Below are 115,343 nucleotides of genomic sequence, written 5' to 3'. Positions count from 1 at the left end.
AAACACCGGCCAGCCGATGGACAGCAGGTCGGGCTCCAGGTAGACGGTGGTTGAGGCCTGCTCGAACGTACCACCATTCACTGTAAGCACGATGTTGTAATAACCGGCCTGTGTGATGGACGAAGTGTCCCAGGTTGCCAGCGTTGAGCCGGCCAAAGGTGAAAGCCCGTCGCCGGTGAGAGTAATGCCGGTGTTCTGCAAGCCACCTACGCCATCCTGCCGCGACCACTGCACCGTGAAATTAGAGAAGCCCGGCATGGTGGCCGTGCCTACAATCGGCAACTGGAAGCCTGGTTTGAAAGTGGACGTAGGCACGGGGCTGGTGATTGCAACCAGGACCAGCGTGAACTGCGTACGGTCAGTGAAGCCGGCGCCATTGGTATTGAACGCTGTGAGCCGGATGGTATAAGTGCCGTCGAAAAGGCCAAGGCTGACTGGATCCAGAATGCCCAGCGTCCCTGAAACTGGAGTGACGCTGGAAAAGAACTGATTGAAGAAGAAGGGCTGTGTTCCAAATCCATATTCCAGAACGTAGTTGGAGAAGCCCGCGCCCTGCGCAAAGCCATTGATGGTAATGGGACCGCCCGGGCCGCCAGGGAACTGAAGCCCAGTGATGCGGGCCTCAAGCGGGTTGGTCACGGCCACAGCCGCCGCGGCGTTAAGTCTGCCGGCCCCGAACCGGGAATCGAAATCAACGGGGGTTGCGGACGAGCGAATGACTTGCCGCACCTGTTCCGTTGAATAAGCAGGGTTCTGCGACAGAGAGAGTGCAGCAACACCGGCAACGTGAGGCGCGGCCATGCTCGTACCGTCCAGCCGGATATAACCGTCAGCCACCTGGGGGCCCAGAAATGTGAATGCAGCTTGCAATGAGAGGATGTCCACACCGGGAGCGGTGACGTCAATCTTGGGACCAAAATTTGAGAAAAAGGCAAAGTTGCCGAAAGGATCAGATGCAGCTACGGTGATGGCTTCCGGTGAATTCGCGGGAAAGAAATTCATAGCGTCTTCGCTCGAATTTCCCGCCGCAGCGACAAAGACCACACCCAGTCCGGTGGCAAACTGAATCGCTTCTTCAATGGACTCGGACGTGCCCTGGCCGCCCCACGATGCGTTGATAACGTCCGCGCCATTGCTGGCCGCGTACATGATGGCCGGCGCCAGGGTAAAGTCGAACCCGAACCCGTTATCGTCCAGGCCTTTTACCGCCATGACGCGGGCGTGCCAGGCAACACCGATGATGCCAATGCCGTTGTCGCCTACAGCGGCGATAGTGCCCGCTACGTGGGTCCCGTGCCCGTTATGGTCGATTGGGTCGTTGTCGCCGAAGAAGAAATTCCAGCCGCGGACATCGTCAATGAACCCGTTGCCGTCGTCATCAAAGAAGTTTCCATCGATCTCATTTGGGTTGGTCCATACATTAGCGGCCAGGTCAGGATGGTTGTAGTCAATTCCGGTATCGACTACCGCTACCACGATCCCATCGCCGGTGGCCGTGTCCCAGGCAGCAGGTGCGCCGATGGCAAACAAGCCCCAAAGGTCAGGGTAAGGCTGCCCCCAGGAGCCACTTGTACTGAGGAATGGATCGTTGGTCACCAGCTTGCTGGAGTATGTGTGTTCAGGTTCAGCAAACTCGATATCAGGATCAGCTTTCAGCCGCTGCACAGCCTGTGCTTTTTGATCTGCAGAGATGGCGCCGAATTCCAGAATGTACGTCCGCGAAAGTTCCGGAAGGGCTACTGGATGCGGATGCCGTCGCGCCCGGGCGGCAAAGCGCTGGCGGATGTGTTCCGCGAACTGGGCATCCGACCATCCGTGCTTCTTCTTGAGCTGGACAATCTCGGGATACATGGGCGAAAGCTGGCGCGCTGCATACCGGCCGATAAAGTTCTGCACGCGCGCATTCCGGGCCTGACCGGCAGGGATGTGCATTTGCCGGGGTGGCATGGCCGCCGGGAATTCCGCTTCGGCTTCCTGGGCCAGAGCCGGCCTAAGTTTCACGATGATTCGTTCCGATTGCGGTGCCGGCAGTGGAGTAGGCGCTTGCGCCTGCGCTTGCGCCACGTACGTTACCGCGAGCAGCACGCAGAATACGATACGGCGAAGGGCCATTCCTGATGTTGATCTATGGCGTTTGTTTAGGCTGGACGATAGCTTGCTGGAGGATGTGAGCTGAAAAGCCGAAGGCATGAGCATTCCTCTTGCGTTGGAAATATCGGAGACGGTGGGAATTGTAGTTCACAAACAGATTATTTGTGTCTGCAAACTATAATGATGGCAGGATAGCTAATAGTTACCTAGGTTGCTGCTCTAAAATCGATACTAGTATATATGGAAAAGCTAGCTAGATAGGAGTTTTACACTAGATTCAACTATCCAGCCATTAACCCACATGGGGGAGAATCTGGGATTTTCGCAGTATTAAGGCGGTCGCTGCCAGCGCTGGTTGAGCCGGACGACTGAGCAGCGACCGTGCCTTGAGCATGTAAAACCGTTTGTCCGGCAGCTAACCGTGAATAGAGCACAGGCACAGGGTGGGCCTTGTGCGGGCCGGGGGCTCCGTCAACTACTTGCTCGCCAGATTATTGCGTCAGTTCGTACCCGGCAAAGAAATAGCTCAGCTCAAATCGCGCGGTGTCGTCGGCATCAGAGCCGTGGATGGCGTTGTGCTCAATGTTGTCCGCCCACTTCTTGCGGATGGTGCCCGCTTCGGCGTTGGCCGGGTTGGTGGCGCCCATCAGCTTGCGCAGGTCGGCGATGGCGTTGTTCTTTTCCAACGCCAGCACCACGATGGGCCCGCTGGACATGAACGTGGTGAGCGAATCAAAGAAGGGCCGGCTGGCGTGCACCGCGTAAAAGCCTTCCGCCTGGTGCTTGCTGATCTCCAGCATCTTCATGCCGATGATGCGGAAGCCCTTCTCCTGGATCATGTGGATGATGTCGCCGGTGGCGCCTTTGGCCACGGCGTCCGGTTTAACGATTGAAAAAGTGCGTTGCAAAGTTTCCATGTACGGTTGGTTTCTCCTGAGTTGATGCGTCAAGACGCAGGCTTTCCGCGTCGCTGGACGTCGCAATAGCAACGTCACCGCCGGCGTTACTTTGCCGGCTTGATTCCTGAATGATCGAACAACGTCTGCGCGATCACCGCCGGCGACTTGGCCACGGCAATACCCGCCGCTTCCAACGCCTTGATTTTTTCTGCTGCCGTGCCGTGCCCGCCGGAGATGATCGCGCCCGCGTGGCCCATGCGGCGTCCCGGAGGCGCGGTTTGCCCGGCGATAAACGCCGTCACCGGCTTCTTTACATTTTTCTTGATGTAGTCCGCGGCGTTCTCTTCCGCGTTACCGCCGATTTCGCCAATCATAATGATGGCTTCGGTCTCCGGGTCGGCGTTGAACAGCGTGAGCGCGTCAATAAAGTTGGTGCCGATAATTGGGTCGCCGCCAATGCCGATGGCCGTGGATTGTCCCACGCCGCGCGTGGTGAGCTGGTACACCGCTTCATAGGTCAGCGTGCCGGAGCGGGAAACAATGCCCACGTTGCCTTCCTTATGAATGTGGCCGGGCATGATGCCGATCTTGCACTTGCCCGGCGAGATGATGCCCGGGCAGTTCGGCCCGATCAGCCGCGACTTGCCTTTGATCTGCAGATATTCATAGGCGCGCACCATGTCCAGGACCGGAACGCCTTCGGTGATGCAGACGATCAACGGGATCTCGGCGTCCACGGCTTCCATGATGGCGTCGGCGGCGAACGGCGGCGGGACGAAGATGACGGTGGCGTTGGCCCCGGTCTTTTCTTTGGCCTCCTGCACGGTGTTGAACACCGGCCAGCCTTCATGCGTGGCGCCGCCCTTGCCCGGCGTGACGCCGCCTACAACGTTGGTGCCGTATGCGGCCGCGCCCTTGGCGTGGAAAGTGCCTTCACGTCCGGTGATGCCCTGGACGATGAGGCGAGTGGATTTGTTGACTAGGACGGCCATCTTTATTCTTGTCGCTCCGCTCCAAACCGCAAATCAGTTTCGTTATTGAGTCAGATTCTTCAGCGCTTGGTACAGCCGGCTCGGCGCGCGAGTCGGCCTCGCCGGGCTAAGATCATCGCCCTGCTGCGGCCACAACTTTCTCCGCTGCGTCTTTCATCGTCTCCGCCACCTGGAAGTTCAGCCCGGAGTTCTTCAGGATCTCGCGGCCTTGCTCCACGTTGGTGCCTTCCAGGCGCAGGACCAGAGGCAGCTTCAGGTTGGTGGCTTTCGCGGCTTCCACCACACCCTGGGCGAGCATGTCCACGCGCAGGATGCCGCCGAAGATATTAATAAGGATGGCCTTCACGTGGGGGTCGCTGAGCAGGATTTCAAAGGCGTGGCGAATCTGTTCGGCGTTAGCGCCGCCGCCCACGTCCAGGAAGTTGGCCGGAGAGCCACCCGCGTACTTGACGATGTCCATGGTCGCCATGGCCAGCCCCGCGCCGTTGACCATGCAGGCAATGTTGCCATCCAGCTTGATGTAGTTCAGGCTGTACTTGGAGGCTTCCACTTCCAGCGGGTCTTCTTCGTTGATGTCGCGCAGCTCGCGCAGGTCTTTGTGGCGGAAGAGCGCGTTGTCGTCAAAGTTGACTTTGGCGTCCAGTGCAAAGAGACGGCCGTCCGCGGTGGTGATGAACGGGTTGATCTCGCACAGCGAACAATCTGTATCCACAAACGCCCGGTACAGTCCGGTCATGAACTTTACGGCGTCATTGATCTGTTCCGGCTTCAGGCCCAGGCCGAACGCCAGTTTGCGCGCGTGGTAGGGCTGGAAACCGGTGACCGGATCAATGGCTTCCTTCAAGATGGCCTTGGGATCTTTGGCCGCGACTTCTTCAATTTCCATGCCGCCGGAAGCTGACGCCATGAATACCGGGCGCGCGGTGGCGCGGTCCACCACAATGCCCAGGTAGAGTTCGCGCTCAATGGGCAGCGTCTCTTCAATCAGCAGCCGCTGTACGATCTTGCCTTCGGGGCCGGTCTGGTGCGTGACCAAGCGCATACCCAGGATCTTGTCCGACCAGCTCTTGGCTTCGTCCAGGGTCTTGGCGACTTTGACACCGCCGCCCTTGCCGCGTCCGCCGGCGTGGATCTGGGCTTTCACCACCACGCCTTTGGCGCCGGAGTCGAAAAGCTTCTTGGCTGCGATCTCCGCTTCTTCGCGGGTCAACGCCATCTCGCCGCGCGGCGTGGGCACGCCGTATTTGGCAAGGATGGTTTTGGCCTGATACTCGTGAATCTTCATGATAGGTTCTGCTTGAGGCGCTGGAATGCTGGCGGCAAACCAGTGATTTTATAGGATCGCCGTGATCGCACGCAATCGCCGACATCGCCGAGATCGGAACTGCGGCGCATATTGTTGATGGAGAGCACTCCCGATTCCGGCGATGACGTGCGATTCCAGCGATCACGGCGATTTCCTTGACCTTGCCTGATAAGCTAGTCGTCAGCCGTTCATCGCCATGATTACTGACGCCATCCACAAAATCGCGAACCACCGCATCTCGCTCAGCCGCGAAGAGGCGCGCCAGGTCATGTCGCAAATCCTTACCGGCCAAGCCACGGACGTGCAGATTGCCGCGCTGCTGGTGGCGCTGCATATGAAGGGCGAGACGGTGGAAGAGATCGTGGGCTTTGCGGAGGCCATGCGCGCCGCGGCCACGCCCATCACCCACGCGGACGGCACGGCGCTGGACGTGAGCGACACCGGGCGCGAGGCGCTGGTGGACACCTGCGGCACCGGCGGCGACGCCAGCGATACCTTCAACATCTCCACGGCCTGCGCGCTGGCCATCGCCGGCGCCGGAGTGCGCGTGGCCAAGCACGGCAACCGCGGCATCACGTCCAAATGCGGATCGGCGGACGTGATGGAAGCCCTGGGCGTGAAGATTGACATTCCTCCGGCGCGCATTGCCGAATGCCTGCGCGAAGTGGGCATCGCGTTCATGTTTGCCCCGGCCATGCACACGGCCACCAGGTACGTGCAGACGGCGCGGCGCGAACTGCGTCCGCTGCGCAGCGTCTTCAACCTGCTGGGGCCGCTGACCAATCCTGCCGGCGCATCGGCGCAAGTAGTGGGCGTGTATTCCGCTGACCTGGTGGAGAAGCTGGCCACCGCGCTGAAGATGCTGGGACTGAATCGCGCGCTGGTGGTGCACGGGGCGGACGGCCTGGACGAAATCTCCATCAGCGGGCCGACGAAGATCGGTGAAGTCCGCGGCGAGTGGGTGCGCGTGTATGAAGTCACGCCCGCCCAGTTTGGCCTCAAGACCGCGCCGCTCAGCGCCATCACCGGCGGCGATCTCCATGTGAATGCTGAGATCATCCGCAAGATCCTTGCCGGCGAAAAATCTCCGCGCCGCGATATTGTGCTCATGAATGCTGCGGCCGCCCTGGTCGCCGCAGGCAAAGCCGACTCGCTGGCGGAAGCCATGCCCCTGGCAGCCCAGTCTATTGACTCCGGCGCCGCGCGCAAGAAACTGGATGCGCTGGCGGAGTTTACGAATCGTTAATTCTGTCGCTTCGCTCCAAACCGCCGACGGAAATTACAATCTTGAGAAATCCTTCTGCGCTTGCGGCAAGCCGCTCGGCACGCAAGCCGGCCTCGCGGCTCAATTTGTTAACCACCGTAGTTTCTCGCTTCGCTCCCAACCGCTCGGGTTCTCAACTCCTGCCGAGATTTTCTGGCTCCCGAAACACCCGTCTCGGCGCGCAAGTCGGCCTCGACGGGGATTAGCCTAGAAAGAACCTTCTTACTATCCCAGCATCCATCGCTGAACTTCCCATTCACTATCCCCAACGCTACAATCAAAGTCCCAACGTTCGAACCGAGGTCCCCCATGTCCTTGTCTCTAAGCCGGCGCGCGGCGCTTACCGTGCAATCTGAAATTCGCGTGATGTCCCTGGAGTGCGAGAAGGTCAAGGGCATCAACCTGGCCCAGGGCGTTTGCGATACGGAAGTTCCTGAGCCGGTGCGCACTGCGGCCAAGCGAGCGATTGACGGCGGCATCAATAGTTACACGCGCGCGGAAGGCCTGGCGCCGATCCGCGAGGCCATCGCGGAGAAGATGCGCCGCTTCAACGGCATTGAGTGCGACCCGGAGACGGAAGTCATCGCCCACTCAGGGGCCACGGGCGCTTTTTACGCGAGCTGCCTGGCGCTGCTCAATCCCGGCGACGAGGTCATTCTGTTTGAACCTTATTATGGCTATCATTTCAACACGTTGATCGCGGTGGAGGCGGTTCCGGCGTTTGTCACTCTGCAGGCGCCGGACTGGAAGTTTTCGCCGGCCGACCTGGAGCGCGCCGTTACGCCGCGCACGCGGGCCATCATGATCAACACCCCGGCGAATCCTTCCGGCAAAGTCTTCACCCGCGAAGAGCTGGAATGGATTGCCGCCTTCGCCATCAAGCATGACCTGTTCGTGTTTACCGACGAAATCTACGAATACTTCATCTACGAAGGCCGCCACATCAGCCCGGCTACGCTGCCCGGCATGTGGGAGCGGACCATCACCATTTCCGGCTACTCCAAGACGTTCGCGATCACCGGCTGGCGGGTGGGCTATACCATCTGCCATCGCAAGTGGGCGCAGGCCATGGCGTATTTTCATGACCTGGTTTACGTGTGCGCGCCGGCGCCGCTGCAGATAGGCGTGGCGGAAGGCATCCGCCAACTGCCCGAAAGTTTCTACCAGGAGATTTCGCGGGAATACGTGCAGAAGCGCGATTTGCTGTGCGGCGTGCTGAAGGAAGTTGGGCTGACGCCGTCTGTCCCCAAGGGCGCGTATTACGTGCTGGCCGACGCCAGCATTCTTGGCGGCAAAACGAGTAAGGAAAAATCCATGACGCTTCTGCGCGAAACCGGGGTGGCCAGCGTGGCCGGCAGCGCGTTCTATCACGGCTCCGGCGGCGAGGACCTGATCCGCTTCTGCTTCGCCAAGACTGACGCAGAGCTGCAGGAAGCATGCAAACGGCTGCGGAGGCTGTCCTCTTCCATTAGTCTCGAGCGGAGAGAGGGGTCCGTATCGAGACGATAGAGCATTTGGCCGCGAAATGAGCACGAACATTAAGGATAAATTCGCGCAGCTTCGCGTTCATTAGCGGCCAGTTTCCCTCCCCTTCCTCCTTTCCTGCATGTCCAATTGCTTTGCGCACTTATTTAGGACGATGAACTAGTTCGCGCTCGCCATAGCGAATAAAACACGTTACAATAGAAGGATTTTGCAAATCGCAGAAATGAGCTCGAGCAGGCTGCAAGGAAAATCGATGAGGCAAAGCAGGAAGTCGCAGGATCGTACCCGAAGGGCAGAAAGTTTGCAGAATCATCAGGTTACAAGGAAAGATAACTCATGAGTTAATACTTGGGTGACCGTTGGGTCGAATGGAATAACTCCTTTGTTTTGCAATAGGAGTGAAAGGGGGAGGGTGGGGTAGGGATTTGCAAAGTGGTTATCAATCAAATAGTTAGCAGCAAGTCAATCGGGAATCTCCTGGGATGATTCGTGTAACGCCTTTAGATTCCTAGTTGAAGGGGAAGGGTAGGGGAGTTGGGTTTGAATATAATCGAGACAATGAACTTCTCTGAACTGCTGCGTGGTACCGGCGTCGCCCACAGCGGAGGTGAGGTACAAGTTGCCGGGTTGGACTACAACTCCCGCCGCGTTCAGCCGGGATGGGTCTTCGTGGCCATGTACGGCGACAGCACCAACGGCAATCGCTTCATTGACGCGGCTCTGGAAAACGGCGCGGTGGCCGTGGTCACCGATTCCAAACACGAACATCATCGCGCGCATGTCCCCTGGGCGGTGGTCATGGACGGGCGGCAGGCCCTGGCGAGGATGAGCGCGAACTTTTACGGGCGTCCGGCGGAGAAGCTGAAGACCATCGGCATCACCGGCACCAACGGCAAGACCACCACCAGTTTTCTGTGCGAGTCCATCCTGCGGCACTGCGGCATGAGTTCCGCGCTGATCGGCACGATTGAATATCACGTCGCGGGACGAGTTCTGCCTGCTCCGCACACCACGCCAGAAGCCCTGGAGCTCAACCAGATTTTTGCCGAAGCCGTGAGCGCCGGGGCCACCCACGCGGTGATGGAAGTCTCTTCGCACGCGCTGGTCCAGGGACGCGTATGGGGCATTCCGTATGAAGTTGCGGTGTTCACCAACCTGACGCGCGACCACCTGGACTATCACCAGGACATGCAGAGCTATTTTGAGGCCAAGAACATCCTCTTCAACGGCTGCGGCTCCGCGCCGCCGAAGACCGCCGTCATCAACGTGGACGACGAATATGGCATTCAACTGGCGCAGACCAGAAAGAGCGCCAACGAACGCGTGATTCTGTACGGAATCCAAAGCGGCGACTTCCGCGCCCTGGACATCAACTTGCAGCAGGACGGGACGACGTTCGAGCTCATCACGCCGACCGGCAGCAGGAAGATGGAGACAGCGTTGATCGGCGGCATCAACGTGTACAACACGCTGGCTGCGGCCGCGGCGACTTACGCCTGCGGTTGCTCGCTGGAGCAGATTGCTGAAGCGGTGCGCCAGTTCAAACAGGTGCCGGGGCGGTTTGAAAAAGTGGATTGCGGCCAGCCCTTTGCGGTGATTGTGGATTACGCGCATACGGACGATGCGCTGCGCAACCTTACGCGCGTGGCCCGCGAGTTTGTCCGGCGTGGTGTTGGGACGGGGCGAGTGATCACGGTGTTCGGCTGCGGCGGTGATCGTGATCGCAGCAAGCGTCCGCTGATGGGCCTGGCCGCCGCGCAGGGAAGCGACTTTGTGGTGCTTACGTCAGACAACCCGCGCAGCGAGGATCCGCAGCACATCATCGCTGACGCGCTGACCGGACTGCAGAAGACCACCACCCGTTATTCGGTAGAACCGGACCGCGCTAAAGCCATCCGTCTGGCGCTAATTGAGGCCATGTCCGGCGACATGGTGCTGATTGCCGGAAAAGGACACGAGAAAGTGCAGATCACGCGCGAAGGTGTATTCCCCTTCGATGATGTCCAAGTGGCGCGGCAGGCATTAGAACATTTGGGGTACATGGCTTGTTCGGGAGGGCCAAAATGAAGCTGCCGCTGTGGCGGATCGCGGAATTCACCGGCGCCAAAGGCGAATTTGAGCAGGACGCGGTGGCCATGGGCTACTCCATTGATTCGCGCACGCTGAACGCGGGCGATCTGTTCATCGCCCTGGCCGGCGAACACTTTGACGGCCATGACTACGTGCAGGCGGCGCTGGACAAAGGCGCGGTGGCGGCTATCGTCAAAGCAGACAGCCAGGCGGAAAAGAAAACTGAAGCTGGTCCCCGCCTAATGTATGTGGATGACACGCTGAAGGCGTTGCAGTCCCTGGGGGCCGCGGTACGCCGCTTGTGGGGAAAGCCGCTGCTGGCGGTGACCGGATCGGCCGGCAAGACCACGACCAAAGAAGTTCTGGCCCACCTGCTGGCCACGCGCTTTCGCGTGCTCAAAAGCACCGGCAACCTGAACAACCACATCGGCCTGCCGCTGCAGTTGCTGAAACTGGAAGCCGAGCATGATGTCGGCGTGGTGGAAATGGGCATGAACCACGCCGGCGAGATCCGCGCTCTGGGCGCGCTGGCGCAGCATGACATGGCGGTGGTCACCTGCGTGGCGCCGGTGCACTTGGAGGCGTTTGACTCCATTGCCGGGATCGCGCGCGCCAAGTACGAAATCATAGAGACCCTGCATCCCGGTGGCGTCGCCGTCCTGAACGCTGACGATGAATACGTCAGCCAGTTCGGACGGGACTTCAAAGGCAAGGTGGTGACGTTTGGAATCAAGAAGGCGGCTGATGTTTCCGCACAAAACATAAAACTCAACGGCGTTTCGGGATCCACGTTTGAATTGGTGGTGGGCAGCGTGCGCGAATCCGTCAACCTGCCTTTGGTGGGTGAGCACAACATCTACAACGCCCTGGCTGGAGCGGCGGCGGCGCTGGAGCGCGGCATACCTCCGTCAGAAGCGGCTGAGGCCATGGCTTCTCTGCGGCCCGGCGACAAGCGCGGTCAAGTCCTGGAAATCCGCGGCGCCACCATTCTGAATGACTGCTATAACTCCAACCCGAAAGCGCTCAATTCGATGATTGACGCGCTGGCCGGAATCAAGGCCGAACGCCGTATCCTGGTCGCCGGCGAGATGCTGGAACTGGGGCCGCTGGCCGAAGAACTGCACCGTGAGTCCGGGCAGCATGCGGCGAAAATGAAGATTGATCTGGTGCTGGGGGTGCGCGGCTTGGCCAAAGCGCTGGCGGAAGCCGCGTGCGGCGGCGGCGTCCAGGCCCAGTTTCTGGAAACTCCGGAACAAGCCGGCGAAGTGCTGGCCCGGCTGCTCAGGCCTGGCGACGCCGTCCTGCTGAAAGCTTCGCGCGGCGTGAAACTGGAGCGCGCGTTGGAAGTGTTGCAACAGAAGGTTCGGGGGGGCAGTATTTAGTACTGAGTATTTAGTATTTAGAGACAACACTGATCTCGGAGGCAGGATGAGGAATTACCGAGACTTGCAGGTTTGGAACAAGGCCCACAGTCTGACGTTGGAGTTGACTTCGCGAGCAACGCAACCAAGCTGAGCGAGGTGCGCAAAATGCTCACCTCATTTTTGAGCAGTGTTGAGGAACAGATCGAGCTAAGAGCGAGAGCGGCTGACTAACTACTAAGTACTAAATACTGCCTGCGGAGGAATATTGCTTTACTGGCTCCTTTATCAACGGTTGTTTGCGCATTTTCCTCCGTTTCGCATTTTCAGGTACGTCACGTTTCGCACCGCGTTTGCCAGCCTCACCGCTTTGTTCATGGGGTTGATTATCGGCCCGGCGATTATCCGGCGGCTGCGCGAGTTCCAGATCGGCCAGTACATCCGCGAAGAAGGCCCCAAGGCCCACCAGAAAAAAGCCGGCACTCCGACCATGGGCGGCGTGCTGATTACCGTGGCCATCGTGATTCCCACGCTGCTTTGGGCCGACCTTTCCAACATCTATATATGGTTGGCGATTTTCTCCACCGTGGCCTTCGGCGCCATCGGATTTGCCGACGACTATCTTAAGGTCGCGAACAGACGCAATCTCGGTCTCACCGGAAAGATGAAGCTGTTGCTGCAGTTTCTGGCGGCCGGCGTGGTGGGCGTGGTGCTGGTGTATCTCACGGCCAAGCGGCAATACTCTACGCACCTGATGGTCCCGTTCTTCAAGCAGGTGCGGCCGGACCTGGTGATAGACAGCCTGCGCCACTATCCGCATCTTTGGTTTCTGGCGTTCGCGCCGTTTGTGGTTTTTGTCATGCTGGTGCTGGTGGGCTCCAGCAACGCCGTTAACCTCACCGACGGGCTTGACGGCCTGGCCATCGGCTGCACGGTGATTGCCACCGGCGCGCTTACCGTGCTCACGTACTTGAGCGGTCATGCCGTGTTCTCAGAGTACCTGGAACTGCAGAAGATGCCGCAGGTGGCGGAGCTGACGGTCTTCTGCGGGGCCATGGTGGGGTCCAGCATCGGCTTTCTCTGGTACAACGCGCACCCCGCGGAAATTTTTATGGGTGACGTGGGCTCGCTGGCGCTGGGCGGGGCCATCGGCACGGTGGCCGTCATCATCAAGCAGGAATTGCTGCTGCCGTTTGTGGGCGGGATCTTTGTGATTGAAGCGCTGTCAGTGATCCTGCAGGTGGGATCGTACAAGCTGCGCAAGAAGCGCATCTTCAAGATGGCGCCGATCCACCATCACTTTGAACTGCAGGGGTGGTCGGAATCCAAGATCATTATTCGTTTCTGGATTCTGGCGCTGATCTTTGCTCTGTTCGCGCTGACCACGTTGAAATTGCGCTAATGCCGCGATGGTGCGCGACGAGTAAACGGGTTCGAGTGGGAAACAGGTTCGCGGCACACTCATTCGTGTCACAATGGGAACCGGCATGGAGTTGAAGAACAAACGGGTCTTGGTGGTTGGGCTGGGCCGTTCCGGCGTGGCTGCGGCATTCTTTTTGCAGGAACGCGGCGCCAAGGTCACCGTTTCTGACGCCAAGAGTGACGTCCAGTTGCAAACTGAAATTGCCGCGCTGCTGGACCGCGGCGTCTCTATTGAAACCGGGCGCCACGGCGAGCGCACCTTCCGCGACCAGGACCTGATCGTGGTGAGCCCGGGCGTTCCCACGGACCAGCCGAACTTGCAGCACGCGCGCACCCTGGGCATTCCGGTGATCGGCGAAGTTGAACTGGCGTTCCGCTTCCTGCAAGGCAAGGTGATCGCGATTACCGGCTCCAACGGCAAGACCACCACGACTACTTTGGTGGGCGAAATCCTGGCCAAAAGCGGGAAGAAGACGCTGGTGGGCGGCAACATCGGTACGCCGGTGATATCTCTTGCCGGAAAATCTTCGCCGGACGCGCTGGTCGTCCTGGAGATTTCCAGCTTTCAGTTGGAGACGATTGAGCAGTTTCGTCCTTGGATCGCGGCCGTCCTCAATATCACGCCTGACCATCTGGACCGCCACCACACTTTTCAGGCGTACGCGGACGCCAAGGCACGCATCTTTGAAAACCAGCGCCCAGGCGCTGGGGAAAACCAGAGTTCTGGCGATTTCGCCGTGCTCAATGCCGACGATCCCGCGTGCGTCGCGCTGAAAGGCAAAATCAAGAGCTCGCTGTTGTGGTTCAGCCGCAAGCAGCCTGTCGAAAACGGAGCGTACCTCAAGGGCGACGACATCATCTTCCGGCAAAATGGTAAAGACCAAACCGTCCTGACGCGAGCGGACATTCATCTAAAAGGCGCGCACAATCTGGAGAACGTGCTGGCCGCGGTGGCCATGGGCATGGTTGCCGGATGCGGGCCGCAGCAGGTGCGCCAGGCCGTCAGCGACTTCCGCGCGGTGGAACACCGTCTGGAACTGGTGACCACCATCAACGGCGTCGCGTTTTACAACGATTCCAAAGCCACCAACGTGGATGCCACGGTGAAAGCGCTGGAGTCGTTCCCGGGAAACATCCACATTATTCTTGGCGGCAAAGACAAAGGCAGCGACTACACGGTGCTTGTCGCCTTGCTGCGCGAGCGTGCGCGGCGAGCGTATTTGATCGGCGCCGCCGCGGAGAAGATTGCTTCGCAGATCCAGGGGGCCACGCCCATCGAACGTTCCGGCACGCTGGAGCGGGCGGTGCGCCAGGCTTTTGAGGCCGCCAAGCCGGGCGACGTAGTGCTGCTGGCTCCCGCGTGCGCCAGCTTTGACCAGTTTGAAAACTACGAACAGCGCGGACGCATCTTCAAGGAGTTGGTGATGGCGCTGGCTCCGGTGACGACGGGAGACAGAAGCTAGTGGCCAGACGAGTAGGCATAGATAAATGGCTGTTTGCGGCGACCCTCTTGCTGACCGGCGTGGGCGTGGTGATGGTGTTCAGCGCGTCGGCGGTGCTGGCCGGAGAGCGTTTTGGTTCGCCGTACCATTTTGTGGTTCGCCAACTCGGCTGGGCGCTGGCCGGACTGGCCGCCATGGCCGTGCTGATGCGCGTGGACTATCGCCGCTGGAAGCATCCCGGCGTGGTCTTCACGTTTCTCGGCCTGACTACGCTGTTGCTGGTGGCCGTGCTCTTTCTGGACCGCACGCACAACACACATCGCTGGATTCGCATGGGCGCGTTCTCGTTTCAGCCGTCGGAGTTGGCCAAGCCCGCGCTCATCCTGTTTCTGGCGTTTTTTCTGGAAGGCCGCCTCAAATCCATGGACGACTGGCGGCACACTCTGTTGCCGGTTGCTGTTCCGGTGGCGCTGTTTGCGGCGCTCATCATCCGGCAGCCTGATCTGGGCACGGCCTTGGTTTGCATGGGCGTCACCGCGGCCATTCTCTATGCCGCCGGCATGCGCATCCGCTACTTTGTTTACGCTCTGGTGCCGATCGTTCCCGCGGTGCTCTATTTGATCGTGTTTGTGCCCTGGCGATGGAAGCGTATCATCGCGTTCCTGTTTCCTGACCGTGATCCTCAAGGCGCCGGCTTCCATATCAACCAATCGCTCATTGCCGTGGGGACCGGGGGCATCACCGGCCTTGGATTGATGGAAGGCCGCCAGAAACTTTTCTACCTGCCCGAGCCGCACACCGACTTCATCTACGCCGTCACCGCGGAAGAGCTGGGAATGGTGGGCGCAGTGTTCGTTGCGTTGCTGTTTGCGGTGTTTGCCTGGCGCGGGTTTCGTGCCGCCATGCGCTCGCGCGACCCGTTTGCCCGCTTCCTGGCCGTGGGCATTACGACGATGGTGGTGGCCCAGGCCTTTTTTAACATCAGCGTGGTGCTGGCCCTGCTGCCGACCAAAGGCATTCCGCTGCCGTTCATTTCTTATGGCGGGTCATCGCTGTTTGTGATGCTGGCCAGCGTGGGCGTGTTGCTGAACGTCACGCAACAGGCGGAATAAAGGCCCGGAGCAGAGTCTGCGTCCGGGCCTGTTTGAACAAGCGGTTAGAAGTCGTACGTCAATCCGAGGGAGAGCCCTCTGTGCGTCAAGCCGGTGAAGGAATTGCCCGCAGCGTCCTGGCGATCCACAACGGCCCCGTGGCCGTTGGCCCCCAGATCGTAGTGGGCGCCCTGATGGTTCATCTGCTGCGCATATACGAAGTACGCTGACGTCCTCTTGTCCGGGAAGCGGTGTTTGAAGCCCAGGTCAATCAGGTTGGCCTCGTTGTCAATCGGCCCGGCCAGGTTGATCAGGGTTCCGGGTTGGTTGATCTGCCCGCCAGGATCGCCGGGCGTCTTGCCGGCATGGGCCCAGCCGAAATTGAGGTCGTCATTCGGCGTGAACCCTTGCGTGACCGACAGCCAGGTGGCCGTTGGCCGCGAGCGCTCGTTGAAGGCCCCCACGGCTGGCGCGTAGCGCTTCAGCTTTTCGTAGACGAAATTCGCTGTCGTCCGCGATTTTTTCAAGTTGTACTGCCCGCCGATTTTCCATGCGCTTTCGTCGGCGATGCCTACCGATCCCGCCGGCGGCACACCGGGGACTGAGGATCCGCCCTCGTCGGCCGCGCGATTGACTTTGGCGTGGTGTTCGTAAGCGGTGAAAGCGTAGAGCGGGCCTTTGTTATAGGTAAGAGAGGCGCTCAGCAGGTTGCCGAAGCCACCGTCGGTGCAGGGGCCGTCATTGCCGCCGGTGCAGTTGGGTTCGGCGCGCGCCAGGATGCTGTTGTCGTCAGTGCGGTTCTGTCCGGGTGAGAACTGAACGGCGGCATTGAAGTCTTTGAAAAACTTCGGCGACTCATACCACAGCGAATGCGGCACACGGGTGTTGAACTCTGAGCGATTGTCGCCGCCGCTGTTGCCCATGATGCTGCGGCTGTCGCCGATGGAATTGATGAACGGGTCCACCCTAGCCGATGCCCTTTTGTAAGGCGCATCTTGTTTGCCCATCTTGATGGCGCCCCAGTCGCCCTGCAGCCCGACGTAGGTATCGCGCGAGCCCAGGCCCTGCTTGACTTGCGCGTCCGTGGTTGGGCCGGGCGTGGCCGTGAAGGCCACTTCAGTTTCAATCTGGAAAACTCCGTTCAGGTTGTGGGTGAGCTTGCGCGAGCCGCGCACGCCAAAGTAAGACAGGTTGCTGGAAAGCTGCGCCAGCCACCCATTGTTGCCGACTGCGCCAAAGCGGTTGGCCAGACCATTGTCCACGTAGTCGAAGGACACGTCAGCGTGGCCATAGATCTGGACTTCACCGCCGCCGACGGAAAACTTGAGCTCGGGGCCGGATTTCTGGGCGTTGCCGTCTTTCTTTTCGCCCTTCTCGCCCGACTCCTGGCCGGAAGCAGCGGCGGTTGCTGGTGCGGCGGCCGTGGCCGGTTGCACCAAGGTGGCATCCACCACGCGGGCGGCGCCCGGGGCGGCATCCTGCGATTTGGCTGAAACCAGTTGCTGCACCATGGTTTTCAGTTGCTCAATGGTTTGGCGCTGCGCCGCCACTTCCTGGCGCAGTTGGTCCACTTCGTCCCGGCTTGCGGCTGAGGGCGATGAGGAGGCGGTGGTAGCGGGGGCCGACGTACTCTGAGGATAGGCGACGGCGCCGAGCATGATGAAAAGTAAAACGAGCAGTAGACACTTTGTTGGTGAACGCATTTTTTATTCTCCGGGTTTGATCTGACAAGCGCGGCCCGTCCGCACACTGGCGGCGGGAAAGCGTGCAGCGCCTGGTCGAACTCAAAATGGGGCCCTGCGAGGGGATTGAAATTCTCCTCGCCTAGTGGGAAAAGCGGAAGATTCCGTTTTCCAAGATCGGCCTGCCGGAAGCTGCATCAACGGCAGGCGCAAACGCGACATGCCGGGAGCAGTCCCATAAAAAATGCAGGCAACGCATGCAAACAGCTCAAGTTTGATTAGAGGAATCAGACCGGCCGAGCAAACTGCTCTGCTGCTAGGAGAGCGCAGGGGGGAGGACGCCGGTTCAAATTCGAGGAGGAGAGTCCAGGTGATTGCGCGAGGCAGCCGGCATCGAGCACCGGTTCTCTTCGCGTGCCTCTCTGCGGTGGAGGTACGCTCAGCCACGTCGAGATCAGCGGTTTGGCAAGATGCGTTGACGCTACCCATTTCTTGGAAGCATTGGATTCCGCCAGATCGGGGTTGCAACTGAGATCGTCACTGATGGAGATCACCGGGAACAGCAACGCCAGGATGCAGGCCAGAGCGATGGCGCTGGTGATGCGGCGATGTTCGGTGGCGAACGACGGCGCCCGCGCGCCGTAAAGAAACAGCAGCGCCGCGGCCAGCGCCAGCCAGGCGAGATTGAACAAAAGTTCCACGGCGGCTTAACAGGCGGCAAAGGATATACGATCCTGGGTCGTAATTACAGTTTTTTCTGGTTTGAGGTCCGGGACCCCGATATTGCCCGTGGCCAGAGCACCCTCTAACCACAAGGGCCACGAAGGCCGCACAGAGTGTGCCGCCGGGAAGGCACGTTGCTATTTCAATTCGCTCCAGTCGGACAGGAGAAAAGTATAGTCCGTAACAACTCCCTGGCCACGAATGGTTTTTCCAACCAGTTTTTCCAGCTCAGGGTCCTGAAAGGGGTTACCACCCAGCCGGCGGAGGACATAACGGCCTTTTTCGCTAATTAAAAAAATAGCGTTGTGCTCGCTCTTGGAGCCCGTGGCAAAGGGCCCTTTTACGACTTGTCCTGAAATTTCTTCCATGCCGCCATCTAATCCCTGGCGAAGCCAAATGCTGATCGTCCCAGCTTTTCCGTCAAGTTAACGGCTCGCAATTTTCCTCACGGACACGACTTGCCCGTCCACTTCTTTCCCAATCAAACCGACGATTCTAACCACGGGCGCGGAGGACGCGCGATCTTTCTTTCCAGTATCGCCGAAGATCACATGGAAGCGGGTAGGAGCAATCAACTTTGCCCCTAGAGTCTTAGGCATGGTCTTCATCGAGCCGGCTGGGTGTCTGATATCAAAAGACAAGGTCTTCGTGGGCTTGATGCCCAACTCACCGGCTTTCTTTAGGAGGGCTGCCTGAACAGACCTGGTGGCTTTGCGCGCCGTAAAATATGCCTGGGCTTCGGTGTTGGCCAAGTTGAGTCCTATCCGGAACAAGAGTCTTCTACGGTCTGATCGCTCAGCGCGCTCCCCGGCGAAAGCAACCATGGACTTTGCCGACTTGGGTTTAGCTATGCTCAAAGACGGCGACGGCATTTTTATTGGGGTAATTGACGGATCGCCGTAGAGATTAAACTGGCTCAAAGTTTTTATGTCTGAGGGATCTGGCGGGGAGGCTGTCTGTACGAACTTCTGCCGTGCCTCCAAAGCGGCCCTGCCCAGAGAGGCCCCGCCAAGCACGCTTAGGATGAAGTACTGGCAAATGAGGTCCGCCTGCGCGTTGGAATCCTCTGGTCCGTAAGCAATCGTCGTGCTGGCAAAGAACCCGTATGCCTTGTTGGCCAGGTATGTGTTAAGGATGCCTTGTTGACCCTTCAGCAGTGATGGATCGTACAGTTGCCCGCCGTAGCAGCATTCAGCGGCTGCCACGGTGCCGTCGGCCACCTTACCGTTGACGTAAGCAGCGTCGAGCGCGACCGGGTAGACTTCCTTGCCACTTGCCGGCTGGCCATAAAACTGTGACGAAGTGTCTGCACCATGACAGTTGATAAAGTGGGCCATCCTGCGGAGTGACGCAGCCGGCCATTTCTTGTTGCCCGGCGGGATGGTCTTCAGGTCCGTGGCTGTGCCAAAAATATTTCCCAGGCTAAGGGCGGTTGACTTCTTCCAGATTTGAGCGGAAATTCCGAAATAACGATCGTAGCCCGTTGGCCCTTGGGTCTTGTACGACGCCGCGGTTTGCAGCAATCCGACGAGGTAAGCCGGGTCAGCGCCGCCTGTCAAATCCGGTAAGCGTCCAACCACGCGCGTTGGCCCCAAGAAATCCTGTGGCTTTTGGCTATAAGGGGCTTCACAGGCATAAGGCAGGTCGCCAAACGCAATTTTGTCGGGGTCACCACTGGGCGAGGGGTCGTAGACGGGGTTCTTCAGGTCCTGATGAGGAATCACGTCTACTGAGCCAAGGATAAGCAGGTAGTCAGGCGCGAGAGCTTTGTAGATGCCGTCAACGGCGACTTTGTTTTGCTTGGGGTCCGCGGCCTTGACGACGGCAGTTGCCGCAAGCTTTTTCATGGCCGCAGCATCGTCCACGGCGATCAAGCAACTGGTCAATCCACGCTGCTTATCGGCAGCGATCAGCGCATCTACCGACTTGTTGATTTTGCTTGCACCAGCGTCGCCGTACTTGGCTTTCAACGCCGTCAGGTCGGTGAGGATGACTTTGTCTATTGCAGAGGGCATCTTTCGCCTCCTCTAGCCGCGCAAACATTATTCCACAAGTCTAGATCCGCGCGGGCGAAAAGAAAGCTTGGCAAGCCGCAAATGACAGGCAAGAGCAAATCATATGCACTCGCCCCGCAATCAGTCCCCCCTTCGTCACACCTTTCCGTGACCGCCGTCACCGCCGTAACCCCAAACGAGTCACTAAGTTTAAGATTCGCAGGCAAATTTGCCTGCGCTCCATAAGCTCTTTTTGGGCCCGGAAGGCCAAGGGCTTGGCTGGCCGGATTCCTCAAGATTTCTTCCAACAAAGTTGCTTGACGGGCTGGCAGAAGAGGTATAGTGTTTTGGTCCGGTTAGCAGACCACTTGGGATCAGATGCCAAATTGGGCAAACCGGGCGGGGAGTGCTGGCGACGATGAAAGCAGAGTTTGCGGCCATCCGTAAGCACAAGGTCCATGAGCAAGTCGCCCATCAGATTGAGCGGCTGATCCTGGAGAAGATGCGCCCCGGCGACAAGCTTCCCTCGGAACGCGAGTTGACCGAGATGCTGGGCGTGAGCCGCAGCTCCATCCGCGACGGCCTGCGGCGGCTGGAACTGGTGGGCATGGTGGAGCCCCGGCAAGGCGCGGGGACGGTGGTGCGGGAGGTTTCGCCAGACGTGCTGGTAAGCCCGCTCTCCAGCGTGATCGCCAACCGCAAGCAGTTGGTGGCTGAGTTGCTGGATTTTCGCAAGATGCTGGAGCCGCCGCTGGCAGCGCGCGCTGCCCGGCATGCATCGCAGAAAGAGATCGCCGGGATGGAAGACATCCTGCGCCGCCATCGCGAGAAAGTCCGCACCGGCGGGCTGGCGGTGGAAGAGGACACGGAGTTTCATTACGCCATTGCTACCGCATCCCGCAATAGCGTGGTTTTGAAGGTGCTGGACGTAGTGATGGACATGCTGCGCGAGACGCGCGCACGATCTTTGCAAACCGAAGGACGGCCGCAGAAATCCTTCGCCGGACACCAGCGGATGCTGGCGGCGATCAAGCGGCACGATGCCAAAGCGGCCGAAGCGGCCATGCGGCATCATCTAAGAGACGTAGAGGGAATGGTATTGAAGAAGTTCTAAAAGATATGGAGGCAGCACATGGGTCGGTTATTCGCCATTGAGATTATCTATCGCGGCATTTTCCAGAAAACCCTGGCCAGGAACATCAGCCGTGCAATTGTGCTGGCGGCCCACAAAGAAGGCAAGCCCGGCATCTCATTCGGCCGTTACGGTGACAGCCCGGAACGCAACGGCATTCCCGCAAAAAGTTTCGCCATCGTCGCCACCGACGACGTCACGCTGGAAGAAGGCATGGCGAAATATGAACCCAAGGACGTGGACGTCACCATTGTGGTGGACGACACTCTGTGCAAAGGGGTTGAGTCCTGGGCGTGGTATGGACTGCAGCCGGTCAACAAGCTGCTCAAGCCCGGCGGCACGCTGATTGTGACCTCGCGCGAGCAACCGGACGCCATCATCCCCATGTGCCACCGCAAAGAGACCCCGTACCAAATGGCGATCATCAAGGGCACCGTCAGCTTCTCCGGCCTGTGGGTCTACAAGGATGACCACACGGACGTACGCATCCTGGGCGCCATCGCCAAAATCCTTCCCGACCTGTTCAGCCTGAAGTCAGTCCAAAGCGCCATCACGGACGAGTGGCATGATCCGGTGAAGGTCACATCCGCGGCGCGGGCCTTTGAGCGCGTCACGTCGGTCACCGTGAACCCCAACCAGGGCAACCCGGAAGTGCCATTCAAGTTTGATCTGCCCAGCTGGCACCAGATGGGCGAAGGCATCGCCATCCCCAGCATTCCTCAAGGCCATGCTATGAGTGATCCGGCCACCAAGGCCACAGGCGGCTACAAGCCGGACCGCAATCCCACGTTCAAGAAATTCAGCACGCGGACCATGCGTCCGGTGGTGGATTTTGATACCTGCATCAAGTGCACGCTGTGCTGGCTGCAGTGCCCGGATTCCTGCTTCGATGTGACGCCGGAAGGTCTGTATGACGCCAACATGGAAGCCTGCTGCGGTTGCGGAGTTTGCGAAGCGGTATGCCCCGTACCCAACTGCGTGACCATGGTGAATGAGACCGCTTTCCACGACAACTCCAGCCAATGGGTGGCGTGGCGCAAAGACAAGGCCGCCTACAAAGGCTGGGTACAGCAGAAGATCAAAGGGCATGGCGACAGATCGCACGGTTTCCGCTACCTGGGACAATATGAAGAGCAGATCCCGGAAATGCTGGACATCGCGAGCAAAGGATAATCAACATCAGGAAGGGAGTTTGTCATGGCGATAGCTACAGTCGTTGAAGAACAGAAAAAGACTGACGATACAGCGTTAATAACCGGCAGCGAAGCCATCGCGGTCGCCTGCAAGCTGGCCGATGTGGACGTGATCACGGCCTATCCAATCCGGCCGTATGACACAGTGATGCAGTACATTTGCAAACTGGTGGCCAACGGCGAAATGGATTGCGAATACATTGTGGCCGAAGGCGAGCACTCCCAGTTTGAGATCGTGAAACACGCTTCCGCTGCAGGCGCGCGTGTGTTTTGCGGCTCAAGCGGCGTGGGCTGGATGTACGCCATGGAAGCGCTCACGGTTACTCCGGCGTTGCGCATTCCCATGATTGCCATGGTCGGCAACCGCGCGCTGGATGATCCCGGCGCGTTCGGGGTGGAACACAATGACGCGCTCGCCGTCCGCGACCTGGGCTGGCAACTGGTCTGGGTGGACAACGCCCAGGAAGCCCTGGACACCGCGCTGATCGCGTACCGCGTTTCTGAAGACCGCCGGGTGTTCCTGCCCTGCGCCATCAGTTGCGACGGCGCGTTCCTCACGCATTCCCAGGCGCTGGTGCACATCCCTACACAGGAACAGGTCAACAAGTTCCTGCCGCGCTATGACCGCGGCGACCTGCTGCTGCATCCGGACAATCCCATCACCGTGGCCCCGCAGGGCAACGAAGACTGGGTCATGGAGATCCGCCGCCAGAACTATGCCGCCATTGAGAAGAGTTACGGCGTGCTGAAAGAAGCGTATGCGGAATTTGAAAAGATTTTCGGACGCTCTTACGGCAACCCGTTCTTTGAGGAATACATGACCAGTGACGCCGACGTGGTGTTGATGGGCATGGGTACGCTCTCCACGCCGGTGAAAGTGGCCATCCGCAAGATGCGCGATGAAGGCAAGAAAGTTGGGTTCGTCCGCATGCGCTGGTTCCGTCCATTTGCCGCTGAAGAGTTGGCCAAGTGCCTGAGCCGTTTCAAGGCCGTGGGCGTGATTGATCGCGACTATTCCATGGGATCGCCCTACAACAGCGGCGTGTTGGCCACTGAGGTCCGCACCGCTCTTTACTGCTCCGCGGGCAACAAGCCGCCAGTGCTGGGCTTTATCGCCGGTCTCGGCGGCCGCGAAGTCACTATTCCGGATGTGGAGAAGATCACCGCGTCCGTGCTCCAGGCCGCCAGTGGCAAGGCGCAGCCGCTTACGCAGTGGATTGGACTGCGCGAATAAACCTTTTTTCGCTGATGTGAGTTCTCACCATCAGAAAGGAATGTGAAGCAATGGCTACTATCGTAAAACACGATCCCACACAGGCGCTGGACCCGTTTAAATCAGTCAAGAAGCTGCCCCTGGAGGAATTCTTTACCTCCGGCCACCGGACATGCCAGGGGTGCGAATCGGCGCTGCTGATGAAGCTGATGGCCAAGGCCGCAGGGCCGCGGACCATCGTGCTGGGCAGCACAGGATGCATGTACGTGGCCAACACCACGTATTACAGCACCAGTTGGGTGGTGCCGTGGATGCATACGCAACTGGGCAGCAGCGGTTCCGCCGCGCTGGGCACAGCCGCCGCGCTGAAAGTCCTGATGCGCAAAGGCAAGATGAAGAACGAGCCCATCAACGTGATCGCCTTCTGCGGCGATGGCGGCGGGGCGGACATGGGCATCAGCGGCATCTCGGCCACACTGACCCATCCTGATTACAACTGCCTGATCCTGATGTATGACAACGAGTCATACGCCAACACTGACATTCAGCTCTCCGGCAGCACGCCTTGGGGCGCCAACACCACCTTCAGCACCCCCGGCAAAGTAAAGCGGATCATGCATCATCGCTGGAAGAAAAACATGGCCGGCATGATGGCCGCGGGACACCCGGAATGCAAGTACGTCGCAACCATCAGCATGTCCTATGGCCTGCACGCCATGAACTCCATGCGCAAGGCCCTGGCCATCGGCGGGCCCACGTTCATCCACTCGCTTGACCCGTGCCCCAAGGGCTGGGACTACGATCCGTACCTGTCTCACGAAATCGGCGAACTCGCCGTGAATACCGGCGTATGGCCGTTGTATGAAATAGAAAACGGCGTACTGCGCCTGACCGGCAGGACCCAACAGATTGCCGCGGGCAAGATTCGCCGCCAGCCGGTAAGAGACTACTTGACCAAACAAGGACGCTTCGCCCACTTCACCAAGGACGATACCGACTACTTCCAGAGCAAGATTGACGAAATGTGGACCAAATGGCTGTATCCCGGCGTGATTCCCTTCAGAAAAGAAATTGAGGCAGATCAGGCCCCGGCGGAGTAATATACCGGGCAATTAAAACAGCACAACGGCAGCTCGAAGGAGTTGCCGTTGTTGCGCCATCTGCCCGATGGGCGTCAAGGGAAAGAGGGAAGGGTAAAAAAGGGTAAGGCAAAGTAGCGATGTAACTTGGCCCGCGAGGTTTCTTACAAGTGAGGCAAGTCAGGAGGCATTTCTATGTCTGCATCATCGGCTGCAACACCGGCCCCAGAAACTGAATCTCTCTTCTCCAACCGCTGGCTGATTCTGACCGCAAGCGTAGTGAGCATGATTGCGGTTGCCAACTTCCAGTACGGCTGGACGCTCTTTGTATCGCCGCTGCAAAAACAACTCAAAGTAGAACAAGCGCTCATCCAGGTGACGTTCACCGTGTTTGTGCTGCTGGAAACCTGGCTGGTGCCTTTTGAAGGCTGGCTGGTGGACAAGTTCGGCCCGCGCTTGCTAGTCATGCTGGGCGGAGTTCTCGCCGGACTGGGCTGGGTCATGAGCGGGAAAGCTGAAACCATCACAGCTCTGTATCTGGCCTACGCAATCGCCGGCATCGGAGCGGGAATTGTCTACGGGACAGCGGTTGGCAGCGCGTTGAAATGGTTCCCCGACCACCGTGGCCTGGCGGCAGGATTGACGGCAGCCGGCTTCGGCGCGGGATCAGCCTTCACGGTGGCGCCCATCGCCAAATTGATTGCCTCGGCCGGATACCAAACGGCATTCATTCGCTGGGGCATCATTCAGGGCGCGGTGGTGGTGATTGCGGCGTTGTTCCTGAAATCGCCGCCGGCGGGATGGTTGCCTAAGACCTGGAGGTCCAAAGGCAGCGAAGAAGTAAGAACGCGCCAAGCGCCGGTTTCCTTCACATCCGGGGAAATGGCGGCGACGCCGCACTTCTGGCTCATGTATGTAATGATGACCATGGTCGCCACCGGAGGCTTGATGGCAGTGGCCCAGCTGGCTCCCATGGCGATTGACTTCAAGGTGGACAAAATCAACGTGAGCCTGCTATGGCTCACCATGCCGGCGCTCACCTTCGCGCTTTCCGCCGACCGTCTGGTGAACGGCCTCTGCCGCCCCTTGTGGGGATTTGTTTCCGACCATATTGGCCGTGAGAAGACCATGGCCCTGGCTTTTGGTTTGGAAGCGGTGGCCATCTTCACCCTGATCAAGACGGCCAGCAACCCGCTGATGTTTGTGGTCTTCAGCGCATTCACCTTTTTCGGGTGGGGCGAGATCTTCTCGCTGTTCCCGGCGCTCTGTGGCGACTTCTTCGGCCGCAAGCATGCCACGGCGAATTACGGCTTCCTCTACACGGCCAAGGGGACAGCTTCAGTGTTTATTCCCATCGGTTCAGCATTGGCGGCGGGCAAGGCCTTTGATTTTCGCGCCGACATCCTGCTCTTGATCGGTGGAGTCATGGTGCTCTTCGCCGTGTTCCTTGCCCCGACGGTGTGGAACATCAACCTGAGTAAGGCCACCAAAGGGATTCTGCTCACCGTGGCAGGACTGGTGATCGCCTACGGCCTCACGCTAACCGTGCTGCCTAAGACATGGACGCCTTTCGCGGCCAAATGGACGCTGCCCAAGACGGGCTGGATCGGAGTGTTCACGGTGGCTATCGCCTTCGACTTGATTGCGGCGACGCTCGCTTTCTTCGTCCTACGCAGGATGAAAGCGCCTCAACTAAAAGGTGATGGCGGCAGCACCACGATCGCGGCTGCCTAGTCGCTAGACCAAAACAAGAAAGTTTCAGGCTCCCTTCCCATCATCCGATGCGGAAGGGAGTTTTTTTGCAGCACCTTGCGCGCCAACAAAGACAGGTAGTGCGGCCGTGGACCGCCTGTAGTCGCCCTACAGAGCTTGAGTGAAGGAGCGACGCCATGGTTGAAATCCACCAACGATCTGGCTGAAAACCACCAAGAGGACGAACTGCGCAGCGTTTCTCCTCACCTAAGACATTGAAAATCAAGACGCAGCGTCCGTTAGGCGGATGGCTGGCAACGTGCCACATCAACCAGTCAAGAGAGATGAACGAAAATCCATTCCAAGGGGCGCGCCTTATGGAAAAGCAACATCCAACCGTCGTCTTGAAAGCTGTCTATGTATCGGCAGTTCTGCTGGGTTCAGTCATGTTCGGCTATGGACTGCAGAACCAGCCAGCAGATCAGAAAACGCCGGCGGCCGCCGAACAGCCGCAGCCTCCCGCTGACAGCCAAACGCAGGACGCTGCCAGACAAAGCGGCCAGACGCCAACTGCGCCGGCGTCGCAGGAGCAGCAGGCGCAGGCTGAGACCCGGCCTTCAAGCCAGCCGGCTTCCAATACAAAAGCAGACACCAAACCGGCCACCGCAAACAACTCGGCCAGAAGTTACAGCACCCGGCCGCACGTTACTGTGGCGGTAGGCGCGGGCTTTGCCCGCTTCCCGCGCAGGGCGTTTGTCCGTCCGTTCGTGGGGTTTGGGTTTTACCCGCGCGGGTACTACTGGCCTTACTACTATGGTCCTTATTACGGGCCTTACTATTCGCCCTACTATCCCGGATACGCTTACGGTTACGGCTATGGAGGGGGCGAAGTCAAATTGTCCGTGGAGCCTAAATTCGCGCGCGTTTACGTGGACGGAGCCTTCGCCGGCAACGCGGAGGACCTGAAACACCTGCGGTTGAAGCCAGGAACCTATGATCTTTCGATTTCGGCGCCGGGGCGCGCCAGCTATCGGGAGAGGATTTACGTGCTCAGCGGGAAGACGCTGAAGATCAGAGTCGCGCTGGAGGAGGCCCGCAAACCGTCTGCGCCAACGCACGCGGAAGAGGAACGATGAAGCTTCGCCAAAACAAGCACAGGCTAGTAGCAGCGTGAAGGAAGCTAGCTGGCGGTTTGCCGCGCAGAGGCAGAATCTCTTTGCAGGAAAGGTCCGACGCGAGGCCCGTATGGCGCCGAGCGGCGTGCTACAGGAGCAGAAGGCATTTTGCGGAAGCCAGAATCGCTGGCGGTTTGTCGCGAAGCGACATGAAATAAGGTTGGAACCCGGCGCAGCGTCTAGCTAATCACGCTGCGCCGGGTGAGGGAGTGCCCTGATGGTCTTGCTGTTATTCCTCCAGGGTTGAAAGATCGCCGACGTCGCGGCCTAGTTCCTGCGCCTTTAACAGGCGCCGTATGATCTTTCCACTCCGAGTCTTGGGCAGTTTGTCTGGAAACGCCACCGCCACCGGGACCGCAATCGAGCCCAGCGTGTGGCGCACGTGGTCTTTCAACTTGGCCTCCAGTTCGGGGGAAGCCGTGTGTCCCACGCGCAGGATGACAAAGGCCTTGATGTTTTCTCCTTTTATCTCATCCGGGATTCCGATGACCGCGGCTTCGGCGACGGCGGGATGGCTGACCAACGCGCCTTCCACGTCAGCGGTGCCAATGCGATGGCCGGCAACGTTGAGCACGTCATCGGCGCGGCCCACCACGGTGAAGTAGCCGTCGGCATCGCACACCGCGACATCGCCGGTGGCATAAGCATTGCCGAATTTGCTCCAATCCTGCGCATAGCGCTCCGCGTCGCCATAGACGGTGCGGAACATGTGGGGGAAAGGACGGCGCAGCACCAGCAGTCCGCCTTTGTTGGGCGGCATCTTCTCGCCTTGCTGGTTGACCACTTCCGCCACCACGCCGGGAAGCGCCTTGCCGGCTTTGGCCGGACGCTGGGGGAAGCAGCTGAGCGTGCCCAGGCACGGACCACCGGTTTCAGTTTGCCACCAGTTGTCGGCCACGAAGCCGGTCTTGCCGTTGCCGCAGATCACGCGATAGGCCCAGGTCAGAGCTTCCGGGTTCAGCGGCTCGCCCGCGCAGGTGAACAAGCGGATGCCGCGCAAGTCATACTTCTTGGGAAGTTCATCGCCATGGCGCATGAACATGCGGACGGCCGTGGGCGCTGTGAACACGACGGAGACGCGATACTTCTCGCAAACCTCCCAAGCCACGGCCGGATGCGGGAAATCAATGGCACCTTCGCGGAACACGGTGGTGGCGCCGGCGAGCAGCGGCGCATAGACGATATACGAATGGCCCACCACCCAGCCGATGTCGGAGGTGCAGAAGAAGACGTCGTCATCGCGGATGTCCCAGAAGCGGGTCATGTGGTAGTACGTGCCCACCATGTATCCGCCGTGCACGTGCACCACGCCTTTCGGCTTGCCGGTGGTGCCGCTGGTATAAAGGATGTAAAGCGGGTCTTCCGAATCCATGACCTCAGCTGGACACTCAGTGCTTTGGCTCTTGACCAGTTCGTAGAAGTCAACTTCGCGCGAATCCAGATCAAACGGCTCCCCACGGCGGTGGACCACCACTTTGTCAACGATTTCCAGACCGTCAATGGACTCTTGAACGATTGAGCGCAGCGGAACGCGCTTGCCGCGGCGGATGGTGAAATCCGCGGTGAGGACCACGCGGGCCTGGGCATCTTCAATCCGGCTGCGCAGCGCTTGCACGCTGAACCCGGCATAAACCACGGAGTGCACCGCGCCGATGCGCGCGCAAGCCAGCATGCTCACCACGCCTTCCAGCGCCAGCGGCATATAGATGATGACGCGGTCGCCCTTCTTCACCCCCAGCGACTTGAGGCCGTTGGCGGTGCGGGAGACAAAGTCCAGCAACTGGCCGTAGGTGATCTGGCGTTCGCTGCCGTCTTCAGTGGTCCAGATGTAAGCGACTTTGTTCTTGCGTCCGGACTTCACCTGGCGATCGAGCGCGTTGTAAGCGATGTTGCACTTGCCGCCCAGAAACCACTGGAACGTGGGATACGTGGATTGAAACACCTTGTTCCAGGGCTGGAACCATTCCAGTTCTTTGGCGACACCGTCCCAGAACGCGTCAGGGTCGTCCACCGAACGCTTGTACTCGGCGTCATAGTCTTTCAGCTTTGCTTGTTCTTTCAGAAATGCCGGCGCCTGAAGTTCGGTTTCCGATTGTAAGAGCTGCTCAATTCCGGATTCAGTGTGGGCGACAGTTGCCATAAACGCCTCCTGGCAGTCGGTGTGATTTGTCTGGTCTTTCGGTAACCGGGTTACATGTTCGCACCAGGATCTGCGTGCGAGAAGAAGCATTGCACCGGTAACCGCGGTCTCAGCCTATGAGCGGCGATGATACCACTTCTCTTGGGCAGGCAGGCTGTGATGGATGTCACAGGGGGAGGGAAACGGGCGTCGGACTGCCGACCAAAGTGTGATGATTACTAGGGCACACGTGCTCATGGAGGCTGGCCGCGTCGGGTAGACTCTTCCTGACATGCGCGTACTCATTGCCGGCGGTGGAACAGGCGGTCACGTGATTCCGGCGCTGGCTATTGCCCGGGAACTCAAAGCGCAATACGGCGCGGAGGTGTTGTTCGTCGGCACGGCGCGCGGCATTGAGAACCGGCTGGTGCCGGCGGCGGGCTTTGGGCTGATGCGGGTCAAGATCGGCGCGCTGAAGAACGTGAGTTGGCTCACACGGCTGCGGACCCTTATTGATCTGCCGCTGGCCATTATGCAAGCGCGCAAGATCATGGCGATTTTCAATCCTGATGTGGTGGTGGGCGTGGGCGGCTATGCTTCAGGTCCGGCCATGGCGGCGGCCCTCCTGGAGAAGATTCCCACCTTAGCGTTTGAGCCCAATTACGTGCCGGGATTCGCCAACAAGGTTGTGGGCAAGCGGGTGTCGGCTGCGGCCGTGCACTTTGAGCAGACCGCGAAATATTTCCGCAACCCGCAAGTGGTGGGCGTGCCGGTGCGGCAGGAGTTTTTTGCGATTCCTTCGTCGCCCGCGGCCGCCGGCGGTCCCGGTCCGCCAACATTGCTGATCTTTGGCGGAAGCCAAGGGGCCAGGGCCATCAACCAGGCCATGATCGGGGCCATCCCGGAAGTACAGCAGCGAATTCCCGGTTTACGGGTCATCCACCAGACGGGTGAGCGCGACTATAATGAGGTTGCGGCAGCGTACCAGCAAGCGGGCGTAGCCGCCGAAGTATCGGCTTTCATTGACAATATGCCGCAAGCGTTTGCCCAGGCCGACCTGCTGGTGTGCCGCTCAGGAGCAAGCACGGTGGCGGAAATTACAGCGGCCGGGAAGCCGGCCATTTTTGTTCCGTTCCCGCAGGCGGCCGACGATCACCAGCGACGCAATGCCGAAGCCATTGCCTCCGGAGGAGCCGCGGTCCTGATTGCTCAAGCGGAGTTGACGCCGCAACGATTGGCGGAGACGATTGTGGAGTTGTTGGGCGACCGGAAAAAGCTGGCGGAGATGTCGGCGCGGGCGCGTGCTTTGTCGCATCACGATGCGGCAGGACGGGTGGCGAGGATGGTGGCGGAGTTGGCGGGAAAAAAGCAATTAGCAATTAGCAAATAGCAATTAGCCAAACCAAAACCGCGAGCCCGACTGGCGTGGCGAGCCCGCCGCACCAAGCGCAGAAGAATCGAAAGCTGGAACTAGCTCTACGGCGGGTTGGAGCGAAGCGACAGGCATCACCGAGTGAAATGGCAGCCGCGAGGCCGACTGGCGCGCCGAGCGGCCTGCTTCAGGCGCAGAAGGATTCAAACAAGAAGAAAGCTCCTAAGCGGTTTGGAGCGAAGCGACACAAATAATGTTTGCCAAGATACAGCGGATTCATTTCGTAGGCATTGGCGGGATCGGCATGAGCGGCATTGCTGAAGTCCTGCTTACGCTCGGCTACAAGGTTTCCGGCTCAGACCTGAAGCATTCGGCCATCACCGAACGCCTGGCGGAACTGGGGGCAATCATTTTCATTGGTCACCAGGCGGAGAACATCACCGGCGCGGAGGTGGTGGTGACCAGTTCGGCTGTACGCGGGGACAACCTGGAAGTCGTCTCGGCGCACGCGCACCACATCGCGGTGATTCCGCGGGCGGAGATGCTGGCGGAATTGATGCGCCTGAAGTACGGCATCGCCATTGCCGGCATGCACGGCAAGACCACCACCACCAGCATGGTGGCCTCGGTGCTCGCGGCGGGCGGGCTGGACCCCACGGTGGTGGTGGGCGGACGCGTGGATGCCATGGGCTCCAACGCGCGCCTGGGCAAATCGCGCTACATGGTGGTGGAAGCCGACGAGAGCGACCGCTCCTTCCTCAAGCTTTCGCCGATCCTGGCGGTGGTCACCAACATTGACCGCGAGCACATGGACTGCTACCGCGACATGGCGGACGTGGAACAGGCCTTCATAGATTTTGTGGACCGTGTGCCGTTTTACGGGACGGTGCTGCTGTGCAATGACGATGACCGCCTGCGCAGCCTGCTGACGCGCCTGGCGCGCCGCGCCCTCACCTATGGGCAGCGTGAAGATTCTGACTTCCGCGTCCTGCGGACCAAGACCAAGTGCACCAGCCTGCGCCACAATTCGCACTTTTATGTGGAGTATCGCGGCAAGTCGCTGGGCGAATTTCATCTGCAAGTGCCGGGATACCACAACGTGCTCAACGCCACGGCGGCCATCGGCGTGGGCGTGGGACTGGATGTTGATCCGGAGCAGATCCGCGAGGGCCTGGAAAGCTTCCGCGGCGTGGACCGCCGCTTCCAGCTCAAAGGCCGCGCTGACGGCGTGAGCGTGATTGACGATTACGGCCACCACCCCACGGAGGTCCGCGCCACGCTGGCGGCCGCGCGACAGTGCGGCTTCAGCCGGGTCCACGTGGTCTTCCAGCCGCACCGCTACACCCGCACGCGGGACCTGCTGGACGAATTCGGCACGGCTTTTGCCGACGCTGACAGCGTTTTGCTGGTGGACATCTATCCAGCCAGCGAACCGCCTATCCCCGGCGTGACCTCTGAGCGCGTGGTGGCGGCGATCCAGAAGCTGGGCGGGAAAGAAGCGCGCCACATGACGTCATTTGCTGAAGCGGCGCGCGAGGCGGTTGCCGCGGCCGAGCCTGGCGACATGATCTTGACGCTGGGCGCGGGGAATATCTCTCAACTGGGCGCGCAGGTACTGGAGCTGCTGAAAGCCCGCGAAAAGCCAAAGAAAAGGGCCTAGGAAGATCGGGTGATCGGGTGATCGCGCGTGATCTGGTGATCGGAACAGCAGCAGAAGACAAATAGTTCAAGGCAAGTCCGCCGACTCCTGAGCTTTTAGCACTCTCCGCAGGCGCGAATCGCCAAGAAACTGCACGCCGCGCGTCGTTTGTTCGAACCTGGCGCTAGAAGACCCTGCGTTAGAAGATCCGGCAAGAGCCTCTACTTACTGGCGTCAATCACCCCAAACGAGTTGACGAATTTCTTGATGCTGGGTGGATCGGTAGGCGCGGTGGCGAACATCCCCAGCACGGCGTAAGCGTAGTGCTTTCCCCAGTAGAGATTGCCGACGAAGGTCAGCTTGGTATTGGAAATGTCGCAGTTCATCCGGTACCACCGGCCAATATAACCGGGGATGGCCGGCGCGGCCGGCTGCTCATCGAGCACGGTGCAGGTGGACAACTCCTTGAGCACGCCTTCCTTGTAAGTCTTGTAATTGGCTTCCGTGACCTCCTGTTCCTCGTCCAAGGTCACATACACGATGGTGTAGCTCACAGCTTCGGCGATGGCCTGGATGGTGTGCGACGTGGTGGCTGGAGTGTCGCCCGTGGTGGTCTCCTTGGGTTCCACGGGCAGAAGGACCGCAAAGTTGCCGGCAACGTTCCTGTACTTTTGCCACGGGGCGGTTTGCCCGGTAAGCGAAGCGGTAAGACAGATCAAAAGCGATAGACGAAGAAGATTGTGGCGCATCCGTTCCCCCATTGTGGACAACTGAGGCCGAATCTAGCAAAGGCGAGCCGGGGGAGGCAAGAAGAATCCGGCTGGACAACGACTAGGGTGATCGGGCGCGACGCACTGGGGCCCAAACCATGCTTCTGCGCAGCCGGGGGCGCCTCCACCCCGCCACGCGAAGCGTGCGCCCCATCCCAGCTTGCCAAACCCGGGCAAGCCGGGAGCCCTGGATTCCGGGAACCCCGGGCCTTTTGCCACATGGGTCCGGGCAGGGGGCCACAGCATCCGGCGCCGGGTCTAACCCATAAAAAAGTCGGCTTTTTCGTAAAAACTCCTAACAATATCGGGACGAAACAGGTATATTGAGGGTGGCGATCAACTCCGCTGGCCAACTTTATTAATGCCGCGCGAGATTATTGAAGTCAATCCTAAAGACGCCCCGCGCAGTTTGGCGGCGTCACCTGGCGATTCGCCGGGACGCATCGCTATCTCATCGAGAACAACTTCTGAACGCGCGTCTTCAGAACGCGGACGTGTGCGGCAGCGATACGCGCAAGATCCGTCCATGCATGCCGGAATTCCTGAACTGGAAGACGCTATTGATTTCGACGGCGATCTTGACGGCGGTCTGGATGGCGAAGACGGGCAATTCCTGCGCACATCGCGCCGCGTGCCGGTGCGCCGCACTACGCTCACGCGCAAAACGTTGAGCAAGCTCAAAGTGGTTGCAGTGCTGGGGATTGTTGCCGGCGCGTTCATCAGCATGGCCGTGGGCGCCTACCTCTACGGCATGAACTCCTGGCGGTTCCGTATAGACTCCACGGACAACGTGGCCATCAGCGGCGTGAACAACGCTTCGCGCACGCAGGTAATGGACGTAGCCGGAGCGGACATAGGCAAGAACATCTTTTACGTTCCGCTGGATGAACGCAAGCATCAGTTGGAACAGATTCCCTGGGTGGAGTCGGCGACGGTGATGCGCGTGCTGCCCAACCGCATTGCGGTCCATATCCGCGAGCGTGTGCCGGTGGCGTTTGCGCAGATCGGGTCGCGCATCAGCCTGATTGACGCGCACGGCGTGGTGATGGGCATGCCCGCGAACCGCCAGACGAAATATTCCTTCCCGGTGATCCACGGCATTGCGGACACCGAGCCGCTTTCGTCGCGAGCGGCGGCCATGAAGATCTACAACCGCATGGCGCAAGAGCTGGATTCCGGCGGGCCGGACGGCAAAGGCTACATGCAGCAGCTGAGTGAAGTGGACTTGTCCGATCCGGAAGACGTGAAAGTGACCACGGCTCCGCCAGCCGCAGCCAAAGCCGGCGACACGGGCGGCACGCTGCTGATCCATCTGGGGGCTTCAGACTTCCTGAGCCGCTACCAGCTCTACGTGGACCACGTTGCGGAATGGCGGAAGCAATTTCCCAATTTGCAGTCGGTGGACCTGCGTTATGAAGGCCAGATTGTGGTCAACCCAGATGCGGAACGTCGCGCGCAGTCGCCGGCGCCCAGGCTGATCGAAGGACCAGCTCCGGTGAAAGTAGCGGCGAAGGCGGCAGCGCCGTCACCATCGGTACAGAAAAAGCCTGCGCACCGCGGAAACGCGGAAGCGAAAAAGGGACCTACTCATCGCGCAGGCGCAGAGTCGCAAAAGCAACCTCTTCACCGCGGAGGCGTGGAGGCGCGGAAGAAAGCTAAGAAGAGATCGAAGAAATCGCCGGCATAGTGAGCAGTATGACAAACGAAATCAAGAACGAAATCAAAAGAGACGCGAGCAGCGACACGGTGACCGTGCTGGACATCGGCAGCGCGAAGACGGTGGCGCTGATCTGCCAGGCGGGAGACAGCGGGTTGCGCTATCGCGGACACGCAGTAGTGGAGAGCCGCGGTTCGCGCAAAGGCATCATCGTAGAACTCGATAAAGCGGTGCAGAGCATCCACAAGGCGGTGGAGGAAGCCGAAAAAGTCGCGGAATGCTCGGTGGGCAACGCGGTGGTGGCGGTAGGCGGCGCGCATATCAAAGGCGTCACCAGCCGCGGCGGAGTCGCACTGGGCCAGCACGCGCGCGAGGTCAACCGCGATGACATCCGCGAAGCCGTGGAAAAGGCGCGTTCCGTGAGCCTGCCGGCGGACCGCGAGATTCTGCACCTACTGCCGCAGGAATTCATTCTGGATGAGCAGACCGGCGTGCGCGATCCCGCGGGCATGATGGGCCGCCGGCTGGAAGTGAGCCTGCACATGGTCACGGCTTCCTCCAGCGCGGTGCAGAACGTGGTGACGGCGGCGAATCGCGCGGGCATACACGTGGACAACGTGGTGTACGAAGCGCTGATGTCCGCCGACTGCATCCTGCGCGCCGAAGAAAAAGAACTGGGCGTGTGCCTGGCGGACATTGGCGCCGGCTCGACGGAGCTGATTGTCTACTGTGACGGCATGGCGGCGCACACCGGCGTAGTCCCCGTGGGCGGCGACCACTTTACCAATGACGTGGCGGTAGGCCTGCGCACGCCGCTGGTCTCAGCGGAAAAGATCAAGAAGAAGTATGGCCACGCGTTGAGCGACCAGGTGCCGGCGGACGAGGAGATTGAAGTGCCTGCGGTGGGCGACAGGCCGCCGCGGCTAATGGCCCGCCGTTTCCTGGCGGAAATTCTGGAGCCGCGCGCAGCGGAGTTGTGCGAGCTGCTGCGCGACCACCTGCAGCAAGCCGGAGTGCTGGAGCTGTGCAATGCCGGCTTAGTCTTGACCGGTGGCGCGTCGCGGCTGGATGGCCTGCGCGAAGTTTGCGACAAGATCCTGGACCGACCGGTGCGGCTGGCGTCGCCCGTGCCCATTGCCAAGATGCCGGCATCGCTGGCGGAGCCGGAGTTTGCCACGCTGATCGGGCTGGCGATGTACGCGCATCGCACCACGGCGGCAAAAATGATCCAGCAACCAGGCTTGGGCACGCGCCTGCGGTCGTTTCTGGCGCGCTTGGGCGCGTAAGAACGGCGCGTGAAGAACATGCGCTTGAGCGGCGCTTAGCGGAAAGCTGTCGCGTGAAAGTACGGCGCGTGGAAGCGATGATCGCGGAAGAGATTGGGTCGGTGAAAGGTTGGATTGACGTAGCGCGGCTATGTCGGGGCGATGCGGACCATCGCCTGTGATGTCGGCGAATTCAAAAGTTCAGGAGTGTGATGGCATGATGGACGACAAGAAGAAAACGCAACAGCCGGAAAGCGACATTCGCATCCAGTTCAACGAAGATCCCCGCAACAACGCCAAGATCAAAGTGATCGGCGTGGGCGGCGGAGGCGGAAATGCGGTCAATCGCATGATCTGCGCCGGCGTGGAAGGCGTGGAGTTTGTGGTGGCCAACACCGACCTGCAGGCGTTGCAGATGTCGCGCGCGCCGGTCAAGATCCAACTGGGTACCAAGCTCACCACCGGGCTGGGCGCGGGCGCGAACCCGGAAATCGGGCGGCGCGGGGCGCTGGAAGATGCCGACAAAATTATTGAATCGCTGGAAGGCGCGGACATGGTGTTCGTCACCGCGGGCCTGGGCGGCGGCACGGGCACCGGAGCGGCGCCGATCATCGCTTCGTTGGCCAGCGAAATGGGCGCGCTGACGGTGGCGGTGGTCACCAAGCCGTTCGCGTTTGAAGGCAAGCGCCGCATGAACCAGGCGGAGCGCGGGCTGGCGGAGTTGGTGGACAGCGTGGACACCATGATCGTGATTCCCAACGAAAAGCTGCTGGCAGTGGCGCAGAACGCCGGGTTCTTCGAGTCGTTCCGTATCGCCGACGACATTTTGCGCCAGGCGGTGCAGGGGATCTCCGACATCATCACCATCCCCGGCATCATCAACCGCGACTTTGCCGACGTGAAGACCATCATGGCCGGCATGGGCTACGCGGTGATGGGAACGGCCGTGGCCCGCGGCGACCATCGCGCGGCGGAAGCTGCCCAGGCGGCAATTTCGTCGCCGTTGCTGGAAGCCGGGGCCATTGACGGCGCGCGCGGCATCCTGATCAACATCACAGGTTCCAGTTCGCTCAAGCTGGCGGAAGTGAATGAAGCATCCACCATCGTCCAGTCGGCCGCCGACGAGGACGCCAACATCATCTTCGGCGCAGTGCAGGACGAGAAGATGAAAGATGAAATCAAGATCACGGTGATCGCCACCGGGTTCAAACAGCAGCCGCAACGCAAGGACCGCGGCATCACTGCGGCGCAGCAGGCTATTTCGTCGGCGCGCACGGTTTCGGCCTACCAGACGCAGCCGGCTGCTCCCAGGGTAAATGGCGGCGCCAACGGCGGCGTCATGCACGGCAGCGCTATGCACAGCGGGGCCATGAACGGCGGGGCCATGAACGGCGGGGCAGTGCGCCTGGCCGCACCAGCGCGGGAGAACCCCAATCTGGCGGCGGTATCAGAGGCCATGACCGGCGGCGTGGAAGCCGACGACCTTGACGTGCCGGCCTTCATCCGCAAACGCGGCGAGGTGAATTAAGGCCGGATGTGATTAACAAGGTTAATCAAAACTTAAGGAAAATGCCGGGGGACGGAGTTTAGCGTAATTGCATTCGCCCCCTCTCTCCTGGGGCATCTCCTATTGGATATGGACATTCGCGGCTGCCGCGCAGCCAGCCGCGAATGGTTTCTCCTCCGGTGAGGTGAACCTCATCGGCCCCTGCGGCATTGCTAGGCGGCCCGGGGCGCAACCCGGTCACAAATTCAGGGTTTTAATCCATACCTGCCGTGCAGGCAAGTTGGTAAAACAGAAGGCAAGAGTTCTTCTTCCGAAATGGTAAAGGTCCTTTTGATGGGAAAGTTTCCCGCGGTGATGTGAGATGAATTTTCAGTTCAGGATATTGGTATTGGCTTTGCTGGCAATGATGGTCTGCCAGCCGTCATTGGCGCGCACGTCCGCGACTTCGACGAGCGCGAAGCCAGCCAAGAAAGACGCGAAAGTCACGGAAGCGCCGCGATCGCACAAGCGGACAGCCAGACGCCACAGGCGTCCGGTCAAGCAGCAGGCTGCGGCCTCAAGCCGCGCAGCGACCAAGCAAGCCGTGACCAAGCAGGTTGCGCTGCGCAAACGCCGCCGCGCGACGCGCCGGGTGGAACGCTTTCGCACCAGCTCTTTCGCCAGCGGCATCGCCGCCGATGACGACTCTGACGGCGAAGATCCCATTGTCCGCCAAGCCGCGCTAGACGCGCTGGGCAACATGAACGGCACGGTAGTCGCCATCAATCCGAATGATGGGCGCATCCTGGCCATGGTCAACCAGAAGCTGGCGCTCTCCGGAGGCGCACAACCTTGCTCCACCATTAAAGTCGCCGTGGCGCTGGCGGGTTTGAGTGAAGGCGTGATCACCCGCGACAGTGAGATCAAACTGGGGCGCAACTCAGAGATGAACCTCACCGAGGCCCTGGCCCATTCCAACAACGCTTATTTTGAGGCTTTGGGACGCCGCCTGGGTTTCCCCAAAGTCCGCCGGTATGCCCGGCAGTTTGGCCTGGGCGAGCTGGCCGGTTATGAGATTGAGGGCGAACACCTGGGTGTGTTCCCCGCGCATGAGCTTGACGCTCGCCGCGGCGGCGTGGGCAAGATGTGCTCGTTCGGCGAAAGCATTTCCATGACGCCCCTGCAACTGGGCGCGCTGGTTTCGGCCATCGCCAACGGGGGCACGCTCTATTACCTGCAGCATCCGCAGTCGGAGGAAGAGATTGCCGGATTTACCCCGCGCGTCAAGCGGCAGCTCGATATCGCTGACCTGATTCCGGAAATTGCGGAAGGCATGACGGGCGCGGTGGAATACGGCACCGCGCGCAGCCTGCGACTGAACTTCAATCAAGAGCCCATCCGCGGCAAGACCGGCACCTGCTCCAAAGCGGGCACGCGCTTCGGCTGGTTTGCGTCGTACGCGGACACCGATCAAGGACGCATCGCCACCGTGGTCTTCCTTCAGGGCGGGCGTCCGACGTACGGCCCCAAAGCCGCCGAAATTACCGGCAAGTTCTATCGGTCGCTCTACGACCACGATTTCTTCGCGAAGACCGCGGTAAACCGGACGGAGAAGAGCGCGGCGGCGGGCGTGCAGCAGTAGTTTTTGTCGCTTCGCTCCAAACCGCCTGCGATTCTGGCTTCGAAAATAGATCATTACGCGCCTGCCGCGACGAGCTCGGCGCGTGATCGGCCTCGCTCTTATATACGTGGCTCTGAATGCCGCTCTTCCACCTTGCACAGCCGAAGGCGCCTCCACCGAACCCGCCGGCTGTGCCACACGATGCTTCTGCACAGGCGAGGGCGCCTGCGGTCCACGCCATTTTCTCTTCGCTGACGTCTAACTCTTTTCAGGCGCGCTACAATTCCCGGGGGAATCCACGCTCATGAACTCCTATCTTCAAGACTTCCGCTACGCTGTGCGCAGGTTGCGCATGACGCCCGGCTTTACCGTCATCGCCGTACTCACGCTGGCGCTGGGCATCGGCGCCAATACGGCCATCTTCACGGTGATTGACGCTGTGCTGCTGCGGCCGCTGCCGTTCCAGGACCCCAGCCGTCTGGTGTTGCTCACGGAACGGCTTGCGCGGTTTCCGATTCTTTCTGTTTCGTATCTCAACTACAAAGACTGGCGCGACCAGAGCCGTTCGTTTTCCGCCGTGGGCGCGGTGCGCAACCTGAACATGACGCTGACCGGCGCGGGCGAACCGGAACGCCTGGTGGCCCAGATGGCCAGCGCCAACACGTTTGAGCTGCTGGGAGCGAGCCCCGCACGCGGCAGGATGTTTTCCCCCGAGGAAGACCGGGCGGGGGCGGCCGGAGTGGCGCTGATCAGCCAGGGACTGTGGCAGCGGCGCTATGGCGCGGCGGAGAGCGCGCTGGGTCAATCGCTCACGCTGGACAACAAGCAGTACACCATCATCGGCGTGCTGCCTGCCGGGTTTCAGTTGCTGCAGCAGTCGCCTGATGTGCTGCTGCCGATGGAGCCGTGGGCCGTTACCCTGCCCGACGATCGTTCGTGGCATCCCGGCATTTTGCCCTTCGCGCGCCTCAAGCCCGGAGTGAGAGTGGAAGCGGCGCGGGAGGAGATGAACACCATCGCCAAGCGGCTGGAGCAGCAGTATCCGGAATTCAACACCGGCACCGGCGCCAACGTAAACCTGATGCAGGACCAACTGGTGCAGAACGTCCGCCCGGCGCTGCTGATGATTCTGGGCGCGGTGGGATTTGTGCTGCTGATTGCCTGCGTGAACGTGGCCAACCTGATGCTGGCGCGAGCCACCGCGCGGCAACGGGAGATTGCCGTCCGCACGGCCATTGGCGCCAGCCGCTGGCGCGTGGTCCGCATGGTGCTGGCGGAAAGCGTTACGTTGTCGCTGGTGGGCGCGGGCCTGGGATTGTTGCTGGCGCTGTTTGCTGTGCCTCCTCTGCTGCTGCTTGGCGCTACGAGCTTGCCCGCGGCCAGCGGCGTCCATATTGACGTGACGGTGCTGGCGTTTACCAGCGTGCTGGCGGTGGTGGCCGGAGTCTTGTTCGGACTGGCGCCGGCGTTGCATATGGCGGGCATGGACTTGAGATCGGCGCTGAACCAGAATGACCGCGGGGCCGTGGGACTGGGCGTGCTGCGCGCGCGAGGCGCCCTGGTGGTGAGTGAAGTCGCCGTGGCCATGCTGTTGCTCGTAGGCGCCGGGCTGCTGATCCGCAGCTTTGACCGCTTGTCGAGTTCAGCGCCGGGTTTTGCTGTGGACCACATCCTGATCGCCGATTTGCCGGTCTCACCTGTGACTCACGCCAAGGCTGCCGAGCGCAATCTGTTTTTTGATCGCATCATCGAACGCGCCGCCGCTCTGCCGGGGGTGCGCTCCGCGGGAGCAGCTTCTTTTCTTCCGGTCAGCGGCTCGGGATCGGTGATTCATTTCAATATTGACGGGCGTCCGCCCAAGTCGCCGCACGAGTACATTATGGCCAACTATCGCGCGGTGAGCACGGGTTACCGGGCCACGCTGGGCATGCCGCTGCTCGCTGGCCGCTGGATCAGCGATTCTGACCAGGAAGGCACGCCCTCGGTGGTGGTGATCAATGCCACCATGGCCAAGACGTATTTCTCCAACGAGTCGCCTCTGGGCAAGCACCTGCAACTGGGCGCAACGCCGGACAAATCGTTCCCGTACATGGAAGTGATTGGCGTGGTGGGCGACGTGAAGCAGTCGCTCTCCAGTGAGGCACCCACGGAAATGTACGTGCCGTATCACCAGGTGATCCCGCCTCTGCCGGTGTTCGCTCTCTCGCTGGTGATGCGCACCAGCGGCGAGCCGCGCAGCCTGGCCAACTCGCTGGCCAGCGCCGTCCATGAGATTGACGCCAATCAGCCGCTGGTGAAGGTCCGCACCATGGAAGAAAACATGGCCGTTTCGGTTTCACAGCCGCGCTTTCGCACCGTGCTGCTGGCCATCCTAGCCGGACTCGCGCTGCTGATTGCCGCGGTGGGGATTTACGGCGTCATGTCCTTTGCCGTGGGCCAGAGGACGCGGGAGATCGGCACGCGCATGGCGCTTGGCTCCACGCCCGGCCAGGTCTTCCGGCTGGTGATTGGCGGCGGGCTGCGGCTCACGCTGATCGGCGTGGTGATCGGCTTGATCGCCGGCGCAGTCTTTGCCCGCTTTCTGCGCAGCTTGCTGTTTCAGGTTGGCGTTGTTGATCCGCTGGCCATCAGCGCCGTGACGGTGTTGCTAGTGGCGGTGGCGGTGACGGCGTGCTACATCCCGGCGCGCAGGGCGACGCGGGTGGATCCTACGGTGGCGCTCCGGTACGAGTGAGCTATGAAGCGTGGCGGAGCGAAGCGAAAAAAATAAGGTCGCTGACCATAGCGGGTTGGTCAGCGACCTCTCGAGCCATCGTCCGCGCGCAAAAGCCCTTTTCAGGGGGAAGGAGCTACGGATTACGCGCTCGAAAAAACTTGATGAACTGCGCGCCCGACGTCAGCGCTGCAGATACGCAAAGTCGTTCTGGCGATTTCTGCGTCGGAATCCGAGCAGCTGCAGGATTCGACGGTAACCCATCTCGCCCTGGTTCGAGCCCGCAGGCTTACCGGCAGAAAGCAAGCGGTCTGAAAGCCGGGAAAGAGAACGTCCGTGACACACCGGGCACACGCCCTCTTCGGCGGCGGAAACAAAATTACAATCACCGCACAGCACGGCGTCGCGCAGGGGCAGGAAACTGGTTTTTCTGGCGCTGTTGAGAATGCCACCGCTGGTCTTCGTGCAACCGTCCATGGTTCCACCTCCAAACACTGACTTCCACACCCGGCGCAAAACTTCTGCTCCATGAACCTGAGACGGACTCTAGCAAGTGAATAAGCAACTGGCCTGCCAATGGCCAGGAAGGTATAACTCTATCAAAATGAGCACCTTGCGCTTATAGGGCTGGGAGCCTCTGGAGTCGGATTACCACATGGGCTGGGGAAAACGGATACAGATGGGGACTTGAGACGCAAAGGTTCTGCTGTGCCGCGTCCACTGTGAATCAGCGGTCAGGTCTGCCTGCTACTTGTTTTTGCGTTCGTCGCTGGCGACCACGCCGTCGCGGATGTGGACCACGCGGTGGGCGTGCTCGGCGATGTCGGCTTCATGGGTGACCAGAACGATGGTATTGCCTTTTTTGTGGAGATCGGCAAACAGGTCCATGATTTCCTGGCCGGTTTGCGAATCCAGGTTGCCGGTGGGCTCGTCGGCCAAAATGATGGAGGGATTATTCACCAGGGCGCGGGCGATGGCCACGCGCTGGCGCTGACCGCCGGAGAGCTCGTTCGGCTTGTGGTTCATGCGGTCGGCAAGGTTCACTGCGGCCAGGGCGCCCTTGGCGCGGGAGATTCTTTCATCTGCCGGGGTGCCGCTGTAAATCAGCGGCAGCTCAACGTTGTGCAGGGCCGTAGCGCGGGCCAGCAGGTTGAACGTCTGGAAGACGAAGCCAATCTCCTTGTTGCGGATGCGGGCCAGCTCGTCGTCGTTGAGTTCGCTGACCAGGTTGCTGTTCAGCCAGTAGCGGCCTTTGCTGGGGGAATCGAGGCAGCCAATCAGATTCATCAATGTGGATTTGCCGGAGCCGGAGGGGCCCATAATGGCCACATATTCGCCGCGATTGATCTTCAGGTTGACCCCGCGCAGGGCGTGCACCTGTTCCGATCCCATCTCGTAGGTCTTCCACAGGTCCTCCGTGCAGATGATGCAATCGGCCGGCGGCGCGCTGATCACGTTTTCAGAAAGATCGGCCACTTGAGTTGCCATGCTTTTCTCCTGGTCTGTCCCCACCCAGATTCCTCTTTCTGCTTTGCTTAGACGTGCGATAAGGCCAACGGTTACGACTCGCTCTTAACGGCCGCCGAATTGTCTACTTTCACGCCGGCGCCGTTTTTCAGCGTGCGCAGGACTTTGTAGCTGCCGGTGATGATCTCATCGCCTTCCTGCAGGCCGCTCTTGATCTGGATTTCCGTGGCGCCGGTCAGGCCGGTTTCCACGGTGCGGAATTCAGCCTTCTTGGTCTTGCTGATCACGAATACGCCTTGAACGTCCTGGTTTTCTTTCTTCGCGCCGGGGGCGGGCGTGGCCGCAGCCGTTTTCTTGTCTTTGCTCTTGCCCTTGTTTTTGTCTTTCTCGGCCTGCGCCTCCAGCTCTTTCTTGTCGCGGACGGTGAGCGCCTGGATGGGAATGGCCAGGGCGTCATGCGCCAGCCCGGTGGTGATCTTGGCCGTGGAGGAGAGTCCTGGACGCAGCTTCTCCGGCGGGTTCTCCAGGGTGATGACTACTTTGAAGTCCTTGGCTTCCTGGCTGCCGGAGGTGCTCTGCGAGGTGGACACGCCGGTGGAGCGGATGATGGCGTTGTCGCCAATCTCGGTCACCACGCCTTTGAAAGTCTTATTGGGGATGGCGTCAATGGTGACTTCAGCGGTCTGGCCGAGCGCCACGTTGACGATGTCAGTCTCGTCCACGTGGACTTCCGCGGTAATCACGGCCATGTCCGCCACCGTCATGAGCGTGCTCCCCGGAGAATTCTGGATGCCCATGACCACGGTTTCGCCTTCATGCACGGGCAGGTTGGTGACCACGCCGTCATAGGGAGCGGTGTACGTCGTCTTGCTGAGAACGTCATTCACGCGGGTAAGGCTGGCGCGCGCCTGGGTAACGCGGGCGCGGGAAGAATCCACTTGCGCCACGTTCTGCGCGACGCGGGCCTGGTCCTGGGCCACCACGGCTTCGGCCACGTCGTACGCCGCTTTCTTGGCGTCATAGTCGGCTTTGGCGATCAACTGGTCCTTGTACAGGCCCTGAGCGCGCGTAAATTCCAGCTTGGCCTGGGCCAGCGTGGCTGAGCTGCTGTTGAGCTGGGCGCGCGCGGTGTTCAACGCTGCCTGCTGCGAGATGAGGTCCGTCTGGGCCTGGCCCAGAGTGGCCTTCATCTGGTCCACGTCAGCGGAGGACTGGACGTTTTCCAACTGGGCCAGTACCTGGCCTTTTTTTACTTTGTCGCCTTCTTTCACGAATAGGCGGGTGATGCGTCCCATGGCATTCGCGCCCACGTTGACAAACGTCTTCGGCTTGATTTCACCGGAAGCTGTCACTACGGAAGCTACGTCCTGCTTGATGACCTTGCCGGTCTGCACCGTGACCACGTTCTTCTGAGTCTGGCTGACAGTGAAGCCGACCACCGCCGCCGCAGCCACAATCACAACAACTATGAGTGCAATCTTCTTTTTTCCTGTCATGAGATCCTTCCAGGCTCAGCGCAGTAATGTGCGCCATACCATATACGCCGGTACCGGGGGGAAAGTTCCACCCTGAGGACGTAAGTACACGTCCTATTGTAATGACGGAGCCTGACTTCGATTATATCCAGAGGACAGCTTTTTGAGCTAGGGCGCCGAGCCAGGAACTTCTGCCAAATAGCTTACTTTTTAAGCTCTTAGGGGCAATTCCGAAAGGACTCTAACCCGCCTTTGCTTCTTGCTTCAAGGGGCGCAAAGACATACAATCCAAGCATCCTCAAAGCCCCATAGAAGGAGGCGCCTTCTGATGTACCGTTATATCCGTTCCAGGCACTTTCTCATACTGTTCATATTGGCCGTTTCCGGTTGTTTCCTGGCGCAAGCGCAAGAAGCCGGTTCCTATACCGACGATAACCAAAAGGAATCTACTTCCGCCAAGAAGAAAAAACCGGCTGATGCCGCCCCGGCCCAGCAGCAAGGCGAAGAAGATCCGCTCAAGCGCCAGCGGCCGACTTCCGACAAGAACGCCATCAAAGAAAAGCTGGAAGGGCCGTACAAGAAGTGGCTCAACGAGGACGTGCGCTGGATCATCACCGACGAAGAGCTGTCCGCGTTCAAGAAACTCTCCAACAACACTGAGCGCGACCAGTTCATTGAAGGGTTCTGGCTGCGCCGCGATCCCACGCCGGACACCGCGGAAAACGAGTACAAGGAAGAGCACTATCGCCGCATCGCCTATGCCAACGAGCACTATGCCGCGGGGATTCCCGGATGGAAGACGGACCGCGGAAGAATCTACGTGATGTACGGTCCGCCCACCAGCATTGACTCCCATCCCATGGGAGGTCCTTATCAGCGCCCGGCGGAGGAAGGCGGCGGCGAGACCTCAACCTACCCCTTTGAAGTGTGGCGCTACCGCTACCTGGAAGGCATTGGACAGGAAATTGAGATTGAGTTTGTGGACGATTGCAGCTGCGGCTCTTATCAGATGACGCTCGACCGCTCGCGCAAAGACGCGCTGCTGCACGTTCCCAACGCCGGCCTGACCACCATGGAAGACATGGGCCAGGCCAACAAGGCTGACCGTTTCCGCGGAATTGAGGCCCTGGGTTCCGGCCCGTTCAACCAGAACATGCAAACCAAGCAGTTTGACCGCATGGAAACGTTCGCCAAATTGAACGCGCCGCCTCCCATCAAGTTCAAGGACCTGGACGAAGTGGTCACCCACAAGATCCGCTACAACCTGCTCCCCTTTGACGTGCAGTTCAACTTTGTCAAGCTGACGTCAGATACGGTGCTAGTCCCCATCACCCTGCAAGTGCCGTTGCGGTCCCTGACCTGGGTAGGCAAAGAAGGCGTCCAGCATTCGGTGGTGAACCTGTTCGGGAAGGTGAGCAAGCTCTCCGGCCAGACAGTGCAAACTTTTGAGGAAACGCTGAAGAAAGACATCCCGGCGGAGCTGCTGGAAAAAGAACTTAACAACACTTCACTGTATTGGAAGGCGCTGCCTTTGCGGCCCGGCCTGTACAAGCTGGACGTGGTGCTGAAAGACGTGAACGGCGACAAGCTGGGGACGTATTCGCACAACCTGATCGTGCCCGACTACAGCGACGACAAACTTTCCACTTCGTCCCTGATTCTGGCCGACCAGATGGACCCGGTACCGGCGCGAGAAATCGGCACCGGCAACTTTGTCATCGGCCAGACGCGGGTGCGCCCGCGGGTACCGGCCGCTGATTCCAAGACTTCCGCCTTCAAAAAGCAGGAGAAAATCAACTTCTGGATGCAGGTTTACAACCTGGGCGTGGACGAAAAGACCAAAAGACCTTCCGCCACGGTGGAATACCAAGTTGTCAATACCACCAGCAACCAGCCCGTGCTAAACTTAACGGAAACAACGGCCCAAATGGGCAACGTTGGCGAGCAAATCACCCTGGAAAAGAGCCTTTCTTTGGGTAAGCTCGATCCAGGTATTTACCAGGTAACGATCAAAATCAACGATCTGGTTTCCAAGCAAACCATTTCGCCGTCGGCAAAATTTACGGTCCAGTAATCGCTGATTCCCCTGAAGGCGGTGGATATGACCCGTAAACTCGGATGTTTGTTGGTGGTCCTGTTGGCCGGCTCGCCGTTGTTCGCGGCGAGCGTGGGAGCTATTTCAGGAGTCGTCAAAGACAGCTCGGGAGCGCCCCAGATGGGCGCCGTGGTGGACATCTTTACCTCCGCCGCGTTGCTGGGTACCACCGTCTACACGGACTCCAAGGGTTACTATTCCGCCCCCAATATGCAGCCGGGCACCTATCAGGTGAAAGTCAGCGCTGCTTCTTTTCTGCCGACTCTGCGGGAGAACGTGACCTTGCGCGCCGGCGCGCACGTGCTCGTCAACATTACGCTGAACACATTGTCAGACGCGCTGAAGCTGCTGCCGCCGCGCCGCTCGGCCTCCACCGAAGCCGATGACTGGCATTGGACCTTGCGTTCCACGGCCAGCCGTCCCGTGCTGCGCGCCGTGAACAAAGATCGCAAAGACGGCGGAACCCTGGTGGTAGTCGCCAGCCCGGAACGCTCGGAAGACCGCTCCATGAAAGCGCGTGTGGCTTTTATCGCAGGCTCTGACGCCGAAGGTTTCGGCAGTGCGGGCGATATGACCACCTCCTTCGCGCTGGAAAAATCGTTGTTCAGTTCCGGCACGCTTTCCTTCAACGGCAACATCGGGGCCCAGGGTGATCCCGCCGGCGTGCTGCGCGCCTCTTACGCGCACGATTTCGGTGAGAGCTCGCGTCCCACGGTGACGCTGACCTACCGGCGCTTTGCGCCTCCCGGCCTGGCGGTGGAGAACTCGCCGTACGCGGCCATGGAAATCAACAGTTCAGACCGCATGGAAGTTGCCGGCTTCATTGATCTGGAGTACGGCGCGGCCCTGCAGTCCATGGAATTCGCCAAGCGCGTTGCGGCATTGCGTCCTTACGGCTCAGTCCAGGTCCATCTGTCGCCGGACATGGTTGTGGAGTATCGCTACGCCACCTCCGAGCCGGACACGCGTTCCGCCAAAGGTTTTGATACGGCGCCCGCGGACCTGAGCGAGTCCGGTCCTAGAATGGCCCTTACCAACGGCCGGCCGGAAGTGGAAAACGCCCAGCATCAGGAAATCGCAGTCTCCCGGCGGATGGGCGACACCAACATCCAGGTGGCCGGCTACGTGGACCATTTGCGCAATCTGGTCCTCACCGGCGCGGGCGATCCTTCCAGCTATTCTGACGATGTTCTGCCCGACACTTACTCCGGCACATTCTCTTACGCCTACCTTCCCGGCCTTTCGACGGCGGGCGTTCGTGTGGTGATACAGCGGAAAATTTCTGACGACCTCACGATCACTGTGGATTACTCCAACGGCAGCGCCGTTACCGCCGATTCGCTGGTGGCGTGGCAAGACCTGCCGCATGCTCTGGCCACCAGCCGCCAGCACTCCGTGGGGACCAAGTTTGCCGGCTACGTTCCGGTTTCCCACACCCGCTGGATCGCATCGTACAAGTGGACCAGCGGCAACACGCTCTCCAGCGTGGACGCGTTCAACGCGTCGCCTGGCCAGACAGACCCCTTCCTCAGCGTGTTCATCCGCCAGCCGCTTCCCAGCAGCTCCTTGATCCCCGCGAAAATGGACGCTCTCCTGGACCTGCGCAACGTGCTGGGCCAGGGCTACCTGCCGGTGAATGGCCAGGACGGCCGCACCGTGTACATGGTGCAGGCGGCGCGGTCGCTGCGCGGCGGCCTGGCGTTTACGTTCTAGCCTGCTTTTCAGAACTCACGCAGGCTACCTCTTAGTTTCCGAGCGTCAGTTTTCTGAAATCTCGAGCGAAGCGAGAGATCCCTATTGCCAGGAAAGCTCGACTTCAAGAAAACCAATCTTCCATTTATGACGCATCATCATGCCGATAGCGATTCCTCGCTACGCTCGGAATTTCAGAAACAGCTCGACTCGGACGAACACTGCGAGATTGACCCTTGACATCCCCTTCATGTACTCTCCGGCGTTAACGCTTTTAGCAGGAGTCCTCATGTCCAAGTCTTCCATTGGCCGCCGTGAATTTGCTTTTGGCGCGGCCGCCGTCGCTACCACCGCTCTCATTCGTCCCGCTGACGCGCTGGCCCAAGCCGAACCGGCGCCGCAACAGCCGCAGGCTGTCACGCCCGTTCAGCAGCAGATCCAAACCGCGATGGCCAAACTTTCTCCCCAAGCCCAGGCTGAAGTGGAGATGAAGGTCGCCAGCATCTTCCGCAAATATGGCGACAAGCTCACCGACGAACAGAAATTGGACATCCGCCGCGTGATGGCCGAAGGCCAGGAAGGCCTGGAGAAGATGCGCGCCTTCGTCGTGGAAAATGACGACCAGCCGGCCACAGTGTTCCGTCCCTATCATCAAGAAGCCCATCATGGGGAAAGCGCTCGCGGCGATGCCGGTCATCGAACAGGCCATGCCAGGGAAGGGAAGCGATAAATGCTGAGCGAAGACATTCTCTATCTCCCTGTCACCGAATTGGCCAGGCGCATCCGCGCGCGCAAGCTCTCGCCGGTGGAGCTCGCGGAAAGTTATCTGGAGCGCAGCCGCAAGATTGGTCCCAAGTTGAACGCGTATGCCACGCTCACGCCTGATCTTGCTCTGCAACAAGCCCGCGCCGCCGAAAAAGAAATTGCCGCAGGCAAATATCGCGGCCCGCTGCACGGCATTCCTTACGCGGCCAAAGACCTGCTCGCGGTGAAAGGCTATCCCACCACGTGGGGAGCGCGCCCGCTGATGGACCAAAAGTTCGATCACGATGCCACGGTCATCCGCAAGCTCCACGCGGCCGGAGCGGTCTTGCTGGGCAAAGCGGCGATGATCGAACTCGCGGGCGGCATGGGCTATCGTTACGCATCGGCATCGGCCACGGGCGCAGCCAGGAATCCCTGGAACACTGACCACTGGACCTGCGGATCATCGAGCGGCTCCGGGGCCATCATGGCGGCTGGCCTTGCGGCGTTTGCGCTGGGAACCGAGACCTGGGGTTCCATCATTTGTCCTTCAGGATTCTGCGGCGTCACCGGGCTGCGTCCCACGTTTGGACGGGTGAGCCGCGCCGGCGCCATGGCGCTGGCGTACTCCATGGACAAGATTGGCCCCATGGGCCGCACCGCCGACGATTGCGCCCTGGTGTTGAGCGCGATTTCCGGACACGATCCTGACGACGCCGGATCGCTGCCGGAAGCAGCCGCGAAATTTTCCAGCGTCCCCGAAGCTCGTCCGCTGCGCATGGGATGGATGGCCAACCAGTGGAAAGAAATCTCGCCCGACGTAAACGACGCCGCCACCAAGGCGCGCGCGGGGCTGGAAGCGAGCCACTCCGCCGTCGTCAAGAACGTGATGCTTCCGGAAGGGCCGTGGGAGGCCGCTGCCGGCACCATCGTTTCGGTGGAAGGCGCTGCGGCGTTCCGCAAGATGATTTCGTCGGGCAGCGTGGCCCAGCTCGCGGACCCCGTCGGCAAAATTGGCGGATACATGAACGAGGAAATCAGCGCGTCTGACTTCCTGCTGGCCCAGCGCATTCGCGGCGTGCTGGTGAAAAAGATGGACGCAATGTTCAACGACGTGGACGTTCTGGTCTCTTCGTCGCTTCCCGTGACCGCGTCCAAGATTGACGCCAACCTGGACACCGACCTGTCCTTCGCCGACCCCATCGGCGGCATCGGCAACATCTGCGGACTGCCGGCCATCAGCGTGCCCTGCGGTTTCGGCAAAAATGGATTGCCCGTGGGGCTGCAATTCATCGCGCGCCCCATGGACGATGCCAAGGTTGTGCAGGCCGCGCGCCTGTTCCAAAGCCGCACGGACTGGCACACCAAGCGTCCCGCGCTGCAATAAGCGTGGCGTGGAGGCCGTCGCAGTCCAAAATTCGCATATTGCCGTTACGCAAGTGATTAACCCTAGTGTCGCGGCGGAACCCCTGTGCCATACTAAAATCAGCGTTGCAAGGCCTTCGCACGCACGCCGGGCCTTTCTCCGGCATCTTTAATTAGGCGCCACGATTCATATTCACCATGGCAGATTTGCTTACCGAGACCGCGTCCAGCCCCGAGTCATTGCGGGACTGCGTGATGCGCCATGTCCGCTACACGCTGGCGCGCTCGGAGGGCGCGCTTACCTCCCGCGAACTGTTCAAACCGCTGTGCCTGGCCATTCGCGACCTGATCATTGATCGCCTGCTGGTCACCGAGCAGCGTTATCGCGACCACGACGTGAAGCGTCTTTATTACCTCTCGCTGGAATTCCTCATGGGCCGCTGGCTCAGCGACAATCTCTGCAATCTGCGCCTGGAAGAACAATGCAGCGCGATCCTGGCCGAGTTGAACATTCGCCTGGAAGACGTAACGGACTCCGAGCCTGATGCCGGCCTGGGCAACGGCGGCCTGGGTCGCCTGGCCGCATGCTTCCTTGAATCCCTGGCCACCATGAATATGCCCGGCTTCGGCTACGGCATTGATTACGAGTACGGGCTCTTCCGGCAGGAGATCGTGGCCGGCCACCAGCGGGAAAAACCTGACTTGTGGAAGGCCGAGGGCACGCCGTTTTACATTGAGCGTCCGCACGAAATCTGCGCGATTCCCATTTACGGCCGCCTGGAGCATTCCCGCGATTCGGAAGGCACGCGCCGCCAGCAATGGGTGGACAGCAAGATCGTCATCGGCGTACCCAATGACATGCCGGTGGCCGGCTTCAACGGCCAGACGGTGAATTACCTCCGCCTGTTCAGCGCGCGCGCCTCGCAGGACTTTGATATTGAGATCTTCAATCGCGGCGATTACATCCGCGCCGTGGAACAGAAGATTGCGTCGGAAAATATCTCACGCGTGCTTTACCCCTCTGACTCCGTGCTCTCCGGCCGCGAGCTGCGCCTGCTGCAGGAATATTTTCTGGTGGCGTGTTCGTTCACGGACATCATTCGCCGCTACCGCGCCACGCACGCCACGTTTGACGAGTTTTCCAGCAAAGTCGCCGTGCAGATGAACGACACGCATCCCAGCTTGTCGGTGGCCGAACTCATGCGCCAATTGGTGGACGAAAACCAGCTCAGTTGGGACCAAGCCTGGGAAATTACCCAAGCCACGCTGGGTTACACCAACCATACTCTGCTGCCGGAGGCGCTGGAGCGCTGGCCGGTGTCGCTGCTGGAGCGCGTGTTGCCGCGGCACATGGAAATCATTTACGGCATCAACCACCAGTTCCTGCGCACCGTGGACCGCTCCTGGCCGGGCGATATGGAGCGGCAGAGCCGCATGTCCATTATTGAAGAAGGCCCGGAAAAACAAGTGCGCATGGCCAACCTGGCCATTATCGGCAGCCACGCGGTCAACGGCGTCTCCAAACTGCATACTGAACTGCTCAAGACTTCGCTGCTGCCGGATTTTGTCGCGCTGTGGCCGGAGCGTTTCAGCAACAAGACCAACGGAGTCGCTCCGCGACGCTGGCTGCTCAAAGCCAATCCCGGCCTGGCCAAACTGCTGACTAGCGCCGTGGGCGAAGGCTGGATCACTGATCTGGACCAGGCGCGCGGCCTGGAAAAACACTCCGCCGACGCCGGCTTCCAGCACGAGTTCATGGAGATCAAGCGCCACAACAAAGAAAAGCTGGCGCGCGAAGTCCTGAGCAGCACCACGGTCGCGATTGATCCCGCTTCGGTGTTTGACGTCCACGTGAAGCGCATTCATGAATACAAACGCCAGTTGCTGAACGTGATGCGCGTCATCCACCAGTACTTGAGCATTGTGGATGACGACGCCACGCCCAAGATTCCGCGCACGTACATTTTTGCCGGCAAGGCCGCGCCCGGTTACTGGGCGGCCAAGCAGATCATCAAGCTTATTTGCAACGTGGCCGCCATCGTCAACCAGGATTCGCACGCCAACCAGTTCATGAAAGTGGTCTTTGTGCCGGACTACCGCGTGTCCTTGGCGGAAGTCATCATGCCGGCCGCCGACCTCAGCCAGCAAATCTCCACCGCGGGCATGGAGGCTTCCGGCACCGGCAACATGAAGCTGGCCATGAACGGCGCGCTTACCCTGGGCACGATGGACGGAGCCACCATTGAGATCATCGAGGAAGTGGGCGCGGCCAACATCTATACCTTCGGCCTCACGCCGGACGACGTCCGCTGGTATCGCGAGCACGGCAATTACAATCCGCGCGAACTCTGCAACATGAATCCCGGCCTGCGCCGCGTGATGGAAAGCCTGTCGTCAGACCGCTTCTGCCCCGGCGAAAGCGGCCTGTTCCGCTGGATCGTGGACGAAATCCTGGACCGCGGCGACCGCTACTTCCTCATGGCTGACCTGCCTTCGTATCTGGAAGCCAGCGCCCGCGCCGACGCCGACTACCAGGACCCGGCGGTCTGGGCAACGAAGGCCATCTTGAACGTGGCCCGCGTGGGCTTCTTCTCCAGCGACCGCACGATCCGCGAATATGCGCGGGATATTTGGGGGATTCGGGCTGCGGTGGGCGGGCAAGAACCCGCGCAGTCGAAAGCGAAGGAGAGTGTGAGCGCGGAAGTTCCGGGGTAAACACAACAAGGTAATGAAATTAGGTGTGTGGAGCGCAGCCGCCCCCGGCTGCGTCTGAGTGCTTTAGGAACTGTTCACCACGGAGGCACTCCAAGCACGGAGAAAACAGGAGCCAGTTCCCAAGAAGTGGACCCCACAGTTAACCATCTGTGCAATGACCATCTGACTAATCCCACCCCCACCCTCCCCCTCAGGCCGTTGTTAGAAACAAAGGGTTTATTCCATTCGACCCAACGGTGACCCAACTGTTTACTCAAAGGTAAAATCAGCGGCTAACCCTTTGATTCTTTGCGCCCTTAGCGTCCTTTGCGGTGAGTCTGGCTCTTTTGGGGTTGGGGTGCGACTCTATTCAGTTTTCAAAGATCTTTTCCCCCTGCCACCTGGGCGGCGGGTGCAGCAGAATTATCTATTTGTTTATATTTCGCTATCCTAGCGCACTTTCGCTCTGGAGTCACGCGCGAAGAAGTACATGTCTGGTGTCCTCTCTTGGCTGTTTGGAGCGCAGCCGCCCCTCGGCTGCGTCTATTCCCGGCCATGTCCGTGTGGCACAGGCGCCGGGGTCCCCGGCTCGCGTCGCGTGCTGGGGTGAAGGTACTCTTGCCTCTGCGTCTTGGGGTGAGCTTTTGGACCGCGCCGCCCCCGGGTGCCGATTACCTGGTCCCAAACCCGCTTTTCAATTCCCCAATTTTGGCAATTCCGGCGATTCTGGCAATCTCCCACTCCCGTTCCTGCTCTTTCTGATGATGTCGGCGTAGATCTGCGCGCTGGGACGCGGCTTGCGCTCCTGCGTTACCGGGTCGAGTTCGATCAACCCGAAGCGCAGGTGCCAGCCTTCATTCCACTCAAAGTTGTCGGTGAGGCTCCAGTGGAAGTAGCCGCGCAGGTCCACGCCTTCCGCCAGCAGTCCGCGCATCTGCGCCACGGTGGATTCAATCACCCACGGGCGTATGCGGTCATCGCGGTCGGGCACGCCGTTCTCCAGAATGAAGACCGGCTTGTTGAAGGCCTTGAAGCTTTCCACCGCGCGGCGCAAGCCCTGGGGGTAGGCTTCGCCGTAGGGCACTTCTACGCCCGGATCACCCTGGGGTTTATCCGGCGGGACCGTGAGTTGAAAGAACCCGGTCTTGGGGCTGCGCAGGTTGAAGCCCGCTCGCAGCCGGCTGTAATAGTTAATGCCCACGTAGTCGCACGTGCCGCGCACTTCCTCCAGCGACTGGCCAAAGCGGTCCAGCGGAAACGGCGCGCGGCCGTGCAGGATGCTGTCGGCAAAGTTCTGGTTGAAGCGACGGTCAATGAAGCGGGTGAGCCAGCGGTCGGCGGCGGAATCCGGACGCTGCGGTTTGAACACCGCGAAGTGCTGCGCCCAGCCGACGTTGGCCTCCGGCTGCAACTCATGAATTTTCCGATACGCCGCGGCATGTGCCAGCAGAAGATTGCGCGTCACGCGCGCCGCTTGAAGGAATCGTCCTTTGCGTCCGGGAGGGAATTCACCCAGAAAATATCCCAGCGACGCATAGACGTTGGGTTCGTTGAAGGTGGTCCAGTCGGTGCACAGGTCGCCCAAGGCTGATACCACCCGCTGCGTGAAGCGCTCAAAGAGTTGCGGCGAATCCGGCGCGGTCCATCCGCCCTTGGCTTCCAACCACAGCGGATTGGTGAAGTGGTGCAGCGTAACAAACGGCCGGATGCGGCGGTCCTGCAACGCGCGCAGCATCTGGCGGTAGCGATTCAGCGCGTCGGCGTCGCACTGGCCTTCCGCCGGCTCGATCCGGCTCCACTCGATTGACAGCCGCAGAGCATTTACGCCGAGCTGCTGGGCCAGATCAAAGTCGCGTTCCGCGTTGCGCCACCAGTCGCAGGCCAGACCGACGCTGTCGCCGGACTTGATGCGGCCCTGCTTTTCCCATGCCGACCATTGGTTATTGGCGTTGCCGCCTTCCACCTGATGGGAAGAAGTTGCCACGCCCCACGCGAAGTGAGGAGGAAAAACGTGATTGGAGGTTTCGCCTGGTCCGTTATCCATTCTTGGGTTGGATTCTAGACCTTTTGCCGCCAGTATCCGTGATCACGCAGAAAATAATTGTCGTTCCAGCTGTTGAACATGGTCTTCAAGAACATGCTCACGATCTTCAAGTGCCCCATGTTGCGGAAGCGACGGTTGGTGGTGTGAATGCGCCCCCGCACCACGCCAAAGCGCCAGTTTGCCACCTTCTTGCTGAGCAGGTAATCTTCGGCGTAGAGCGCGCCTTCATGGAAGCCGCCCAGGCGGTCAAACGTGTTCTTGTCAAACAGCATGAACATGCCGGTGCTGAAGGGAAAGAGCATCAGCGATCCGTACTGCGCAATGTCATTCAGCGCGTACAGCACGTGGTCGCGCAGCGTCCCGTTGCTGCACCAGATGTTCGTCGTCACACAGTGCAGGTTGCGGCGCTCGGTAAGCTCCATGGTGCGGCGAAGCAGCGTTGGGTCCTTCAGTTCCATGTCGGCGTCAATGAACAGGACGTACTTGGTCTCCGCGCGGCGCGCTCCGGCATTGCGCCCGACAGACGGCAGCCCGCCGGGGATGACTTCAATGTCCAGCCGGTCGCCAAAGGAGCGGGCGATATCTTGAGTCCCGTCCGTAGATCCGGCGTCGGCGACGAAGACTTTAGTATGCGGAAGCTGCGGATAATCCTGACGGCACAGCGACGCCAACAGGACCGGCAGCAACCGCGCTTCGTTCTTCGCGGGTATCACGATCGTCAAACGATTGTGGGACATATTCATGGATGGCCACTCCTTCGTGGCAGATGGTGACGTAGGTACAACGCAGGTCCACCCACGCGCCGGAGTTGTAATACTCCACTCCGTCCCGCTCCTGGTGCAGCGGGACGTGGGTGTGACCGCAAAAGATGCGCTCAGCGTTGCCTTGTTTTGCGTGGCTGAGCGCCCCGTCAGCTACCTGTGCGGAAAGACGCAACCATCTGGTGTTGAGACGGTCCAGGTAGCGGGCAACTTTTTTGTGCTTCGAATCCAGTTGTTGCAAGAAGAGGTGCAGCGATTGTCCGATGCGGGTGATATGAAAATTGTTGATGCCAAAGCTGTCGAACTGGTGTCCGTGGATGGCGATATGACGCTTGCCGGCAAAATCCCATTCGTACTGCTGGTACACAGGCACGCCGACCAAGTGCGACATCACTTCCGTCAACCCATGGTCGTGGTTGCCTTCCACCCAGACCACTTCTTTTTCATGCCGCGGGTTGGAAAGCTTGCGGATGTAGCCCAGAAATTTCCAGTGCTCTTTGGTCAAGCGGCTGAAATTCAAGTCGGCAAAGATATCGCCCAGCAGGATCAGCCGCTGGAACTGCATGGACTGCAGAAATTCCAGGGCGTCCGCCGCGCGGCTCACCCCCGACCCCAGGTGGAGATCAGAGATGATCACCGTGTCGTATGGTTTTCCCAGCATGCACTACGGTTGTAGCAAGCGTACGTTGAAGCGGTGTGAAGAGAGGATTAAATATTTGTAAATAAAGGAGCTTAAGGGATGTCAGCGAAGATGCCGATCTGGCGGGCTTTTGTGGAAAACCTGAGGAAATCTAAGGACGCTGGGTGGATAGTTCTATGAGCCGATGGCAGCCGACGATTAGGGAATCGCACTGCCGTGGCCGGGCAACCAATAAAGCACGGCGCCGAGCGCCGCCAGCACTCCAATGTAGTACGCCGCGATCAACGGGCTGCCGCCGCGCTGATCGCCATGGAGTGCATCCGGGCCATGCCCATTGGGGTCCATGGAAACTGTTTGCGCGCTGCCTTCACGGCCCTCCAAGTTCAGCTGGACCATGGCGATCGGGCGCGGCTGCCTGCTTTCCAAAGCTACCAAAACGACATTCACCAGCGCGCCTCCGCCGATAAACCAGAAGATGCCCTCATGCGTGGCGTAAGCCAATCCTCCGGCGGTCAGCATCACCAGCAGTTTTTCCGGCATGCTCAAGGGCAGCATGGCGCCTGCGCCGTCCAGCACCCAGACGGGGATCAGGTTCAGCAGGTTCAGCCAGGCTGCGGTGCGCGCCAAAGCGAACCAGATCGGGTCGCCGGTTTGCAGCGCGATCACCCAGCAGGCCACGGCAGAGAAGAATCCGGCCAAGGGTCCGGCCAGACTCACGGCCGCACGGGTCTCCAGGGAAACGCCCAGCGCCTGCCAGCGGACGAACGCTCCCAGCCCGGGCAGAAAGACCGGCATCTCGGCAGGCAGCCCGCGGCGCTTGATGTCAATGAAGTGGCCCATCTCGTGGACCAGAATCAGCAGAGCAAATCCAATTCCGAATTTGGCGCCCCACATGGACCAGTAAAGGCCGATGAACGCGGCAAAGCTCATCAAAAACTTTAGCTTCGCCAGGAAGAACAACAGCGTCTTGCCTTTGGCCAGCAACGCCGCCAGCGGACCCAGTGGCGCGATTCGCTTGGCCCACTGCTTGGCCTGTCCCATGTGGCGCTGGTGATCTGTGTTGCTGATGGCCGCTTCCAGTTCGCGCAGATGCTCGCGAATCCACTCCGCCTGCCGCGAGCCGAAAGGCAGCAGCGGCAACGCGGACTGCCATACCTGATGCGCCTGCTGCAGATCAGAACGCGCTTCAAGGTTGCGGGCCTGCGCTGCGAGGTGGTCCAGTTCGCCGGCGTGGACCAGCGTCTGGCATCCGTCGCACGCCAGCGCGCCGGGAGTGAGCGGATGAGAACAGCGTTTGCAGAGCTGGGCGACGTCGGTAGAGAAATTGGGCACGGCTTTTCGGTACGCTTTGTGGCGGCAAATCCGCTTGCTTCTAGTGTAACGCTTTCTAGTGTAACTCTATGGAGCGGCGGTTAACTGGAACGGCCCGTCCACGGCGATCTTAGGATGCCCGGCCGTCATCTTCCAGGCAAACTGCATGCCGACGAAAAGGATGATCAGGCCGATGATTCCGCTGAAGCCGTCCTGCAACTCGAGAAACGGTGAAGCTAGTCCGATCCAAGCCAGCTTGCCCAGCCATTCGAACAACCCTACCGGGGCCTTCTTGCTGGAAGAGTCTGTGGGCTGGTCCGCTTGTGGCTTCGCGGCGGGTGGAGTGGCGCCGGGTTCGCTGGCTTTTTGATCGGCAGGGGACTGGACATGAGTCTGCTGTTGCTGAGCTTTTTCTTTGTTGTCCTTGCTGATCAACGCGAACACGATAGGGATGAACGCCATGGAAACCGCGGCATACGTGAGCAGCACCGCCGTGATCTGATATCTCTTGCCGCCGATTCCTTTCGACCCCATCATCATCGCTTTGCCCACGATCCAGCCCACCGCCAGGGCGGCGTAGCCAATGGATATTCCGGTAAGGATGACGAAGCCGGCATACAGGGTGAGCCCAATGGCGAACCCCGCCAGCCCGCACAGCAGCGCGCGCACAAACGCGGCGTGGCTGTCCTGCGGAAGTTCGCGCTGCAAACGATCGGCGCAGCTGCCGCACACCATGGAGCCGTTGGCCCGATAGTAAACTCCGGTGATGGTCGTCTTGCAGACTTTGCAGACGTCGCCCGCGGGCGCGCTCGCGTATTCCGCGGTGCCGAACTGCGGAACAGGCTTGGTTGGTTGCATGTCTGACATGGCGGGGAGAAGATAACACAAGAGTTAACTATCGGGAAGCTCCATCTTGCTCGCGAAAGCCCGAAAGGAGAGTGTCCGGAAGAACGTGTTCATTTGGCGTGGCCTGCACATAGGGCGCGCCCCGCACCTATTCCAATTCCGCCTGGATCGTGTATTCGCCGGCCGACATGTCCCAGGTGGCCAGCAGCACGTTGGGTTTGCAGCAGACCTGGCAGTCTTCAACATAGCGCTGTTTCATTCCAGCGGAAGAATCCACCGTGGTCTCGTTCCACTCGCCGCAGCCGGCGCATTGAAAGCCTGATTGCATGGGATTGATTCTTTCACGTTTGCGGGGCCGCCGGCCCTAGCGGCGATCTGGCGCGTCCGCAAAAACCCCGTGTGTGCTACACTAATTCGGTCTTCCTGGAAGCGTTCTTCCGTCCTTCCGTGACACCCCAATCGAGGGCGCGTAGCTCAACTGGCAGAGCAACTGACTCTTAATCAGTAGGTTGAAGGTTCGATTCCTTCCGCGCTCACCATCCCCGCATTTTTACTGCTGTTTTTCATCGGCATTAGGCAGACTTGGTAACAATTGGTAACAACTGGCCGCTCACATTACGAACTGGCCAGCCCTTTCGGTTAGCGGCCCCGCAAAGTCCTTTGTGGCCGGATGAGTGTAAGTGTTTAGCGTGATGCCCACGTTTGCGTGTCCGAGAATCTGAGACACTGCCTTTGCGGACACCCCGCTGTTGATTAGGTCTGTTGCGAGAGAATGTCGAAGATCATGAAACCCGCTCAGAGCGATTCCGAGTCCCTGCGCTGTTGGCTGGATATATCGCCTTAGCGCGTTACCTGGATTGAGAGGGGTTCCACTGCGAGAATTGAAAACCCACTCGCTCACGCGTTCAAGACCCTCTAGCCGTTTCAGCAAGCGGGTTGGAATCGGGATGGATCGTTTGGCCGATTCAGTCTTAACCGTGTCAATTACGCCGTCATAGATGCGCCGTTGCACGTTCAGGACTTCGCCGTCAAAGTCCGTCCATTTGATCCCGATTGCCTCTCCGACTCGTAAACCCGTAGCGGCCAAAAACAGAATCAGGGTTGCATAGGGTTCGTCCAGCTTGGCAGCTAGCGCGTTCACTTGCTTCGAGCTTAGAACGTTGCGCGTAATCTCATTGCCTGTCCCTGCTGGCAGTTTGATCCCGCTCACTGGGTTTTTCTCAATCCAATCGTTGCTCACTGCCCACGACATGAGGCGGGAAAGACTAGCGCGAAATTCCCGCAGGGTGTTCTTAGCGTAGGTCTTGGACTTGGACGCTAAGAATAATTCAATTTCATAGCGGCCAAGTTTCTTAATCGGGGCTTTGCCGAAAGTCTGCAAAACGACTTTCAACCCGCTGTTGTAAACGCTTGCTGTTGAGTGTTTGAGTGTATGTGCGAGGGAAAGCTTCAATTCCGAAGTCATTGAGCGAGCGTTTTAGCCTACCCCGCCAATTTCTTGTGGTGTCCCACATTCCTACACAACATATGGTGCATGAATCCCGAGATGCAAGTGTCACGCAAGAGCCATGTACTGCGGGAACCTTGATAGGGGGCATGATCCCAGTAGAAAATCCACACTGCTCCCCCAGAAAGCAAGTACTCCCCCAGTGAAGAACGCGCTGTATTATGGCGACAACCTGCAAATCTTGCGTGCTCGCGTGCGAGATGAATCAGTGCATCTCTGCTATATTGACCCACCATTCAATTCACAGAGGAATTACAACCAGATTTACAACAGAGTAGGCAGAGAGGACGAAGCTCAGGAACAAGCATTTATTGATACATGGAAATGGGAAGATGAAGCACGCGATGGTTGGCACCAAATCCAGTCGAATCACGAAGGCCGATTCACAGAGCAGACCATTGAGTTAATAAAAGGCTTGCACAGTGTTCTCGGTGAAGAGAGCTTACTCGCCTACCTCATTAGCATTGCTCTCAGGCTTGTGGAGATAAATCGCGTGTTAGCTCCGACTGGAAGTTTCTATCTGCATTGCGATCCAACCGCAAGCCACTACCTGAAGATTATTGTAGATGCAATCTTCTTGCCGAACGGCGGAGACTACAAGAACGAAATCATCTGGCGGCGCTCCGGCTCGCACAATTCCGCGAAGAGATTTGGCCCAATTCATGACGTAATTCTCTATTACAGCAAGGGCGCAGATACGTTTTTCCGTAAACAGTTCCGCCCCTACTTGAAAGAATACGTCCTTTCCTATTTCAAGAAGTCGGATGATAGGGGACGCTATCGGTCACAAACGCTGACGGGATCGGGCACTAGGAACGGAGAAAGCGGCAAAATTTGGCGGGGCTTTAATCCGACGGCTAAGGGTCGCCACTGGGCTTTCCCTGGCACGGTTGCGGAAGACCTTGGTCTTAGTGAAAGGCTGACACTGCATGAGAAGCTAGATATTCTGCGCGAAGAGAATTTGATAGCTCAAACTGTTGACGGCCTTCCAGAGTATCGCCAGTACTTGCACGCTGGTCGCGGAATTCCAATTCAAGACATCTGGGCTTACCAACCATGTACGCAAGGTGTGTTGAATGGAACAGACGAGTGCATCGATCAAGACGTTAAATGGCTGGAAAAACGTGGCGGCAGTGAGCGCATAAGGACATAGCTGCATTGCGGGGTGACATGGAAAAACATGGCGCGGCACTCGCGTGTCTTATCACCCGCAATCAACCTACCGAGCCCATGCGAAAAGACGCCCGCGCTGCTGGGTTTTATGAAAACAAAAGCAGAGGCATTAAATGCGACAGAATCAGGATCGTCCGCGTCGAGGATATGATACGCAATGGGGAACGCATCGAATTGCCGTTGCATCCTGAAGCCACCAACAGAGCACGCCGGGACAGCGAAGGCCAGCAGATGAGTCTTAATTTGGCTGCTCCCGCATCTGACAAACAGCCAGAGCCGAAGAAAGAAGTTACTTCGGTGCGTTCAATTTCTAAAAAGCGTTCTGGCACATCGGCAACCGATTAATCAATCGCCGTCAGATCATAAGGCTGCTCGTTCTTGTGCTTCGCGTATCCCTTTGGCATCATTCTTGGATTTGGAGCGTCCAGCATCGGGCCTCGTCTTGCTTACTTTACATTTTCCGCTTTTGGAACAAGAGTTGAGAAATTTACGGACAGTCCTGAGAATGGTGACCTTGGACAGCTAGGCTCAGAACTGAAAATTGTACATCTAAGAAGAACAAAACCCGCCGTAGCAAAAGTGGCCAACGGCGGGCTTTGGTGGGTTATCGTTTGTTGTTAACCAAACCGCGAATCATATTGGCCAGTAAGACCAACTGCAACGCGACGTGTATTAAACGAACGATCTTTTTCATAAAGAAGCCTTTCTGGTCAGGCCATAAGCCTGCCCCCCCGGCTTCTCTTGCAACCCGTGTTCTATTCCACAGAATTACATTGGATTTGTCAAAGGGGTGTGTCACGGTTTTCCGTCACCATCTTCGCACGCGATTTGTCCAGCCGCGTCAGCGATAGACGCAATGAAATGCGTCCCGCTCCGCGATATGGCCGCGTTAACTTTGGCGTCTAGCTTTTCCCGTTGCGCTGTCATCGTCGCAAGAATGTTCATGATCCTTTTTCCCTTTCGGATGTTGGTTCGGACGTGTAACAACTGAGGTAACAACTGCGTCCAAATCTGCCTATTTATGCCAATCGGGGAGAGTGGAAAGTCTCTGATTTCACAGGGATTTGCGGTTTGAGTGGGCAACAGTAGGTTGAAGGTTCGATTCCTTCCGCGCTCACCATCTTTTCAACAACTTACCGGGTTCCCGTTTTCAAGGTGTGCCGTCCACAGAAGTCTTTGATTAGCAAGCTGGTGCCGAAGAAGGGATTCGAACCCCCGATACCCTTTCGGGTATAGCGGTTTTCAAGACCGCCTGTTTCAACCGCTCACACATCCCTCCGCGTGAGCAAGTGCTTTGCTACCAGTATCGTACGACGGCTTCAGGTTCAGCGTCTCGGCCTTGAACTTCACACTTCTTCCAAATATGTCATTGCGGCTCCGGCTTCGTGGCCGCAAGTGAAACAGCGAGAGCTTGAAGTCCTGCTTCGAACGGTCTTACTCCATCGAAAGAATAACGGTCTCGCTTCATCATAAACAAAAAAATTTCAAAGCGACGCGCGGGAGATGACAGCGGAGACGCTGGAGGAGACGCTGTCTTGGTTTCATTGCCCCGGGCATGTGGTGGAGACGCATAAGCTTGAATTCGACAGGCACTCCTTCATCATCAAGATTTGGTTTGAAACAGGTGAGTTGGGCCGACCCAAATGGCGAGGACACATTACCCACGTGGAAGACGGCAAGCGCCGCTACGTGGAGCACCTGAAAGATATCTCCTCGTTCATCGGTAGTTATCTTTCTGACCTGGAAGCGCACGCGGAAGCGCGCGGCCGAATGCGGCGCTGGCTGGACCAGTGGACGCATCGTGGCAAGCAAGGGAAACGTGGAAAGAGCTGACAGAGTGATGCGTGAAATCCTGCCGATGCTGCAGCGGCTGGATGCCCTGTTGGAGTGGGCGATCGCATCTGTGTCGAGCTCGGGGGAAACAGGTTCTCCCGCCCCTTTCCGCGGACTTTACATTGATGCGTCGATGGCGCAAAAGATGCTGGCGCGGAGTCCGGGCGCGCCCGTGTTCGGTGACAATCCCAGACCGCACGAATCAAGGAGCCCGTGGAACGACGAATCCAGCTCGCTGGCATGGGTGGGAGAAACCTTCGGGCTTTCCATGTTCGATATCGACGTGCTTCTGATAGCCCTGGCGCCGGAGCTGGACCTTCGCTACCAGCGGGTATATTCCTTTCTGCAGGACGATGTTACGCGCAAGCTGCCCACCGTTGACCTGGCGCTGAACCTCCTCTGCGTCAACGCTGAAGAGAGGCTGGCTCGCCGGGCGCATTTTACTGCAGACGGGCCACTCGTCCGCAACAAGCTGTTGCATCTCATTCCCGATTCCAATCAGGGTGCGCCGGCGCTCCTGTCCTGTTTTCTCAAGGTGGATGAGCAGATCATCAGCCAGATGCTGGGAGAGCCCGGCATGGATTCCCGTCTCGAGCCGTTGGCCCGGCTGGTGGAGGCGAATGAGGATTGGCAGCAGCTTCCGCTGGTCGAAGAGATCAAATCAGTTTTGCCGCAACTGGCGAAGTGCACGCAGGAAAACGGGCAATCGTTGCGGTTGTACTTCCAGGGTGTGCCGGGATCGGGAAAGAGAAAAGCTGCGGAGGCGCTGGCGCTCTTTCTGGGCAGGCCGTTGCTCGTCGCCGACCTGGGGCAGCTGGCGGAAATCAAGTCCCATCCCGAACAATTGCTGCTGCTGCTCTTTCGCGAAGCCCAGCGCAAGGGTGCGGTTCTTTACGCTGTTGGTCTGGACGCTTTTGTCCGCGAAGAGCACGCTGCGGTTAAACGCCAGCTTTTTGAGGTCGCATTGCGCCATCCGGGCGTGCTGGTGCTGGCCGGCTCCGGGCCTTTTCCGGCGGAAGCGGAAGACGGCTTCCCTGTCGTGAACGTTCCGTTCGAGTATCTTGAATTCAAAGAACGCCGGGCGTACTGGCTCGATTGCTTAAGAAGCAGCGACGCAGCGTTGAGCGATTCGGAGCTGGATTCTCTGACAGCGGCGTTCCGTCTGACCCCGGCCCAGATTCAGGCGGCGGTCGCAGCCGCGTGCAATCTGGGCCGCTGGCAAAGCTTGCGCAACTCTTCCTCTCCAGCCCAGAGCCGGCCGGGGCTGAACGAGATCTTCGCTTCCGTGCGAGCGCAGTGTGGGCACCGGCTGACCCAGCTGGCGCGCAAATTGCTACCCAAGTACGCCTGGGAAGACATTGTGTTGCCGCCAGACCAGTTGGAGCAGCTGAAGGAAATCTGTGTTCAGGCGCAGTACCGGCATGTGGTCTATGACGAGTGGGGCTTCGGTGACAAGCTTTCTCTGGGTAAAGGGTTAAATGTCCTCTTTTCCGGGCCCCCCGGCACAGGCAAGACGATGGCTGCTGAGGTCATTGCCCGCGAGCTGCACCTGGACCTCTATCGCATCGATCTCTCCCAGATAGTCAGCAAATACATTGGCGAGACGGAGAAGAACCTGGAAGCGGTCTTCAACGCGGCTGAGAACAGCAACGCCATCCTGTTTTTCGATGAGGCGGATGCTTTGTTCGGAAAGCGCTCGGAAGTTCGCGACTCGCATGATCGTTACGCGAACATCGAAATCGCCTACCTGCTGCAGAAAATGGAAGAGTACCAGGGCATTAGCATTCTGGCGACCAATCTCGCGCAGAACCTCGACGATGCTTTTGTCCGGCGGCTGCAGGCCATCGTGGAGTTTCCGTTTCCTGACGAAACCTACCGGCGCCGCATTTGGGAGGTCGCATTTCCCAAAGATGCCCCTGTCGCCGGAGATGTCGACTTCGCAATGCTGGCGCGCCAGATACGGCTGGCCGGCGGAAACATTCGCAACATTGCGCTTTCAGCGGCCTTTTTTGCGGCCCAGGGACAGCAGGAGATCGCTATGGATCATCTGGCCCGGGCTGCCAGGCGGGAGTATCAGAAATTGGGACGTAGCTGTAATGAGCAGGAGTGGAGCAAGTCAAGGGTAGCTGTGCCATTGATGCACTAAGCAGGTTCCGCGCAGCGGCGAGAAGCGATCATGCTGACACTGAAAAAACGGCGGGAGCGGGCGGCTGAGCCGGAGAGATCACACAAGGAAGATCTTCATTCGACTCCGCCGGCACATCCATCGGGTCCCGGCGGGTCGTTGCTGCATCTGCACAAAACCATTGGAAATCGCGGTATGGGCGCTCTGTTGTCCGGAGACCGGCCGGAAAAGTCTCCATGCTCGTGCGGCGGTACTTGCGATGATTGCAAAGCGGAAGCCAACCATCAAAAGCAGCTCAGCTTCCGGCGCAAACAGTCCGTCGCCGCCGGTGGGCTTCCACAACTGCCAAATTGGACCGGCGCAGGAGACGGCAAATCTCACAAGGCGATGAACCTGCCGGAGTCGGGGGGAGATCCGGCAAAGAGCCAGAAGAAAATCTCCGGCATTGATGTTGATAAGTCGCTGTGCAGTTGCGCAGCGGAGATTCCAGAAAAGATCGAGTGGGCAAAACTCCAGGCCAAACTTTACTCCGACTGTGCGAAAGACCCGGCCAACAAGACCGGGGCTGATGTGGAGGCATGCAATGATGCGGAGTTGGCAAAGCGGGGCATTACCACCACTGTCGCCGGGACCACCAGCTCTACCGGAGCAGTGAAGGTAGCGCCCGTCAAGGGTACTTGCGGGCCGATATGGCAGAAGGGCACGGAGTTGCATGAAGCTGTGCACCACGGTCACCAGCAGGCGCTGGAAAAAGCCTTTGGCAAAGGCAGCCCGGCCTTTCAATCTCATTGGAACAACGGGCAGGACTGGGGCACGGACGAGGCCAATGCCTACAGCGCTGAAATCCCGTTTTACCAGGCGGTGCTGGCCTACCTGCAATCCATTTGCGGGGGCGGAGGCGTCGGGTTCAGCGGATGGGGCGCATTGATTGGCGGACTCGGCGGAGCTGGTACGGGTGCGTTGATTGGTTCATTGTTCGGGCCTGTGGGTGCGCTGGTGGGCGCAGCCATCGGCGGTGTGGTGGGGTTGGTGGCCGGCGGGTTCATTGGAGGCAATAGATGAGCGAACCGCTCCGTATCGAGCTCCAGATATCCGAAGCGCAGGCGCTTCCAAATCCTTCAGGCAAGGTGCGCTGGAGCGTCCGCGCAAAAGTGCTGCAGGTGCTCTCGGGCTCTCTTCCCTCCGGCACAGGAGAGATCACGTTGCTGGTGCACAGCCCGACAAAGGCTTTCGCGACCTCACCGGAAGAGTTGCCGTCGTACGTTTTCACCCTCGAGTTCAAGAGCCCGTGGCAAGACCCTTATGCAGGTGAATTTCAAGTATTGAACTGGCACAAAAGAAAGGGATGAGTGCAAGCGATGGACGTGAAGTTTTCGATGACCGGCAGAGCATCAGGACAGGCGGGCGCGAGCCCCTTCGTGCTGATCAATCGGACCGTGTATTTCAACGGCAGGTGTGACGATTGCCGGCCGCACTGCGGCGCGGTGTGCTGCTCGGGGTATGGATTCGTCGGCTTGAGCGAAGAGGAGGCCAAAAGCGGCAAATATGTATGCAAGCAGCTCGAGGAAGGGTGCGAATGCGCCGTCTGCAAGCGCATGCGGGAGCTGGGACTGAAGTATTCCGTGGTCAAGAACCCTGATGGAAGCTGTATCTATCTCGACGGCGCCCGCAAATGCAGTATTTATGCCGACCGTCCCGAAGTGTGCAGGAAATACAGCTGTCTTAACGTGCCGTTTGTTTTGAATCCGGTTTAAGGAACAGCCAGGAGCAAGAACTAAGGAGTTTCCGTGGGCGAGGCCGTAACAGTTCAAAGGAGCGCGAAGGAAAGCGCGGCACACAGCGCCTCGGCTGTGGCGCCCGTAGCGGTCAATGGACCGCGGGCGGAAGGCCTTGCCACGTCCATGATGCGGCTGCAGCGCATGATGGGTAATCAGGCTTTGGGAAAATGCCTGCATGGAGGAGAAGGAAATGGCCTCAAGCTGCAGCGCAAGTGCGCCTGTGAAGACAGTGGAACTCCCTGCTCCGCCTGCGCAGCGTCAAAGGAAGAACAGGTTCTGTTGCATCGCAATGCGGAAGGAGCTTCAGGCTCCGGCCCTCAAGTCTCGCCGACTCCGGCGAGCGTCCAGTCGCTTCTGCGCTCTCCAGGAGAACCCCTTGACCTGTCTACCCGGACATTCATGGAGTCCAGTTTTGCTCATGACTTCGGCGATGTGCGAGTCCACACTGACTCGACTGCCGATAAAGCTGTGCACGATGTGTCAGCGTCGGCTTTCGCCGTCGGCCGGGACATTGCGTTCGGACAGGGCAAATATTCACCCGGTACGGAGAGCGGCCGGCATCTGATAGCTCACGAGCTTGCGCATACCGTTCAGCAGGGACGGGTTTCCGGGTCGAGAACCGAGTTGCTGGAGATAAGCCAGCCCGGCGATGCCTCCGAGCGCGAAGCTGATTCTGCGGCACAGCGGGCTTTGTCCGGGGCCGCAATGCCGCACTTGTCTCACACCGCCCCGGGGGTTCATCGCGGCTTTCCCGATCCCCCTAAGCCTCGAACCGCGGGACTTACTGAGGAAGACTGGGCGGAGATCAGAAAAGCGCGAAAGTTTTTCAACCTCCCGGACAGGCCCACAAAGGCCCAGCCCACCATCGTTGGTGTTCTTAAGACGCCGGACGGCGAAAAGATGTACGTCAAGAGCGGTGAAGATGGAGGCCCGTGGGGCGGCACCCAACGCGGCAGCATTCCCCGTGGTGCAGGGGAAGCCTTCACGGGCGGGGGGCCTCACCAGGGAAACATTTCAACTCACGTGGAAGGCCATGCTGCCGCCATCATGCACCAGCGAAAGATCCCAGAGGCCACACTGCTTATTGAAGAAGCCCCATGTGAAGGTGCATGTGACGCTACAAGACGCTGGGACCCGATCAAGGGAGAATTCCCAGCCGACGCGCCACGCCCTGGCACGCCTAATATAAGCACCGCGCTCCCGCCGAAATCCAAGCTGACCATCGTTGACCCGGAGACAACTGGAATCTACCGCAGCGCTCAGCTGCCGCCCGCCGGCCCTGTGGGCGCTCTTGAAGCCGAAGGCGCCGGTGCTCTTCCTAAAGCCGGGATCAATACTCCCCCGCCCAAAGTGGTGACTCCAACAGTGGAAGAGGCCCTTGCGGAAAAATCTCCGGTGCTGCCGAAGGTCGTGGAGCCCCCAACTCCCAAGATGTCGCCTAAATCGCTGGCCGGAACCGGCGTGGTTGCCGCCGCTGAAGAAGAGACGGTGGCAGCGCGCGCGCTGGGCGCGGTAGGGAACATTGCGATGGAGATCATGATGCTGGTGGGCGTCGTCGTATGGGAACTGGTGGTCGCGCCGAAAATCGAGAAATTCCAGACGCAGATCAATCAATGGATGATGGACCTGGAAAAAGACCGGCGCAAGCGGATGCAGGAACAGATCAGAAAAAAGTTTGAAATCTCCGAAGCCAAGCAAATTGGACGCATCGTCAAATCCTGCTATCTCGGGAGACTGCGTGACCTGGAGAAGGCCGGCAAGAAGACCTATGTCAACGTAACTCTCAAGGTCAGCTTTGAAGACACGTCGGGTCGCTTCCATATCCCCTTTACCGAGGAGACTCCGCCTGAGTCGATTTTTGACCTGGAATTCTATGACGTGGACCTTGGCGGAGCGACAGTTTCAGACAAGCCGGTGAAAGAGAGCGTCGGCAAGCTTACGCGATGTGAGTCTTGCGGAGCCCTTGGACGTGACAAGTCCTTCATAAGCAACAACCCATTGTTCGAGCAAACCGTGGAGTTCTCTTTTGAGGCGCCCAAGGCGGGGGAAATTGCCAAAGAGTTTGAAAAGGAACCGGACGTCGGGGAGTGCATTGGGGCTGTGGTGTGCTTCATCGCCACTGCGTGTTATGGGTCGTTGCTTGCGCCGGAGGTGGAGACCTTGCGCCGCTTCCGCGATCGAGTCCTGGCGCCCACGCGGGCAGGACGATTGTTTGTCGCGGCTTACTACCGGCTCTCTCCGCCCGTTGCGGGCTGGCTGACTCTTCACCCCATGGCTCGAAGATTGGTGCGCCTTGGCCTTATTGCCCCGACGGTCTATCTGGTGCGGAAGACCTGCGCGGAACGTCTGGGCCTGCACGGAGAAGCAACGAGGACGGACGAACCGGCCCCGTCCAATCCCGTGTTTCAACGAAAGACAGTTCTGGCTCCTGAACTGGCCCAGGTTCTTGCGTTGAGCAGAGCTGCTGCCATGCACCCGCGGGCGAGGAACCCAAGGGAAAAGAGTGACTGGCGATGATCGACACATTGAGTCAAACATTACGGGCGATCCTGCAGGATCCGGCATTGGCGGCGGACTTCCCGGAGCTGTCTGCGGCGGACATCGTGTTTGACCGCCCGACTGATCCCTTCGCCATCAAGCGGACGACTGTCGACCTCTTCCTGTACGACCTGCGGGAAGACCTGGATTTGCGGAGCAATGAGCCGATCATCGAACGCACGAACGGGCAGGCGATTGTCCATGCTCCGCCATTGCGGCTTGCGTGTTCTTACCTCGTCACCGCATGGCCGCTGGGCGGACTGGACCTGGCGCTGCAGGAGCACCGGCTCCTGGGGCAGGTGCTGCGAGTGCTGTCCCGCTACCCCACGATTCCGGCGTCGTTCCTCCAAGGCGACCTGGTGGGCCAGGAACCCCCATTGCCGATGGTCGCCCTCCATCCGGATGCGCTTAAGAACCTCTCCGAGTTCTGGACCTCCGTGGGCAACAAGCTCCGCGCCTCGCTGACCATCACGGTCACGATTGGCGTGCCGGTATTTGCCGACGTCACCAAGTCCCTGGTCACGACGGCGACTTCGTCGGTTGCCCAGGGGCAGGAAAATCCCGAGAACTGGATGCAGATCGGAGGAAACGTCAAGAGCAATCTGGGTGCGCGCGTCTCCGGAGCTTTGGTGGACCTGCTCGATCTGGGGCAGCGCACGACCACCGATGAGGATGGTCATTTTGTGTTCTCGCACGTGGATGTGGGTGTGCACACATTGCGTGTTGTTGCAACAGGGTTTCAGCCATTTTTGAATACGGTCCTGCAGGTGCCGGGCCGCCCGGGAGATTACGACGTATCTCTCACGCCACTGTAACCAAAGTTTCCGAAGGAGGATGGAATGTCAAGCTTTGTCGCATTTAATAAAGCCCCGGGTGTTTACATCCAGGAAGAAACACCGCCCGGACCGATAGCTGGCGTTGGAACCAGTACAGCCGCGTTCGTAGGACCAGCAGAAAGCGGAGACCTGTTCAAACCGGTCTTCCTCACCAACTGGACCCAGTTCCAGAACAAGTTTGGCGGCTACATCACCGATCCCAAAATGGTGTACGTGACTCACGCCGTGAGCGGATTTTTCGAGAACGGCGGATCAGCGTGCTACTTCGTGCGCGTCGGGACCGGGGTGCAGGCATGGCTAGATCTGAACGATCGTGCGGCCACCCCCAAGCCGACGCTCCGGGTGCAGGCCGTGAATGAAGGAACCGCCGGCAATGCCATCAAGATCACTGTCAGCGATTCGAGCATCGCCAATACGAAGGTCTCCCGGGTCTCGGTCTCCTTGGCCAGCGCTTCCGCCCTTGTGGCTGTTGTTGGTTCGGCGGCGGACGCGGCGAAATTCGTTCCCGGAGATATTGTATTTCTGCAAGAAGGCGCCAACAGCGATCGCGCCACGATCGCGCGCATTGACGATGTCAACATCACGCTCCAAGACCCGCTCGCCAATACCTATACCAATGCGGGCACGATCCGAGTGGCCGATCTCAATCCCGGGCAGACCACCGTGCGCGTGGATGATGCCACCGGAATCGAACCCGGCTCCTACATCAGCTTGACGCTGGGCGGCACCAAGGAAAACGCCATCGTCCAGTCCGTGCAGCGCGCGGCGAAGCTGCTGGTCCTATCCAAGGCGTTGGTTAATGGCTTTCCCAACAGCGCGGCCGATATCACCGTGGCCACTCTGGAGTTCGACCTCAAGATCGATACCCCGGGCGTCAGCGTAGAGCAATTCCTGAAGCTGGCCATGGACAAGCGCCACAGCCACTATTTCGCCAAGATTGTTGACTCGCAAGCGGTGACGGTGCAATTGACCGATCCGCCCAGCCCCACGAATCCACCCAACAACATGCCAGTGGCCGGTGGACCCACGACACTGGCCAACGGGGTGGATGAAGATCTGACCGCCCTGCATGCAAACCAATATCGCAAGGGGATCGACGCGCTGGAGAAGATCGACGATGTCAACATCCTTTGCGTCCCTGATGCCAGCGCCGACAACACCATTCAGGCCTCGATCCAGCAGTACATGATCGACCATTGCCAGAAGATGAAGGACCGCTTTGCGATCATCGATTCCATACCCAAAGCGCAACCTTCCAACGGCGTGGTTACGCAGCGCAACAATTTGAGCACGGACAACGGGTACGCCGCGCTCTACTATCCCTGGATTTACATCGATGATCCTTCCGGCGACGGGCAGTTGCTGGTCCCGCCGTCAGGACACGTGGCCGGGGTGTACGCGCAGACGGACAACGACCGCGGCGTCCATAAAGCGCCCGCCAACGTGAAAATCACCGGAGCGCGTGGAGTGGAACTCACACTGAACGACTTCGATCAGGGACCTCTCAACGAACAAGGCGTGAATGTGCTGCGCGTATTCAAGGGGCGTGGCGTGATCATTTGGGGCGCCCGCACTGTCGCCCCGGCAAGCATTACCGCGTGGCGTTATGTCAATGTCCGGCGGCTCGTGACCTTTGTCGAGGAATCCATCCAGAAGGGCACGCAATTTGCCGTCTTCGAACCCAACGATCTGCCGCTGTGGCAGAAATTGAAACGCCAGGTTTCAGACTTCCTGACCGGAGTATGGCGCTCCGGCGCCCTGGTCGGCGCGACCCCGGACAAGGCCTTTTCAGTCCGCGTCGACGCCGAGTTGAATCCGCCCAGCCAGGTGGCCCTTGGGCTGCTGGTCATCGAAGTAAAAATCTATCCGGTCACGCCGGCTGAGTTCGTGGTCTTCCGCATCATCCAGCAGCCGGGCGGCCCGAGCGTCCAGGAAGGATAAAAGAGGAGGAAGAATCAAATGGCAACAGGACAGCGAGTCGATCCTTACAAGAATTTTCGTTTCCTCGTGGAGATTGACGGCATTGTACAAGCCGGTTTCTCCGAGTGCAGCGGCTTCGGGTCCAACCTTGAAGTTGTGGAGTATCGCGAAGGCGGAAACGATCCCACGGTAATGAAGCTCCCCGGGAAGGTGAGCTATCCCGACATCACTCTGAAGTGGGGTGTGACCGATTCACGTGAGCTCTACGACTGGCATCTGGCCGCGGTCAAGGGCCAGATCCAGAGAAAAAACGGCTCCATCATCCTGCTGGATGACACCGGCACAGAGAAGCTGCGATGGAATTTCTTCAACGCCTGGCCGAGCAAATTCCACGGCCCGGACTTTAATGCCAAGGGCAATGACGTGGCGATTGACAATCTCACGGTGAGCTGCGAGCGGCTGGAGCAGGCATAGGCCTGCGCCGGGCGCGATGACTCCAGTCGCGGCCATGATGTTGTCCGGCCCGAAAGAAAACGACGGCAATGCAGCGCTTGGAGCAAAGGAGGACCCATATGTTTCAGACTGAACATGAATTCACACTGCCCCTGGGCTATCTGGATACTGAAGGCAATCTGCATCGGAATGGCGTCATGCGGCTGGCCACGGCCGCGGATGAGATTCTGCCGTTGAAGGACCCCAGGGTGCAGACGAACCAGGCCTACCTGGTGGTGGTGCTGCTGTCGCGTGTCATCACCCGGCTCGGATCGCTGGGGCAGACGACAACCAAGGTAGTCGAGTCTCTCTATGCAGCCGACCTTGCGTATCTGCAGGAGCTCTACAACCGCATCAATCGCAACGGCCGGGCAAGCCTGCCTGCGGTCTGTCCGCAATGTACGCACAAGTTCGAAGTGGAGATGAACCACGAGGGGGGATATCAGGCTACCCCTTGAAATCTCTGTACGAGGAGGTAGCCTTCGTTGCCTATCACTTCCACTGGCCGATGGAATCGGTGCTGAACCTGGAACACGGAGACCGTCAGCGGTGGGTCAAAGAAATTTCCTCGATCAACGAGCGGAGAAACAGCGAGTGCACAAATGCCAGAGTTGAAGAGACGAGACTCGCATAAAACAGAACGGCCGGACCTGATTTCCGGAGCGCTGCTTGCGCGGTATGAGCGCTCCGGGTGGCGGGCGCCGGCTCTCCGCTGGTCGCGATGGGCCTCCGGGGTCACAAGCAGGTATGCCACGACCGCCCGCCGCGACGGCGGGCCGATCACGGTATTCGCGCGCCCGGTCCACCACAACAGTTATCTGTTGATGCTGAGGCAACTGCTGCCGCAGGTGAACTTGTCCGCGCTGACGGTGCATGCCACGGTGCGTTGGGGCCTGTCGTCGCGACCTCAGCAAACCATGGACCGCCGGCAGGCCGTTCCGTTGACGCCGTCAGGGAGTGAGTCGGTCGTCGAACGGTTCCTGGGCGCGGCTCCGACCCTGGCCCACAATGCCGGCATCGCCCTGATGTCCAAACCGGGCATGCATTGGCAAGCAACCTGGCATCCTGCGGCGCGCAGCGCGCGTTTCGCATGGCCCTTGCAGGAACCGGTGGTCTTGCAGAGCGCCCGCATCCGCCAGCGGCTTGCGGCGACCGGCGAACGGCCGCTGCAGCAAATTTCCGCAAGTCCGCTCAGTTATGTGAGGAGCAGCAAGCAACGCCGAGAAGAGGCGGCGTTCGGCGCAAGCCCGACTTTGACCAGAGCGGCTGCGGCGCCGCAGCCGGCGCAGACATTTTCGCCGGAGCCGATGCCGGCCGGCAGAAACGCGCAATCGTATGTCGATCCCTTCCCAGCCCCGCGGGGAGTTGCTTCACAAGTCAACGTAAACCAGATCACTGACGAGGTCGTCCGGCAGTTGGACCGCCGGATGGTGGCCTGGCGGGAAAGGCTGGGAAGGATCTGAGGTCTTAAGATGGCACTGCAAAAGGCAAAAATCACGATCGACCCGGCAGGTCCGCAGTTTGACGTGCTCTTTAACCCGGAAGAGTACACGATCAACACGGACAACACATTTGCCTCGCAGGCGGTGCCCGGCCTCGGAGCGCCCATCCTGCAGTTCGTTCACGGCAACATGCGCACGCTGGAGATGGAGCTGTTCTTCGATACCGTGGATGCCCATACGGACGTGCGGCTTGAGACGCAGAAGATCGTCAGCCTGATGCAGATCGATTCCAATCTGCATGCGCCTCCGGTGCTGCGCGTTACCTGGGCGTCGCTGCAATTCCGCTGCGTGCTGGCGCGGGCCAATCAGAAATTCATCAAATTCCAGGAAGACGGCACGCCGGTACGCGCGCGCGTGAGCGTGACCTTCAACGAGTTTGTGGATGCCGCCACGCAGGCCCAACAGGACAACCTGCAGACCGCCGACTACAGCAAGGTCCACATCGTGGAGCAGGGAGAGACCCTCAGCTCGCTTGCCGGAAAGTTGTACGAGGATGCCACGCTATGGCGCCCGATTGCCCTGGCCAACGGTCTGCAGGACCCCAGGTCCGTCTTTGTAGGCCAGCCGCTGCGCATTCCTTCATTGCCATTTCGCGACCCAAATTCCGGGGAGTTGATGAAATAGATGGCCAAATATCCCCAATACGCGCCGCAGTTCAAGCTCGAGGTAGACGGTTCGCCCCTGCCAACGGCCATGAAGGCCTCCATTACGGGCGTGACCCATCAGAGCGCCATGCAGGGGTCGGACAGCGTGGAGATTACCTTCGCCAATCCGGACCTGCGGTTCCTGGATGATCCCTTGCTTGCCGTCGACAAAGGGCTGAAGCTTTCTCTCGGATACGCGCCGGACCCGCTGGAAGATGTCTTTGTCGGCGAGATTACCGCGGTGGAACCGACATTCCCCAGCAGCGGAATACCGACCCTGAAAGTGACAGCGCATGATTTCCTGCAGCGGCTTACGCACGGCAAAGTCGACCGCGCCTTTTATTTCAAGGTCACCAAGACTGCGGTCTTCCCGCTGCCGGACGTTGCTGTGAACTCGATCGTGGCGGCAAGCAATCTCCTGATTCCATATCCTGATCCGGTTGGCGGCGCGCTTTCTATCCTGATGACGCTGGCGACGTACCTGGTGGCCCCGCAAGAGGCGCAGTACAGCGTACGGCGGCAGCTGCGTGAAAGCGATTTCGATTTCTTAAGTGAAATTTCCAAGTCGAATGGCTGGGAGATGTATATCGACCATTCGCTGGACCCGAAAGGGTACGTCCTGCGCTTTCAGTTCCTGGTGCAGGACTACTCTGCCAGCCTGAACTTGAAATGGGGACAGTCGCTGCTGGAGTTTACGCCGCGGCTCACGACCGTAGGAGATATTTTCGGGGTCACAGCCCGGGTCTGGGTGGCAAGCCTGCAGATGGAGTTTGTGATCGTCGTCTCCTGGGACTTCGATCGTGCGGCATTCAACCTCGCGATCTATCCGGGACTGGGAGATTTGGGTCCCCTCCTGGGTGGAAAAGCCTCCAAGACAATTTCCATCAAGCCGACGGGTTTTCCCCGCGCGTTACAGGAAATTCTGAGCGAATTGCTGCCGCGATTGAATAACCGCCTTACCGGCTCGGGCAGCACCATCGGCAATCCTGCGATCAAGCCGGGCATGGTGGTCAACTTTGACGGCCTGGGGGACACCTTCAGCGGCCTTTACCGTGTGACCTCGGTCACGAACACGCTCGACAGCTCGGGGTATCGCACCAATTTTCAGGTGCGGAAGGAAGTCTGGTTCGGCTCCATCCCGCTGCCCAAAGGCGCGTCCGGCTTGTTCCGGGTCCAGGGACAAAGAATTTTTTAGGAGAAAACGCAGGCAATGGCAAACAGTTTTCTGGAATGGGTTTCAGGCGTGGACGCGACAAAACATCGCGCCGAGGGATATTCGATCGCGCCGGGGATTGTCAAGGACAACATAAACATTCTTTCCGAAGGAAGAGTGGAGGTCCACGTTCCCTCGTGCCCGGCCTTCGATCCACTGGCCAGAGTCGTGGGTCTGGGAGGGGGCTCTTCACGGGGCTTCTTTTGGGTCCCGGAGATCGGCGACGAGGTGCTGGTGGCTTTCAACCAGAATGATGAGCGCGATGCCTACGTTCTGGGCGGAATGTGGAGCATGACGACGAGACCGCCGGTGCCGGATTTTGCCCAGCAGATTTTGAAACGCGTGATCCAGACAGGCAAGAAAGACTCACCGGCAACCGGCCACACGGTGGAGTTCGACGATGCGCTTCAGTCCATCACCATCAAGACCAGCACGGCGCCAGGGCTCCAGCCGCAGCAGATTGTGATGGACCCAAAGAAGATCGAGATCACGGCCAACCAGGGGACCATGAAGATCAGTATGGACCTGGGGCCGCCGCCGGCAATCACGATTCAGGCGACGGCCGGCAACATAGCGCTGAAGGCGCCCGCCGGGCAGATCACGCTGGATGCCGCACAGATCAACATGACCGCGACAGCCAACGTCAACGTTCAAAGCACGGGCCCGTGCGCATTGCAGGGTATGCCTTTGCGACTCAATTCATAAGGAGAGAACAAATGCCGCCAGCAGCACGTACCACAGACCCAACAGCTCACCCCGGCCTTTTGGCCGGCCCCGGTGTTGCCACCGTCCTGATCGGGGGGACGCCGGCAGCCGTGATCGGGACAAACCACGCGTGCTCCATGCCCACTCCTGCAGGCCCGCATCCGCCGACCCCGGACGCAAAAGGAAGCCTCACTGTACTGATTGGGGGCATGCCGGCAGCGCGAATGATGGACATAGCCGGATGTGGCGCACCCATCATTCTGGGCATGCCGACTGTGCAGATCGGAGGATAAAGGAATGCAAGCAACGAATCCGCAAAAAGCGTTTCTCGGTGTGGGCTGGTCCTTCCCCGTCTGTGTGGAGGCGGATGGACGAACGGCCACTGCCATCTATGAAGAGGACATCCAGCAGGCCATTCGAATCATCCTCGGCACCGATCATGGAGAGCGCGTGATGCGGCCGGATTTCGGCGCCGGATTGAACGATTTTGTCTTCGAGCCGATCAACCAGACTACGTTGCAAACCGTGATGACGCGGGTCCGGGAATCGCTGATCAAGTGGGAGCCGCGGATCGATGTGCTGCAGGTGACCGTGAACGCCGATCCCGCGGAACACAACAAATTGCTGATCGAGGTCAACTATCGCGTGCGCGCAACCAATGCGCTCAAGAACCTTGTGTATCCATTCTATCTCCAGGAAGGCGCAGCACTATGAGTTGCAGGTTGCCCGTCATCACGCTCGACGGCCGCAGCGCCGACGATCTGCTCCAGGAATTCTGGAGCCGGCGGCTCGGCTACGTGCCGGATTGGAGCCCGCCCAACGCGAGCGCCGGCGCGGCCATGGGTCCGATTTTCGCGCGCTTCCTGCAGGCGATTTTGAAGCGACTGAACCAGGCGCCCGACAAAAACAGGCTTGCGTTCTTCGATTTACTGGGACTGAACCTGGTGCCCGCGCAGGCCGCACGCGCCCCGATTGTATTTCAGCTCACGCAGGGAGGAAACGACAGCCAGGCCCCTGCCGGAACACAGGTTGCAGCGCCGCCTCCGCCGGGAAGCACGGACCAGGTGGTGTTTGAAACAGAGCGCGCCACCGGCATTGCCGCCGCCAAACTGACACAGGTCGTGAGCTTGTGGCCCGGACGCGACCAGTATCTGGACCATTCGGCCCTGGTGCTGGCGAACAAGCCTTTTGTGCTGTTCGATGCCCTCCAGCTCCAGACCATGCCGCACATTATTTATATCGCGCACCAAAAACTGCTTTCGTTTGCGGGCAAGAGCGATGTAGGCCTGGAGTTCACGCTGGCGCAGGGCAGTTCGGGCCCGCTGGACATCATCTGGGAATACTGGGACGGTGAGGTCTGGCGCGAATTTCAATCGTTGACCAGTTCCTGCCTCGATGACACAAAAGCGCCGCTGGACGGGACCGCCGGCCTTGTCCGCAGCGGAAACATTCATCTGCAGGCCGGCTGCGCTGAGACCGCGCTTACCACCATCAACGGGGTGGAGAACTTCTGGGTCCGCGGACGGCTCAACCAGCCGGTGGTCCCTGATTTTTCTCATCTGTTTCCTGTGGTCGAGAAGGTGCGGGTCACAACCAGGATCCAACAGGTGCTGGAATCGGTTTTGGTGTCCACGCCCAAGTCTGTAACCCACCTGGCCGCGCCCGCTGCAGGCGCCGGTCTTGCAACTCCGCCAGGAATCGGCGTGGTTGTGCAGGACCCGCTGGGCAGCAACCTCCAGGACGTGGCGGTGACGCTCATCAATCGGGACGATCCCACGTTCGCGCCTCTCACAGGGAAGACGGATGCCAATGGGGTTTGCCAGTTTGATCTGACCGGAAAAATTCCCGCCGGCGCGACTCCCGATTTCGAAGTAGATCTCTCCTATCTCGATATTGCAGGGACGGTCCACCATACGTATGAAAGTACCGGGGCGTTTCTGGAGTTCGACGTCGTCATCAAGGTCCTGGGCCTGCGCCTGGACAAAGCCGTTGCTGAGGGTGCCGCCGTCGATGTGAGCAAGCCGTTCTATCCCTTCGGCCGCCAGCCGCAGCCAGGGGCCACCTTCTATTTCAACCAGGATGAGGTGCTGAGCAAGCCGGGAGCGACGGTGCGGGCCTACGTCTCGCGCGCCGATGCACCGCAGGACTCCATTAAGATCAGCGCAACACCCGCTCCTAGCACACTGAGCCATATTGTTACCTGGGAATACTGGAATGGAACGGAATGGGCCTTGCTGGCGCCCAGCTCCGACTCCGGATTTGACGAAGCCGATCTGGACAAAACCGACATCGTCGTATTTGACGTTCCTATCGATCTGACGCCGACCACGGTCAACAACCAGGAAGGGCTCTGGATCCGCGTCCGTCTGGTAAGCGGTGGATTTGGGTACACCCAGGAGGTCGATTTCGCCACCGGAACCACAGGCACCAACAAATTTACCTACGTCATCAATACCCCTCCGGTGCTTGCCGATTTCCGGCTCGGCTATACGTGGCTGAACGGCCCCGCCGCTCCAGACAAATTGTTCGTCTACAACGATTTTCAGTATGAAGACCATACCGATGATGTCCGGTGGCCGGGAAAAGCCTTCACGTTGTTTACCCCGAATCATGATGTGACACCGGGATCTTCCGACTCCACACCGGCCTTCCATGACGTGACGCCCACGTTGTATCTGGGATTTGACCGGCCCTTGCCGGTCAGCGAAATGGGCATCTATGCGGACATCGCAGAGGTCTCCGGCAGCGGGTCGGGGCCGGCGCTCGTCTGGGAATACTGGAGTGATGCAGGCTGGCGCGAGTTCGTGATGGACGACGAGACGCGTTTTCTCCGGTCGCCGGGCCTTCTGGCGTTTATCGCCCAGGATGACAGCGCAGCGATGGCACGCTTCGGCACACCGCTGTACTGGCTGCGCGGGCGTCTGAAGGAGGACGGACCGCCGGGCCAGGCCACGGTCAACGGACTGTTTCTGAATGCGACATGGGCATCGCAGATTCGCACCATGAGAGACGAGCCTCTCGGAGCGGCCCTGGGCACGCCCAATGAAGCTTTCTTTTTCAATGAAATCCCCGTGCTTGCGGGAGAGCAGATTGAGGTCCGGGAACTCGCCGGTGCGCAGGCCAATGTGGAGTGGCGAATTATAGCCATGGAGCTGAGCGCCGGCAATCCCGCGCTGGTGGCCCAGTTTGAGGATCTTCTCGGGCGCGAAGGAGACCAGACGGACATCGTGATAGGCAACTTGCGTTTGCGCCGGGACCGCAGCAAGCGCGTTTCTGAAGTCTGGGTACGCTGGACCAATCAGCCCAACCTTTTCTTCTCCGGCCCCAAAGATCGCCATTACACGCTCGATCGCGCAAGAGGCATGGTGATCTTCGGCGATGGCGTACTGGGCAAATTGCTTCCCATCGGCGCGCTCATTCTGGGACGCCTGTTCAAGACCGGCGGCGGGCGGGTTGGCAACGTCGCCACCGGTGCAATCAAGCAGCTGCTGGGCGCCGTTCCGGGCGTGCAGTCGGTCACCAATCCTCGCGCCGGCGAGGGCGGGGCAGACGGTGAAACGCTTCCGGAATTCAGCCGCCGCGCCCCGCTGACGATCCGTAACCGCGGCCGGGCGTTGTGCGCATCCGATTACGAATCGCTGGCCTATGAAGCGTCAGCCAGCGTGGCCGTGGCGCGCGCGATCCCAGGCCATTCGCCCGGCGGTCCCCCACTTCCCGGCTGGATCACGTTGCTGATCATTCCGCACAGCCAGGAACCCAGGCCGGTCCCGTCTTTCGGTCTGCGCGAGGACGTGCGCAAGTACATTGAGGCGCACGCGCCGGCGGATGTGGCGGCGCTGCACCAGATCAACGTCGTAGGCGCCCAGTATTTTCCCATTGATGTGACGGCCACGGTCACGCCACTCAACGCAGACCAGGCCGGGCAGGTTGAGCAGAGCGCTCTGGCGGCTGTGATGCTGTTCCTTCATCCCCTGCTGGGCGGGCCGGACGGGCAGGGTTGGGAACTGGGGCGCGGCGTGTTTATCTCCGATCTGGCGGCGGTGCTCTCTCGTGTTGAAGGCGTTGACTACGTGGAAGAGCTGCAACTGGCGGTAAACGGCAATGTGCAGGGCGACCACGTGGACGTACCACTGCAGAGCATTGTTGTAGCAGGTGAGATCAAACTGGATGTAAAGGAAGCGGTTGCTCAGTAGCAGTGACTGGTGGCGACAAACCTGATGCGATGGTTCAGAAAACACGATAGTGAAGAAGACCAGGACTCATCCGCGGCCACCGCCGTGGCCGCCAATGAGCATGGGCTTTCGGGAACGGAAATGAGCTCGCCGGAAGTAAGCACAGCCATGGCGGGCGAAGTTCTGGCCGTGCAGCGCGCGTTGGGGAATTACGCAGGCGCGGGGCAGGACGCCTTCTTTGGACGTGGCATGCATGATGCAACCGGGGCGGGCGCACCCGGCCTGCTGAGTCACGAACTGGAGTCCATCGCGCAACAGGAAACAACTTCGGGGACGGCATCAGGAGCAAATGCTCTCGCGCTGGAAACAGACAAGGCCGGAAGCGTTGCCGCTACGCCGGCCCACGCAATGGAACTCCAGCGCAAGGAACAGAAAGGAAGCACCGGCGGGAAACACAGGTCCTTTTTCGGCACGATTGGTCACGGCATTGCCGCATTCGCGAGAGGCGTGTGGAGCGCCATCAAGTGGCTGGGCGTGCAACTGTTTACGAAGCTGTTGGGGATTTTTGAGCGGGTGGTGAACTGGGTGAGGAACCTGCCGGCAAGGCTGGGGCGGCTGGTGATGACGATATGGGAAGGGGTGAAGTCGCTCAAGCCATGGTCGCTCAAGTGGTGGAAATCACTGGGGCACATCTCCACCTGGGGCCATTTCTTGGAGTGGCTGGTCACGCTCGTCGTAGAGGCGCTGGATCTCGGGATTGCCGAAATTTATGAAACATTCATGGACCTCCTGAAGTTCAACACGCGTGCGATGAGCGCCGGCGAGGTGGCCCTGGCGAGGAGTGTTTTCGGGGATTCCATCGACTATCGCCTCGCGCGGATCGATGAGAGAGCGCTGCTCGGTCCCGGACTGGAGGCCATCAAGGGAAAACAAAACGTCCAGGAATACACGAGCTTTCACACCATCAACGGATGGGGCGGACTTGAAGACAACGTTCTCATTCATGAACTGGTCCACGTGTGGCAATACCAGAGGGTGGGAGCCAAATACATAACCCAGATCGCATTTGCCAAGCCGACCCACGGGGACGACACCTACGACTATGGAGGAGTGCCGGGGCTGCAGGATGCAGAGCTCAAGGGCGGCTTTAGCAGCTTCAATCGCGAACAGCAGGCACAAATTGTCGAGGATTTTTTCCTCATCAAGCACAACCGGAAACCCCTGTTTGGAGCAGGGACCGGCGCGGACTTACCGCTTTACGCGAGATTGGTGAAGGAGGTTTCAACCCTGACGGTGAGCCAGTTGCTCGCCACCGGCAGTTAAGAGATTATGCCGCTATTATTGCCCAATCTGGATGATCGTCGCTGGACTGACCTGGTGGAGGAGGCCCGTTCGCTGATTCCTGTGTACGGTCCGGAGTGGACGGACCACAACTATCATGATCCCGGCATCACGATCCTGGAACTGCTTGCCGCCCTGGTGGAGATGGACATCTACGAACTCAACCAGGTGCCGGCCCGGCACCGGTTGAAATTCCTGCGCCTGGTGGGGATTGTTCCTCGTCCGCCGCAATCTGCAACCACCGAGTTGTGCTTCACCTTGAAGGCAGGCGAGTCCATGCAGGCCGTTCCGGCAGGAGTTGAGTTCTCCGGCACAGATCCGTTCGGACAGGTCACGCGCTTCCTGACCCACGAACCGGTCAACGTGGTCGCTGGACAGCTTGCCGCTATACAGACCAGGGACGACAAGGGCTTCCGCGATGCGACGCCGGCGTGGCGTCGTGGAGACACCATCAGCATCTTCGGAGTCGATCCGAAACCCGGCGCGGAGATTTATGTTGGCCTGACGGATGCATTCCCGCTGGACACGCCGGTTTCGATCTTCTTTCAATTCGCAGGAGAGCATTCAGGTCCGGTCGAGCGGCAGGCCATCCTTGCGGAGATCGAGCAAGCCGAAAAGGGCTGCCTGCCTCCTGTGAATCCATGCGCCCCAGAAAAGAAGGAAACGCACGCGAACCAGAGTGAAGGCAATGGAACAATTCTTCTCCAGCACTACGGGGTGCGTACAGTCTGGGAATTTTTCACCACGATGGCGGGCAATGATCAATGGGTCACACTGGACCAGCCGAAGAAGCAGGTTGAGGACCGCACCCGGGCATTCACCCTGGACGGAGAAGTCCTCTTTTCTGTGCCGATGGCCATGACTGCCACGGCGAAGGGCCCGGTGAAAACGCCGCTTTATTACCTGCGTTGCAGATTTGAAGCTGGCGCTTACGACCAGGCTCCACAACTGCGTCGGGTTGCTTTGAATGCGGTTGCGGTTGAACAGGCGGTTCCGGTTTTTTCCAAACTCACGCTGGAAAAAGGCGCAACGGTCACGGGCAGCGTGGCTGCGGGAGACCAGGCGCAGTTCCGGATGAAGGTGGATTCCGCACAAAAGATCATCGCGATCGATTTCACCGGGGCCGCGCCGCAGGACCCGAAGTTTCGCGTGCTTCGCTATGCGGCCCCATCCGTTGCCACGCCCGGAGAACTGGTCCTTGAGGGGGTGTTCGTGGCAATGAGCCATGGCAAGCCAAACTGGCATTGGACCTTGCCAGAGTGCCCGTTGCAGCAATCGAGCCTGCGGATTTCGACGCTGGAAGCCGACGGCTGGCGGCGGTGGACCTTGCGCGAAGACTTCGACTCGTCCACAGCAGCCGACTCTCATTTTCTTCTGGATCCAACGTCCGGCACGATCACTTTTGGCGATGGACGCAGGGGCCGTGTTGCTCCAGACCAGAGCCTGGTGTTTGCGTCTTATCGGACCACTAAAGCAGATGGAGGGAACCTGGCCGCGCAAAAGGTCCAGACCCTGGCTGACTCATTGCACAATCGCGTCGTCCTGAGCGACTGGGCCGGAACCAAGGCGAATCTGGTCTCGATTACGAACCCGGTCCCCGCCACCGGCGGATTACCGGCGGAAACGCTGGCCCATGCCGAAGGACGCGCGGTCCAGGAACTGCAGTCGGTTACCCGTGCCCTGACGCTCGAAGATTATGAGGAACTCGTGCTCGGAATTCCGGGATTGCGGGTGGCAAGAGTCGCCGCGTATGCCAACCTGCATCCGGCATTTCCATGCTTCAAAGCTCCGGGGGTTGTCACGGTCATTGTGGCGCCGTTCCTGCCCCAGGGGAAACCCTATCCGAGTCCGGCGTTGCGGGTTGCTGTGCACTCATATCTGCAACGGCGGCGGGTGATCGGCACACGCATTGAAATTACCGGGCCAACATATCTGGAGGTCGCGGTCCAGGCCAGGGTGCAGTCTTGCCCCGGGACCGACAAGACAGCGTTGCAACAAAGCATTGTGAATGCTCTGGGCCTCTTTCTTGATCCTCTTGCGGGCGGGCCCAATGGCGACGGCTGGCCGTTTGGGCGTGATGTCTATCGCTCGGAGATCATGAACGTGATCGCCCGCATTCCGGGAGTGGACCACATTGAAGGATTGGATCTGTTCGCGGCGGGTTGCTGTGAGCCGCAATGTGGAAACGTGTGCCTGGCGCAGACATGGCTGACAACGCCCGGCAAACACCTGATTCAAGTACTCTGAGGCGGAGAATGGCGCAAACGCAAAAACTCGATCTGGAACGGTTCCTCTATTGGCAGGGGCAGGCGCTCCGTTCGCGCGACCTGAACGATGGCGAAAGCTACGACGCGGAGCGCAGATGGTGGCACAACCGGGCTGTCCACAACGTATACGGCGTAAGCCAGGGACTGGCAGTCTCATTGCCGGCAGCGTTCGGAACGGGCATTGCTGTTTCCGTCGATTCCGGCCTTGCCTATGACTGTTATGGGCGTGAGCTGCTTTTGAAAAAGCGGGAATGGACGCCGATCGCGAAAACGCCGCCTTCACCCAGTGTCAGCAGCTTGCTTCTGGTTCTTCGCGCGCGCACCACGGAAAACTGTTCATGTGCTCCGGCGGCCGACTGCTGGCCCGGAGGAGTCCATGCCCTGGCGGTCGAGTTCCTGTGGATCGATCCGCGTCAGTGGCGCGTGGCGGACGGCGTCCCGCTGGCCAAGTTTGACTATACGGGCGGCGGCCCGGTCTTTGATTCTTCATTTGTGGTCCCCAGAGCAATGCCGGTAGCGGGACCGATTGTTGCCAGCGGATTTACCCTTCCCGGGCATACGCCCTGGCAGGCGTGGACAGACGCGCCCATCAGCGGCAGCACCTCCGGGGGCCCGGGCACCGGCTTCGCTTTACAAACCATTGTTGACACCAGTCCAGCCGGTTTCAGCCAGGCGCCCTGTTATTTTGCCTGGCTTCAGGGACCTGTATGGGATGGACGCCGGCAATTGGTCCTGCCGCTAATGTTTCCCAGCATCAGCGACGAGACCATCGATTCGTTTTCATTCCGCATATGGTTCCCTGAGTTAGGCACATTGGCCCAGGGCACGGGCAAGACAGCCGCGTTCATTGACGACCCGACCTCGTTTGTCCGTTTTGCGCGGGAGCAGAGCTTATACGTCTGGTGGATCGGGTGCCAGATGCCGAGGCCCATGCCCTTTGTGCCGCCGGGCGCAGGGCGCTGCAGCTGCACGTTGCTGGAGCTGCTGCAACAAACATCATTGACGAAGTGAGGAGACATGGCGATTATTGGAGAAACGCAGGCGCTTGAACGGATCCAGTTCTTCAACGGACAGAGGCTGATGGCGTCCGACCTGCAAGGCCTGGAAGCCCTGAACCGGGAGATGCGGTGGCTGCACAATCAGAGCCTGCACCAGCCCGGGGTCGGCAGCGGGTTCGCAGTGTCCGGTCTTCGTGGTGACCGGCAGGTCACGATCACCGCCGGATACGCCCTGGATGCGCTGGGACGGGAGATCGTGCTCACGCAGACCTTCGTGCTCCAGGTCCCACCCGTCGCTGACAACGGTTTTGGCGCGCCGGTGGTTTACGATTTGGCAGTTTCCTATCCTGATGACACGCAGCTGAAGGCCGTAGAGACGCGTGACGGGATCTGCAACGTGCCGCCGGGAGTGGTGCGGCTGCGCGAAGGACCGATTTTCTGCTGGGTCGAGCTGGGCGATGACGATCAGCCGATCGACGCGCGCTTAAAGCTGAGCATACAGAGCGGACTGTTCATCGTGCTCGCGCGCGCCGAGGTGTTCAACTGCAAGCTGAACCAGGACATTTCCATCGTGCAACGGCGCAGCGCCCGTATGCCGAAGCAGCCCAGGATCGCGTGCGGTTCAGTCGTGCCGCCATCCTGGACGGTTACCCCGTTGGTGAGCGGGCAGAGCCTTCCTTTTGAAGTCGACTCCAGCTCATTCGTGTTTCTTCCCTTCAAGTTTTCCGCGGTCATTGACACGACCTCTGGAAGTTTTTCCGGAACGCCCACGTACACAGCGCGAATGTTGGGGAACATGGTGATTACCGACAGTTCCGGCGGAACACTTTTCCTGAGCACAATTCTCGATATCGACCAGCAAAAGCCCAAGAGCTTCCTACTGGAAGTGGTGCCGGCGGCCCAGATTTTCGTGTCTGGAGGTGAAATTCCGCAGCCATTCACGGTGCCGGCGAACATTTTCGAGGGCTGGAAGGTCACCTGGATGGGAGTTGAGGGATAAAAGCGCATGCAGACCAGCGATGATAATTTTGTCTATCTAAACCGGGAAAACCGGTGGCCCGGCTTTCATCTGTACGGCCTTGAAATCCGCGCCGACGGCGCTTTGCAGCTCTGTCCGGTCCCTTCGATCGAGAGTGATAGTCTCACGGGGCTTCAAGGCCTGCCTGTTCCAAACGGGCCCGCGGGGGTCGCGGTGGACCGCGACGGCACGGTTTATTTCAGTGATCCATCGGGCCATACGGTAAAACGCCGTCAGGGGTGCGATGGGGAGGTAGTCGCGCTGCCGTGCCTGGGCCGCGCCGGAACAGCCCCCGGCCAGTTCAACACGCCGCGAGGCCTGCTGATTGCCAATCAGCGCCGTGCGCTCTTTGTCGCCGACAGCGGGAACCATCGTATTCAGATTTTTGATCCCGATACACAAGAGTTGCTGGAGATTTGGGGAGGGCCCGGTTTCGCGACGCCGGCCCCAAGCTCCGATCCTGGACGGTTTGATACTCCATGGACCATGGCACAAGATTCCCTGGGCAATATCTATGTGCTCGATTACGGAAACAAGCGCGTACAGCAGTTCAATCCCGCGGGAGACGTTATCGCGTCATTCTCCGATGCAGTTCTGACCAGCGGCTGCCTGCAGCAGCCATGCGACGTCGCAGTCTGGGAGCACGAGGGCCAGGTACGGGTCCTGGTTGCCGACAGCAAGGCGCGGCAGATTTTTGTCTTCGACCGTGACGGCCACGCTCTCGCGATGCAGGACCAGCAGGGCAATCCCATAGCGATTGGCGCAGGTTCGCTGTCCGGTCCCATGGGGATGGCTGTCCGCGAGGGCATCCTTTATATAGGAGACAATGGCCTGAAGCGGGTCCTGGCCTTTCAGTTGGGCGGAGATTTTGCGCTGCGGGGCGAGGCCCGAGGCTATGAGCTTCCCGTTGCCGCTCTGGCCACGGACGTCAACAATGACATTTGGGTGCACCCGGGCGGGGCCAGTGTTCCACTGGAACTGTTTTTGGGGCAGGCCTATCGGACACACGGCATTCTGTGGAGCGATCCGGTTGTTGTCTCTTCGAGCAAGGTGCGCTGGTCAACGTTGCGCTCGGAGTTGGAGCACTTCCTACCTAATATTCACCTGCAACTGTTGTGTTACACATCAGACAAACTGGCCGATGCGCCCACAGTGGACGCGAGCAGTGAAAATCCATTCTCTGATTCCAAATGGCGTCCGCTTTGGCACGATTTTTATACCGACATCACGGACATTTTTATAGGCGGGGAGCCGGCCCGCTATCTCTGGATTGGAGCGCAGTTCTCCGGTGACGGCACGGCCAGCCCGGTTGTCCGGCAAATGCGGGTGGATTTTGATCGCGAAGGATATGAGCGCCATCTTCCGGTGATTTATCGGGCGCAGGCCGGATGCGGAGCTTTCCTGGTCCGCTTTCTGGGGCTGTTTGAGAGCTTTCTTGGCGAGGTTGAAGATGAAATTTCAGGGCTGCCGGCCTTGTTTGATACCACCGCGGCCCGCAAGGAGTTTCTGCCGTGGCTGGCCGGGTGGCTGGGGCAGGCGCTGGATGAAAACTGGAGCGAGGCGAAGAAGCGGGAGGTCATTGCAGGGGCCTTTGCTTCATATGCCCGGCGAGGCACGGCGCGAGGCCTACGTGAACGCCTGTGGACGCTGGCCGGCGTGAATGCCGTGATCGAAGAGCCTATCCAGCACGCCGCCTGGTGGAGTTTGCCCAGCCATCCTGAGGCCTGCTGCGCTTCCTGCGGCGATCATGCATCGAGCGGAGACCTGCCCTGGGACGGCACGGAAAATTCACGCCTGGGATGGAGCACCATGCTGGCTCCGGCCCAGGCATCGGGGGCTATCATCGGCACCACGGCGGTGCTGGATCAGTCGCATCTGATTCCGGCGGAGGATTTCGGCGCGCCGCTGTTCTCTGACCTGGCTTTCCAGTTCAGCGTTCTGGTTTACCAGAGTGACGTTGTCTGTGCGGAGAGGCTGGCGCGGCTGAAAGCCGTTCTGGAGCAGGAGCGGCCTGCGCATACGCAGTATCAGCTTTGCGTGGTCCGGCCGGAGATGCGCGTTGGATTTCAGGGCCGGGTTGGAATTGACACTGTCGTCGCGGGCGAGCGGCCTTCGTTTGGCCTGGGGGCCGAGAAATTGGGAGAAGGGACCGCGCTGGGCGGTGCGCCTTCGCCGCACATCGGCGAAAGCAGACTGGGGATGCAACTCCATGTGGGTTGAGGACGCACGAAAAATTAAGGAGGAACCATGGCAACTGCGACAACCGGACATTGCGATCTGAAAACACCGGTTCGCAACCGGTATTTCTATGGAAAGCTGCTCGACGTCTTTCACTTTGAGATGGAGCAGAATTATTTGAATGCCAAGCGCTGGCTGTTGAACCGGCTGGTCACCGGCTATGGCGTAGTCTGCGGGCTTGATGTGCAGCCGGGTGATGACGGGAACAGCATCGTGGTAACTCCTGGCGTCGCCATTGACAAATGCGGGCGGGAAATCATTGTGACGCAGGAATCCAGGCCGTTCACGCTGCCTGCCGCGCCCGCATCCCCGGCCCAGCCGGCGCCCACGCCGGGCGGCTCTGACAAGTGTTGCGACGGAAACTGGGTGAACCTGGCCCTGTGCTTTCATGAATGCTATTGCGATCCGGTCCCTGCCTTTGGCGGCGACTGCGACAGCAATCCGGTATGCGCTTCTGGGGCGGTCAAGGAGCAATACGAGATCGAATGGCACTACGGCAAGCTGGACGTGCCGAACAACAGCAGTTTGTTCGCCGACCTGTTCACCGGCGGCCGGATCAATTACACGGCCCTTGCCAATTACGTGAGCCGCCCTTGTCCGAACTTATGCGATCACTGCTGTATTCCGCTGGCGAACATCAAACTGCCGGACCAGGGAGCCAAGCTCGAGCAGTCCGGAATCGACATCGCAGTCCGTCCTGTGGTCTATACCAACGATCTTTTGTATGGGCTGATCATTGCAGGAATGAATACGGACCAAACCCAGTCCCGTGGCGGGAAGCCGTAGGGTATGTGAGAGGAAAAAATGAAAACTGATTGCAGCTGCAGTACAGCCGTCGCGTGCGAGAGCACCATCGCGGAGCGCCCTCGCTATTTTCCACGTCAGATCATCACTCCGGACGACCTGACACTCGCCCAGGATTATTTCCGCGACCGCATGAGGCGGCACAACCGCCTGCTCCATGGCTGGGGCGTGGTTTGCGGCGCGCTGGTGTGTCCGCTTCCCGCGACCGACGGCAGCAACGGCTTTGAGCCGTGGCAGGTCATCGTCAAGCCCGGTTACGCGCTCGGACCCTACGGAGATGAGATCGTCATCGACTGTGAGCGCACAGTGGACCTGAGGACCCAGGGAATCACCGGTATGACCGGCGATCCCTGCGTGCAGCCGGCCGATCCCTGGTGCAGTGAAGTCTTTTTGCCTCCCACCCAGGCAGGGACGCTGTATATTGCGTTGAAATACAAAGAAACCATGACCCGACCGGTCCGGGTGCAGCCCTTGGGATGCGGCTGTAATGACAATCAGTGCGAGTATTCAAGATGGCGCGATTGCTACGAAATCGGCGTCCTGCCAGACTGTCCCACCCCTACGGACAACCCGCCGACGACCGAAGATCTCTTTAAGGGGCCTATTCCATCGTGCCTGCCATGTCCTGCTTCTCCTTGGGTGGGGCTGGCGCGCGTGGATTTCGACCAGGACGGAACGATCACCAAAATCGACAACTGCGATTGTCGAAGACTGGTCATTTCTTTCAGCTCATTCTGGTGGCATTGCAGCAATGAGAAATTTGACATCCAGAAAGTCGATCCCCAAACCTTGACAGCTGGCACCAAGGGTGCGGTGCTCAATATTACCGGACACAACTTCCTGTGCGGCATCAAAGCGCTCGGAGACAGCAATCTGGTGGTCAACAAGACGGAACTGGTAGACGCCCAGACCCTTAAAGTCACGGCGGATGTCGCGTTGTTGCAAGTGCCGGGCAGTGCGGCCATCAAAGCCGTGAACATGGATGGAACTTCGACGGCGCCGTTGACGCTCAAGATCGACGTTGCCAAGGTGTCGCCCGCTCCCGTGGCGAAAACCCCCGTCGCGAAAAAGACCTTGCCCGATGCGGTGAAGACGGCCGCTGACGAGAAGCACGGCTCTGCTGCGCGGAAGAAGACATCCAAAGAGGGATCGGGCAGCTCGGGAGACAGGGGCTGAAGCTAGCGAGATATTGACGGGATGCAGCGTAGCAAGCCAGTTCTCACGAGGCGGCACAGGGATGCGAGCAGCACCGCGTCCACAAGTGCCGCCCGGAACAAGGTCGAAACACAGCCAGCGGATGTTTTCTGCTTGCAGAGAACGGCCGGGAACCATGCTGTAAGCCAGCTCTTCGGGACCTCAATGGACGGCTTGTCTCTCGGCCATTCTGGCGACGCAAACGAGCTGGAAGCTGAGCAGGCAGCAAACAGGATTGGGGCCGCATCTGTCCCAACTCCAGACCGTCCGTCCGGCGGTCGCTCTCACGCCGGCAACCAGCTGCCGGTTGACGTCAGAGAGGAGTTTGAATCTCGGTTCGGCGCTGATTTCGGCTCGGTCCGTGTGCATACTGACGACCGCGCGGCCCGGCTTGCCGATCGGCTGGAAGCGCGAGCTTTTACGGTGAACCGTGACGTCGCGTTTGGTCCTGATGAGTTTTCGCCGCACACCCTGCAGGGGAAGCGGTTACTGGCCCATGAGCTTGCTCACGTTGTCCAGCAGACCGGCTCATATGGAGAACGCCGGAGTTCTCCCCCTGTAATCCAGAGAGAACCGAAGTCGCTGGGGACGAAGACGCTACCCCAGGGTAAAGATGCAAATCCCAAGCGCGATAAGCCAGGCGCCCATGCCAATGACTACAAAAACATCAGCATGCATTTCAACGGAGAAGATCTGGTCGTCACCGGCGACGGCAAAGAAATTTTCCGCTATTCCGCGCAGTCGGGAAGGCCCATCCGCCTTACGGCAAAGGATGCAGCGGAGTGCGGCGGCGATGTGGTGACGGACAGCTACCTGAATGATCCGCGCTTCGTAGGCATTACCGACAATGGTCCCATTCCCGAAGGCACCTACCGTTTTGATCCGCCTGCCATTCAGCGGTTCTCCCTGGGCGAAGAGTTTGGGCTGATTGTGGCAGGCGTCTTTGGGAAAAAACAGACGACCGTACAGGGACAACCCATTCATGCCGGCGACTGGGGAAGTGGACGAGTTGCCCTGCAGCCTGTTGGGCCTTTGAAGGAAGGCCCCTGCGGTCATGCCAATTCTCGCAGCGGCTTCTTTCTTCATGGCGGGTGGCTGGCAGGAAGCTCCGGGTGCATCGACATCGGGACGAATTTTAATGAGTTGGCTGATTTTTTAACGGGATATAAGCGGCCTGTCACGGTCAAGGTCAGCTATGAGCGTCGAACCGCGCCTCCGGTGGGATTTTTTACCGGTTTGTCCGGTCTTCTCGCTTACGGAAAACCCCAATTCGGACATGGCCCGCAACTTAGTTTAGGAGCTGAATTCACCCCAACGGGAGCTCGTGCCGTAGGATCGATCGGGTATAACGCGGTGATGCAGTGGGCCGGCGGCGCGCTGTCCCTCGGCGCACGTCTGGATATTCCTTTCAATGATCGCGAGGCCTTCGTGCGCGCCGGTCTCAGCGGAGCATTGCACTTTCGTCTGTTGCGCGGGCTGTACGGCCAGTTAAGCGGAGGCTACAATTGGGACCTCACTGGCCGCGAGATGAGGCAAGGAGCCGAGTTTGGCGCGGGTTTGAAATATGATTTCGGCCGGACTCAGCTGGAGGTACTCTATAACGTGTTGCGTCCCATGGCCGAGGATCAGCGCATTCACCAGGCGCTGGTCGGGGTCGGGTTCGTGTTTTAACCTTCGCGCCGGGCGCTTGAACCGTCCGTCGACTCCGCTTTCAGCGCCTGCATCTGTTTCAGGATCTCGGATTCGATGCTCGTAATCTGGTCTTCAACCTTGCTGATAATGCCAAGAAGGGTTTCCAGGCAGCGTAAGACACCACTGGGTCGCGAGTCAGCCGGAAGGGAGAGGCCGGGTGTGGGAGGACGCCCGCTGCAGTCATGCTGTATCTGTTCGTAGAATCGCAGTGTTGTTTGTGATGGAAGCACGTCGAGTTCTTCTTTAAGCGCCGCGGCACAGCGTTCAAACTGCCGCAGAGCGGCCATGCGGTTTCCACACTGATAATGTAACTGCATCAACTGCTGGTGCGTGACCTCATGCGCGCGGTCCAGACGGAGGACGCGCTCGCCATATTCCAATCCATGCTGGTATTGGCCGTGTTTGCAGCAGTAGGCGAGAAGCTGGTTGAGCATGAGCAAGTAGCAGTTTTGCAGGCGCTCGCGCTCGAACAGACACCAGTCGTGATACCAGCCTTCCAGCAGGTCTCCCCGATAGAGCTGTACCGCCTCCCGCAGGACATTGGCATCATCGGAATCCATGGGTCTTGCCGCCAGCGCCTTGGCCCGTATGAACGCCGATTCGAAGATAAATACATCAGACCAGATGGCGTCGGCTCCGTTCAATTGGACCGATCCGGGACTGACGGTCAGGATTGGGTCGTGGACGTTTAAACCGGAGCGCAACGCCGATTGCAGCCGCCAGAGCGTCTGCCGCAGATGTTTTCTGGAGTGGGCCGTGGTGCACTCCGGCCAAAGCTTGCCGGCCAGCACCTCTCGAGCATGCACGTGCTCCCGGTGCATGAGCAGATAGCAGAAGAGCTCCTGGACCTTGCCGGTGCGCAGGCTCTCCAGCGCTTGCTCGTCCTGCTCCACTTGCAGCGTTCCGAACAATCTTACCGTCAACATGGGGCATGCCCTCTCTCCGTTTGCTGGAATGCCAGAACGGAGTTATTCCGTGGACCAAAAAATAGACGTCAGTAAGAAAAGCCCATGTGATGTTCCTGGGAATGCATCCAACATGAAGCCGGTGTCACCCGGCCCTCTTCTGATGGGGAGCTTTCTTTCGGGAACAACTGAACAGCCAATGATTATGCCGTAGTTATAGTGCGCGAGAAAGCGGCGACGTTACAGACACTCGAGATTTTCTTCATCTCTTCACCGAAAAACTTTTCTGCTTTTCGCTGCCGAACAGGAAGCAGTCACAGATTTTGTCCGCGAAGCGAGCTGCTTTCTTGAAGCAAGCCTTTATTTTCATGGATTTAACAGATGTGAGACGGGCAGGCGCACTTTGTCCCACCGTTTGTAAGGCGGTCTTTTGATTGCGCTCCTGTTGCGGCACTTCGGGAAGCTTTTACCCTGGGTAGACGCAGGCCAGCAGGAACATCTAAGGGGCGAACAAGAGCTCGCCGCCCGGAAGATGACTTGAATCTGGAACTGCCACTCTTACTCAATCCCTACCTCGATGGTTTTCTGGACCACTTGCGATTTGAGCTTGTCTTCGTAGGGGAGGCGGCGGGGTGTACCGTGAGGGACAAGTCCCCGAGAGGTGCGGCGTCGATCGCAATTTACAATTTGAAGCGGGGTCCGCTGCTACTGGCACGAGGGATAGAGTGCCACACCGCAGTGGCGGATCGATCAAGAATCATCGCCACGTTGGGTAAGACAAAGGCAATGGAAGCATTTTTGGAAAGCCTGCCGCAAAGGCAATTCCCCACCGCGTGCATTGATGTATTGGAAGATCGACTGAATCTAGTTTTCGATAAGACCAGGATTTAGAGAGAAGAACCAAAGAGATCAGGTAATAGTCTCATGTCACCCAAGACACCGAAATCATTCGAGCCCACAAGCAGCCTGTGTGGTGTGCCGTAGGTGTGCCGTACGCTTTTAACCGATATGCGCCAAATCGAGCTTTTGCGACACTTCCTTCAAGTGCTTCCGTGCGGGCTTGGGTTAACGTAAGTTGTTGATATGTACGCTCGATAATAGGAGTTTCAGCTTCTCTTCGATACTGACTCTTAATCAGTAGGTCGAAGGTTCGATTCCTTCCGCGCTCACCAAACCAAAAACTGCAAATTCAGCTAAGGCTTGTCCAGCGCCGCCAACCGCCGGTGTGCGATGCCTTGTGAATTATCAGGAGAATTTCGTTAGTTGCCTCATCTTTTCACGCAAACAGCACCCTTCAATGCGCCAATAGGGATCATTCCCAGCAAATTCCCGTTTTGGTACACACCCTGGTCCCTGTCCCAAAAATCTATTACGTACGCATCGGTTTCTTGGTACCATTTGCGACCACCAATAGTTCGTGGGGGCTCGACCCTTCCGGCGGAAGTTCAATCCAAGAGGAAAAGATCTGAGATTCTTCATGTTGCATCGGACACGTTAGCAGGTGTGGGGCGAAGTGTGTTTTAACTGCCTGCTGATCAGCGTTGCCCGCCATGGGGCAGATTCAGATCATCCGAAGCCCTTTTTGGGGGCCTCAAGGATTTCGCCAAGTCGGAAAGAAAAAACGTTCAATTGAACATCAAGGAGCAAAGAATGTCCCGATTGTCCCGACGTCCAGCGTTGTTACTGTTTCTTTTTCTGATTTTCGCAGCCCTGCCCATCCTGGCGCAGGTTTCACAGCCCAATTTGCAAGAGCAACCGACCGCAGGAGATCCGGTCCACGTTCTGCCTGTGCAAACTGTGCAGACTTTCCATCACGGCGTTCCGTGGCGCGATCCCAACGCGTTCGTAGCTTTCGCGGCCCCGGCCGGCGCACACCTCACGTACTTTGGCGGACCGATCATTTCCAACGTCCAGGTGGTGCAGGTGTTGTACGGAAGCGGCTCTTACAACGCGCAAGTTGCCGGAACCTCCTCACCCACCATGGGCAATTTCTTTGCTGATATCACCACCACCGGATTGATCACTTTACTGCAACAGTACAACACCAACATCTCGGGCGGTACCGGCCAGGTGTTTGGCAACGGCACGTTCGCCGGGCTGTTCCAGATTGTTCCCTCAGCTGGCAACAACGGCTCCACCATCACCGACGCGCAGATCCAGTCAGAGCTTCTGGCCCAGATCACCGCAGGTCACCTGCCCGCGCCGGTTATTGACGCTACAGGCAACCCGAACACCATCTATATGATCTACTTCCCCCCGGGGAAGACGATCTCGCAGGGCGGATCTTCAAGCTGCGTGGCCGGCGGTTTCTGCGCCTATCACGGTACCACGTCGACTTTGTTTAGCGGCAAGAACGTTCTGTACGGCGTACTGCCGGACATGCAGGCCGGCAGCGGCTGCGCTACGGGCTGCGGCACGTCGACCACGTTCGGCAACTACACCTCGGTGACCAGCCATGAGTTGGTCGAAGCCATGACCGATGCGTTTGTGGGCATTGCCACCACCTTCGCTCCACCCCTGGCCTGGTATGACCAGACCAACGGCGAAATTGGTGACATCTGCAACGGCCAGCAAGGTTCGTACGTCGCCAACGGCACCACGTACACCATCCAGCTGGAGTTCTCCAATTCTGCAAATAACTGCGTCAATTTCCCGGCGCAAAGCACGCCAAACTTCACGCTGTCGGCTTCACCGGCCAGCTTGAACGTTACCCAGGGCACCAGCGGAAGCAGCACCATCACCGTGACGCCTTCCGGCGGATTCACCGGCGCGGTGACGCTCTCCAACTCGGCGCTGCCTAGCGGCGTGACTGCCACGTTCGGCACCAACCCGACCACCGGCAGCAGCGTACTGACCTTTACCGCCAGCAGCACGGCGACGACCGGCACCAGCACGATCACCATCACCGGCGTGAACGGCACGCTGACGCACACCACCTCAGTCAGCCTGACGATCAGCGCCCCAGCGGCTCCGAACTTCACGCTGTCGGCTTCGCCGGCCAGTTTGAGCGTTACCCAGGGCACCAGCGGAAACAGCACCATCACCGTGACGCCCTCGGGCGGCTTCACGGGATCGGTCACGCTTTCCAACTCGGCCCTGCCTAGCGGCGTAACGGCAACGTTCGGAACCAATCCGACCACCTCCACCAGCGTGCTAACCTTTACCGCTAGCGCGTCTGCAACCACCGGCACCAGCACGATCACGATCACCGGCACGTCCGGGACCCTCACCCACACCACCACCATCAGCCTGACCGTGAATCCCTCGGGAGGTACAACGAACCTCATCGTCAATGGCGGCTTTGAGGCTGCTACAGCCGCTCCGTGGACTCTGACGGCCGGCGTGCTCAACACGTCCTCCTCGGAGCCACCGCATAGCGGAGTCAAGGACGCCTGGCTGGATGGCTACGGCACCTCGCATACTGACACAGCTACTCAGACGGTCACCATTCCGTCAACTGCAACCACGGCCACGCTGACCTTCTGGCTGCACATTGACACGGCTGAAACCACAACTACCACCGCATTTGACGTCCTGTCCATACAGGTCCTCAATACCGGCGGAACCCTGCTGCAAACGCTAGGCACTTTCTCCAACCTGAACAAGGCCGCCGGCTATACGCAGCGCTCCTTTAACGTGATCGCCTTCAAGGGCCAGACCATCCAGATACGCTTCCGCGGCGTTGAGGATTCCAGCCTGCAAACCTCGTTCGTGATTGACGACGTGGCTTTGAACGTCCAATAACGGAAGAGCTTTTTTTGAAACTGTCCGGGGCCGCGATGGCCCCGGATTTTTTTTCGGACAAAGCGAGAAAGATATGAGTGCCGAGGGAACTGTCCTCCCGCCAGCTCTTAAGTGTTTAGGCCGCCACGCCGCCGTTCCCAAAACGGGAACGTTAAAATAGATTCTTCTGCTTAACCAGAATTTCATTTGATTGAGTTGATGTCCCGCGTAGATACTCCAACTCGTCTATGAACTTCAAAAGCGCTGTAACTCGCACCATCCTTGCTGCAATCGCTCTCACCTTTGTTTTCCTTCTCCTGGTTCCACCGGCCGCAGTCCATGCCAGCTCCAGCGGAGTGGTGATCAGCCAGGTGTATGGCGGAGGTGGTAACGCCGGTTCCACGTTCAAGAACGATTTCATTGAGATATTCAATGCCGGTTCTGCTCCGGTGAACCTGAGTGGCTGGTCGGTGCAATACGCCGCGGCTGCGGGGACCACGTGGCAAGTCACCGCGCTCAACGGAAGCATCGCTCCGGGACAATATTTCCTGATCCAGGAATCGCAAGGCGCCGGCGGCACCACGCCTCTGCCCACACCTAACGCCACCGGCAACATCGCCATGAGCGCGACTGCGGGCAAGGTCGCTTTGGTCAGCAGCACCGTGGCATTGACCGGCAGCTGCCCCGTGGGTGGCGCGATCATAGACTTTGTCGGCTACGGCACCGGCTCCGGCGGCGCGAGTTGTTTTGAAGGCACGGCTGCGGCGCCCACGCTGACCAATACCACGGCCGACCTTCGCAAAAACAATGGTCTGCAAGATACTGACAACAACAGCGCAGATTTTGCCACCGGCACGCCCAACCCCCGCAACACTCCGGTAGGCACTACGAATCCGAGCGGCGCTGGAACGGCAAGCCCCGCCTCAGTCATTCAGGGCGGCACGACCTTATTAACAGTTCTGGTGACTCCAGGCGCCAATCCCACCAGCACTGGAATTGTCGTAACGGGAGACTTGAGCAGCATCGGAGGCTCAACGACCGAGCCCTTCTTTGACGACGGCACCAACGGCGACGTGACTGCGGGCAACAATACGTTCTCCTTCTCCACCGTCATCACGGTCAACACCACTCCCGGAAGCAAGACGCTGCCGATCTCGATCTCTGACGCGCAGGGCCGCAGCGGTTCAGCCACCATCTCGCTTACGGTTACCGCCGCGCCGCTGAATCTCTCGATTCATGACATTCAGGGGCCAGGAGACACCTCACCGTTCGTCGGCCGCTTGGTATCCACCACCGGAATTGTGACTGCTGTGGTCTCGAACGGTTTCTTCATCCAGAACCCTGACAGCGCCGTGGACTCTGATCCCAACACTTCGGAAGGCGTGTTTGTCTTTACTTCCAGCCGGCCCACTGCCGTAGCGACAGTCGGCAATCTGGTGCAGGTGACGGGAACGGTGAATGAGTTCATTCCCAGCAGCGATCCCAACAGCCCGCCTTCCACGGAAATCAGCGGTTCGCCGGCAATTGCGCTCATCAGCTCCGGCAACCCGCTGCCCACGCCCGTGACACTCACCGCCGCCGACACGGACCCCGCCGGGCCTATAGACCAGTTGGAAAAATACGAGGGCATGCGCGTCCACGTTGACGTGATGACGGTAACCGGCCCAACCGACGGCAACCTCAGCGAGGCCAATGCCACTTCAACCTCCAACGGTGTATTCTTTGGCGTGATCGCCGGTATCGCCCAGCCGTTCCGTGAGCCGGGAGTGCAATTGCCTGACCCGCTGCCGCCCGGCTCTCCCGCCAACGTGCCCAGATGGGATTCCAATCCTGAAATCCTGCGCGTGAATACCGCTGTGCAGAGCGGTTCCACCAAGCTCGATGTGACCACCGGCGCAACCGTGACCAGCCTGACTGGGCCGCTGGATTTCAATTCGCGCTTCTACACCATCCTCACTGATCCGGACTCGGGCGCGATAGCCAGCGGCAACGTGAGCGCCACACCGGTCCCGGTTGCAGCCGGTAACGAACTCACCATCGCGAACTTCAACCTGGAGCGCTTCTATGACACCGTGGACGATCCGGGCACCAGTGACGTGGCGCTCACCGCCACGGCCTTCGCCAATCGTCTGAACAAGGCTTCGCTGGCGGTCCGCAATGTCCTCAACACGCCGGACATTATCGGCGTGGAAGAAATGGAACATCTCACCACTCTGCAGGCCCTGGCTGCCAAGATCAGCAGCGATGCTGTTGCCGCAGGCCAGCCCGACCCCAATTACCAGGCGTTCCTGGTTGAGGGCAATGACGTGGGCGGAATAGACGTAGGGCTTCTGGTCAAGAGCACCATCAACGTAATTTCGGTGGAGCAGGTGGGCAAAGACACAACATTCATTCAGCCGGACGGCACGGCAGCGCTGCTGAATGATCGTCCGCCGCTGGTGCTTACGGCCACGGCATCACAGCCCGGTTCTGATACGTCGCTGCCGTTTACCATGGTGGTAAACCATCTGCGCTCCCTCCTGAGCATTGACGATCCAGTGGACGGCGCTCGCGTTCGCGCCAAACGGGCTGCGCAAGCTGAGTTCCTGGCCAATCTGCTGCAATCGCACCAGGCAGCGGGCGAGAACGTCATCTCCGTCTGCGATTGCAACTCCTTCGAGTTCAGTGATGGTTATGTGGATGTCCTGGGGACGATTCTCGGCCATCCGGCGCCCGCAGACCAGATTGTCCTTGCCAGCCCTGACCTGGTGGATCCCGATTTCACCGATCTGGTCACGACCTTGCCGCACGACCAGCAATACTCCTATGACTTCAACGGCAGCCATCAGGTGTTGGACCACGTTGTCGTGAGCCAGGGTATGCTGGCCAAGCTCAGCCGCTTCGCGATTGCCAGAAATGACGCGGACTTCCCTGAAGTCTTCCGCAATGACCCTAACCGGCCGGAGCGCATCTCCGACCACGATATGCCGGTGGCCTACTTCACGCTGCCTGAGCCCACACCGCCGGTCCTGCACTTGCCCGCGGACATCACAACGGAAGCAACCAGCGCGGCCGGAGCAATTGTGACCTTCACCGCCACAGCCAGCGACGCTCGCGATCCCATCACGGACGCTCTCTGCACGCCTGCTTCGGGTTCTTTGTTTGCCTTCGGCGCCACGACCGTGACTTGTTCGGCCACTAACAGCCGGCACAAGACAGCCACCGGCAGCTTCACGGTCACCGTGGTTGATACTACGGCGCCATTCGTCTCGGTGCTGGGCGTGAGCAGCGGAGCAACCTACACGCTGGGCGCCGTCCCCGCCGCCAGTTGTTCGACAACGGACTCAGCTTCCGGCGTTGCCATTCCGGCGGCTCTGTCCACCACCGGCGGAACGCCGAATGGTGTGGGCCACTTCACCGCTACATGCAGCGGCGCCGTGGACAATGCCGGCAACCATGCCCCGGCGGTGAGTGCCACGTACGACGTGCTGTATGTCTTCTCCGGTTTCCTGACGGCCCTCTCGCCGGATGGGCCGGATGGCAAGACCTTCAACGTTGGTTCGACAATCCCCGTCAAATGGCGGCTGCAGAACGCGCAAGGAGCGTTCATCGTGACCCCATCTTCGGTAGGGACCATCCAGGTTGCGCCGGATCCCTCCTGCGTTGCAGGCCAGCAAGGGCTGGCCGTTGACGCCAACTTTACCGGTACGGGTTTGTTGGAGAACAACGACAGGTTCCAGTTCAACTGGAAGACCACCGGCCTGGCGACGGGATGCTATGCCTTCCTGCTGCCTCTGGATGACGGTACGGTCAAGAGTGCCGTAGTGCAATTGCGTTAGACCGTGAGCATTTAGCAGAAATTGGTCCTGCTTCCGGATGAAAGCCGGAAGCGGGTTCACTTTTGTTGCGTTCTACGCTACGGGCGCAATCTGAATCGCCACACCGCTCAGGACGGAGTCGCCGGAGAGCGGATCGCGCAGGTTTTCATCCAACAGGGCGTTCAGGTTTGTGCCGGGCTGTGACGCAGCAACTGTCATCTTGGCTCCCGCCAAATCGTGGCCCCAGCCATGCGGCAAGCTCACAACGCCGGGCATCATGTCATCACTGATTTGTACTTCAGCTTCCACCGAGCTGTTGCCACGGGTGATGCGCGCCTTGCCGCCGTCGTGCAGGCCAAAGCGGGCGGCGTCCGCGGGATTGACCATGGCGGTGCAGCGGCTGCTTTTGGCCAGGACGGGCAGGTTGTGCATCCAGCTATTGTTGGAATGCAATTGCCGCCGGCCGATAATCACCAATTCCGGCGCCGGCTTCTCAAGATCGGCGGCCGCGCGCTTCAGGTCTTGCAGCAGCATGGGCGGCGCCAGTTCAATTTTTCCGGAAGGCGTGCGCAGGACTTCCGGCACCCGCGGCGAAAGCGGACCCAGATCAATGCCTCCTTTGGCGGCTTTCACCTGGTCCAGGTTCAGACCGTTTGATTTCAGACCATACTGATCGCCATAAGGCCCGCCTCGCAGCGCAAGATCCAGCAAGCGCTCCGGCCCGCTGCGATGGGCCACCGTTTTCAGCACGACAGCCGCCAGCGGTCCAGCCATGCGGCGGACATCCTCAGCGGCCAGTTCGTCGTCCAGTTGAGCGATGTCAACTCCTGCGCCCCGGCCCTTGACGATGCCGGTCAAGTGCAACAAAATTTCCCACTCGTCAGGCTGGCCCTGGGGGCGCGGCAGCACCGGCGCGCTGTAGCGAACGGTGTTGCGGCAGGCAAGCTGGGTGAAAGCTACGTCATAGTGCATGTCTTCCAGCGGGGAAGGCCCGGGAAGGATAATGTCCGCGTGGCGCGTGGTTTCATTCACATAGACGTCCAGGCTGACCATGAAGTCGAGTTGCTCCAGCGCCGCCGCCAGTCGCGCGCCGTTGGGCGATGACAGCACGGGGTTGCTGCCTACGGTAATCATGGCCCGCAACCGGCCTTCGCCGGGTGTATCAATTTCTTCGGCCAGGCAACTCATGGGGAATTCGCCGAAAACTTCCGGCGCGCCGGAGACGCGGCTCTTGCGCCGTCCGGTGACTACGCCGCGGCCGGTACCCGGCTTGCCCATGGTGTTGGCGGCAAACGCTGCCGCACGCGGAAACATGGCGCCGCCCGGTTCATCAAAATGTCCGGTCAAAATATTGAGCACGTCCACTAGCCAACTGGAAAGCGTGCCGAATTCCTGTGTGCAGGTCCCAATGCGGCCATAGACGGCGGCGCGCTTGGCCTTGGCCAGCCGGCGGGCGAGTTCACGAATGGCTGCGGCAGGGATTCCGCAGCGGTCGGCAACGCGCTCCGGAGAAAGATCAGCGACTGCAGTTTTCACCGCTTCTACGCCGGCGACGTGCTGGGCCATGCGCCCCAGCCGCACCAGCTTCTCTGCGAACAAAGTGTGCGTCAGGCCGAGCAGGAAGAAAACATCGCCGCCGGGGCGGATGAACAGATGTTGGTCGGCGATTTTGGCCGTGTCCGTGCGCCGCGGGTCCACCACTACCATCTGGCCGCCGCGCGCTTTCAATGCTTTGGCTTTGCCGCGGAAATTCGGCACCGTCCACAAGCTTCCGTTGGAGACCATGGGGTTGGCGCCCAGCACCAGCAGGAATTCCGTGCGCTCGATGTCGGGAACGGGGACCGACAGCCAGTCGCCAAACATGAGCCCGCAGGAAAGCTGTTTGGGCATCTGGTCCAGAGTGGAAGCGGTAAATACGTTGACGGTCCCCAATGCGCGGGCCAGCCGCGAGGCGTATAGCAACAAGCCAATCTTGTGGGCCACGGGATTGCCCAGCGTGATGCCCACGGCATCTTTGCCGTGTGCGGCGATGACCGGCGGCAGACGGCGCTCGATTTCCGCAAACGCTTCGTCCCAGGTTGCTTCCACAAACTGGCCGTCGCGCTTGATGAGCGGCGAGCGCAAGCGGTCAGGGTCTTCGTGCAGATCTTTGATGGCCACGCCCTTGGGGCAGATGTAGCCGCAGCTGAAAACGTCAGCGGCGTGACCGCGGATTCCCGTGATCTTTCCGCCGGCCAGCGTCAATTCCAGGCCACAGCAGGCTTCGCAAAAAGGGCAGATTCTATGGGCAACGGTCTCTCGGGCGTGTTGGTTCATTTGGATCCTCTAAAAGGATGCAGCGCTGAGGCTTTCCGGTCCGAAGGGGGCACAATATCGTAATAAGACTGCTTCTGATGGAAGATTAAAGCCTTTGCGTATCCAAAGTAAACAGCCAAACAATCCTGCCTGATGCCGGTGTTCTGCCTTGGCGCGTCCGGACGACAATTGGCGCGCATGTCGAACGCCACCAATTTGTAAAATAGCCCCGTCATGATTGTTCTTGCCGGGGCCATCGCCCTGCTGTCGTGGATTTATCTTGCGTTCTGGCGCGGAAGCTTCTGGCGCGCAGAGCGGCTGGTTGCGCCGTCGCCGCCTGCGCACCAGCCTGCTGTCCGTGTGACGGCCATCGTGCCCGCGCGCGATGAAGCCGGCGTGGTGGGCCGAAGCGTTGCGTCGCTGCTGAAGCAAAGCGGAGTTGGGATCAGCGTTATTCTGGTGGATGACGGCAGCAGTGACGGCACCGCCGAAGTCGCTCGTCGCGCCGCCGCCGAGTCCGGTCATCCGGAGCGGCTGATCATCATCACCGGCCAGCCGCTGCCTCCGGGATGGTCCGGGAAATTGTGGGCGGTGGAGCAAGGTGTGCAACGGGTGCGCGAGCTGCATGCGGATTTTTATTTGCTCACCGATGCCGACATTGAGCACGCGCCGGACAGCGTGGCCACGCTGGCAGCCATTGCCGCCCGCGGCCCGTATGACCTGGCGTCTTTCATGGTCATGCTGCATTGCGGTACTTTCGCGGAACGGGCGTTGATTCCCGCGTTCGTCTTTTTTTTCTTCTTGCTGTATCCGCCTGCCTGGATCGCCGACCGCCGTCGTGTCACAGCGGGCGCAGCAGGCGGCAGCATTCTGGTTCGTCCGCAGATCCTGGAACGCGCCGGAGGCATTGCCGCTATCCGAGGTGAGGTCATTGACGATTGCGCTTTGGCCAAGAACGTGAAACGCAGCGGCGGCAGTGTGTGGCTGGGATTGAGCCGCGAAACACGGAGCATTCGCCCCTACGGTTCCTTCGCTGAAATCGGACGCATGATCTCCCGCAGTGCGTTCAACCAGCTGCGGCATTCAGCGCTTTTGTTGTTCTTGTCGTTCTTCGGCATGGCGCTGGCGTATCTGTTGCCGCCCTTGCTCGTGGTCTTCAGTCACCGGCTGGTTCCCGCGCTGCTGGGCGCCGCGGCCTGGATATTGATGTCCATTTGCTACGGGCCCATCATCCGGTTTTACCGGCTGAATCTGCTGTGGTCGCTGGCACTGCCGCTGGTGGCACTCTTTTATATGGGCGCAACTTTTCATTCCGCGTGGAAGTACTGGCTGGGACGGGGAGGAGAATGGAAAGGACGTGTCCAGGACCCGGCCAGGGACTAGAATCCGCTACTTCATGCTGACGCGCTGCGGTTGGAGCCGATGTTCTTCAGCGTCGTCATCCGGCTGAGGGTTCCCGTCTTCTACTTCAAGGGGGTCGGGCCGGTTCACCTTGATGCCCACGGCGGCGAAGATGCGCTCTTTCGGAACCGCGTCAAAATCTGAGGAAAGCTCCCGCATGCGGGCCAGCGTTTCCGCCGAGGGCCGCGCGGGCAGCGGATCACTGTGAGTGATAGTCCATATCCAACCCACCAGGGCGATCAGGTAGGCCAGTTGTCCCATCACGCCGCTAATGGTGATCAGCAGGCTGCCCTTGTACATCGCCACGGCAAAGCGCGTGGTCGCCTGCACTGTCAAATACAGTATGAACCCGGCGGCAATTTCCGCCTGGGATGACTTCCAGGTGATTCCCAGAGATTTGGATTGCACCAGCAATACCCAGAGTAGCACCGCGTCCGCCAGGAAAATTGTCCGCTCAACGGTCAGTGGTATTTCATAGAAAACGCCCGTGGCGTGGACCGGCAGCATCACGGAAATCGCGACTGCGGTGGAAATGCCCAGGAAGGCCCAGAAGCAGAACCGGGCCACGGTGCGTCCGGGAAGCGACTGAAACGGCTCCAGCACCTTGACCATGATCTCCAGCACCACCAGGTTCAGCAGAATGGCTTCAATGAAATCCGCCAGGTAGTAGCTGAAGGCATAGACTTCTTTGCTGGCCAGAACCAGAATTGCCAGCGAAACAACGGACTGGGCCGCCATATAGAAGAGGTAGTAGCTGAAGACCTTCCATTGGCGGTAAAAGTCTTTTCTCCTGACCAGGGCCAAGCAAGCCAGAAATTGGCAGCAAATGCCGCTGCCGCTGAGCCAAAATCCGTAGTCGAGGAGATAGCGCTTCATCAACAGATTATTGGACGGACGTGCTCGGAGGCTTGGTGGGAAGCGGATTGGTACCCGCCGTCCCCGGCTTCGCGACGATCGGGAGCTTGGGGGCGATTGTGCCCAACAACAGCGCGAGCGCGAACATAAAATTCATGACCATTTTTGGAGAACCCCTTTTGTCGCCACCCTTGTTAGCAGTCGTAGGGATGGCTGGTGGCGCTCACTTTGGCTCGTCCATCTGGCCCGAATATGCGGGTCAAAAGACACAATCGGAGCGGCCTAATGAGCATCCATTTCACATTATTAGGCCCTGTTTGCAACTAGGCCATATACCCTAAGGTCAGCGTCCAGGGTCACTTGAGCGGACGCTGCCTCAGGTGTGAGGGACAGTTGGCGGGGATTGGCCCAACCTGCTGATAGGCAGATTCTTATGCTGATAATCGGCGGAGCCAGGTAATCAGCGTCTAAGGCGAAGAACGGGCAGCGTTTACCTTCCTGGTTCCCTTCAGCCGCGCGCTATTTCAGCCAGGTTTTGGCCAGCTCAGCTTCTTCCACAATAATCGCAAGCGCCAGACGCGTTTCGCTTACCAGAAGGACGCAGCCCGCCACCAGTCCTGTGAACCCGAGTCCGCCCGCCACCAGGCCGATACCGGTGATCACCTCAAAGGGCAGCCGGTAATTCGTGGACGCCAGCACCGCGCCAAGAATCGAAACCAGGCTGGCTCCGGCAAACGCGCCAACGGCGCCGTAAAAGTACCTCATGGCGCGCACCAGCAGCGATCCGCGCTTCTCCATGCGGCCCAGGTGGTTCACCCACATTTTGGCGCTGGCGTCTCCCGGCGGAGCGCCGTGAATTTCGCGCGCAATTTGGCGCGTCCGGTCCACCACACGCGCCAGACGGTTGCTGGTGCCCAGGGCCAGCACGGAGGAAGCATTCGTGAACACCGCGGGCGCGGCGATAAACGTCAAAATGGCAAATGGATTGTCGCTGAGAGGCGTTGGCATCACCTCAACAGTATGCTACGCGCTGCGGCCAGGAGCAAAGCTCTTGGTCTTCTTTCGTTCGCGCTGAGCGCGGCGATTGGACAGCGGCCGCGCTCAAAAAGTAATCTTGGTTCCATGGATTTCTCTTCCATCCGGCTGATCACATTCGATTGCTACGGCACCCTGATTGATTGGGAGACGGGGATGCTCGCTGCTTTGCGTCCCTTGTTTTCCCGCGAGGGCCGGCAGGTCTCCGATCTCCAGCTTCTGGAGCACTATGGCGAGATTGAAGCGGAGCTCGAAGCCGGACCCTACCTTCCGTACAAACAAGTACTCTCACAGACCGTACAGGAAATGGGCCGCCGGCTGGGAGCCACGATTTCGGAAGACGACGGCAGCCGCTTTGCCCAATCTCTCACCAGTTGGGAGCCGTTCCCCGACACGGTTGCTGGTCTGCACGCGCTGTCCCGGCGTTTCCGCCTGGGCGTGATCTCCAACATTGATGATGACTTGTTTGCCGTGACAAAAAAGAAACTGGGCGTGGAGTTCTCGCTCATTGTGACGGCGCAGCAAGTGCAGAGCTATAAGCCGTCTCTCAGGAATTTTCAGGAGGCGATGGCGCGCAGCGGCCTCAAGAAGCAGGAAATCCTCCACGCCGCGCAGAGCCTGTACCACGATGTTGTTCCGGCGAACCTGCTGGGCATCCGCAACGCGTGGGTCAACCGGCCGTCCATCCGGCCAGGTTCCGGCGCTGCCAAGCCCGCGGTGGCGCAGCCCACGGTGCAGGTCAGCAGCGTGGCGGAGTTGGCGCAATTGCTGTTGAAATGAGACGCGGCCGCGTTACTTCCCATTCTCTGCGGGCGCAATCTGCACATACTGCCAGCCAAAGCGTCCTTTGATGCACAGGTTCCCGTGGGTGACCGTGTGGTCCAGCGGAGAAGTTACGCGGACGATCTTTCCGTCCTGTTCATGGACCGTGAGATTGCAACCCACCCCGCAATAAGGACAAATGGTGTCCATCTGCGACTGGCGTGCTTCGTCCCAAGTGCCCGCCTGGCGCATGTCATATTCGCTCTTGAACATGAGCGCCCCGGTGGGACAAACGCCGATGCAGTTGCCGCAGTAGACGCAGGCCGAGTCAGGCAGGGGAACGTCAAACTCCGTGGCGATATGCGCGGAAAAGCCGCGGCCCGCCACCGCGATGGCGAACGTGTTCTGCGCGTCCACGCCGCAGGCTTCCACGCACTTGTAGCAGAGGACGCACTTGGAGTAGTCGCGGACGTACAGATCGTTGTCAATCTTCACCGGCTGGGCGACGGTGGCGTGCGCGTCGCCAAAGCGTTCCGGGTGCGCGCCGTAGCGCTTCATATATTCCTGCATGGCTGGCGCGGTGGAAAGGTCCACCGACGACGCCAAAAACTCCAGCACCAGTCGGCGGCTTAGGCGTACGCGTTCCGAGTCCGTCTTAATGGACATGTTGGGTTCCGCTTTGCGCGAACAAGCCGGAACCAGCGTGCGCGAACCTTCGAGTTCGACGACACATACGCGGCACACGTTGACGGGCGTCAGGCTTTCGAGGAAGCACAGTGTCGGAGTGTCAATGCCAATTTTTTTGGCGGCGTCGAGAATCGTTGATCCCTCGGGGACGGAAATAGCGCGGTCGTCAATCTTGATTTCAACCAACCTGCGCTCGCGCTCCGGCGGCGCTTGCGGCACGGGTCCGCGCGGCAGAGGAATGGTGGGCTGGGGCGCGTCGAGCAATTGCGTGATTGCTGTAACCGATTTGCTCATGAGAACAATCTCCATCTCTGTAGCGCGGATTCCAGCGCGCTGGCTGCGGTCTGGCCCAGACCGCAGATTGAGGCGTCGCGCATGGCCTGGGCCATCTCGCGGACCAAATTCAATTCCTGCGCCGCGGAGCCGAGAGGCTTGCCGTTCATCAGGCGCTGCAACGCCTCTTCCTGGCGAGTCACGCCCACGCGGCAGGGAACACACTGGCCGCAGGTTTCATGGCGGAAGAAGCTGGCGATGCGCAGCAGGATGCGGCGCAGATCCACCGTATCGTCAAACAGCATGACCACGCCCGAACCCAGCGTAGCGCCGATGGCGCGCGTCCCTTCAAAAGTCAGCGGCGTATCGAGTTCCTTGGGCGCAACAAAAGTTCCGGCCGCGCCGCCCAGCAGGACAGCTTGCAATTTGCCGCTGCCAGCCACGCCGCCGGCAAGATCCATAAGCTGGCGCAGCGTGGTTCCCATGACGGTTTCGTAAACGCCGGGGCGCGCCACGTGTCCGCACAAGCAGAAGAGCCGGGTGCCCGCGGAATTCTCCGTACCCAGCTTGGCATAAGCCGCGCCGCCTTCACGGATGATGCCGGGGACGTTCACCAGCGTTTCCACGTTGTTGACCGCGGTGGGCTGGCGGAAGAGGCCGGACTGCGTGGGGAACGGCGGCTTGTTGCGCGGCTCGCCGCGGTAGCCTTCAATCGAATTGAACAGCGCGGTTTCTTCACCGCAGATGTAAGCACCCGCGCCGCGGCGAATTTCAATGTTAAAGCTCAGGTCGCTGCCCAGAATGTTTTCACCGAGGAACCCGTTCTTGCGGGCATCGTCGATGGCGTTTTGCATGCGCTCGGCGGCCAGCGGGTATTCGCCGCGCAGGTAGATGTAGCCCTGGCGCGCGCCGGTGACCAAGCCGGCAATCGTCATGCCCTCAAGAACAGCGAACGGATCGCCTTCCATCAAGATGCGGTCTTTGAACGTGCCGGGTTCGGATTCGTCGGCGTTGCAGATCACGTAGTGTGTGCGGCTGGAGTCGGTTTGCAGCAGGTGACGCTGCAGGAAGAGAGCTTCCCACTTATTGGCCGTGGGAAACGCCGCGCCGCCGCGCCCCAGAAGCTTGGAAGCAGAGATCTCACGCAACGTGCCTTCCGCGCCAAACGCAAGAGCTTTTCTCAAACCTTGATAGCCGCCGAGCTTTTTGTAACCTTCCAAGCCGGATGCGTCGCCTTGGCTAAAGCGCTGGAGAAGCCGCAGAGGCGATGAATCACGCTTCTGCGCGGCCTGCGGAACACTGGCCTTGATGTTAAGTTCGTCCGGCTCTGCTGGCATTCGCCCGGCAACGGCGTCGCTCACTAATGTCTGAACAGTTTCCGCCGACGCAGGCGCCAACACGCGTTCGCGCGGTTTTTCCCCGGCTGCGCTGATCAGCGCGGCGGGAGCGCGCTCACACAGGCCAAGGCATTGGCTGCGCAGCCAAGTAGCGCGTCCGCCGGAGCACGGGGAACCTGCGGGACCAAGTTTCTTTTCCAGTTCGGCACAAACTTTGTCCGAACCGCGCGTGATGCACGCAATGTCGTCGCAAACGTGCGCTACCACCGCAGGCCGTGCCGCCAGCGAAAACATTCCATAGAAAGACGCCACGCCGTGCACTTCCGCGGGAGCAACGTCCAAGCGCACGGCAACATAGTTGAGAGCGCCCGGACTGATCCACCCTATGCGCTTCTGCACCGCGTGGAGCACGGGAAGCAGCCTGTGGCGCGAGCCATAGTGGCCGTTGAACGCCGAGCGCGTGTCTGCGGTTTGCCGCTGGCCGCCTTGCCAGCCGGATTCCGGCGCGCCCAGTTCTGAATCAACAGCGGCGCGTTCGTCTGCGGTGGCTTGCGCGCTGGTCAGATGAAGGTCCAAAGGGTCCCCTTATATTTTCTCAATGCGAATGGCCGTGGCCTTGAACTCTGATGTGCCAGACTTGGGGTCCACGGCGTCAATGGTCAGATCATTGGTCGCAACCTGGTCATGCGCGTGGACCGACAGGAACGCGAGTCCGGGCCGTAGCGCCGAATCGAAACGCACCGGCGCCACCAGCGATCCGCGTCGCGACGTCACGCGGACTTTTTCGCCTTCGCGCAATTTGTAGAGCAGGCCGTCTTCCGGAGAAACATCCAGCGCTTCATCGTGCCGCAGCGGCGACGCATATTTTCCGCTCTGCACGCCGGTATTGTAATCATCGAGCCGGCGGCCGGTGGTCAGGCGGATGGGATATTGCTTGTCCAGCGCGTCCACGGGCGGCTCAAACTCCACCACGCTGAACGGCGCGCGCGGACCAATGAGCGGATCGGCCCACAAGCGGCCATGCAGAAACATTTCTCCAGGGTGCGATTCGTCATAACACGGCCACTGGATGCCGCCCAGTTCTTCCAGACGGCGATAACTCATGCCGCTGTGCATCGGGCTCAATGGCCGCAGTTCGTTCCAGAGCGCTTCAGAGTTTGGCGTGCCCCAGTCGTGACCCAGGCGGCGTGCCAGGTCGAAAATCACTTCAAGATCGTCGCGCACCCCGGCCGGTGGCGGCACCGTACAGCGGACGCGCTGTACGCGGCGCTCGCTGGAAGTGACTGTGCCTTCACTTTCGAACGCGCCCGCTGCGGCGGGCAGGACAACGTCAGCCATCTCCGCGGTCTTGGTGTAGAAGAGGTCCTGGACCAGCAGGAACTCCAGCCCGCCCAGCAGTTTTAGGCAGCGATGGCGGTCGGCTTCTGAGTCGGCGGGGTTTTCACCCAGCACGTACAGAGTTTTGAGCTGGCCGTGCTCCATAGCGTCAAACATACCGCTCAAGTGCCATCCCTTCTTGGGATGGATCGTTGCGCCCCAGGCTTTTTCGAACTTGACGCGCAACTCGTCGTTTTCCACGTGCTGGAAGCCGGGGAGGCGATCGGGGATGGCGCCCATGTCGCCGCCGCCCTGGACGTTGTTCTGCCCGCGCAGCGGATTCACGCCGCTGCCGTAGCGGCCCACGTGGCCGGTGAGGATCGCCAGGTTGATGAGGGCCACCACGTTGTCCACTGCGTTGTGGTGCTCGGTGATGCCCAGGGTCCAGCAAAGCTGGGCGCGCGGCGCCTTGGCGTACGCGTGCGCGGTCTTGCGGATGGCCTCCGCCGGCACGCCGGTTTCGCGTTCCGCGCGGTCCAGAGTGTATTTCTCGACGTGGGCTTTGTAGGCTTCAAATCCGCTGGTGGCGTGCTGGATGAACTTCTCATTGGCCAAGCCGGCGGCGATGATCTCCCGGCCCATCGCATTGGCGAGCGAAATGTCAGACCCCACGTCGAGGCCCAGCCAGAGATTGGCCCACTGCGCAGAACTGGTGCGCCGCGGGTCCACCACATACAGCTCAGCGCCGTGGTGAATGCCCTTTAACAGATGATGGAAGAAAATCGGATGCGTTTCCCGCGCGTTTGATCCCCACAGCAGGATGACGTTGGTGTCTTCAATCTCACGATACGAACTGGTTCCGCCGCCCGCTCCGAATACCGCCGCCAGACCGGCGACGCTGGGAGCGTGTCAAGTACGGTTGCAGCTATCAATATTGTTTGTCCCCATGATGGTGCGGACAAACTTTTGCGCCGCGTAGTTCAGCTCGTTGGTGGTCTTGGAGCAGCTGAACATGCCGAAGTCCCGCGGGTCTTTTTTCGCGATGGATTTGCGGAACGCCTGGGCGACGCGGTCCATGGCTTCATCCCATGTCGCAGGGCGATGCCCGCCGTTTGCGCGTGCGTTACTTTCGCGGGCGTCATTTGCGCGAACCAGCGGCTGCGTCAAGCGTTTCTTGGTGGATATGGTCATGGCTGTCTCTTGTATAAGTGTCTCTGTATCGAGTGGGCGGGGTCAAGGATGGACTGCGAACAATGCAGGCAGGTTCCGTAAACGTAACTCGTACTAGATAACCTTCCCGGGGCGGCTACAGCTTTTTGTGGGTAAAGCTGCGCTTGCCTTCGGCATAGCTTGAAACTACCTGCCCGCGGCCACGCAGCCGGTACTTGTAGGTCAGCAGGCCTTCCATGCCCACCGGGCCGCGCGCGTGCAGCTTGCTGTTGCTGATGCCGATTTCCGCGCCCAGGCCGTAACGAAAGCCGTCGGCAAAGCGGGTGGAAGCGTTTTGAAAAACGCTGGCGGCGTCCACTTCGTCCAGGAACTGTTCCGCGGCGGCGTTGTCTTCGGTGAGAATGCAGTCGGTGTGGCGCGAGCCGAATTCATTGATGTGCTCAATGGCTTCGTTCAAATTGCGGACCACCTTGATGGCAATCTTTAAATCACTGTATTCGGCGTGCCAGTCTTCCGTGGTGGCAGGAACAATCTTCAGGTCCGCGCACATCTGCTCCGTCCGCGTGCAACCGCGTACTTCCACCCCGGCGGATTGCAAGGCCGTGACCAGAACGGGGAGGAAGCGGCGGGCAACGTCCTCATGCACCAGAACTTTCTCCGCGGAATTGCAGGCCGCAGGGTATTGCGTTTTGGAGTCGAGGATGACGCTGGTGGCCTTGCTGAGATCGGCGGCGCGATCTACATAAATGTGGCAGATGCCGCTGCCGTGCCCCAGCACCGGAATCCGGCTGTGCTGAAAGACGAAGTTTACGAATTCGGTGGACCCGCGCGGGACCACCAGGTCAATCTCGCGTTCCATTTCCAGCACCTGCATGATCTCGGCGCGGTCTTCCAGGAGACAGAGGGCGCCGGGCAACGCCGGGCTCTGTGCAGCCAGCGCGTCGCGCCAGATGGCGGCCAGGACGCGGTTGGTGAGTTTGGCTTCCACGCCGCCTTTCAGCACCAGGCCGTTGCCGGTCTTAATGGCCAGCGACGCCACTTGCGGAATCACGTCCGGGCGGGACTCAAAGATTACGGCAATCACGCCCAGCGGGCACGGCGCTTTTTGCAGGATGAGTCCTTCGTCGAGTTCGGTGGTCGCAAGCACGCTGCCCAGCGGATCATCCAGGGCGGCCACGTCGCGGACGCGCCTGGCCATCTCCTTCACGCCGCCTTCACTGGTTTTCAGGCGCTTGGCCAGGGCCTGCGAAACGTCGCCGGAGGCCGCGAACGCCTCACAGTCTCTGAGGTTGGCTGCCAGGATTTCCGCCGAGCGCGCGGTAATAAAATCCGCCGCCCGCAACAGAATGCTGTTCCGTTCGGAGCCGGAGAGGCGGGCCAGCGCGCGGGCAGCGCGGCGCGTGGCATGTACATGGGCGTGCAGGTCTTTGGCCGGTTGCTTGGGAATGGATTCAGGCATGCGATTGTCGCTGGTCTGAGAATATCAGGAAATTTTCCCGGCGCACCAGAACGCCTTTGGCTGCTGTCCCGGAGGAAAGCGAGTCTGAAATTTCATGGCTGCCGCACTCGGCAATGCCCCGCCCGATGGCAGAGCCGTCGGTGTCCACCACGGCGATGACCTGTCCTGAAGAGAACGCGCCTTTGCAGGCGATGACCCCGGAGAGCAGCAGGCTGGCGTGTCCGTTGAGCAGCGCTTTGCAGGCGTTGGCGTTGATGGTGACTTGCCCGCGGACGCTGCTGGCAAAAGCCAGCCAGCGTCGCTTGCCGGCCAGGCGTTGCGCGCCCGGGAGGAAAAGCGTGCCGGCATTTTCCCCGGCGAAGACGCGTTCGAGGATGCGCGGGGCCCGGCCGTTGGCGATCACCACCAGTCCTCCGGCTTGCATGGCGATTTCCGCCGCATCGAGCTTGGCGGTCATGCCGCCGCGCCCGGTGGCGGACTTTCCGCTGGCGGATTCGCGGACCGCCTCCGTGACTTCCGTGACCACCGATACTACGTCGCCGGGATCAGGCGCGCCGTCAACCACGCGCAACAGGCCGTCAACGTTGGAGAGCAGGACCAGGGCTTGCGCGTCCAGCTTGCTCAGCACCAGGGCCGCCAGGCGATCGTTGTCGCGAAATACCGGCGCCTGCTCGGTATAGATATTGGTGACCGTGTCGTTTTCGTTGACGATGGGGATCGCGCCCAGCTTGAGCAGCTTTTCAAACGTCTGGCGGAGGATGAGATAACGGTTCAGGTCCGTGAAGTCATCTTCGGTGACCAGGACCTGCGCGAGTTTGAGCCCATGTGGATGAAACACTTCGGCGTAGGCTTCCATCAGCTTGCACTGGCCCACGGCGGCGCAAGCGCGGTTGACGCTGGCGTCGCGCAGGCGGCTGCGGTGGATTCCAAGTTCCGCCGCGCCCAGTGTGATGGCGCCGGAGCTGACCAGCACAACCTGGCGGCCGTCGCGCACCAGGGCCGCAATGCCGTTGGCCAGGGCGGCAACGTGATGGTGGTCAAATTCGTGCTCCGCGGTGCACACCACACCGGTGCCCAGCTTCACCACCACGCGGCGCGCCTTCACCAGCAGCGAACGGTGGTCGCTGGCGTCACCAGGGTCCGGCTTGGGGCGCATGGGCATTCCTTATTCACCACACTCAAAAGGTCCGGTGAGCTTTCTCAGATCTGAAGGATTAAGCTCAGACTTAATCGAGCGTTTGTCGGTGTCAATTAG

At 59.7% G+C, this 115,343-nt stretch carries 86 protein-coding genes and 1 tRNA gene (2 of these 87 cut by a window edge); 57 read left to right on the top strand and 30 right to left on the bottom strand.

Annotated elements, in window-relative coordinates; translation table 11 throughout:
• The 4 genes from LAO20_00680 to sucC all read right to left on the bottom strand — a co-directional run.
• Positions 1–2,112, bottom strand: partial view of an Ig-like domain repeat protein gene (locus tag LAO20_00680; GenBank protein MBZ5529918.1) — the 5' end (the start) only. Its footprint begins 2,445 nt before the window's first position; only the first 2,112 of its 4,557 coding nucleotides appear in the window; the start codon lies at positions 2,110–2,112; the stop codon falls past the left edge of the window.
• Positions 2,113–2,582: 470 nt separating this feature from the next.
• Positions 2,583–3,008 (bottom strand): nucleoside-diphosphate kinase, encoded by a 426-nt coding sequence (gene ndk, locus LAO20_00675; protein MBZ5529917.1) that lies wholly within the window; start codon positions 3,006–3,008, stop codon positions 2,583–2,585.
• Between the two features lie 86 nt (positions 3,009–3,094).
• Complete coding sequence (sucD, locus tag LAO20_00670) at positions 3,095–3,982, bottom strand: succinate--CoA ligase subunit alpha (protein ID MBZ5529916.1); 888 nt, start codon at positions 3,980–3,982, stop codon at positions 3,095–3,097.
• A gap of 112 nt (positions 3,983–4,094) precedes the next feature.
• Complete coding sequence (gene sucC / locus LAO20_00665; GenBank protein ID MBZ5529915.1) at positions 4,095–5,267, bottom strand: ADP-forming succinate--CoA ligase subunit beta; 1,173 nt, start codon at positions 5,265–5,267, stop codon at positions 4,095–4,097.
• A 217-nt stretch (positions 5,268–5,484) separates the two neighbouring features.
• Here sucC and trpD point away from each other — a divergent pair, with 217 nt between their 5' ends.
• From trpD to ftsW, 7 genes are all read left to right on the top strand, one after another.
• Positions 5,485–6,534, top strand: coding sequence for an anthranilate phosphoribosyltransferase (gene trpD, locus LAO20_00660; protein ID MBZ5529914.1), 1,050 nt, complete (start codon positions 5,485–5,487; stop codon positions 6,532–6,534).
• Positions 6,535–6,861: 327 nt separating this feature from the next.
• Positions 6,862–8,061, top strand: coding sequence for a pyridoxal phosphate-dependent aminotransferase (locus LAO20_00655; protein MBZ5529913.1), 1,200 nt, complete (start codon positions 6,862–6,864; stop codon positions 8,059–8,061).
• A 534-nt stretch (positions 8,062–8,595) separates the two neighbouring features.
• Positions 8,596–10,104 carry a UDP-N-acetylmuramoyl-L-alanyl-D-glutamate--2,6-diaminopimelate ligase gene (locus tag LAO20_00650; GenBank protein ID MBZ5529912.1) on the top strand — a complete coding sequence of 503 codons (1,509 nt, stop codon included), beginning with the start codon at positions 8,596–8,598 and terminating at the stop codon, positions 10,102–10,104.
• Entirely contained in the window at positions 10,101–11,489 is a 1,389-nt protein-coding gene (murF, locus tag LAO20_00645; protein ID MBZ5529911.1) for a UDP-N-acetylmuramoyl-tripeptide--D-alanyl-D-alanine ligase, read from the top strand. Before LAO20_00650 ends, murF begins: the two co-directional genes overlap by 4 nt.
• Positions 11,490–11,736: 247 nt before the next feature.
• Complete coding sequence (gene mraY, locus LAO20_00640) at positions 11,737–12,870, top strand: phospho-N-acetylmuramoyl-pentapeptide-transferase (GenBank protein MBZ5529910.1); 1,134 nt, start codon at positions 11,737–11,739, stop codon at positions 12,868–12,870.
• Positions 12,871–12,955: 85 nt separating this feature from the next.
• A complete protein-coding gene (murD, locus tag LAO20_00635; GenBank protein ID MBZ5529909.1) occupies positions 12,956–14,353 on the top strand; it encodes a UDP-N-acetylmuramoyl-L-alanine--D-glutamate ligase in 1,398 nt (465 codons plus the stop codon).
• Complete coding sequence (gene ftsW, locus LAO20_00630) at positions 14,353–15,444, top strand: putative lipid II flippase FtsW (GenBank protein ID MBZ5529908.1); 1,092 nt, start codon at positions 14,353–14,355, stop codon at positions 15,442–15,444. Before murD ends, ftsW begins: the two co-directional genes overlap by 1 nt.
• Before the next feature lie 44 nt (positions 15,445–15,488).
• Here the strand turns inward: ftsW and LAO20_00625 are convergent, their stop codons facing one another.
• From LAO20_00625 to LAO20_00610, 4 genes are all read right to left on the bottom strand, one after another.
• The gene (locus tag LAO20_00625; GenBank protein ID MBZ5529907.1) at positions 15,489–17,126 is read right to left on the bottom strand and encodes a porin; all 1,638 of its coding nucleotides are present in this window, start codon (positions 17,124–17,126) and stop codon (positions 15,489–15,491) included.
• Between the two features lie 266 nt (positions 17,127–17,392).
• Positions 17,393–17,806, bottom strand: coding sequence for a hypothetical protein (locus tag LAO20_00620; protein MBZ5529906.1), 414 nt, complete (start codon positions 17,804–17,806; stop codon positions 17,393–17,395).
• Positions 17,807–17,965: 159 nt separating this feature from the next.
• Positions 17,966–18,196: a hypothetical protein gene (locus LAO20_00615; GenBank protein ID MBZ5529905.1), complete on the bottom strand. Its 231-nt coding sequence runs from the start codon at positions 18,194–18,196 to the stop codon at positions 17,966–17,968.
• A gap of 57 nt (positions 18,197–18,253) precedes the next feature.
• On the bottom strand, positions 18,254–19,843 hold the full coding sequence (locus LAO20_00610) for a hypothetical protein (GenBank protein MBZ5529904.1): 1,590 nt from the start codon (positions 19,841–19,843) through the stop codon (positions 18,254–18,256).
• Positions 19,844–20,240: 397 nt separating this feature from the next.
• Between LAO20_00610 and LAO20_00605 the strand changes: the two genes are divergently transcribed.
• The 6 genes from LAO20_00605 (at position 20,241) to LAO20_00580 (ending at position 27,267) form a co-directional block, all read left to right on the top strand.
• Complete coding sequence (locus LAO20_00605) at positions 20,241–20,936, top strand: FadR family transcriptional regulator (GenBank protein MBZ5529903.1); 696 nt, start codon at positions 20,241–20,243, stop codon at positions 20,934–20,936.
• A gap of 18 nt (positions 20,937–20,954) precedes the next feature.
• Positions 20,955–22,127 (top strand): (4Fe-4S)-binding protein, encoded by a 1,173-nt coding sequence (locus tag LAO20_00600; GenBank protein ID MBZ5529902.1) that lies wholly within the window; start codon positions 20,955–20,957, stop codon positions 22,125–22,127.
• Between the two features lie 24 nt (positions 22,128–22,151).
• Entirely contained in the window at positions 22,152–23,381 is a 1,230-nt protein-coding gene (locus tag LAO20_00595; protein ID MBZ5529901.1) for a pyruvate ferredoxin oxidoreductase, read from the top strand.
• 50 nt (positions 23,382–23,431) lie between these two features.
• Positions 23,432–24,460, top strand: coding sequence for a pyruvate synthase (locus LAO20_00590; protein ID MBZ5529900.1), 1,029 nt, complete (start codon positions 23,432–23,434; stop codon positions 24,458–24,460).
• A gap of 174 nt (positions 24,461–24,634) precedes the next feature.
• Positions 24,635–26,173 carry an oxalate/formate MFS antiporter gene (gene oxlT / locus LAO20_00585; protein MBZ5529899.1) on the top strand — a complete coding sequence of 513 codons (1,539 nt, stop codon included), beginning with the start codon at positions 24,635–24,637 and terminating at the stop codon, positions 26,171–26,173.
• A gap of 335 nt (positions 26,174–26,508) precedes the next feature.
• Complete coding sequence (locus LAO20_00580; protein MBZ5529898.1) at positions 26,509–27,267, top strand: PEGA domain-containing protein; 759 nt, start codon at positions 26,509–26,511, stop codon at positions 27,265–27,267.
• A gap of 268 nt (positions 27,268–27,535) precedes the next feature.
• On the opposite strand, the gene acs is transcribed toward LAO20_00580, so the two are convergent.
• On the bottom strand, positions 27,536–29,446 hold the full coding sequence (acs, locus tag LAO20_00575; protein MBZ5529897.1) for an acetate--CoA ligase: 1,911 nt from the start codon (positions 29,444–29,446) through the stop codon (positions 27,536–27,538).
• Positions 29,447–29,717: 271 nt separating this feature from the next.
• On the opposite strand from acs, the gene murG reads away from it, so the two are divergent.
• Both murG and murC read left to right on the top strand, forming a co-directional pair.
• Positions 29,718–30,815, top strand: a complete 1,098-nt coding sequence (murG, locus tag LAO20_00570) for an undecaprenyldiphospho-muramoylpentapeptide beta-N-acetylglucosaminyltransferase (GenBank protein MBZ5529896.1) — start codon at positions 29,718–29,720, stop codon at positions 30,813–30,815.
• Positions 30,816–31,050: 235 nt separating this feature from the next.
• Positions 31,051–32,457, top strand: a complete 1,407-nt coding sequence (gene murC, locus LAO20_00565; GenBank protein MBZ5529895.1) for a UDP-N-acetylmuramate--L-alanine ligase — start codon at positions 31,051–31,053, stop codon at positions 32,455–32,457.
• Positions 32,458–32,657: 200 nt separating this feature from the next.
• Here murC and LAO20_00560 read toward each other — a convergent pair whose 3' ends face one another.
• Positions 32,658–33,185: a hypothetical protein gene (locus LAO20_00560; protein MBZ5529894.1), complete on the bottom strand. Its 528-nt coding sequence runs from the start codon at positions 33,183–33,185 to the stop codon at positions 32,658–32,660.
• Positions 33,186–33,567: 382 nt separating this feature from the next.
• On the opposite strand from LAO20_00560, the gene LAO20_00555 reads away from it, so the two are divergent.
• The 5 genes from LAO20_00555 (at position 33,568) to LAO20_00535 (ending at position 41,969) form a co-directional block, all read left to right on the top strand.
• The gene (locus LAO20_00555; GenBank protein MBZ5529893.1) at positions 33,568–34,893 is read left to right on the top strand and encodes an FtsQ-type POTRA domain-containing protein; all 1,326 of its coding nucleotides are present in this window, start codon (positions 33,568–33,570) and stop codon (positions 34,891–34,893) included.
• An 8-nt stretch (positions 34,894–34,901) separates the two neighbouring features.
• The gene (ftsA, locus tag LAO20_00550; protein MBZ5529892.1) at positions 34,902–36,149 is read left to right on the top strand and encodes a cell division protein FtsA; all 1,248 of its coding nucleotides are present in this window, start codon (positions 34,902–34,904) and stop codon (positions 36,147–36,149) included.
• 199 nt (positions 36,150–36,348) lie between these two features.
• Positions 36,349–37,656, top strand: coding sequence for a cell division protein FtsZ (gene ftsZ / locus LAO20_00545; protein MBZ5529891.1), 1,308 nt, complete (start codon positions 36,349–36,351; stop codon positions 37,654–37,656).
• A 382-nt stretch (positions 37,657–38,038) separates the two neighbouring features.
• Complete coding sequence (locus LAO20_00540; GenBank protein MBZ5529890.1) at positions 38,039–39,256, top strand: penicillin-binding protein; 1,218 nt, start codon at positions 38,039–38,041, stop codon at positions 39,254–39,256.
• 283 nt (positions 39,257–39,539) lie between these two features.
• The gene (locus LAO20_00535; protein ID MBZ5529889.1) at positions 39,540–41,969 is read left to right on the top strand and encodes an ABC transporter permease; all 2,430 of its coding nucleotides are present in this window, start codon (positions 39,540–39,542) and stop codon (positions 41,967–41,969) included.
• Positions 41,970–42,131: 162 nt separating this feature from the next.
• On the opposite strand, the gene LAO20_00530 is transcribed toward LAO20_00535, so the two are convergent.
• The 3 genes from LAO20_00530 to LAO20_00520 form a co-directional block, all read right to left on the bottom strand.
• A complete protein-coding gene (locus LAO20_00530; protein MBZ5529888.1) occupies positions 42,132–42,425 on the bottom strand; it encodes a hypothetical protein in 294 nt (97 codons plus the stop codon).
• Positions 42,426–42,695: 270 nt separating this feature from the next.
• Complete coding sequence (locus LAO20_00525; protein MBZ5529887.1) at positions 42,696–43,376, bottom strand: ABC transporter ATP-binding protein; 681 nt, start codon at positions 43,374–43,376, stop codon at positions 42,696–42,698.
• A 131-nt stretch (positions 43,377–43,507) separates the two neighbouring features.
• Positions 43,508–44,911 carry an efflux RND transporter periplasmic adaptor subunit gene (locus LAO20_00520; GenBank protein MBZ5529886.1) on the bottom strand — a complete coding sequence of 468 codons (1,404 nt, stop codon included), beginning with the start codon at positions 44,909–44,911 and terminating at the stop codon, positions 43,508–43,510.
• Positions 44,912–45,230: 319 nt separating this feature from the next.
• On the opposite strand from LAO20_00520, the gene LAO20_00515 reads away from it, so the two are divergent.
• The 5 genes from LAO20_00515 to LAO20_00495 all read left to right on the top strand — a co-directional run bounded on the left by LAO20_00515 (position 45,231) and on the right by LAO20_00495 (position 53,501).
• Positions 45,231–46,964: a GWxTD domain-containing protein gene (locus tag LAO20_00515; GenBank protein ID MBZ5529885.1), complete on the top strand. Its 1,734-nt coding sequence runs from the start codon at positions 45,231–45,233 to the stop codon at positions 46,962–46,964.
• A 27-nt stretch (positions 46,965–46,991) separates the two neighbouring features.
• Positions 46,992–48,698 (top strand): carboxypeptidase-like regulatory domain-containing protein, encoded by a 1,707-nt coding sequence (locus tag LAO20_00510; protein ID MBZ5529884.1) that lies wholly within the window; start codon positions 46,992–46,994, stop codon positions 48,696–48,698.
• A 268-nt stretch (positions 48,699–48,966) separates the two neighbouring features.
• Positions 48,967–49,407: a hypothetical protein gene (locus LAO20_00505; protein ID MBZ5529883.1), complete on the top strand. Its 441-nt coding sequence runs from the start codon at positions 48,967–48,969 to the stop codon at positions 49,405–49,407.
• Positions 49,408–50,808 (top strand): amidase, encoded by a 1,401-nt coding sequence (locus LAO20_00500; GenBank protein ID MBZ5529882.1) that lies wholly within the window; start codon positions 49,408–49,410, stop codon positions 50,806–50,808.
• Positions 50,809–50,984: 176 nt separating this feature from the next.
• Complete coding sequence (locus LAO20_00495) at positions 50,985–53,501, top strand: glycogen/starch/alpha-glucan phosphorylase (GenBank protein ID MBZ5529881.1); 2,517 nt, start codon at positions 50,985–50,987, stop codon at positions 53,499–53,501.
• A 673-nt stretch (positions 53,502–54,174) separates the two neighbouring features.
• Here the strand turns inward: LAO20_00495 and LAO20_00490 are convergent.
• The 6 genes from LAO20_00490 to LAO20_00465 all read right to left on the bottom strand — a co-directional run bounded on the left by LAO20_00490 (position 54,175) and on the right by LAO20_00465 (position 59,410).
• A complete protein-coding gene (locus LAO20_00490; GenBank protein ID MBZ5529880.1) occupies positions 54,175–55,524 on the bottom strand; it encodes a glycoside hydrolase family 1 protein in 1,350 nt (449 codons plus the stop codon).
• Between the two features lie 14 nt (positions 55,525–55,538).
• Positions 55,539–56,261, bottom strand: a complete 723-nt coding sequence (locus LAO20_00485; GenBank protein MBZ5529879.1) for a glycosyltransferase family 2 protein — start codon at positions 56,259–56,261, stop codon at positions 55,539–55,541.
• Positions 56,149–56,946, bottom strand: coding sequence for a UDP-2,3-diacylglucosamine diphosphatase (locus tag LAO20_00480; GenBank protein MBZ5529878.1), 798 nt, complete (start codon positions 56,944–56,946; stop codon positions 56,149–56,151). Before LAO20_00480 ends, LAO20_00485 begins: the two co-directional genes overlap by 113 nt.
• A 177-nt stretch (positions 56,947–57,123) precedes the next feature.
• The gene (locus LAO20_00475) at positions 57,124–58,257 is read right to left on the bottom strand and encodes a site-2 protease family protein (GenBank protein ID MBZ5529877.1); all 1,134 of its coding nucleotides are present in this window, start codon (positions 58,255–58,257) and stop codon (positions 57,124–57,126) included.
• A gap of 66 nt (positions 58,258–58,323) precedes the next feature.
• The gene (locus LAO20_00470; protein ID MBZ5529876.1) at positions 58,324–59,103 is read right to left on the bottom strand and encodes a hypothetical protein; all 780 of its coding nucleotides are present in this window, start codon (positions 59,101–59,103) and stop codon (positions 58,324–58,326) included.
• 127 nt (positions 59,104–59,230) lie between these two features.
• Positions 59,231–59,410, bottom strand: a complete 180-nt coding sequence (locus tag LAO20_00465; GenBank protein ID MBZ5529875.1) for a CPXCG motif-containing cysteine-rich protein — start codon at positions 59,408–59,410, stop codon at positions 59,231–59,233.
• A 135-nt stretch (positions 59,411–59,545) separates the two neighbouring features.
• Here LAO20_00465 and LAO20_00460 point away from each other — a divergent pair.
• A tRNA-Lys gene (locus LAO20_00460) sits at positions 59,546–59,621 on the top strand.
• 71 nt (positions 59,622–59,692) lie between these two features.
• Here the strand turns inward: LAO20_00460 and LAO20_00455 are convergent.
• Complete coding sequence (locus LAO20_00455; GenBank protein MBZ5529874.1) at positions 59,693–60,547, bottom strand: tyrosine-type recombinase/integrase; 855 nt, start codon at positions 60,545–60,547, stop codon at positions 59,693–59,695.
• 184 nt (positions 60,548–60,731) lie between these two features.
• On the opposite strand from LAO20_00455, the gene LAO20_00450 reads away from it, so the two are divergent.
• The 27 genes from LAO20_00450 (at position 60,732) to LAO20_00320 (ending at position 93,051) form a co-directional block, all read left to right on the top strand.
• On the top strand, positions 60,732–61,742 hold the full coding sequence (locus tag LAO20_00450; protein ID MBZ5529873.1) for a site-specific DNA-methyltransferase: 1,011 nt from the start codon (positions 60,732–60,734) through the stop codon (positions 61,740–61,742).
• A 17-nt stretch (positions 61,743–61,759) separates the two neighbouring features.
• A complete protein-coding gene (locus LAO20_00445) occupies positions 61,760–62,107 on the top strand; it encodes a hypothetical protein (protein ID MBZ5529872.1) in 348 nt (115 codons plus the stop codon).
• A gap of 1,158 nt (positions 62,108–63,265) precedes the next feature.
• Positions 63,266–63,595, top strand: a complete 330-nt coding sequence (locus tag LAO20_00440; GenBank protein ID MBZ5529871.1) for a hypothetical protein — start codon at positions 63,266–63,268, stop codon at positions 63,593–63,595.
• Positions 63,596–63,602: 7 nt separating this feature from the next.
• Positions 63,603–65,741, top strand: coding sequence for an ATP-binding protein (locus tag LAO20_00435; protein ID MBZ5529870.1), 2,139 nt, complete (start codon positions 63,603–63,605; stop codon positions 65,739–65,741).
• A gap of 30 nt (positions 65,742–65,771) precedes the next feature.
• Complete coding sequence (locus tag LAO20_00430) at positions 65,772–66,782, top strand: hypothetical protein (protein MBZ5529869.1); 1,011 nt, start codon at positions 65,772–65,774, stop codon at positions 66,780–66,782.
• Entirely contained in the window at positions 66,779–67,069 is a 291-nt protein-coding gene (locus LAO20_00425; GenBank protein ID MBZ5529868.1) for a hypothetical protein, read from the top strand. Before LAO20_00430 ends, LAO20_00425 begins: the two co-directional genes overlap by 4 nt.
• A gap of 9 nt (positions 67,070–67,078) precedes the next feature.
• Positions 67,079–67,474: a hypothetical protein gene (locus tag LAO20_00420; GenBank protein MBZ5529867.1), complete on the top strand. Its 396-nt coding sequence runs from the start codon at positions 67,079–67,081 to the stop codon at positions 67,472–67,474.
• A 33-nt stretch (positions 67,475–67,507) separates the two neighbouring features.
• Positions 67,508–70,015 (top strand): DUF4157 domain-containing protein, encoded by a 2,508-nt coding sequence (locus LAO20_00415; protein MBZ5529866.1) that lies wholly within the window; start codon positions 67,508–67,510, stop codon positions 70,013–70,015.
• A complete protein-coding gene (locus LAO20_00410; GenBank protein MBZ5529865.1) occupies positions 70,012–70,851 on the top strand; it encodes a Pvc16 family protein in 840 nt (279 codons plus the stop codon). Before LAO20_00415 ends, LAO20_00410 begins: the two co-directional genes overlap by 4 nt.
• Before the next feature lie 225 nt (positions 70,852–71,076).
• Positions 71,077–72,813 (top strand): phage tail sheath subtilisin-like domain-containing protein, encoded by a 1,737-nt coding sequence (locus tag LAO20_00405; GenBank protein ID MBZ5529864.1) that lies wholly within the window; start codon positions 71,077–71,079, stop codon positions 72,811–72,813.
• A gap of 18 nt (positions 72,814–72,831) precedes the next feature.
• Complete coding sequence (locus tag LAO20_00400; GenBank protein MBZ5529863.1) at positions 72,832–73,266, top strand: phage tail protein; 435 nt, start codon at positions 72,832–72,834, stop codon at positions 73,264–73,266.
• Positions 73,267–73,364: 98 nt separating this feature from the next.
• On the top strand, positions 73,365–73,742 hold the full coding sequence (locus tag LAO20_00395; protein MBZ5529862.1) for a phage tail assembly protein: 378 nt from the start codon (positions 73,365–73,367) through the stop codon (positions 73,740–73,742).
• Between the two features lie 144 nt (positions 73,743–73,886).
• Positions 73,887–74,747, top strand: a complete 861-nt coding sequence (locus LAO20_00390; GenBank protein ID MBZ5529861.1) for a hypothetical protein — start codon at positions 73,887–73,889, stop codon at positions 74,745–74,747.
• Positions 74,748–74,756: 9 nt separating this feature from the next.
• On the top strand, positions 74,757–75,410 hold the full coding sequence (locus LAO20_00385; GenBank protein MBZ5529860.1) for a LysM peptidoglycan-binding domain-containing protein: 654 nt from the start codon (positions 74,757–74,759) through the stop codon (positions 75,408–75,410).
• Positions 75,411–76,625 (top strand): hypothetical protein, encoded by a 1,215-nt coding sequence (locus tag LAO20_00380; GenBank protein MBZ5529859.1) that lies wholly within the window; start codon positions 75,411–75,413, stop codon positions 76,623–76,625. It begins immediately after the preceding gene.
• Positions 76,626–76,640: 15 nt separating this feature from the next.
• Positions 76,641–77,348 carry a phage baseplate assembly protein V gene (locus LAO20_00375; protein MBZ5529858.1) on the top strand — a complete coding sequence of 236 codons (708 nt, stop codon included), beginning with the start codon at positions 76,641–76,643 and terminating at the stop codon, positions 77,346–77,348.
• A gap of 11 nt (positions 77,349–77,359) precedes the next feature.
• Positions 77,360–77,641, top strand: coding sequence for a PAAR domain-containing protein (locus LAO20_00370; protein MBZ5529857.1), 282 nt, complete (start codon positions 77,360–77,362; stop codon positions 77,639–77,641).
• 4 nt (positions 77,642–77,645) lie between these two features.
• Positions 77,646–78,062, top strand: coding sequence for a GPW/gp25 family protein (locus LAO20_00365; GenBank protein MBZ5529856.1), 417 nt, complete (start codon positions 77,646–77,648; stop codon positions 78,060–78,062).
• Positions 78,063–80,494: 2,432 nt separating this feature from the next.
• Positions 80,495–81,541, top strand: coding sequence for a putative baseplate assembly protein (locus LAO20_00360; GenBank protein MBZ5529855.1), 1,047 nt, complete (start codon positions 80,495–80,497; stop codon positions 81,539–81,541).
• 147 nt (positions 81,542–81,688) lie between these two features.
• On the top strand, positions 81,689–82,843 hold the full coding sequence (locus LAO20_00355) for a hypothetical protein (protein ID MBZ5529854.1): 1,155 nt from the start codon (positions 81,689–81,691) through the stop codon (positions 82,841–82,843).
• Positions 82,844–82,849: 6 nt separating this feature from the next.
• Complete coding sequence (locus LAO20_00350; GenBank protein ID MBZ5529853.1) at positions 82,850–85,108, top strand: putative baseplate assembly protein; 2,259 nt, start codon at positions 82,850–82,852, stop codon at positions 85,106–85,108.
• Between the two features lie 8 nt (positions 85,109–85,116).
• Entirely contained in the window at positions 85,117–86,139 is a 1,023-nt protein-coding gene (locus tag LAO20_00345) for a hypothetical protein (protein MBZ5529852.1), read from the top strand.
• A 6-nt stretch (positions 86,140–86,145) separates the two neighbouring features.
• On the top strand, positions 86,146–87,126 hold the full coding sequence (locus LAO20_00340) for a hypothetical protein (GenBank protein ID MBZ5529851.1): 981 nt from the start codon (positions 86,146–86,148) through the stop codon (positions 87,124–87,126).
• A 6-nt stretch (positions 87,127–87,132) separates the two neighbouring features.
• Positions 87,133–89,364: an SMP-30/gluconolactonase/LRE family protein gene (locus LAO20_00335; protein MBZ5529850.1), complete on the top strand. Its 2,232-nt coding sequence runs from the start codon at positions 87,133–87,135 to the stop codon at positions 89,362–89,364.
• Positions 89,365–89,391: 27 nt separating this feature from the next.
• The gene (locus LAO20_00330) at positions 89,392–90,168 is read left to right on the top strand and encodes a hypothetical protein (protein ID MBZ5529849.1); all 777 of its coding nucleotides are present in this window, start codon (positions 89,392–89,394) and stop codon (positions 90,166–90,168) included.
• Positions 90,169–90,186: 18 nt separating this feature from the next.
• A complete protein-coding gene (locus LAO20_00325; protein ID MBZ5529848.1) occupies positions 90,187–91,362 on the top strand; it encodes a hypothetical protein in 1,176 nt (391 codons plus the stop codon).
• A gap of 21 nt (positions 91,363–91,383) precedes the next feature.
• The gene (locus LAO20_00320) at positions 91,384–93,051 is read left to right on the top strand and encodes a DUF4157 domain-containing protein (protein ID MBZ5529847.1); all 1,668 of its coding nucleotides are present in this window, start codon (positions 91,384–91,386) and stop codon (positions 93,049–93,051) included.
• Here LAO20_00320 and LAO20_00315 read toward each other — a convergent pair.
• Positions 93,048–93,998: a hypothetical protein gene (locus LAO20_00315; GenBank protein MBZ5529846.1), complete on the bottom strand. Its 951-nt coding sequence runs from the start codon at positions 93,996–93,998 to the stop codon at positions 93,048–93,050. The two genes, LAO20_00320 and LAO20_00315, sit on opposite strands and share 4 nt — an antisense overlap.
• A 1,629-nt stretch (positions 93,999–95,627) precedes the next feature.
• On the opposite strand from LAO20_00315, the gene LAO20_00310 reads away from it, so the two are divergent.
• Entirely contained in the window at positions 95,628–97,721 is a 2,094-nt protein-coding gene (locus tag LAO20_00310; protein ID MBZ5529845.1) for an immune inhibitor A, read from the top strand.
• A gap of 227 nt (positions 97,722–97,948) precedes the next feature.
• Complete coding sequence (locus LAO20_00305) at positions 97,949–101,518, top strand: lamin tail domain-containing protein (GenBank protein MBZ5529844.1); 3,570 nt, start codon at positions 97,949–97,951, stop codon at positions 101,516–101,518.
• Positions 101,519–101,590: 72 nt separating this feature from the next.
• Here the strand turns inward: LAO20_00305 and LAO20_00300 are convergent, their stop codons facing one another.
• Positions 101,591–103,813 carry a molybdopterin-dependent oxidoreductase gene (locus LAO20_00300; protein MBZ5529843.1) on the bottom strand — a complete coding sequence of 741 codons (2,223 nt, stop codon included), beginning with the start codon at positions 103,811–103,813 and terminating at the stop codon, positions 101,591–101,593.
• Positions 103,814–104,026: 213 nt separating this feature from the next.
• Here LAO20_00300 and LAO20_00295 point away from each other — a divergent pair, with 213 nt between their 5' ends.
• Positions 104,027–105,175 (top strand): glycosyltransferase, encoded by a 1,149-nt coding sequence (locus LAO20_00295; GenBank protein ID MBZ5529842.1) that lies wholly within the window; start codon positions 104,027–104,029, stop codon positions 105,173–105,175.
• Positions 105,176–105,181: 6 nt separating this feature from the next.
• On the opposite strand, the gene LAO20_00290 is transcribed toward LAO20_00295, so the two are convergent.
• A complete protein-coding gene (locus LAO20_00290) occupies positions 105,182–106,069 on the bottom strand; it encodes a hypothetical protein (GenBank protein MBZ5529841.1) in 888 nt (295 codons plus the stop codon).
• Between the two features lie 498 nt (positions 106,070–106,567).
• Positions 106,568–107,056, bottom strand: a complete 489-nt coding sequence (locus tag LAO20_00285; GenBank protein MBZ5529840.1) for a DUF2721 domain-containing protein — start codon at positions 107,054–107,056, stop codon at positions 106,568–106,570.
• Positions 107,057–107,170: 114 nt separating this feature from the next.
• Here LAO20_00285 and LAO20_00280 point away from each other — a divergent pair, with 114 nt between their 5' ends.
• Entirely contained in the window at positions 107,171–107,863 is a 693-nt protein-coding gene (locus LAO20_00280; GenBank protein MBZ5529839.1) for a haloacid dehalogenase type II, read from the top strand.
• 12 nt (positions 107,864–107,875) lie between these two features.
• Here the strand turns inward: LAO20_00280 and LAO20_00275 are convergent, their stop codons facing one another.
• From LAO20_00275 to LAO20_00250, 6 genes are all read right to left on the bottom strand, one after another.
• Entirely contained in the window at positions 107,876–108,826 is a 951-nt protein-coding gene (locus tag LAO20_00275) for a (2Fe-2S)-binding protein (protein MBZ5529838.1), read from the bottom strand.
• Positions 108,823–110,718, bottom strand: coding sequence for an NAD(P)H-dependent oxidoreductase subunit E (locus LAO20_00270; GenBank protein MBZ5529837.1), 1,896 nt, complete (start codon positions 110,716–110,718; stop codon positions 108,823–108,825). The genes LAO20_00275 and LAO20_00270 overlap by 4 nt, the downstream gene beginning before the upstream one ends.
• 9 nt (positions 110,719–110,727) lie before the next feature.
• Positions 110,728–112,650: a molybdopterin-dependent oxidoreductase gene (locus LAO20_00265; protein MBZ5529836.1), complete on the bottom strand. Its 1,923-nt coding sequence runs from the start codon at positions 112,648–112,650 to the stop codon at positions 110,728–110,730.
• Between the two features lie 115 nt (positions 112,651–112,765).
• On the bottom strand, positions 112,766–114,088 hold the full coding sequence (locus LAO20_00260) for a glutamate-5-semialdehyde dehydrogenase (GenBank protein ID MBZ5529835.1): 1,323 nt from the start codon (positions 114,086–114,088) through the stop codon (positions 112,766–112,768).
• Positions 114,081–115,244: a glutamate 5-kinase gene (gene proB, locus LAO20_00255; protein MBZ5529834.1), complete on the bottom strand. Its 1,164-nt coding sequence runs from the start codon at positions 115,242–115,244 to the stop codon at positions 114,081–114,083. The genes LAO20_00260 and proB overlap by 8 nt, the downstream gene beginning before the upstream one ends.
• 9 nt (positions 115,245–115,253) lie before the next feature.
• Positions 115,254–115,343: the final stretch of a hypothetical protein gene (locus LAO20_00250; protein MBZ5529833.1), read on the bottom strand. 543 nt of this gene lie beyond the right edge of the window; the window shows 90 of its 633 coding nt (coding positions 544–633); the start codon falls outside the window, past its right edge; it ends in the stop codon at positions 115,254–115,256.

Source organism: Terriglobia bacterium, from assembly GCA_020072815.1.
In the GTDB taxonomy this organism is placed as follows: Bacteria; Acidobacteriota; Terriglobia; order Terriglobales; family Acidobacteriaceae; genus Angelobacter.
This window is presented reverse-complemented; position numbering and strand designations above follow the sequence as displayed.

Coding starts and splice junctions, on each gene's coding strand:
- LAO20_00455 (MBZ5529874.1), bottom strand. CDS start 60,547: ATGACTTCGGAATTGAAGCTTTCCCTCGCACATACACTCAAACACTCA.
- LAO20_00260 (MBZ5529835.1), bottom strand. CDS start 114,088: ATGCCTGAATCCATTCCCAAGCAACCGGCCAAAGACCTGCACGCCCAT.
- LAO20_00385 (MBZ5529860.1), top strand. CDS start 74,757: ATGGCACTGCAAAAGGCAAAAATCACGATCGACCCGGCAGGTCCGCAG.
- murC (MBZ5529895.1), top strand. CDS start 31,051: ATGTTTGCCAAGATACAGCGGATTCATTTCGTAGGCATTGGCGGGATC.
- LAO20_00400 (MBZ5529863.1), top strand. CDS start 72,832: ATGGCAACAGGACAGCGAGTCGATCCTTACAAGAATTTTCGTTTCCTC.
- LAO20_00315 (MBZ5529846.1), bottom strand. CDS start 93,998: ATGTTGACGGTAAGATTGTTCGGAACGCTGCAAGTGGAGCAGGACGAG.
- LAO20_00295 (MBZ5529842.1), top strand. CDS start 104,027: ATGATTGTTCTTGCCGGGGCCATCGCCCTGCTGTCGTGGATTTATCTT.
- LAO20_00480 (MBZ5529878.1), bottom strand. CDS start 56,946: ATGCTGGGAAAACCATACGACACGGTGATCATCTCTGATCTCCACCTG.
- LAO20_00425 (MBZ5529868.1), top strand. CDS start 66,779: ATGAGCGAACCGCTCCGTATCGAGCTCCAGATATCCGAAGCGCAGGCG.
- LAO20_00420 (MBZ5529867.1), top strand. CDS start 67,079: ATGGACGTGAAGTTTTCGATGACCGGCAGAGCATCAGGACAGGCGGGC.
- LAO20_00490 (MBZ5529880.1), bottom strand. CDS start 55,524: ATGGATAACGGACCAGGCGAAACCTCCAATCACGTTTTTCCTCCTCAC.
- LAO20_00335 (MBZ5529850.1), top strand. CDS start 87,133: ATGCAGACCAGCGATGATAATTTTGTCTATCTAAACCGGGAAAACCGG.
- LAO20_00360 (MBZ5529855.1), top strand. CDS start 80,495: ATGGAGCTGAGCGCCGGCAATCCCGCGCTGGTGGCCCAGTTTGAGGAT.
- LAO20_00355 (MBZ5529854.1), top strand. CDS start 81,689: ATGGCGGGCGAAGTTCTGGCCGTGCAGCGCGCGTTGGGGAATTACGCA.
- LAO20_00595 (MBZ5529901.1), top strand. CDS start 22,152: ATGGCGATAGCTACAGTCGTTGAAGAACAGAAAAAGACTGACGATACA.
- LAO20_00275 (MBZ5529838.1), bottom strand. CDS start 108,826: ATGAGCAAATCGGTTACAGCAATCACGCAATTGCTCGACGCGCCCCAG.
- LAO20_00520 (MBZ5529886.1), bottom strand. CDS start 44,911: ATGACAGGAAAAAAGAAGATTGCACTCATAGTTGTTGTGATTGTGGCT.
- LAO20_00560 (MBZ5529894.1), bottom strand. CDS start 33,185: ATGCGCCACAATCTTCTTCGTCTATCGCTTTTGATCTGTCTTACCGCT.
- LAO20_00435 (MBZ5529870.1), top strand. CDS start 63,603: ATGCGTGAAATCCTGCCGATGCTGCAGCGGCTGGATGCCCTGTTGGAG.
- LAO20_00380 (MBZ5529859.1), top strand. CDS start 75,411: ATGGCCAAATATCCCCAATACGCGCCGCAGTTCAAGCTCGAGGTAGAC.
- LAO20_00530 (MBZ5529888.1), bottom strand. CDS start 42,425: ATGGACGGTTGCACGAAGACCAGCGGTGGCATTCTCAACAGCGCCAGA.
- ndk (MBZ5529917.1), bottom strand. CDS start 3,008: ATGGAAACTTTGCAACGCACTTTTTCAATCGTTAAACCGGACGCCGTG.
- LAO20_00500 (MBZ5529882.1), top strand. CDS start 49,408: ATGCTGAGCGAAGACATTCTCTATCTCCCTGTCACCGAATTGGCCAGG.
- LAO20_00580 (MBZ5529898.1), top strand. CDS start 26,509: ATGGAAAAGCAACATCCAACCGTCGTCTTGAAAGCTGTCTATGTATCG.
- LAO20_00605 (MBZ5529903.1), top strand. CDS start 20,241: ATGAAAGCAGAGTTTGCGGCCATCCGTAAGCACAAGGTCCATGAGCAA.
- LAO20_00470 (MBZ5529876.1), bottom strand. CDS start 59,103: ATGTCAGACATGCAACCAACCAAGCCTGTTCCGCAGTTCGGCACCGCG.
- LAO20_00445 (MBZ5529872.1), top strand. CDS start 61,760: ATGGAAAAACATGGCGCGGCACTCGCGTGTCTTATCACCCGCAATCAA.
- sucC (MBZ5529915.1), bottom strand. CDS start 5,267: ATGAAGATTCACGAGTATCAGGCCAAAACCATCCTTGCCAAATACGGC.
- LAO20_00485 (MBZ5529879.1), bottom strand. CDS start 56,261: ATGTCCCACAATCGTTTGACGATCGTGATACCCGCGAAGAACGAAGCG.
- LAO20_00325 (MBZ5529848.1), top strand. CDS start 90,187: ATGAAAACTGATTGCAGCTGCAGTACAGCCGTCGCGTGCGAGAGCACC.
- murF (MBZ5529911.1), top strand. CDS start 10,101: ATGAAGCTGCCGCTGTGGCGGATCGCGGAATTCACCGGCGCCAAAGGC.
- LAO20_00430 (MBZ5529869.1), top strand. CDS start 65,772: ATGCTGACACTGAAAAAACGGCGGGAGCGGGCGGCTGAGCCGGAGAGA.
- LAO20_00365 (MBZ5529856.1), top strand. CDS start 77,646: ATGCAAGCAACGAATCCGCAAAAAGCGTTTCTCGGTGTGGGCTGGTCC.
- LAO20_00395 (MBZ5529862.1), top strand. CDS start 73,365: ATGTTTCAGACTGAACATGAATTCACACTGCCCCTGGGCTATCTGGAT.
- LAO20_00290 (MBZ5529841.1), bottom strand. CDS start 106,069: ATGAAGCGCTATCTCCTCGACTACGGATTTTGGCTCAGCGGCAGCGGC.
- murD (MBZ5529909.1), top strand. CDS start 12,956: ATGGAGTTGAAGAACAAACGGGTCTTGGTGGTTGGGCTGGGCCGTTCC.
- LAO20_00540 (MBZ5529890.1), top strand. CDS start 38,039: ATGATGGTCTGCCAGCCGTCATTGGCGCGCACGTCCGCGACTTCGACG.
- LAO20_00615 (MBZ5529905.1), bottom strand. CDS start 18,196: ATGGAAGAAATTTCAGGACAAGTCGTAAAAGGGCCCTTTGCCACGGGC.
- murG (MBZ5529896.1), top strand. CDS start 29,718: ATGCGCGTACTCATTGCCGGCGGTGGAACAGGCGGTCACGTGATTCCG.
- LAO20_00465 (MBZ5529875.1), bottom strand. CDS start 59,410: ATGCAATCAGGCTTTCAATGCGCCGGCTGCGGCGAGTGGAACGAGACC.
- LAO20_00600 (MBZ5529902.1), top strand. CDS start 20,955: ATGGGTCGGTTATTCGCCATTGAGATTATCTATCGCGGCATTTTCCAG.
- LAO20_00405 (MBZ5529864.1), top strand. CDS start 71,077: ATGGTGTACGTGACTCACGCCGTGAGCGGATTTTTCGAGAACGGCGGA.
- sucD (MBZ5529916.1), bottom strand. CDS start 3,982: ATGGCCGTCCTAGTCAACAAATCCACTCGCCTCATCGTCCAGGGCATC.
- LAO20_00310 (MBZ5529845.1), top strand. CDS start 95,628: ATGTCCCGATTGTCCCGACGTCCAGCGTTGTTACTGTTTCTTTTTCTG.
- LAO20_00495 (MBZ5529881.1), top strand. CDS start 50,985: ATGGCAGATTTGCTTACCGAGACCGCGTCCAGCCCCGAGTCATTGCGG.
- proB (MBZ5529834.1), bottom strand. CDS start 115,244: ATGCGCCCCAAGCCGGACCCTGGTGACGCCAGCGACCACCGTTCGCTG.
- LAO20_00280 (MBZ5529839.1), top strand. CDS start 107,171: ATGGATTTCTCTTCCATCCGGCTGATCACATTCGATTGCTACGGCACC.
- LAO20_00610 (MBZ5529904.1), bottom strand. CDS start 19,843: ATGCCCTCTGCAATAGACAAAGTCATCCTCACCGACCTGACGGCGTTG.
- LAO20_00590 (MBZ5529900.1), top strand. CDS start 23,432: ATGGCTACTATCGTAAAACACGATCCCACACAGGCGCTGGACCCGTTT.
- LAO20_00555 (MBZ5529893.1), top strand. CDS start 33,568: ATGCCGCGCGAGATTATTGAAGTCAATCCTAAAGACGCCCCGCGCAGT.
- LAO20_00340 (MBZ5529851.1), top strand. CDS start 86,146: ATGGCGATTATTGGAGAAACGCAGGCGCTTGAACGGATCCAGTTCTTC.
- LAO20_00535 (MBZ5529889.1), top strand. CDS start 39,540: ATGAACTCCTATCTTCAAGACTTCCGCTACGCTGTGCGCAGGTTGCGC.
- LAO20_00390 (MBZ5529861.1), top strand. CDS start 73,887: ATGCCAGAGTTGAAGAGACGAGACTCGCATAAAACAGAACGGCCGGAC.
- LAO20_00510 (MBZ5529884.1), top strand. CDS start 46,992: ATGACCCGTAAACTCGGATGTTTGTTGGTGGTCCTGTTGGCCGGCTCG.
- LAO20_00300 (MBZ5529843.1), bottom strand. CDS start 103,813: ATGAACCAACACGCCCGAGAGACCGTTGCCCATAGAATCTGCCCTTTT.
- LAO20_00305 (MBZ5529844.1), top strand. CDS start 97,949: ATGAACTTCAAAAGCGCTGTAACTCGCACCATCCTTGCTGCAATCGCT.
- LAO20_00350 (MBZ5529853.1), top strand. CDS start 82,850: ATGCCGCTATTATTGCCCAATCTGGATGATCGTCGCTGGACTGACCTG.
- LAO20_00505 (MBZ5529883.1), top strand. CDS start 48,967: ATGTCCAAGTCTTCCATTGGCCGCCGTGAATTTGCTTTTGGCGCGGCC.
- LAO20_00320 (MBZ5529847.1), top strand. CDS start 91,384: ATGCAGCGTAGCAAGCCAGTTCTCACGAGGCGGCACAGGGATGCGAGC.
- LAO20_00370 (MBZ5529857.1), top strand. CDS start 77,360: ATGCCGCCAGCAGCACGTACCACAGACCCAACAGCTCACCCCGGCCTT.
- LAO20_00440 (MBZ5529871.1), top strand. CDS start 63,266: ATGACAGCGGAGACGCTGGAGGAGACGCTGTCTTGGTTTCATTGCCCC.
- LAO20_00650 (MBZ5529912.1), top strand. CDS start 8,596: ATGAACTTCTCTGAACTGCTGCGTGGTACCGGCGTCGCCCACAGCGGA.
- ftsA (MBZ5529892.1), top strand. CDS start 34,902: ATGACAAACGAAATCAAGAACGAAATCAAAAGAGACGCGAGCAGCGAC.
- acs (MBZ5529897.1), bottom strand. CDS start 29,446: ATGGCAACTGTCGCCCACACTGAATCCGGAATTGAGCAGCTCTTACAA.
- LAO20_00345 (MBZ5529852.1), top strand. CDS start 85,117: ATGGCGCAAACGCAAAAACTCGATCTGGAACGGTTCCTCTATTGGCAG.
- LAO20_00285 (MBZ5529840.1), bottom strand. CDS start 107,056: ATGCCAACGCCTCTCAGCGACAATCCATTTGCCATTTTGACGTTTATC.
- oxlT (MBZ5529899.1), top strand. CDS start 24,635: ATGTCTGCATCATCGGCTGCAACACCGGCCCCAGAAACTGAATCTCTC.
- LAO20_00625 (MBZ5529907.1), bottom strand. CDS start 17,126: ATGCGTTCACCAACAAAGTGTCTACTGCTCGTTTTACTTTTCATCATG.
- LAO20_00410 (MBZ5529865.1), top strand. CDS start 70,012: ATGATCGACACATTGAGTCAAACATTACGGGCGATCCTGCAGGATCCG.
- LAO20_00330 (MBZ5529849.1), top strand. CDS start 89,392: ATGGCAACTGCGACAACCGGACATTGCGATCTGAAAACACCGGTTCGC.
- LAO20_00375 (MBZ5529858.1), top strand. CDS start 76,641: ATGGCAAACAGTTTTCTGGAATGGGTTTCAGGCGTGGACGCGACAAAA.
- ftsZ (MBZ5529891.1), top strand. CDS start 36,349: ATGGACGACAAGAAGAAAACGCAACAGCCGGAAAGCGACATTCGCATC.
- trpD (MBZ5529914.1), top strand. CDS start 5,485: ATGATTACTGACGCCATCCACAAAATCGCGAACCACCGCATCTCGCTC.
- LAO20_00655 (MBZ5529913.1), top strand. CDS start 6,862: ATGTCCTTGTCTCTAAGCCGGCGCGCGGCGCTTACCGTGCAATCTGAA.